Annotated in this window: 102 protein-coding genes and 1 other RNA gene (2 of these 103 cut by a window edge); 60 read left to right on the top strand and 43 right to left on the bottom strand. The window is 64.3% G+C overall.

Annotated elements, in window-relative coordinates; all coding sequences use genetic code 11:
• On the bottom strand, positions 1-2003 hold the 5' portion of the coding sequence (locus FHS69_RS06430; RefSeq protein ID WP_166776954.1) for a putative bifunctional diguanylate cyclase/phosphodiesterase. The gene continues 37 nt to the left of window position 1, outside the view; the window shows 2003 of its 2040 coding nt (coding positions 1-2003); its start codon is at positions 2001-2003; its stop codon lies beyond the left edge, outside the window.
• 198 nt (positions 2004-2201) lie between these two features.
• Between FHS69_RS06430 and rnpB the strand changes: the two genes are divergently transcribed.
• An RNA gene (gene rnpB, locus FHS69_RS06425) (RNase P RNA component class A) lies at positions 2202-2616 on the top strand.
• A 35-nt stretch (positions 2617-2651) separates the two neighbouring features.
• On the opposite strand, the gene FHS69_RS06420 is transcribed toward rnpB, so the two are convergent.
• Together FHS69_RS06420 and FHS69_RS06415 are read right to left on the bottom strand one after the other, a co-directional pair.
• Positions 2652-3113 (bottom strand): hypothetical protein, encoded by a 462-nt coding sequence (locus tag FHS69_RS06420; RefSeq protein WP_166776953.1) that lies wholly within the window; start codon positions 3111-3113, stop codon positions 2652-2654.
• Between the two features lie 97 nt (positions 3114-3210).
• Positions 3211-4011, bottom strand: a complete 801-nt coding sequence (locus tag FHS69_RS06415) for a metallophosphoesterase (RefSeq protein WP_166776952.1) — start codon at positions 4009-4011, stop codon at positions 3211-3213.
• Between the two features lie 269 nt (positions 4012-4280).
• Here FHS69_RS06415 and FHS69_RS06410 point away from each other — a divergent pair, with 269 nt between their 5' ends.
• On the top strand, positions 4281-5027 hold the full coding sequence (locus FHS69_RS06410; RefSeq protein ID WP_067462692.1) for a TorF family putative porin: 747 nt from the start codon (positions 4281-4283) through the stop codon (positions 5025-5027).
• A gap of 56 nt (positions 5028-5083) precedes the next feature.
• On the opposite strand, the gene FHS69_RS06405 is transcribed toward FHS69_RS06410, so the two are convergent.
• On the bottom strand, positions 5084-5767 hold the full coding sequence (locus tag FHS69_RS06405) for an SIMPL domain-containing protein (protein ID WP_243844580.1): 684 nt from the start codon (positions 5765-5767) through the stop codon (positions 5084-5086).
• A 158-nt stretch (positions 5768-5925) separates the two neighbouring features.
• On the opposite strand from FHS69_RS06405, the gene FHS69_RS06400 reads away from it, so the two are divergent.
• Complete coding sequence (locus tag FHS69_RS06400; RefSeq protein ID WP_166776951.1) at positions 5926-6363, top strand: VOC family protein; 438 nt, start codon at positions 5926-5928, stop codon at positions 6361-6363.
• Positions 6364-6387: 24 nt separating this feature from the next.
• Here the strand turns inward: FHS69_RS06400 and nhaA are convergent, their stop codons facing one another.
• Positions 6388-7599 carry a Na+/H+ antiporter NhaA gene (nhaA, locus tag FHS69_RS06395; protein WP_067505382.1) on the bottom strand — a complete coding sequence of 404 codons (1212 nt, stop codon included), beginning with the start codon at positions 7597-7599 and terminating at the stop codon, positions 6388-6390.
• A gap of 83 nt (positions 7600-7682) precedes the next feature.
• Between nhaA and FHS69_RS06390 the strand changes: the two genes are divergently transcribed.
• The 5 genes from FHS69_RS06390 to FHS69_RS06370 all read left to right on the top strand — a co-directional run bounded on the left by FHS69_RS06390 (position 7683) and on the right by FHS69_RS06370 (position 13975).
• On the top strand, positions 7683-9086 hold the full coding sequence (locus FHS69_RS06390) for a glycosyl transferase family protein (protein ID WP_166776950.1): 1404 nt from the start codon (positions 7683-7685) through the stop codon (positions 9084-9086).
• Entirely contained in the window at positions 9083-10204 is a 1122-nt protein-coding gene (locus tag FHS69_RS06385) for a hypothetical protein (protein ID WP_166776949.1), read from the top strand. Before FHS69_RS06390 ends, FHS69_RS06385 begins: the two co-directional genes overlap by 4 nt.
• A 46-nt stretch (positions 10205-10250) precedes the next feature.
• Positions 10251-11156, top strand: coding sequence for a sulfite exporter TauE/SafE family protein (locus FHS69_RS06380; protein ID WP_166776948.1), 906 nt, complete (start codon positions 10251-10253; stop codon positions 11154-11156).
• A gap of 35 nt (positions 11157-11191) precedes the next feature.
• Positions 11192-11905, top strand: coding sequence for a TIGR02186 family protein (locus FHS69_RS06375; protein WP_067463135.1), 714 nt, complete (start codon positions 11192-11194; stop codon positions 11903-11905).
• A 99-nt stretch (positions 11906-12004) separates the two neighbouring features.
• Complete coding sequence (locus FHS69_RS06370) at positions 12005-13975, top strand: helicase HerA domain-containing protein (protein ID WP_208380105.1); 1971 nt, start codon at positions 12005-12007, stop codon at positions 13973-13975.
• On the opposite strand, the gene FHS69_RS06365 is transcribed toward FHS69_RS06370, so the two are convergent.
• Positions 13972-14706, bottom strand: a complete 735-nt coding sequence (locus FHS69_RS06365) for a 7-carboxy-7-deazaguanine synthase QueE (RefSeq protein ID WP_067462705.1) — start codon at positions 14704-14706, stop codon at positions 13972-13974. The genes FHS69_RS06370 and FHS69_RS06365 overlap by 4 nt on opposite strands.
• 252 nt (positions 14707-14958) lie before the next feature.
• Positions 14959-17787 carry a valine--tRNA ligase gene (locus tag FHS69_RS06360; RefSeq protein ID WP_166776947.1) on the bottom strand — a complete coding sequence of 943 codons (2829 nt, stop codon included), beginning with the start codon at positions 17785-17787 and terminating at the stop codon, positions 14959-14961.
• Between the two features lie 151 nt (positions 17788-17938).
• Here FHS69_RS06360 and FHS69_RS06355 point away from each other — a divergent pair, with 151 nt between their 5' ends.
• Genes FHS69_RS06355 through FHS69_RS06340 form a run of 4 tightly spaced genes read left to right on the top strand, consistent with a single transcriptional unit; the run spans position 17939 to position 21509 of the window.
• Positions 17939-19051: an ABC transporter permease gene (locus FHS69_RS06355; RefSeq protein WP_166776946.1), complete on the top strand. Its 1113-nt coding sequence runs from the start codon at positions 17939-17941 to the stop codon at positions 19049-19051.
• Positions 19051-19959: an ABC transporter ATP-binding protein gene (locus FHS69_RS06350; protein WP_067505358.1), complete on the top strand. Its 909-nt coding sequence runs from the start codon at positions 19051-19053 to the stop codon at positions 19957-19959. The genes FHS69_RS06355 and FHS69_RS06350 overlap by 1 nt, the downstream gene beginning before the upstream one ends.
• A 3-nt stretch (positions 19960-19962) precedes the next feature.
• Positions 19963-20913: an MlaD family protein gene (locus FHS69_RS06345; protein ID WP_067462719.1), complete on the top strand. Its 951-nt coding sequence runs from the start codon at positions 19963-19965 to the stop codon at positions 20911-20913.
• 11 nt (positions 20914-20924) lie between these two features.
• Positions 20925-21509, top strand: a complete 585-nt coding sequence (locus FHS69_RS06340; protein ID WP_166776945.1) for an ABC-type transport auxiliary lipoprotein family protein — start codon at positions 20925-20927, stop codon at positions 21507-21509.
• Between the two features lie 3 nt (positions 21510-21512).
• Here the strand turns inward: FHS69_RS06340 and FHS69_RS06335 are convergent, their stop codons facing one another.
• From FHS69_RS06335 to crcB, 6 genes are read right to left on the bottom strand one after another with little or no spacing between them, the layout of a single operon-like run.
• Positions 21513-22208 (bottom strand): ATP12 family chaperone protein, encoded by a 696-nt coding sequence (locus FHS69_RS06335; RefSeq protein WP_166776944.1) that lies wholly within the window; start codon positions 22206-22208, stop codon positions 21513-21515.
• A complete protein-coding gene (locus FHS69_RS06330; protein ID WP_166776943.1) occupies positions 22205-22429 on the bottom strand; it encodes a hypothetical protein in 225 nt (74 codons plus the stop codon). The genes FHS69_RS06335 and FHS69_RS06330 overlap by 4 nt, the downstream gene beginning before the upstream one ends.
• A complete protein-coding gene (locus tag FHS69_RS06325) occupies positions 22416-23075 on the bottom strand; it encodes an HAD hydrolase-like protein (RefSeq protein ID WP_166776942.1) in 660 nt (219 codons plus the stop codon). The genes FHS69_RS06330 and FHS69_RS06325 overlap by 14 nt, the downstream gene beginning before the upstream one ends.
• Positions 23072-23671, bottom strand: coding sequence for an FMN-binding negative transcriptional regulator (locus FHS69_RS06320; RefSeq protein ID WP_166776941.1), 600 nt, complete (start codon positions 23669-23671; stop codon positions 23072-23074). The genes FHS69_RS06325 and FHS69_RS06320 overlap by 4 nt, the downstream gene beginning before the upstream one ends.
• Positions 23671-24795: an RluA family pseudouridine synthase gene (locus FHS69_RS06315; protein WP_166776940.1), complete on the bottom strand. Its 1125-nt coding sequence runs from the start codon at positions 24793-24795 to the stop codon at positions 23671-23673. Before FHS69_RS06315 ends, FHS69_RS06320 begins: the two co-directional genes overlap by 1 nt.
• A complete protein-coding gene (gene crcB / locus FHS69_RS06310; protein ID WP_067507756.1) occupies positions 24792-25202 on the bottom strand; it encodes a fluoride efflux transporter CrcB in 411 nt (136 codons plus the stop codon). Before crcB ends, FHS69_RS06315 begins: the two co-directional genes overlap by 4 nt.
• Before the next feature lie 232 nt (positions 25203-25434).
• Here crcB and rpsU point away from each other — a divergent pair, with 232 nt between their 5' ends.
• From rpsU to FHS69_RS06270, 8 genes are all read left to right on the top strand, one after another.
• Positions 25435-25641: a 30S ribosomal protein S21 gene (rpsU, locus tag FHS69_RS06305; protein ID WP_007011585.1), complete on the top strand. Its 207-nt coding sequence runs from the start codon at positions 25435-25437 to the stop codon at positions 25639-25641.
• A gap of 81 nt (positions 25642-25722) precedes the next feature.
• Positions 25723-26280: an FKBP-type peptidyl-prolyl cis-trans isomerase gene (locus FHS69_RS06300; protein ID WP_067462741.1), complete on the top strand. Its 558-nt coding sequence runs from the start codon at positions 25723-25725 to the stop codon at positions 26278-26280.
• Positions 26281-26304: 24 nt separating this feature from the next.
• Positions 26305-28020 carry a DUF4153 domain-containing protein gene (locus tag FHS69_RS06295; RefSeq protein ID WP_166776939.1) on the top strand — a complete coding sequence of 572 codons (1716 nt, stop codon included), beginning with the start codon at positions 26305-26307 and terminating at the stop codon, positions 28018-28020.
• 56 nt (positions 28021-28076) lie between these two features.
• Positions 28077-28379, top strand: a complete 303-nt coding sequence (gatC, locus tag FHS69_RS06290; protein WP_166776938.1) for an Asp-tRNA(Asn)/Glu-tRNA(Gln) amidotransferase subunit GatC — start codon at positions 28077-28079, stop codon at positions 28377-28379.
• Positions 28379-29860 carry an Asp-tRNA(Asn)/Glu-tRNA(Gln) amidotransferase subunit GatA gene (gene gatA, locus FHS69_RS06285; protein WP_166776937.1) on the top strand — a complete coding sequence of 494 codons (1482 nt, stop codon included), beginning with the start codon at positions 28379-28381 and terminating at the stop codon, positions 29858-29860. The genes gatC and gatA overlap by 1 nt, the downstream gene beginning before the upstream one ends.
• Complete coding sequence (locus tag FHS69_RS06280) at positions 29860-30060, top strand: hypothetical protein (protein WP_166776936.1); 201 nt, start codon at positions 29860-29862, stop codon at positions 30058-30060. Before gatA ends, FHS69_RS06280 begins: the two co-directional genes overlap by 1 nt.
• Positions 30053-31549, top strand: a complete 1497-nt coding sequence (gene gatB, locus FHS69_RS06275) for an Asp-tRNA(Asn)/Glu-tRNA(Gln) amidotransferase subunit GatB (RefSeq protein WP_166776935.1) — start codon at positions 30053-30055, stop codon at positions 31547-31549. The genes FHS69_RS06280 and gatB overlap by 8 nt, the downstream gene beginning before the upstream one ends.
• Positions 31550-31692: 143 nt before the next feature.
• Positions 31693-33855 carry a S46 family peptidase gene (locus FHS69_RS06270; protein WP_166776934.1) on the top strand — a complete coding sequence of 721 codons (2163 nt, stop codon included), beginning with the start codon at positions 31693-31695 and terminating at the stop codon, positions 33853-33855.
• A gap of 64 nt (positions 33856-33919) precedes the next feature.
• On the opposite strand, the gene FHS69_RS06265 is transcribed toward FHS69_RS06270, so the two are convergent.
• The 4 genes from FHS69_RS06265 to FHS69_RS06250 form a co-directional block, all read right to left on the bottom strand.
• Positions 33920-35260 carry an ABC1 kinase family protein gene (locus FHS69_RS06265; RefSeq protein WP_166776933.1) on the bottom strand — a complete coding sequence of 447 codons (1341 nt, stop codon included), beginning with the start codon at positions 35258-35260 and terminating at the stop codon, positions 33920-33922.
• A 118-nt stretch (positions 35261-35378) separates the two neighbouring features.
• Entirely contained in the window at positions 35379-35684 is a 306-nt protein-coding gene (locus tag FHS69_RS06260) for a hypothetical protein (RefSeq protein WP_067462765.1), read from the bottom strand.
• Between the two features lie 68 nt (positions 35685-35752).
• Positions 35753-38608: a M16 family metallopeptidase gene (locus FHS69_RS06255; protein ID WP_166776932.1), complete on the bottom strand. Its 2856-nt coding sequence runs from the start codon at positions 38606-38608 to the stop codon at positions 35753-35755.
• Between the two features lie 50 nt (positions 38609-38658).
• Positions 38659-40881 (bottom strand): acylase, encoded by a 2223-nt coding sequence (locus tag FHS69_RS06250; RefSeq protein ID WP_166776931.1) that lies wholly within the window; start codon positions 40879-40881, stop codon positions 38659-38661.
• 119 nt (positions 40882-41000) lie between these two features.
• On the opposite strand from FHS69_RS06250, the gene FHS69_RS06245 reads away from it, so the two are divergent.
• The 3 genes from FHS69_RS06245 (at position 41001) to clpB (ending at position 45532) form a co-directional block, all read left to right on the top strand.
• Entirely contained in the window at positions 41001-42449 is a 1449-nt protein-coding gene (locus FHS69_RS06245; RefSeq protein WP_067462773.1) for a helicase HerA domain-containing protein, read from the top strand.
• A gap of 31 nt (positions 42450-42480) precedes the next feature.
• Positions 42481-42819, top strand: a complete 339-nt coding sequence (locus FHS69_RS06240) for a tRNA-binding protein (protein WP_166776930.1) — start codon at positions 42481-42483, stop codon at positions 42817-42819.
• Between the two features lie 136 nt (positions 42820-42955).
• On the top strand, positions 42956-45532 hold the full coding sequence (clpB, locus tag FHS69_RS06235; RefSeq protein ID WP_166776929.1) for an ATP-dependent chaperone ClpB: 2577 nt from the start codon (positions 42956-42958) through the stop codon (positions 45530-45532).
• 81 nt (positions 45533-45613) lie between these two features.
• On the opposite strand, the gene FHS69_RS06230 is transcribed toward clpB, so the two are convergent.
• Positions 45614-48613: a TonB-dependent receptor plug domain-containing protein gene (locus FHS69_RS06230; RefSeq protein WP_166776928.1), complete on the bottom strand. Its 3000-nt coding sequence runs from the start codon at positions 48611-48613 to the stop codon at positions 45614-45616.
• 253 nt (positions 48614-48866) lie between these two features.
• Between FHS69_RS06230 and FHS69_RS06225 the strand changes: the two genes are divergently transcribed.
• Both FHS69_RS06225 and FHS69_RS06220 read left to right on the top strand, forming a co-directional pair.
• Positions 48867-49340, top strand: coding sequence for a hypothetical protein (locus tag FHS69_RS06225; protein WP_166776927.1), 474 nt, complete (start codon positions 48867-48869; stop codon positions 49338-49340).
• Positions 49340-51136, top strand: coding sequence for a putative 2OG-Fe(II) oxygenase (locus FHS69_RS06220; protein ID WP_166776926.1), 1797 nt, complete (start codon positions 49340-49342; stop codon positions 51134-51136). The genes FHS69_RS06225 and FHS69_RS06220 overlap by 1 nt, the downstream gene beginning before the upstream one ends.
• A gap of 154 nt (positions 51137-51290) precedes the next feature.
• Here FHS69_RS06220 and FHS69_RS06215 read toward each other — a convergent pair whose 3' ends face one another.
• Positions 51291-54215: a TonB-dependent receptor domain-containing protein gene (locus tag FHS69_RS06215; protein WP_166776925.1), complete on the bottom strand. Its 2925-nt coding sequence runs from the start codon at positions 54213-54215 to the stop codon at positions 51291-51293.
• A gap of 424 nt (positions 54216-54639) precedes the next feature.
• On the opposite strand from FHS69_RS06215, the gene FHS69_RS06210 reads away from it, so the two are divergent.
• The 4 genes from FHS69_RS06210 to FHS69_RS06195 all read left to right on the top strand — a co-directional run bounded on the left by FHS69_RS06210 (position 54640) and on the right by FHS69_RS06195 (position 58285).
• On the top strand, positions 54640-55812 hold the full coding sequence (locus FHS69_RS06210; RefSeq protein WP_166776924.1) for an acetyl-CoA C-acetyltransferase: 1173 nt from the start codon (positions 54640-54642) through the stop codon (positions 55810-55812).
• 104 nt (positions 55813-55916) lie between these two features.
• The gene (locus tag FHS69_RS06205) at positions 55917-56702 is read left to right on the top strand and encodes an SDR family NAD(P)-dependent oxidoreductase (RefSeq protein WP_067462798.1); all 786 of its coding nucleotides are present in this window, start codon (positions 55917-55919) and stop codon (positions 56700-56702) included.
• 174 nt (positions 56703-56876) lie between these two features.
• The gene (locus FHS69_RS06200) at positions 56877-57746 is read left to right on the top strand and encodes a crotonase/enoyl-CoA hydratase family protein (RefSeq protein ID WP_166776923.1); all 870 of its coding nucleotides are present in this window, start codon (positions 56877-56879) and stop codon (positions 57744-57746) included.
• Between the two features lie 68 nt (positions 57747-57814).
• Entirely contained in the window at positions 57815-58285 is a 471-nt protein-coding gene (locus FHS69_RS06195) for a MarR family winged helix-turn-helix transcriptional regulator (RefSeq protein ID WP_166776922.1), read from the top strand.
• 52 nt (positions 58286-58337) lie between these two features.
• Here FHS69_RS06195 and FHS69_RS06190 read toward each other — a convergent pair whose 3' ends face one another.
• The 7 genes from FHS69_RS06190 to FHS69_RS06160 all read right to left on the bottom strand — a co-directional run bounded on the left by FHS69_RS06190 (position 58338) and on the right by FHS69_RS06160 (position 65785).
• Positions 58338-59339, bottom strand: a complete 1002-nt coding sequence (locus FHS69_RS06190) for a type II secretion system F family protein (protein ID WP_067501434.1) — start codon at positions 59337-59339, stop codon at positions 58338-58340.
• 19 nt (positions 59340-59358) lie between these two features.
• Entirely contained in the window at positions 59359-60330 is a 972-nt protein-coding gene (locus tag FHS69_RS06185; protein ID WP_166776921.1) for a type II secretion system F family protein, read from the bottom strand.
• A gap of 54 nt (positions 60331-60384) precedes the next feature.
• Positions 60385-61668 (bottom strand): pilus assembly protein CpaE, encoded by a 1284-nt coding sequence (locus tag FHS69_RS06180; protein WP_067462815.1) that lies wholly within the window; start codon positions 61666-61668, stop codon positions 60385-60387.
• A 6-nt stretch (positions 61669-61674) separates the two neighbouring features.
• Entirely contained in the window at positions 61675-62325 is a 651-nt protein-coding gene (locus FHS69_RS06175) for a CpaD family pilus assembly protein (RefSeq protein ID WP_067462818.1), read from the bottom strand.
• Positions 62326-62338: 13 nt separating this feature from the next.
• The gene (locus tag FHS69_RS06170) at positions 62339-63925 is read right to left on the bottom strand and encodes a type II and III secretion system protein family protein (protein WP_166776920.1); all 1587 of its coding nucleotides are present in this window, start codon (positions 63923-63925) and stop codon (positions 62339-62341) included.
• A gap of 41 nt (positions 63926-63966) precedes the next feature.
• Entirely contained in the window at positions 63967-64977 is a 1011-nt protein-coding gene (gene cpaB / locus FHS69_RS06165; protein ID WP_166776919.1) for a Flp pilus assembly protein CpaB, read from the bottom strand.
• 91 nt (positions 64978-65068) lie between these two features.
• Positions 65069-65785, bottom strand: coding sequence for an A24 family peptidase (locus FHS69_RS06160; protein ID WP_166776918.1), 717 nt, complete (start codon positions 65783-65785; stop codon positions 65069-65071).
• Between the two features lie 88 nt (positions 65786-65873).
• Here FHS69_RS06160 and FHS69_RS06155 point away from each other — a divergent pair, with 88 nt between their 5' ends.
• From FHS69_RS06155 to FHS69_RS06145, 3 genes are read left to right on the top strand one after another with little or no spacing between them, the layout of a single operon-like run.
• Entirely contained in the window at positions 65874-66842 is a 969-nt protein-coding gene (locus tag FHS69_RS06155; protein ID WP_166776917.1) for an alpha/beta fold hydrolase, read from the top strand.
• A complete protein-coding gene (locus tag FHS69_RS06150) occupies positions 66839-67933 on the top strand; it encodes an NAD(P)/FAD-dependent oxidoreductase (RefSeq protein WP_166776916.1) in 1095 nt (364 codons plus the stop codon). Before FHS69_RS06155 ends, FHS69_RS06150 begins: the two co-directional genes overlap by 4 nt.
• A gap of 60 nt (positions 67934-67993) precedes the next feature.
• Complete coding sequence (locus tag FHS69_RS06145) at positions 67994-68170, top strand: YegP family protein (RefSeq protein ID WP_067462839.1); 177 nt, start codon at positions 67994-67996, stop codon at positions 68168-68170.
• On the opposite strand, the gene rnhA is transcribed toward FHS69_RS06145, so the two are convergent.
• Genes rnhA through ispH form a run of 3 tightly spaced genes read right to left on the bottom strand, consistent with a single transcriptional unit; the run spans position 68171 to position 70552 of the window.
• On the bottom strand, positions 68171-68614 hold the full coding sequence (gene rnhA, locus FHS69_RS06140) for a ribonuclease HI (protein ID WP_067671716.1): 444 nt from the start codon (positions 68612-68614) through the stop codon (positions 68171-68173).
• The gene (locus FHS69_RS06135) at positions 68611-69567 is read right to left on the bottom strand and encodes a homoserine kinase (protein ID WP_166776915.1); all 957 of its coding nucleotides are present in this window, start codon (positions 69565-69567) and stop codon (positions 68611-68613) included. Before FHS69_RS06135 ends, rnhA begins: the two co-directional genes overlap by 4 nt.
• A 1-nt stretch (position 69568) precedes the next feature.
• The gene (ispH, locus tag FHS69_RS06130) at positions 69569-70552 is read right to left on the bottom strand and encodes a 4-hydroxy-3-methylbut-2-enyl diphosphate reductase (protein WP_166776914.1); all 984 of its coding nucleotides are present in this window, start codon (positions 70550-70552) and stop codon (positions 69569-69571) included.
• Positions 70553-70648: 96 nt separating this feature from the next.
• Between ispH and FHS69_RS06125 the strand changes: the two genes are divergently transcribed.
• From FHS69_RS06125 to tatC, 9 genes are all read left to right on the top strand, one after another.
• Positions 70649-71302 (top strand): hypothetical protein, encoded by a 654-nt coding sequence (locus tag FHS69_RS06125; RefSeq protein ID WP_067671722.1) that lies wholly within the window; start codon positions 70649-70651, stop codon positions 71300-71302.
• Positions 71303-71357: 55 nt separating this feature from the next.
• The gene (gene argS / locus FHS69_RS06120; RefSeq protein WP_166776913.1) at positions 71358-73097 is read left to right on the top strand and encodes an arginine--tRNA ligase; all 1740 of its coding nucleotides are present in this window, start codon (positions 71358-71360) and stop codon (positions 73095-73097) included.
• Positions 73098-73099: 2 nt separating this feature from the next.
• Complete coding sequence (locus FHS69_RS06115) at positions 73100-73786, top strand: SPOR domain-containing protein (protein ID WP_166776912.1); 687 nt, start codon at positions 73100-73102, stop codon at positions 73784-73786.
• A gap of 79 nt (positions 73787-73865) precedes the next feature.
• Complete coding sequence (gene nagZ / locus FHS69_RS06110; RefSeq protein WP_166776911.1) at positions 73866-74888, top strand: beta-N-acetylhexosaminidase; 1023 nt, start codon at positions 73866-73868, stop codon at positions 74886-74888.
• Positions 74885-75694, top strand: a complete 810-nt coding sequence (locus FHS69_RS06105) for a segregation and condensation protein A (RefSeq protein ID WP_341801727.1) — start codon at positions 74885-74887, stop codon at positions 75692-75694. The genes nagZ and FHS69_RS06105 overlap by 4 nt, the downstream gene beginning before the upstream one ends.
• Positions 75694-76311 (top strand): SMC-Scp complex subunit ScpB, encoded by a 618-nt coding sequence (gene scpB / locus FHS69_RS06100; RefSeq protein ID WP_166776910.1) that lies wholly within the window; start codon positions 75694-75696, stop codon positions 76309-76311. Before FHS69_RS06105 ends, scpB begins: the two co-directional genes overlap by 1 nt.
• Positions 76312-76372: 61 nt before the next feature.
• Complete coding sequence (locus tag FHS69_RS06095) at positions 76373-76600, top strand: twin-arginine translocase TatA/TatE family subunit (protein WP_067462865.1); 228 nt, start codon at positions 76373-76375, stop codon at positions 76598-76600.
• A gap of 24 nt (positions 76601-76624) precedes the next feature.
• Positions 76625-77107, top strand: coding sequence for a Sec-independent protein translocase protein TatB (tatB, locus tag FHS69_RS06090; RefSeq protein WP_166776909.1), 483 nt, complete (start codon positions 76625-76627; stop codon positions 77105-77107).
• A 1-nt stretch (position 77108) separates the two neighbouring features.
• Complete coding sequence (tatC, locus tag FHS69_RS06085; RefSeq protein ID WP_208380097.1) at positions 77109-77903, top strand: twin-arginine translocase subunit TatC; 795 nt, start codon at positions 77109-77111, stop codon at positions 77901-77903.
• Here tatC and FHS69_RS06080 read toward each other — a convergent pair.
• On the bottom strand, positions 77888-79537 hold the full coding sequence (locus tag FHS69_RS06080; RefSeq protein WP_166776908.1) for an amidohydrolase: 1650 nt from the start codon (positions 79535-79537) through the stop codon (positions 77888-77890). The genes tatC and FHS69_RS06080 overlap by 16 nt on opposite strands.
• A 111-nt stretch (positions 79538-79648) precedes the next feature.
• On the opposite strand from FHS69_RS06080, the gene FHS69_RS06075 reads away from it, so the two are divergent.
• The 4 genes from FHS69_RS06075 (at position 79649) to FHS69_RS06060 (ending at position 88235) form a co-directional block, all read left to right on the top strand.
• Positions 79649-80902 carry a threonine ammonia-lyase gene (locus FHS69_RS06075; protein WP_166776907.1) on the top strand — a complete coding sequence of 418 codons (1254 nt, stop codon included), beginning with the start codon at positions 79649-79651 and terminating at the stop codon, positions 80900-80902.
• 154 nt (positions 80903-81056) lie between these two features.
• The gene (locus FHS69_RS06070) at positions 81057-81899 is read left to right on the top strand and encodes an arginyltransferase (RefSeq protein ID WP_166776906.1); all 843 of its coding nucleotides are present in this window, start codon (positions 81057-81059) and stop codon (positions 81897-81899) included.
• 34 nt (positions 81900-81933) lie between these two features.
• The gene (locus FHS69_RS06065) at positions 81934-84033 is read left to right on the top strand and encodes an autotransporter assembly complex protein TamA (protein WP_166776905.1); all 2100 of its coding nucleotides are present in this window, start codon (positions 81934-81936) and stop codon (positions 84031-84033) included.
• Positions 84033-88235, top strand: coding sequence for a translocation/assembly module TamB domain-containing protein (locus FHS69_RS06060; RefSeq protein WP_166776904.1), 4203 nt, complete (start codon positions 84033-84035; stop codon positions 88233-88235). The genes FHS69_RS06065 and FHS69_RS06060 overlap by 1 nt, the downstream gene beginning before the upstream one ends.
• Here the strand turns inward: FHS69_RS06060 and FHS69_RS06055 are convergent.
• From FHS69_RS06055 to FHS69_RS06015, 9 genes are all read right to left on the bottom strand, one after another.
• Positions 88219-88788 (bottom strand): fasciclin domain-containing protein, encoded by a 570-nt coding sequence (locus tag FHS69_RS06055; protein ID WP_166776903.1) that lies wholly within the window; start codon positions 88786-88788, stop codon positions 88219-88221. The two genes, FHS69_RS06060 and FHS69_RS06055, sit on opposite strands and share 17 nt — an antisense overlap.
• Positions 88789-88826: 38 nt before the next feature.
• Positions 88827-89618 carry a hypothetical protein gene (locus FHS69_RS06050; protein WP_166776902.1) on the bottom strand — a complete coding sequence of 264 codons (792 nt, stop codon included), beginning with the start codon at positions 89616-89618 and terminating at the stop codon, positions 88827-88829.
• 93 nt (positions 89619-89711) lie between these two features.
• Positions 89712-90308 carry a lysozyme gene (locus FHS69_RS06045; protein ID WP_166776901.1) on the bottom strand — a complete coding sequence of 199 codons (597 nt, stop codon included), beginning with the start codon at positions 90306-90308 and terminating at the stop codon, positions 89712-89714.
• Positions 90309-90442: 134 nt separating this feature from the next.
• On the bottom strand, positions 90443-93895 hold the full coding sequence (locus tag FHS69_RS06040) for an autotransporter domain-containing protein (RefSeq protein ID WP_243844534.1): 3453 nt from the start codon (positions 93893-93895) through the stop codon (positions 90443-90445).
• A gap of 253 nt (positions 93896-94148) precedes the next feature.
• On the bottom strand, positions 94149-95558 hold the full coding sequence (gene glnA / locus FHS69_RS06035) for a type I glutamate--ammonia ligase (protein ID WP_067462889.1): 1410 nt from the start codon (positions 95556-95558) through the stop codon (positions 94149-94151).
• Between the two features lie 55 nt (positions 95559-95613).
• Positions 95614-95952 carry a P-II family nitrogen regulator gene (locus FHS69_RS06030; RefSeq protein WP_067462894.1) on the bottom strand — a complete coding sequence of 113 codons (339 nt, stop codon included), beginning with the start codon at positions 95950-95952 and terminating at the stop codon, positions 95614-95616.
• A gap of 169 nt (positions 95953-96121) precedes the next feature.
• The gene (argC, locus tag FHS69_RS06025; RefSeq protein ID WP_166776899.1) at positions 96122-97060 is read right to left on the bottom strand and encodes an N-acetyl-gamma-glutamyl-phosphate reductase; all 939 of its coding nucleotides are present in this window, start codon (positions 97058-97060) and stop codon (positions 96122-96124) included.
• Positions 97050-97403, bottom strand: a complete 354-nt coding sequence (locus FHS69_RS13825) for a hypothetical protein (RefSeq protein ID WP_166776898.1) — start codon at positions 97401-97403, stop codon at positions 97050-97052. The genes argC and FHS69_RS13825 overlap by 11 nt, the downstream gene beginning before the upstream one ends.
• A 74-nt stretch (positions 97404-97477) precedes the next feature.
• Positions 97478-98866: a leucyl aminopeptidase family protein gene (locus FHS69_RS06015; RefSeq protein ID WP_166776897.1), complete on the bottom strand. Its 1389-nt coding sequence runs from the start codon at positions 98864-98866 to the stop codon at positions 97478-97480.
• A gap of 46 nt (positions 98867-98912) precedes the next feature.
• Here FHS69_RS06015 and FHS69_RS06010 point away from each other — a divergent pair, with 46 nt between their 5' ends.
• Positions 98913-99719 (top strand): PdaC/SigV domain-containing protein, encoded by an 807-nt coding sequence (locus tag FHS69_RS06010; protein ID WP_166776896.1) that lies wholly within the window; start codon positions 98913-98915, stop codon positions 99717-99719.
• A gap of 40 nt (positions 99720-99759) precedes the next feature.
• Positions 99760-100587, top strand: a complete 828-nt coding sequence (map, locus tag FHS69_RS06005) for a type I methionyl aminopeptidase (RefSeq protein ID WP_067501502.1) — start codon at positions 99760-99762, stop codon at positions 100585-100587.
• Here map and FHS69_RS06000 read toward each other — a convergent pair.
• Positions 100584-101240, bottom strand: coding sequence for a heme exporter protein CcmB (locus tag FHS69_RS06000; RefSeq protein WP_166776895.1), 657 nt, complete (start codon positions 101238-101240; stop codon positions 100584-100586). The two genes, map and FHS69_RS06000, sit on opposite strands and share 4 nt — an antisense overlap.
• Positions 101237-101818: a heme ABC exporter ATP-binding protein CcmA gene (gene ccmA, locus FHS69_RS05995; protein WP_166776894.1), complete on the bottom strand. Its 582-nt coding sequence runs from the start codon at positions 101816-101818 to the stop codon at positions 101237-101239. The genes FHS69_RS06000 and ccmA overlap by 4 nt, the downstream gene beginning before the upstream one ends.
• 58 nt (positions 101819-101876) lie before the next feature.
• Between ccmA and FHS69_RS05990 the strand changes: the two genes are divergently transcribed.
• Entirely contained in the window at positions 101877-102170 is a 294-nt protein-coding gene (locus tag FHS69_RS05990; protein WP_067462917.1) for a 4a-hydroxytetrahydrobiopterin dehydratase, read from the top strand.
• A gap of 3 nt (positions 102171-102173) precedes the next feature.
• On the opposite strand, the gene FHS69_RS05985 is transcribed toward FHS69_RS05990, so the two are convergent.
• Both FHS69_RS05985 and FHS69_RS05980 read right to left on the bottom strand, forming a co-directional pair.
• A complete protein-coding gene (locus tag FHS69_RS05985) occupies positions 102174-102980 on the bottom strand; it encodes an SDR family oxidoreductase (RefSeq protein ID WP_166776893.1) in 807 nt (268 codons plus the stop codon).
• A 22-nt stretch (positions 102981-103002) separates the two neighbouring features.
• Complete coding sequence (locus tag FHS69_RS05980; protein WP_166777084.1) at positions 103003-103620, bottom strand: DNA-3-methyladenine glycosylase family protein; 618 nt, start codon at positions 103618-103620, stop codon at positions 103003-103005.
• A 90-nt stretch (positions 103621-103710) separates the two neighbouring features.
• Here FHS69_RS05980 and FHS69_RS05975 point away from each other — a divergent pair, with 90 nt between their 5' ends.
• From FHS69_RS05975 to murD, 12 genes are all read left to right on the top strand, one after another.
• Positions 103711-104028: a 2Fe-2S iron-sulfur cluster-binding protein gene (locus FHS69_RS05975; RefSeq protein ID WP_067462927.1), complete on the top strand. Its 318-nt coding sequence runs from the start codon at positions 103711-103713 to the stop codon at positions 104026-104028.
• Positions 104029-104070: 42 nt separating this feature from the next.
• A complete protein-coding gene (locus FHS69_RS05970; RefSeq protein ID WP_166776892.1) occupies positions 104071-105087 on the top strand; it encodes a cysteine synthase A in 1017 nt (338 codons plus the stop codon).
• A 31-nt stretch (positions 105088-105118) separates the two neighbouring features.
• On the top strand, positions 105119-105481 hold the full coding sequence (locus tag FHS69_RS05965; RefSeq protein WP_341801726.1) for a hypothetical protein: 363 nt from the start codon (positions 105119-105121) through the stop codon (positions 105479-105481).
• Complete coding sequence (locus FHS69_RS05960; protein ID WP_166776891.1) at positions 105459-106217, top strand: ABC transporter; 759 nt, start codon at positions 105459-105461, stop codon at positions 106215-106217. The genes FHS69_RS05965 and FHS69_RS05960 overlap by 23 nt, the downstream gene beginning before the upstream one ends.
• 419 nt (positions 106218-106636) lie before the next feature.
• On the top strand, positions 106637-107062 hold the full coding sequence (locus tag FHS69_RS05955) for a division/cell wall cluster transcriptional repressor MraZ (RefSeq protein WP_224800852.1): 426 nt from the start codon (positions 106637-106639) through the stop codon (positions 107060-107062).
• Entirely contained in the window at positions 107059-107997 is a 939-nt protein-coding gene (gene rsmH / locus FHS69_RS05950) for a 16S rRNA (cytosine(1402)-N(4))-methyltransferase RsmH (protein WP_166776890.1), read from the top strand. The genes FHS69_RS05955 and rsmH overlap by 4 nt, the downstream gene beginning before the upstream one ends.
• A complete protein-coding gene (locus FHS69_RS05945; RefSeq protein WP_067501639.1) occupies positions 107997-108497 on the top strand; it encodes a hypothetical protein in 501 nt (166 codons plus the stop codon). Before rsmH ends, FHS69_RS05945 begins: the two co-directional genes overlap by 1 nt.
• Before the next feature lie 62 nt (positions 108498-108559).
• Positions 108560-110263, top strand: coding sequence for a peptidoglycan D,D-transpeptidase FtsI family protein (locus FHS69_RS05940; protein WP_067463168.1), 1704 nt, complete (start codon positions 108560-108562; stop codon positions 110261-110263).
• Entirely contained in the window at positions 110260-111732 is a 1473-nt protein-coding gene (locus FHS69_RS05935; protein ID WP_166776889.1) for a UDP-N-acetylmuramoyl-L-alanyl-D-glutamate--2,6-diaminopimelate ligase, read from the top strand. The genes FHS69_RS05940 and FHS69_RS05935 overlap by 4 nt, the downstream gene beginning before the upstream one ends.
• A complete protein-coding gene (locus tag FHS69_RS05930) occupies positions 111729-113195 on the top strand; it encodes a UDP-N-acetylmuramoyl-tripeptide--D-alanyl-D-alanine ligase (RefSeq protein ID WP_166776888.1) in 1467 nt (488 codons plus the stop codon). Before FHS69_RS05935 ends, FHS69_RS05930 begins: the two co-directional genes overlap by 4 nt.
• 18 nt (positions 113196-113213) lie before the next feature.
• On the top strand, positions 113214-114284 hold the full coding sequence (gene mraY / locus FHS69_RS05925; RefSeq protein WP_067462949.1) for a phospho-N-acetylmuramoyl-pentapeptide-transferase: 1071 nt from the start codon (positions 113214-113216) through the stop codon (positions 114282-114284).
• Positions 114281-115343, top strand: partial view of a UDP-N-acetylmuramoyl-L-alanine--D-glutamate ligase gene (gene murD, locus FHS69_RS05920; protein ID WP_166776887.1) — the 5' portion only. 233 nt of this gene lie beyond the right edge of the window; the window shows 1063 of its 1296 coding nt (coding positions 1-1063); the start codon lies at positions 114281-114283; the stop codon falls past the right edge of the window. Before mraY ends, murD begins: the two co-directional genes overlap by 4 nt.

Genomic DNA, 115343 nt, shown 5'->3' with positions numbered 1-115343 from the left:
AGTAGAAAGTCGGCGGCTGCGATCGGCCGCCCGGTCAGGAAGCCCTGGACCTCGTCGCAGCCCTGTTCCTGAATGAAGCTGAGCTGCGAATCGGTTTCGATGCCTTCCGCTGTGATCTTCATGCTGAGGCTCGATCCCAATTGCGCGATGGCGCGAACGATCGACGCGCTGCCGACATCGTCGGGCAATTTCTGGACGAAGCTCTTGTCGATCTTGATGCGGCTGATCGGGAAGCGATGCAGGTAACTGAGCGAGGAATAGCCGGTGCCGAAATCGTCGAGCGAGATACGCACGCCCTGGTCGCGGATATGCGTCAGCGTGCGCAGGGCGGCCTCGTCGTTGTTGAGCAGCGCGGTCTCGGTAATCTCGAGTTCGAGCCGTTCGGGCGCCAGCCCCGAATCGGCCAGTGCCTGCGAAACGGTTTGCGGCAAGCGCGGGTCGAGCAACTGGACAGGCGATACATTGACCGCGAGGTCGATGTGTTCGGGCCAGCCCGCGGCATCCTTGCAGGCGCGCCGCAGTACGTCCGAACCGATGCGGGAGACAAGGCCGAGCTCCTCCGCGATCGGGATGAATTCGGTCGGCGATATTTCGCCATGTTGGGGGCAAGTCCATCGCAGCAGCGCCTCCGCACCCGTAATCTCGCCCTGGGCCGAGGAGAAGACCGGCTGATAAACGATCCTGAACTCGTTGCGCATCGACGCGCGGCGTAAGGATGCCTCGAGCGAACGGCGCCGCTGGATTGCTTCCATGAGCTTGGGTTCGAACAGGCGGTAAGTCTGCTTCCCGCCATGTTTGGCGGAATAGAGCGCGATATCCGCATGCTGGACCAGCGCGTCGGGATCGCTGCCATGATCGGGCGCCATGCCGACACCCACACTGCCGCTGATTTCAACGACATTGCCTTCGATGATCATGGGGCGCGAGAGGATTTCGACAACCCGTTCCGCCACGGTCGTTGCAGCGTCGGGATCGCCGAGGCCGAACGCGATGATCGCGAACTCGTCGCCGCCGATGCGTGCGACGATATCGCCATCGCGGGCTGCCAGCCGGAGCCGGTTGGCAATCCGCTGCAGCACAAGGTCGCCGATCGGATGCCCCAAAGTGTCATTGATCGGCTTGAAGCGGTCGAGATCGACCATCAGCAGCGCAAACGGTGTACCGCCATCGCCGAGCGCATTGCATTCATTGCGCAGCGCGTCGGTAAACTGGTGGCGATTGGCGAGATTGGTCAGGGCATCATGCATCGCGATATGCGCGATGCGGTTTTCGCTTTCGGTGGTTGTGCGGCGTTCCACGAGATAGGTGGAGATGCCGGTGCCCACGATCAGCAGAGCGACCATGCCGATGGCGGCGGCCATGGCTGCGAATGCCTCGCTGTCGGCGCCCTGTGAATATCCCGCCATGGCGGTGACCGAGAACCCCGCCATGCCGCTGAAGTGCAATCCGACGATCGCGAGGCAAAGCAGGCCGCCCGCCTGCCATGTCCGGTAAGGCGTGTCGTTCTTGCGCAGCAGGTGAATTGCAGCGATCGAGCAGCCCATCGCGATCGCGAGCGACCCCATGACGTACCGCCAGTCCCAGTGCACGATTCCGTCGACCCGATAGGCGAACATGCCGGTGTAATGCATCGCGCCGATCGCGAGGCCGATGGTGGAGCCACCGGCCAGGCTCGCAATGCGCGGCGAGGTGGACGACGCGAGAACCAGCCCGATGCCGATCCCTCCGGCGGCCATCAGCGCCGAGATGACGGTCAGCACGCCATCGAGCGTCACGGGTGCGGACGTCTGGTAGCCGAGCATGGCGATGAAATGGGTCGCCCAGGTGGCCGCCCCGGCAGTCACTGCCGACAGGAAGCACCAATGGATCCAGGCTTCGCCCTTGTCGGTGATGGTCTTACGGAAAAGAGTTGCCGAAACCATCGAGCCCGCGATGCACATCAGCGCAGCCATGAGCACGAACCACAAATTGTGTTCGTATAGAATGCAGCCGATGATGCGCATGGGATTCTTGCGTTTCCGCCTTGTTTTCGCTGGAAAATCGCGATTTGGCCTAGTTTGCAAAGGTTAAGGAATTGATGCCGTGACCACCTGGGCTCGGAAAGAACCGCTTTGCTTGTTGCGTGCGAAAATCGTCCGTCGGGGGACTTAATCCTGTTCCCGGCTTGGCGAACCCCGCACGACGGCCTATCTGCGGTGCCGCCAGGGGGCCGGGCAGCCGCGTGCCGCGAGGTACGAGGAAAGTCCGGGCTCCACGAAACGAGGGTGGCGGGTAACGCCCGCCCGGTTGGTCTTTTCGAAGGCTGATCGAGGGAAAGTGCCACAGAAAGCATACCGCCGATGGCCTGTTCGCAGGCTCAGGCAAGGGTGAAAGGGTGCGGTAAGAGCGCACCGGGGCTTCGGCAACGCGGCCCGCATGGCAAACCCCACCCGGAGCAAGGCCGAATAGGGGTGGCGCGTCCGTGCAAGCGGGCAGGTGCGTTTCGCATCGACCACCCGGGTTGGCTGCTTGAGCTGCGGAGCGATCCGCAGCCTAGACGAATGGCTGCCCCCGCGTGGCTGGTGTGCAAGCATACCGCGCGCGGGACAGAACCCGGCTTACAGGCCCCCTGGCATCACAAAATGGCGAGAGGGCGCATCTCGGCAGGAGGGCTATCCGATCGCGGCGGCTGGGCCGGCAGGCCGTGCAACGGGAACGCGCTGGCCTTCCACCTCGAGCCCTTCGAACGGGCGGCAAGCCTCGTTCATTTCATCGGACATCAGGTGCGCTTTCATCATTGGGTCGGCCGTGCTCCAGTCGGTTTGCGGATCGTGGCGGACAACGCATAGCGCACGCCAGGCAATCGGCAGCTCTTCGAGCTGGTGCACCCCGGGCAGCCCTTCGATCAATACCTCATGTCCCGCATAGTGACCTTCGGCGTGGCCGATGAACTTGGCCTCGGTCCCACGGATGTGAATTCGCTCCGTTCCCTGATCGATACGCGCGAACGTATCGAGGCGGATGGCAAAAGCCGCCCAGATCGACAGGGCGATCAGGATCACCAGAGCGGCCATGGTCACAACGACCGTGCGTTTGGCCAGCGGATTGTCGAGGCCCTCGGGATGTTCGATCAACGGGTCAACTCCTACGCGGCACAGCAGCAGCGCGCTCGGCAGGCGAGTCGCGGCCGTCCTGTGGGCGCAGGCCGATATTCCCGTTTCGCGCCCTGCGCTAGCGGAATTCGGCGTGCTGCGTCGTGATCGTGCCGTCGGTTTCGCTCGCGCGGATTATGCGCCGCTGGTCGCCCTCTAGTACCAGTGCGGTGAGAACCCCGGTGCGGAAGGCCCCCGTATCGATTCCGATGCGATAGGGGGTGTGTTCGACGTCCTCGAAGATGGTGTGCCCGTGCACCACGACATGCGTCAGCGGCTCGCGATGCTTGAGAAACCGATCACGAATCCAGCGCAGGTCGGACTGTTGCTGATCGTCGATCGCGCGCTTGGGATTGATGCCTGCGTGGGCGAATGCGTAATCGCCCGCGAGAATGATGTCCTCCATCGCCCCAAGGAATTTGCGGTGCTTCTTGGGCACCAGTTCGTGCAGTTCCTGCTGCAGTTCCTTGAGCGACAGTTCGTTGTATCGCTTTTTCTTGATACCGTAGCTGAGCACGGTTTCACGGCCGCCATGCTTGAGGAAATGCCGCAGCATCTCTTTGTCGTCGAAGCTCTGGAGGAACATTTCTTCGTGATTGCCGGCCAGATAGCGAACCTTGCGCCGCTTCCCCCACTGGCGCGCGGTTTCGATGACCCGCGCGCTCTCGGGGCCCCGATCGACGAGGTCTCCGAGGAAGATGATCGTGGTCTCCGCCTCGCCTACTTTCGCGTCGTCCTCTTCGATCGCGAGTATCAGCTCGTCGAGCAGGTCACACCGGCCGTGAATGTCGCCGATGACGTAGAAGCGTTGGCCTTCCGGAACCTTCGGACGGAACTTGGACGACCCGTTTCGTTTAAAAAGCTTCGCGAAGTTGATCATGAAAGAAAATTGGTTGCGGACCTGTAGCGAGGACGAGCGGACCCGATAGGCGCATGCCGCATCGGTAGCAACAAATGCTCACGGGACTAGCCAAGGCGCGTTGCGTAAATAGCACAGCTATTGTTGCATATGCGAAAAGCATATGCCGCGATCTTGCGCAGAGCTTCCAAGATGTGCAGGTTTATATCTGTATCCGGACGAGGAGCCTAACAAAATGGCCCCGACGGATTCGCAGGTGGGACGAAGCGACACTCGTACAGGAGTTTGTAATGCTCACGTCCTTTCGCGGCCTGATGGCCGTTTCGCTCGCTGCGGCGGGTCTTTCTCTTGCAACGCCGGCCATGGCGCAGTCCGAAGAGGGCAGCGGTTTCACCACGTCGGCCAATGTTGCGCTCACCACTGACTACCGCTTCCGCGGCGTTTCGCTGTCGGGCGGCGATCCAGCCATCCAGGGCGGGTTCGACGTCGAGCACGACAGCGGGTTCTACGTCGGAACCTGGGCCAGTTCGATCAAGGGCGGGCCGTCCTATGGCGATCTCGAATTCGACATCTACGCCGGTTGGAGCGGTAGCCTGAGCGATGCGGTAAGCGTCGACGTCGGCGTCCTCTACTACATCTATCCGACCGAGGATCTCGGGCTCGATACCGATTACATCGAACCCTATGCTTCGATCAGCGCGAACCTCGGCCCGGCCGAAGCGACGCTGGGCGTGGCCTATGCACCCGAACAGGATTCGCTCGGCGGCGACGACAACCTCTACATCTATACCGATGTGGGCTTCGGAATTGCCGATTCGCCGTTCAGCGTGACCGGCCACCTTGGCTATACCGACGGTGCGCTGGCTCCGCCGCTGCTCGCGGGCGCGGCCGACGATACGGGGCTCGACTGGTCGCTCGGCGTTGCAGTGAGCCAGGGCAATTTTGAAGTCGGTGTTGCCTACATCGGTGTCGAAGGGCCTTCGGTAAACGACTTCACCGACGATGCGATCGTCGGGACCATTTCCGCCAGTTTCTAGGAAACCACCGGGCGGTAAACGGGGGGCGCGTCAGCGATGGCGCGCCCCTTTCGCGTTCAATCGAGGGCGAAATCCACGGTCGTCACGACGCGTACCTTCTTGAACGGGGTGTCGCCAATGCCCCAGCCGCCGGCTTCTCCATCGCGCGCATCGATCGAGAAATAGCCCTGCGTCGCCTTGCGAATGCCACCGACATCGGCGCCGCTGTCCTTGGCGAACTGTTCGGCGGCCGCGCGCGCGTCGCGGGTCGCTTCGGCGACCATGGCGGGCTTGATCGCGTTGAGTTCGGTGAAGGTATAGCTGATGCCGGAACCATCTTCGAGGACGACACCCTTGCGGACGAGATCGGCCTGGCTCCGTACGGCGCGTTGCGCGCGGTCGATATCCTTGGTGCGCAGGACGATACGCTGGCGCACGGTGTAGAAGACCGTACCGTCATCGGTGTAGTTGGAGACATTGACACCGGCGGGTGTGAGCGCGCTTTCCGGGAAACCCAGATCGGCGAAGAATGCGCGCAGCGCTTCGGCATCGCGATCGGTGCTTGCCTGCGCGGTCTGCAGATTGGTGGTGGTGGCAGCGAGAGAGAGCGTCCAGGTCGCCAGATCGGCAGTGACTTCGCGTTCGGCTAGCCCGCGAACGGTTACGCTGCGTTCCGCAGCCTTCATGCGGACCAGCCCGTCACCGAGCAGGAAGCCTCCCGCGACCAGCCCGCCCGCCATTATTCCGGCGGCGAGAAGCATGTGCTTCGGCGTTGCCAGCGCCCCGGGGTGTATGGCACGGGCTTCGGCGGAATCCGGTTCGTCGATCATCGAAATGTCCTCTCTGGCTCGCCTCCCGTTGGCCGGACTTAGTCGCAGAGCGATGAACCGTGTTTGAATAGCGACGAATGGAGGAATTCGTGACGAAGTACCTACACAGCATGATCCGAGTGACCGATCCGGATGCGACGATCGCCTTCTTCAAATTGTTCGGGGTGGAGGAAACGCGCCGCTTCGATGTGGAAGCTGGTCGCTTCACGCTGATCTTTCTTGCCGCGCCCGGGCAGGAAGGCGTGGCCGAGGTCGAACTGACCTACAACTGGCCGTCAGAGGATGGCAGCGCACGAGAAGAATACACCGGCGGACGCAATTTCGGCCACCTCGCCTACCGGGTCGAGAACATTTACGAGACGTGCCAGGCGATCATGGACGCGGGCCATATCATCCATCGACCGCCCCGCGACGGCCACATGGCCTTCGTCAAGACGCCCGATGGTATCTCGATCGAGCTGCTGCAGGATGGCTATCTCGAGCCGCAGGAACCCTGGGCCAGCATGGAGAACAGCGGGAGCTGGTAAGCTCCCGCCGTCCGATCGACCTTATCAGTCGATATAGGGTGACCGCGCATCGTCCGGGTGCGTCGCCGACATCCTCAGGATGGCATAACCGACGACGGCGGAGATCAGCGATCCGAGCAGGATCCCGATCTTCGCCTCGTTAATCAACAATTGCTGACCGGTGAAGGCCAGGCCGCTGATGAACAGCGACATGGTGAAACCGATCCCGCAGAGTATCGATACGCCCCAGATCTCGGTCCAGCTCGCTTCGTCGGGGCGCGGTGCGAAACCCAGCTTGTCGGCGGCGAAGATGGCAGCGAAAATGCCCACCTGCTTGCCGAGGAACAGGCCCGCCGCGATCGCGAGCGGCAGCGGCGCAAGGATCTGCTCCATACCCATTCCGGCCAACGGCACGCCCGCATTGGCAAAGCCGAACACCGGCACCACCAGATAGGCGCTCCACGGCGCGAGCCCATGCTCCATCCGTTCGACCATGGTCTGGTCATCGGGGCCGACCATGGGGATGCACAGCGCGGCGACGACGCCGGCGATGGTGGCGTGAATTCCCGAATTCAGCACGAAATACCACAGGACGATTGCCAGCAGGATGTAGGGCCAGAACCGGGCCACGCGCATCTTGTTGAGCACGAGCATGGCGACAACCACCGCGCCCGATGCAGCCAGCCAGCCGAGCTTGATGTTCGCGGTATAGAACAACGCGATCACCAGCACGGCACCGATGTCGTCGACGATCGCCACCGTGAGCAGGAACAGCCGCAGCGATGCGGGGCAGCGATTGCCGAGGAGACCGAGCACGCCCATTGCGAAGGCGATGTCGGTGGCGGCCGGGATGGCCCAGCCGCGCATCAGTTCACCTTCGCCGCCGACCACGCCGACATAGACCAGCGCGGGGATCGCCATTCCGGCAACCGCTGCGAGGATCGGCAGGCGGCGCGATTGGGCGGTAGACAGTTGGCCTTCGATCCATTCGCGTTTCACCTCGAGCCCGACGACGAAGAAGAACACCGCCATCAGTCCGTCGTTGATCCACAGGTGCAGGTCGTAGAGCTTCGGGATCGGCGTCCAGGGCAGCTTGCCGTAGAACAATTGCTCATATTCGCCTGCAAGCGGCGAATTCGCCGCGAGCATCGCGGCAGCCGCCACGAGGATGAGCAGGATGCCGGCCGAAGCGTCGCTGACGAAGAGCGCGCGGACGGGGGCAAAAACGAGGCGGAAAGCTGAAGGACGTTCGGTCATCTCGGGCATGCTCTCTTTCGCAAAGCGGCGCGCGTTGCAAGTCCTGAGGCAAGAAGGTATCCAGAAAGACAGGGGGTAACGGGTTGCTGCTTGGGTCTTTCACCGCAGCCGAATGGTTCGTGCTGGTCCAGCACGAACTGCTGCTGTTCGCGGCGGCCTTCTTCGCGCTGGGGATGATCGACGAATTTGCGCTCGATTGCACCTATCTCTGGCTGCGTTTCAAGGGGCGTATCCGCTCCCGCCAAATCGACGAACGCGAATTCGACGAAATCGACGGATTGGCGGGCAGGGCTGCCATCTTCATTCCCGCATGGCAGGAAGCCGACGTGATCGGGCCGACGCTGGTCCACATGCTCGAAGTATGGCCACAGGACGAATTGCGCGTCTACATCGGCTGCTATCGCAATGATGCTGCGACGATGGCATCGGTCATCGCCGCAACGCGCGGCGACCCGCGCGTCAGGCTGGTGGTCCATGGCCGAGACGGGCCGACGTCCAAGGCCGACTGTCTAAATCGGATGTATGGCGCGCTTGCCGAGGACGAACGCCGCGAAGGTGTCGAGGCGCGGATGGTGGTGCTGCACGACGCCGAAGACATGGTCGATCCGGCGGCATTGCGCCTGCTCGACCATGCGCTGTGGAATGCGCATTTCGTCCAGCTTCCGGTTCTGGCATTGCCGCAACCACAATCGCGCTGGATTGCATCGCACTACTCGGACGAATTCGCCGAAGCGCATGGCAAGGCGCTGGTGGTGCGCGATGCCCTTGGGGCGGGCATACCGGGCGCCGGGGTCGGCTGCGCGGTGGCGCGCGGCTCGCTCGATCGGCTCGCGCATCAGCACGGCGGCAAGCCCTTCGCCGAAGATTCGCTGACCGAGGATTACGAACTCGGCCTGAAAATCTCGCTCGACGGAGGGCGGGGGCGGTTCCTGCGTGTGCGCGCCAGCAATGGGCAACTGATCGCGACACGTGCCTTCTTCCCCGCGCGCCTAAGCCAATCGGTGCGGCAGAAGACCCGCTGGATGCACGGGATTGCGCTGCAAGGCTGGGACCGGCTGGGATGGGGGCGGGACCCGGTGGAGTTGTGGATGCAACTGCGTGATCGTCGCGGTCCGCTTGCCGCCATCCTGCTTGTTACAGCCTATGTGCTGGTGGCGCTGATCGCGCTGCAATTGCTGCTCGAACGCGCCGCGCTTGTCCCGCCGCCGCCCGGATCGCCGCTGTTGCAGACCTTGCTCTGGGTCAATCTGGCCGGGGTGGCGCAACGTTTCGCAGTGCGCTTCTTCTGTACCGCGCGCGAATTCGGCTGGCGGCAGGGCCTGCTGGCAATCCCGCGAACCTTCGTTTCGAACATCATCGCCATCATGGCCGGACGTCGCGCGTTGCTGGCCTATATCGGGACACTGCGCGGTGCGCCGGTTGTCTGGGACAAGACCGAGCATCGCGATCACCCGGCCATGGCCAGTCCGGAAGGGCAGGCGGCATGAGCGCGGCCGAAGGGCGCAGGCAGGGCCAGCCGGTGCTGTTCCTCGGCCTCCTGCTTGCTGGCTGGTGTCTCGCCCGGCTGCTGACCTGGCAGAGCCCTTGGCCGGAGGTGGCGCCGCTGACTGACGCCTTGCAATTTGCGCGTGCGGACGTCGGTGGTGGTACGCCGCTGCCCCCGATGCGAACTGGTTCAGGCGCCCACCAATTGCAGAAGGTCGATCCGGGTTCGCGTGATCGGGCCATCCTCGCTCACAGGCCATCCCTCTTCGAGGGTCTGCCGCCGAGCGAGCCACTAAGCCCAGCCGATCCGGCTGCGCTTTTCGGCACGCACCGCACTGCCAGCGGACATGCGCTGCTGTTTGCACGCGGGATGGCCAGTCTTCCCCTTCCACGGAGCGTCGCAAGGCTGATCGATCGGCGGGCCGCCTCACCCGGCTGGGCCGAACAGTCTTCGCACGGCCGCTGGCGTTTCGACGGCTGGGTGGTCCTGCGCGAGGGCGGTTCAGCCGCCGCGAACGGGGCGCAAACGGGCGCGCCGGGAACCTATGGGGCGAGCCAGATGGGGGCGGTCCTCGCTTACCGTCTCAACCCTGGCGAGGCGCGCGACCCGTCAGCCTATTTCCGCGCGAGCCGCGCGCTGGTCGAAGGTGGGCAAACCGAGGTTGCCGTCGGCGGAGCTGTCAGGCCCTTCGGCAGACTGCCCGTGAAATTGTATGCCGAGCTTCGGGTGACCGAAAGACCGGGGCGGGGGCCAGCCGTTCGACCGGCGGCTTTCGTTGCAGGCGGATTGGAAGGGGTAGAACTGGGCCACGGGCTGGCTGCGCGTGGCTATGTGCAGGCCGGTTACGTCGCGGGCGACTTCGCCACGCCCTTCGCCGACGGGGCGCTGGTCGTCGATCGTGAAGTGGCGCGTTTCGACCTCGGCCGAGTTTCGCTCGGAGGCACTGCACGGGGCGGGGTGCAACGCGGCGCGGCACGGCTCGATCTGGGGCCCAGCATGACATTGGACCTGACGCTGGACAATGTCCCGGCCCGGATCGAGGCCGACTATCGTTGGCGTGTCGCCGGCGATGCGACACCCGGACATGGCGGGGTGCTGACGCTTTCGACGGGCTTCTGACATTGTTCAGCTTTTATCCGAACCGACCCTGCGATAGGGCAAGGCCATGGACGTCTACCTCCCCATCGCGAACCTGTCCGTCAATGGACTGTGGATTGTCGCGCTCGGGGGACTAACGGGCATCCTTTCGGGCCTGTTCGGCGTGGGCGGCGGCTTTCTCACCACACCGCTGCTGATCTTCTACGGCATTCCGCCCACGGTCGCTGCGGCGTCGGCCTCGACGCAGGTGACCGGTGCCAGCGTGACCGGCGTTCTCGCGCACGGCGGGCGCGGCGGGGTCGATTACCGCATGGGTGCGGTGATGGTGGCGGGTGGCGTGATCGGCTCGGGGTTCGGCGCACTCCTGTTCCGTTTCTTCCGCGCGATCGGCCAGATTGACGTCGTCATCAGCGCGCTCTACGTCATCCTCCTCGGCACGATCGGCATGCTGATGGCGCGCGAAGCGGTCCAGACTTTGCGCGGGACCGCCAATGCGCAGGCCGCGCGGCGGCGCCACCACCCTCTCGTGGCCAGCCTGCCGATGCGGTGGCGCTTCTACCGCTCGGGCCTTTACATATCGCCGCTTGCGCCGCTCGTGGTCGGCGTAGCGGTCGGCATTTTGACCATGCTGATGGGCGTGGGCGGAGGCTTCATCCTCGTGCCTGCCATGCTCTACATCCTCGGGATGAGCGCCAATGTCGTGGTCGGCACTTCGCTGTACAACATCCTCTTCGTCACCATGGCGACCACGATGATGCATTCGCTCACCACCAAGGCGGTCGATATCGTGCTGGTGTTCCTGCTGCTGGTGGGTTCGGTCACGGGTGCGCAGATCGGATCGCAGATCGCGGTGAAGGCCAAACCCGAAATTCTCCGACTGATTCTCGCCGCGATCGTTTTGATGGTCGCGTTCCGCATGTTCTTGGGCTTGTTCTACCAGCCCGACGAAATCTACACGCTGTATCCGCTGTGAGAATGCTACTGCTCCTGGCTTTCGCGTTTGCGCTCATGGGACAGCGCGATCCCATCCTCGTGCCCGAGGTCAGCCAGCACGAGGTTCAGGTGCGTCAGGGCTTTACCGGCACCGAATTGCTTTTGTTCGGCGCCGTACTCGATCCGCAGGGTCGCGCAGCGGGCAGCGACTACGACATCGTGGTCGTCCTCAAGGGACCGTCCGAACCCGTGCGCCTGCGCGAGAAGGAACGCTTCGCGGGTGTGTGGATCAACGCCGCCAGCAGCGACTTCCGTTCCGTCCCGTCCTATTTCGCCGTGGCCTCCTCGCGCCCGATCGGGGAGATCGTCGACGAGAAGACCGCTGCGATCTACGAATTCGGCACCGATTACATCCAGCTCTCGCCAAGCGGGGTGATCGATCCCGATGAACAGGCGCGGTTCAAGGCGGGGCTGGTCGATCTCAAGACGCGGCAGGAACTCTACAAGCAGGATTTCGGCGGAGTCCAGATCAGCGAACAGGTGCTCTACCAGTCACGAATCTCGCTGCCGTCGAATGTCTCGACCGGGACCTACACTGCGGAGACCTTCGCCGTGCGCGACGGGCGCGTGATCGCTTCCGCGCTGGCGGAAGTGGAGGTTAGGAAGGTGGGGTTCGAACGGCTGGTGGCGGAATCCTCGCAGGAGTGGTCGCTGATCTACGGCCTGCTGGCAGTGGCGTTGTCGGTTGGCATGGGCTGGGCTGCGGGGCGGCTGTTCGCGCTGATCTGAGCGACCTACGCGGGTTAGCGTTGACCACATATTAAGGCATTTCGATCAGGCAGGCTGCAGGCGCATCAGCGCGATTTGCTATGGGGCACGGACGGATCGATGAACGACATGGGTAATTCGGGATTTCGCACTTTCGATCCGGCGAAGGAAGCCGGCGCCGAACCGCCGCAACCGCGTGGCAATTCGCTGCGTGACCGCATCATGCGGGGTGGCAGTGGAGCAGGGGGCGCAACCACGCCGTCGCCCTCGGGCTATGTCCACCAGCCGCAAGCCGTGGCGAGCGACGCCCATAGCCAGCCCGTTCGTGAAACCGAGCCAGAGCAAGCGCGGGCCGCGCAGGCCGAACCGACAGCGGCTCCGGAGCCCCGCGAAGCCACGCCCGATCCGGTCCCTCCAGTCGAAGCCGAACCCGCATCGAGCCCCGAACCGCCTCGCGCACCCAAGCCGAATGAGGAACCGCCTTCGATCAGCGTCAATGCGGACAAGCCGATCGGTGTCGTCCTCGAGATCGCGGGCTCCGGCTCGCAGATTGCGATCGACCTCGAGCGATTGAACGAATGCGGCGAAGATGCCGACCCCTCGATCGCCATGGCCGGTCAGGTCGGCTCGCAGATCAAGATCCGCGTGGGCAACAGCTGGCTGCTCGCCAGCGTGCGCAACCAGCGGCAAGATCGCAAGGCAGGGTCGATCCTCGCCAATATCGATTTCCTCGGCGAGGGCACCGAAGAGAAACTGACCGGCAAGCTGCACGCCTTTCGTCGCGGTGTGACGCGTTACCCGGTGCCGGGCGCGCTGGTCTATCCCGCGACCACCGCCGATTTGAAGCAGGTCTACGCCAGCGACGGCCGCAGTTCGATCACCATCGGCAAGGTCTATCCGACCAAGGACATCCGCGCAGGCGTGTATGTCGATGCGATGCTGGGCAAGCATTTCGCGCTGCTGGGCTCGACCGGTACCGGCAAGTCGACCAGCGCGGCGCTGATCCTGCACCGGATCTGCGAGGCTGCGCCCGAGGGTCATATCGTGATGGTCGACCCGCATGGCGAGTATGCCTCGGCTTTCCGCAACACCGGCGTGATCCTCGACGTGTCCAATCTGCAGATGCCCTACTGGATCATGAACTTCGAGGAGCATTGCGAGGTCCTGCTGACCAGCAATGGCAACGACCGTCAGGTCGATGCGGACATTCTCGCCAAATGCCTGCTCAAGGCGCGGCAGAAGAGCCGACTGGCCGAGGCCATGGGCAAGATCACGGTGGATTCCCCGATCCCCTATCTGCTGTCCGACCTGTCGAACGAGCTGCAGGACGCGATGGGCAAGCTCGACAAGTCGACCAACACCGCGCCCTACATGCGGATCAAGACCAAGCTCGACGAGATCAAGGGCGACCCGCGCTACCAGTTCATGTTCTCGGGCATGCTGGTGGCAGACACGATGACCGATTTCATCGCCAAGATCTTCCGCATGCCTTCGAACGGCAAGCCGATCTCGATCATCGATGTCTCGGGCGTTCCATCGGACATCACTGCGACGGTCGTGGCGGTGCTCAGCCGGCTGGTGTTCGACTTCGCGATCTGGAGCCGCGACGAGCGCACTTCGCCGATCCTGCTCGTATGCGAGGAAGCGCATCGCTACGTGCCCAACGAGAAGAACGCCGATGGCAATTCGGTAGGCACGATCCTGTCGCGGATCGCCAAGGAGGGCCGCAAGTACGGCATCAGCCTCGGCCTGATCACGCAGCGACCGTCGGACCTCGCCGAGGGCGTGCTGTCGCAATGCGGCACGATCCTCTCAATGCGTCTCAACAACGACCGCGACCAGGACTTCGTCCGCGCGGCGATGCCCGAAGGGGCGCGCGGTTTCCTCGATGCGATCCCCGCCTTGCGCAACCGCGAATGCATCATCTGCGGCGAGGGTGTCGCGATCCCGATCCGCATGAGCTTCGACAATCTCGAGGAAGCCAAGCGCCCCGCATCGGACGATCCCAGCTTCGTCGAACTGTGGAACCAGACCGGCGGCGAGGAGGAGATCGTCCAGCGCACGGTCCAGCGCTGGCGTTCGCAGGGCTAGGTCCCGCGCGTATCGCCGAACAGATGGATATGCAGCCGGTCGCTCATCCGGAAGCCGTGCTCGACGCATAACGGCGCGAGCCATTGCTCTCGGGCACGCAGTGTCGCGCTGTCGGTGCCTTCGGGCATCAGGAACACGTGGTCGCGCTTGAAGCGATAGCGATCGCGCAGCGCCAGCACCTCGTCGAGGTCCGCCGGCGCGGCGATCACGAATTTGAACCAGGCGCGCGGGTCGGTGGCATAGGCATCGAGCCGCTCGGGAATCAGAGCCAGGTCTGCCGGATTGCCGCTATGCGCCAGCTTGGGGCTGACGTTGAACTGGTCGATGCGGATGTCGAGCGCAGGGCTTGCCTTGGTCGTGCCATTGGTTTCGATCTCAACAGTGACATCGGGCAGCAGTTCGAGCAGCCGCGCGAGCGCGGGCGCCTGCAGCAGCGGTTCGCCGCCGGTGATCACCAGCCGCTTCTGGCCGAGCGCGGCGATCCGCGCGGCGACCTCTTCCTCGTCCAGCGTCAGCTGGTTGGCCTTGCGGTCGAACTCCACCCCATCGCGGTGCGGGCGCTCGTCGCCGGCGAAGTGCCACGTATAGGCGGTGTCGCACCACACACAGGCGAGGTTGCAGCGCGACAGGCGCAGGAAGGTGCAGGGCATGCCCGCGCTCGGCCCTTCGCCCTGGACGCTGGCGAAGATCTCGGGCTCGCCGGGAGCCTGCGTGGCGAGGACTAGCGGCATCGGGCAGCCTCACTCGGTTCGTCGCACATGGCGAACACATGGACCGGGTGGACCACGGTCCAAAGGCAAAAGTCGAACCGATCAATCATGCGGTGTTTGATCGAGCGGATCGATTGAAAATGCGCGTCGGAGGTTGGGGTAGGGGCGTGGGCCATTGCCGGGTTCATGACATAATCGGGCTGCGTAGGAAATCGCCACCACGCGTCACCCCGGCTCGGAGGCCGGGGTGACGAGATGGTTAGGCGTGCTTTGTCAGCCCAGCCGCGCCAGCGCCGCTTCGAGCCGGGCGACTTCGGCGGTGTGATGCGCATGGTCCGCGCGTGCCTTCTCGACCGCTTCAGGTTTGGCGCGTTCGACGAAGTTCGCGTTCGAGAGCCGTCCTTCGAGCGATTTGGCTTCCTTGGCGGAGGCTTCGAGCGCCTTTTCTAGCCGCGCCTTTTCCGCCGCGATGTCGATGATGCCCTCGAGCGGGATTACGAAAGCGTCCTCGCCCGCCGCAACCTGCATCGCGGCGCCATCGGGCGCCTCGGCGAAATGGATCGGGGTAAGCCGCGCCAGCCGCTCGATCGCCGCTGCATTGGTTTCGACCACCGATTTCGCCAGTTCGCCGGGGGCGGGGCAGAAGGCTTCCAGCTTCGCACCGGGGGCGATGCCCAGTTCGTTCTTCGCGGTGCGCACCGCGCCGGTCAGTGCGATCAGCCAGTCGATCTCGGCCTTGGCAGCGGGATCGACTTCGGCCTGCGGATCGACCCAGCTCGCGGTGATCAGCGGATGGTTCGCGCGCTCGCCCTGCTTTGACCATAGCTCTTCGGTGATGAAGGGCATGAAGGGGTGCAGCATCACGAAGATCTGGTCGAGCGTCCAGCCCGCTACCGCCTTCGTCTCCTCGTCGATCTGGCCCTTGATCAGTTCCAGATACCAGTCGCAGAACCGGTCCCACACGAAGTGGTAGATCGTGTTCGCCGCGGCATCGAAACGCAGCTCGGCCAGCGCCGCGTCGAGCGCTTCTTTGGTTTCCACGACCTCACCGATGATCCAGCGATTGACTGCGTGGCTCGCCTTGGGCGCGGCGATGCTGCTGCTCGCGCCGATGCCGTTCGACTGGCAGAACCGCGTCGCGTTCCAAAGCTTGGTGGCGAAGTTGCGGTATCCCTCGATCCGCTTGTCATCCATCTTGATGTCGCGGCCCTGGCTTTCCATCGCCGCCATGAAGAAGCGCAGCGCATCGGCACCGTACTGGTCGATCAGGCCCAGCGGGTCGACGACATTGCCTTTCGACTTGGACATCTTCTGCCCATCCGCCGCGCGGACGAGGCCGTGCAGATACAGCTTGGGCCACGGGTTCGTGCCCGTGGTGTACTGCCCCATCATCATCATGCGGGCATCCCAGAAGAACAGGATGTCGAAGCCGCTGATCAGCAGGTCGTTGGGATAGTGCTTGGCGAGCAGCGAAGCCCTCTCCCCTTGCGGGAGAGGGTTGGGAGAGGGTTTCGCCGCGTCAGCGGCGACCATGGTCGCCGACCCCTCACCCCCCGCGCCTGTCGGCGCTCCTCCCTCTCCCGCAGGGGGAGAGGGGTTTTCCGGCCAGCCGAGCGTGGCGAAGGGCCAGAGCGCGGAGGAAAACCACGTGTCGAGCACGTCGTCATCGCGGGTAAGCGCAACGCCTTCGCCGGCCTGTGCCTGCGCCTCCGCTTCGCTCAACGCAACGTAAGCCTTGCCGTCGCCATCGTACCAAGCCGGAATGCGGTGGCCCCACCACAGCTGGCGGCTGACGCACCACGGCTGGATATTCTCCATCCAGTTGAAAAAGGTCTTTTCCCAAGCCTTGGGTACGATTTCGACATCGCCGTTCTTCACCGCCTCGATCGGCTTCTTCGCCAGCGTTTCGGCATCGACATACCACTGATCGGTCAGCCAGGGCTCGATCACCACGCCGCCGCGGTCGCCGAACGGCGTCGCGATGGTGCGCGGTTCGGCATCGAGTTCCTGTTCCTCGCCCTTCTTGGTCTTGGCGATATGCGGGATCAGATGGCCGCTTTCCTTCAGCCGCTGGACCACCAGCTCGCGCGCGCCGTCGACGCCATCGCGCTTGAAGCGGTGCAGGCCGAGGAATTCTTCCGGCACCAGTCCGTCGGCGGTCTGGCAGACATTGGCTTCCGCATCGAGCATGTTGAGCATCTCGGCGGGCTTGAACCCCGCGCGCTTGCCGACCTCGAAATCGTTGAAATCGTGCCCGGGGGTGATCTTCACCGCGCCGCTGCCCAGTTCGGGATCGGCATGTTCGTCGGCCACGATCGGCACGCAGCGGCCGGTGATCGGCAGGACGACATGCTTGCCGACGACCGATTTGTAGCGCTCGTCATCGGGATGCACCGCCACCGCCATGTCGGCGAGCATGGTTTCAGGGCGCGTGGTCGCGACCTCGATGTAGTCCCGCCCGTCGGCCAGCGTCACGCCATCCTCGAGCGGGTATCTGAAGTGCCAGAACGACCCCTTCATATCCTGCGTCTCGACCTCGAGGTCGGAAATCGCGGTCTTGAGCTTGGGATCCCAGTTTACCAGCCGCTTGTCGCGGTAGATCAGCCCGTCGTTATGAAGGTCGACGAAGGTCTTGAGCACGGCATTGCTGAAATGCTCGTCCATGGTGAACTGTTCGCGGCTCCAGTCCATCGAACAGCCGAGGCGGCGCAGCTGGCGCGTGATCGTGCCGCCGCTTTCCTCTTTCCACTCCCACACCTTGGCGACGAAATCCTCGCGGCTGTAATTGGTGCGCTTGTCCTGCTTCGCCTCCAGCTGGCGTTCGACGACCATCTGCGTGGCGATGCCCGCATGGTCGGTGCCCACCACCCACAGCGCGTCCTTGCCACGCAGCCGCTCGTAGCGGATCATGATATCCTGCAGCGTGTTGTCGAGCGCGTGGCCGATATGCAGGCTGCCGGTGACATTGGGCGGGGGGTTGACGATCGTATAGGGCTCGGCGTCGGGGCGTTCGGGGCGGAACAGGCCCTCGTTCTCCCAATGGGTGTACCAGCGCGCCTCGATTTCGGCGGGATCGAAAGTTTTGGGTAGCTCGGTGCTCATGATGTCCTGTTCGCGGGCGCAGCATCCCGGCGGGTGCGGTCAAATGTCTGCGATGGCCTTTGCCAGCGCCCTCCGCGCGATGCAACGCCGCAGGTGACGCGCCGCGATAGCCGCTTGGCAAGCGTCCGATTTGTCCGCATACGCGCGGGCTATGGGTGGCCTGGCCGAATTCGAACTTGTCGAGGGCGACGACGGAAAGACCGTCCTGACGCTGTCCGGGCCCTATCTCGTGTCCAGCGTGGGCGCGATCGATCAGGACTTGCGCGCGCTCGAAGGTCCGATTGAACGGATCGACCTGTCCGACGTCAGCGAGATCGACACGGTCGGCGCATGGCTGGCCTGCAGCATTTCGAGCCAGCACGATGCCGAGATTACCGGCGCGAGCGATCGCGCAAAGCGCCTGCTCGGCGCGCTCGAAGGGATCAGTTCGGACGAGGAGATTTCCGCCCCGCGCGCGCCGTTCTGGGAACGCGTGCCCGAAGCGATGGGCGACAAGGTCTTTGGCGCGCGCCGCGGGGTTTATGGCGTGGTCGGCTTCCTCGGCGCGCTGTTGCTATCGATGGGCAGCCTGATCCGCCATCCCAAACGCTTCCGCTGGCTGGCGCTGGTGCGCCAGCTCGAACTGGTGGGCGTCTCGGCCTTGCCGATCATCGGCCTGATGAGCTTCCTGATCGGCGTGGTCATCGCGCAGCAGGGGGCGGTGCAGCTCGCGCAGTTCGGGGCGGAGACGCTGACCGTCAATCTGGTCGGCCGGATCACCTTGCGCGAACTGGGCGTGCTGATGACCGCGATCATGGTCGCCGGCCGTTCGGGCAGCGCCTTTGCGGCGCAGATCGGGACGATGCGGCTGACCGAGGAAGTCGACGCGATGCAGACGATCGGCATTTCGCCGATGGAAGCGCTGGTTGTGCCGCGTATCATGGCCGCGGTGCTGATGATGCCGCTGCTGGGCTTCTATGCCGCAGGGGTCGCCATCGTCGGCGGCGCTTTCGTCGGCCAGTTCATGCTGGGCATCCCCTTCTGGACGTTCCTCAGCCGGATCCAGGACGTGGTCCCGCTGCACGACCTGTGGGTCGGACTGGTCAAGGCGCCGGTCTTCGGCCTGATCGTGGCGCTGGCGGGCTGCTATCACGGCATGCAGGTGAAGGGGAATTCGGAAGAGGTCGGCCGCCGCACGACCATGGCGGTGGTGACCGGCATCTTCGCGGTGATCGTCATCGATGCCTTTTTCGCCGTGTTCTTTACCGAAGTCGGGTGGGGCTGATGGCGCAGGACGAAACGGGCCGCGAACTCGGCCGGCACGAACGCTATCGCGGGGACTATCCGATCGTCGTCGAAGGGCTGACCAATGCCTTCGGCGAACAGGTCGTGCACCAGGATCTGGACCTCAAGGTCAAGCGCGGCGAAATTCTCGGCGTGGTCGGCGGATCGGGCACCGGCAAATCGGTGCTGATGCGCTCGATCATTGGGCTGCAGCGCCCGACCGAGGGCGATATCCACGTGTTCGGCCGCTCGGTAATCGATTCCGATCCCGAGGAAGACATCGGCATCCGCAACCGCTGGGGTGTGCTGTTCCAGGGCGGGGCGCTGTTCTCGACGCTGACCGTGGGCGAGAATGTCGAGGTGCCGCTCAAGCAGTTCTACCCCGATATCGAGCCCGATCTGCGCCACGAAATCGCGCGCTACAAGGTCGTGCTGTCGGGCCTGCCCGAGGAAGCGGTGAACAAGTATCCCAGCGAGCTGTCGGGTGGGATGAAGAAACGTGCTGGTCTCGCGCGGGCGCTGGCACTCGATCCCGAATTGCTGTTCCTCGACGAACCGACTGCGGGGCTCGATCCGATCGGCGCGGCTGCGTTCGACAATCTGACGCGCGAGCTGAAGGAAACGCTCGGACTGACCGTGTTCCTCATCACGCATGATCTCGATACGTTGCACGAGATCTGCGACCGCGTGGCGGTGCTGGCGGACAAGCAGGTGATCGCGGTCGATACCGTGCCCAATCTGATGGAACTCGACCACCCGTGGATCCAGGACTATTTCAACGGTCCGCGGGGCCGTGCTGCGCTGACCGCGCAGGCGCTCGACGAATTGCGTCGGCACATGGACGAGCCCGTGGCCGCGCATGCGGTCAAAGCGTTGGACAAAGCGAATTCGAAGAAGGATAAGGCTTAGCGCATGGAAACGCGGGCAAATCACGTATGGGTGGGGGCGGTCACGCTCCTGATCCTCGGCGCCCTCGCGCTGTTCATCGTCTGGCTGGCGCGGCTGGGCGGGGGCGCGCAGAACGAATACGACATCTTCTTCAAGCAATCGGTCGCGGGGCTCGCCAATGGCAGTTCGGTCGATTTCGCGGGCGTGCCCGTGGGGCAGGTCAACCAGATCGAGCTGTGGGACAAGGACCCCGAATTCGTCCGCGTGCGGATCAAGGTGAAGGAAAGCGTGCCGATCCTGGTCGGCACTACCGCGACGATCCAGGGCAGCTTCACCGGCGTATCGACGATCACGCTCGACGGCGCGCGCTCCGGCGCCCCGCCAATCTCGTGCGAGACCACCGCCTGCACCGAAGGGGTGCCGATCATCCCGCCGACCACCGGTGGCGGCTTCGGCGCGGTGCTGGCCAGCGCGCCGCTGCTGCTCGAGCGGCTGGCGACGCTGACCGAGCGGCTGACCATGCTGCTGAGCGATCGCAACCAGGAAGAGATCTCGCAGATCCTCGCCAACACCAATGCGGCCAGCGCGGGCTTCGCCGCCGCCGCCCCGCAGCTCGAGCGGACCATGGCCGAGCTGCAGGTGACATTGCGCGAGGCGAGCGAGGCGCTCGACCAGTTCGAACAGGTCACCGCCTCGACCGATCGCATCCTCAACCAGGAAGGCGAAGCGATCGCCAAGGACCTGCGCTCGACGCTGAAATCCGCCAGCGGCGCGGCCAAGGCGCTCGAGGATACGCTCAACGAAGCGCGGCCCGCGACCAAGCAGCTTACCGAAAGCACGCTGCCCGCCGCCGAAGCGACGCTGCGCGACCTGCGCGAAACGAGCAAGGCGTTGCGCAACGTGACCGAAAAGATCGACGAGAAAGGCGCGGGCGCACTGCTTTCGAGCCAGCCGCTGCCCGACTACAAGCCGTGAGAGGCCCAAGCATGATACGCAAGATCACACTCGCCGCGCTGGCCCCCGCGCTGCTGCTGGGCGGCTGCGTCAGCTTTGGCGGCGATGCGCCCGACAGCCTGCTGACGCTGACCCCCAGTGCCACCGCGCCCGCGGGCGTGGCGGCGCAGGGCGCGCAGGGTTCGGCATTGGCGATCGTCCCGTTCGAAGCGACCAAGGCACTCGATGTCACGCGCGTGCCGGTGCAGGTCACCGATACCGAACTGGCCTATCTGCAGGACGCGGTGTGGGTCGATCGGCCTGCGCGCCTGTTCGGGCAGCTGGTCGCTGAAACGATCCGTTCGCGCAGCGGCCGCGTGGTGGTCGATGGAGACGATCCGGGCGTCAACGCGACCGACCGCCTGCATGGCTCGCTGCGCAGCTTCGGTTATGATGCACGCAGCCGCGAGGCGGTGGTGGTGTTCGACGCGGTCCGCAATGGCGATGGTTCGGCGGTCGTCAGCCGCCGGTTCGAAGCGCGAGTCGCGGTTGCCGAACCCGAAGCCGGTTTCGTCGGTCCGGCACTCAATCGCGCGGCCAATCAGGTGGCGGGCGAAATCGCCGAGTGGATCGGTTGAAGCTCAGCCGCGCGCGAGCCGCGCGAATGCGATAGATTTGAGGAAGCTCTCGAGCCGTCGTGCGCGGCGCGCGCTGGCTTCCTCGTCCTCACCCCATTGCTCGACCTGCCAGTCTTCCTCGAGATTGGCCGCATCCCACAGCATTTCGCCATCGGCTTCGGGTTCGAGTGCCGACAGGCCGATGCATAGCGAAGCGGCCAGCGCGGTCGCCTGTTCGGCCGCGGCGAGCGTGAAATCGTCGAGCGTTGCAAGTCGGGCCTCGAGCCGCTCGCCGGTGGCGAGCGGATGCGGCCTGGCGACCACGCCGCTGACGCGTTCGAGCTTCACGCCTTCGCGCGCTTCATATGCCTCGACCAGCGGGTCCCAGACCGTGCACTGGCGGTGCCACAAGGGTTCGTCGGGATCGGCGCGGTAACACAGCGTGTCGGTTTCGCCGTAACGCAGCAGCTTGGCGATGATCGCGGCGCGCTCTTCGGGAACCACGTCGATCGCGTAATCTGTCATGTCGCGATAGACGAAGTGCGCCGGGTCGATGACCTCGCCCTGCATCTCCCATTCCGTGGCCATGGCTTCTGCCAGCGCGCGTGCGGGAACGCGCTGCGGGCGCCCACCCTGTGTCTTGATCGCGCGTCCGTCGAGCGTGATGAAATGGCCCTCGGCGTCGCTGTGGACCGCGACCTCGCGATAGAAGCGTTTCATTCCCCGCTTCTCCAGCGCCGCGTCAAAAATAGCGGCAGGATGAAGATGTCGATCGCCCCCAACACCAGCAGCGCATAGCCGGCGAAGCGCGGCAGCGGCAGGATCTCGCCCAGGATCAACGCGCCGAGCACACCCATCACGACGCCCGACAGGCGCACCGCCTGAATGATGAGAAACCGGGCCTTGGCGGGATCATGGGCGGCGGGTTCAGGCGGGGTCACGAATAAGTTCTCCTAGTTCCTCGGCGGTTTCGGCGACGGCAACGGCGCCCGCTTCGCGCAGTTCGTGCGCCTCGTGATAGCCCCAGGCCACCCCGATCGCGCGCACGCCCGCAGCCACCGCCATCTCCATGTCGAAACTGGTGTCCCCGATCATCACCGCATCGCCGGGCTGGACCGCGGCTTCGAACAGCGCGGCCTCGAGCATGGCAGGATGCGGCTTCGAGGGATGCCGGTCGGCGGTCTGCAGGGACACGAAGCGGTGCCTGATGCCATGCGTGTCGAGGCAGGCGTGCAACCCGCGGTCGCTCTTGCCCGTCGCAACCGCAAGCTGCCAGCCTTCGCCCGACAATTCGTCGATCAGCCCCGCGATCCCGTCATACAGCGGTTCGCGCAGCGCACCCGAGAGCCGCAGGTCGCGGAACCCTGTCTTGTAGGCTTCGACAACCGCATGGCGCTGTTCGTCGCTGGCACCGGGCGCCAGTTCGCGCAGCGCATAGGGTAGGCTGAGTCCGACCATCCGGCGCACCATGTTGCGTTCGGGGGCAACGAGGCCGGTGCTTGCAAAGGCCGCCTCCATCGTCTGGCAGATCGCCGCCTGGCCATCGACAAGCGTGCCATCGCAATCGAACACGACCAGTCGGCTCATGCGCCCGCCTCGATCATCGCTGCGGCGAGATCGTGCTGCCCCGACGCTTCGAGACCGGCGGCGATATGACGCCGGACCTCTGCCGGTTTGTCCTGCGACAGCTTGATCGTGGGGCGATAGGCTTCGACCTGCAATTCGAACCCGGCGATGCCGCCGAACAGGCGGTCCCAGGTACCGGTGCCGGCTTCGGAAGCATCCCAGCGATCGCCGCCCAGCCGATTTTCATGCGTATCGATGAGCCGGTGGAGGAAAGCCTCGAGTTCGCCGTCGTCGAGCTTTCGAACCGTACCGACCGCCTCGACGGAAACATAATTCCACGTCGGGACGGTGTCGCGCTTCGCATACCAGCGCGGCGAGATATAGCCGTCGGGCCCGTCCACCGTGACCAGCGCGCTGCCGCCGTCGAGACCGTCGACCAGCGGGTTGGATTTCGCCAAATGGTACTGCAGTCGCCCTGCGCCATGCACGATCAGCGGCGTACGCGCGGCGCAGGGACCGGTGCGCGTCTGGCCAAACACCGTACCCACGCCGACCTGCGCGATCATCGCCTCGATCATCGCCCGATCGTCACTGTGGAAGAGCGGGTTGGGATGCATCAGCGCTTGCCCCGGGGCTTTGCCGGCTTGCCCCCCGCACCGCCGCGCGCGCGGCGCGGGCCGCGCTGCGACTTGCGGAAGTTCTTGGCGTGCTGGCGGGCCTGCTGCTTCTTTTCCTCGCGCGACTTGGGTGGCGGATCGTCGCGCATCGGCGTGGCATCGCTGGCGCTTTCATCGAATCCCAGGTGATCCATGCTGGCTGCGAAATGTTCGGGCAACTCGGCGGTCACATCGAGCTTGCCGCCGTCCGGACTGTCGATGATCAGCCGCCGCGCATGCAGGTGCATCTTGCGGCTTACCGCGCCGGTCAGGAAAGCTTCCTTGCCGCCGTACTTGCCGTCGCCCACGATCGGGTGACCCATCGCCGCGCAATGCACGCGCAACTGGTGCGTGCGCCCGGTTAGCGGTTGCAGTTCGAGCCATGCGGCCTTCTTGCCTGCAGCATCGACCACGCGATACTTCGTCTTGGCCGGCTGGCCGCCTTCATGGTCGACATGCATCTTCTCGCCGCCCGAACCGGGCTGCTTGGCGAGCGGGGCTTCGATCACGCCTTCCTTGATGTCGGGCACGCCCATCACCAGCGCCCAGTAGATCTTCTTGGCGCTGCGACCCGAGAAGCGCTTGGAAAAGAAGGCTGCGCTGCCCGGGGTCCGCGCGATCAGCAGTGCGCCACTGGTATCCTTGTCGAGCCGGTGAACCAGCCGCGGGCGGACGTCCTCATCGCCCGGCGCGAAAGCATCGAGCAATCCGTCGACATGGTTGAAGGTATTGGTGCCGCCCTGAGTCGCGAGGCCCGGCGGCTTGTTGAGCACCAGCGCGCCCTTGGTCTTCTCGATGACCATGCCCTCGGCCTGCTCGATCTCGGCCTTGGACAATTCGCGCTTGGGCTTGTCCTTCTTGTGCGGCGCATCGCCGCCCGGCGGGACACGGATCTGCTGGCCCTCGGCCAACCGGTCGTCGGGCTTCACCCGCTTGCCGTCGACCCGCACCTGGCCGGTGCGCGCCCATTTGCTGACCGTGCCGAAGCCGACCTGGGGCAGGTGGCGCTTGAACCAGCGATCGACGCGAATGCCGTCGTCATCGGCCGCAACGGTGAAGCTGCGGACTTCGTCGGAGGTCTTCATCCCGCGATCCTCATGATGCCGAGCCCGACCATTAGCCCGGTGATGCCGAGCGCAAGCGACAGGATCGCATAGAGCAGGGCGAAAAGATAATTCCCGCGTTCGAGCAGCAGCACCATCTCGAGGCTGAACGCGCTGAAAGTGGTAAAGCCGCCCAGCAGCCCGACGCCCAGCAGAAGGCGCAGCTGTTCGCCTTCGCCGCTGCCGTGGCGCGCCAGCCAGCCGGCAAGCACACCCATCAGCAGGCTGCCCGCGGCATTGGCGGCGAGCGTGGCGAAGGGGAAGGCGGTGACGATCGGTGCGCCGAGCCAGCCGGTCATGGCGCGGCCCAGCTGCCAGCGCAGCACTGCGCCAGCGCCGCCGCCGATAAAGACGTGCAGCGCGGCCACGAAGGGAGAATAGGTGGACATTGCCGCTGCCCTTAGCCGCCTATTATGCATTCGTCATCCCGATGCTGCATCCTCCCGCCATGCTCGACGACAAACACTTGCCTTCGGTGCAGAGAATCCGTATGTGCGGCGCGTTCGAGCCGATCCGGAACGGATTCGGCGCGCTTTTCGTTGAACAAGCGAAACCCAATTCAAGGAGGCATACCCCGCTCTGGCGCGGGCTCTGGCCCGTAAAGTCGAGGTATTGAAGTTTATGCAGATCATGGTTCGCGATAACAATGTCGACCAGGCCCTCCGCGCGCTCAAGAAGAAGCTGCAGCGTGAAGGCGTCTATCGCGAAATGAAGCTGCGTCGCCACTACGAGAAGCCGAGCGAGAAGCGCGCCCGTGAAAAGGCTGCCGCCGTTCGCCGCGCTCGCAAGCTCGAGCGCAAGCGGATGGAACGCGACGGCGTCAAGTAAGACGCTATTGCGGCCATTACCAAGCTAAGCCATGAGGGCGCGGAGCAATCCGCGCCCTTTGCGTTTCTGGAAGAGATCTGAATGACCGAGATTACCCGCGTTCCCTTGCAGCCGATCAAGAAAGGCTCGCTGACCAAGCTCTGGCTCGGCGTCATTGTCGCCATCCTGCTCGGCGCGGGTCTCGCATGGGCGGCGATGCCCAAGGGGCTCGACGTCGAAACCGTGACCGCCGGTTCGGGTGATTCGCCCAAGGTCGGTGACGTGGTCTTCGTCAATTACGTCGGCAAGCTGACCGACGGCACCGAGTTCGACCGTTCGCAGCCGCTGCCGGTGCCGCCGGGCCTGTTCCCCGAAGGCAATCCGCTGCTGCTCGAAGAAGGCGCGATCATCGACGGTTTCGTCGCCGGTCTGCAGCAGATGCAGAAGGGCGGCAGCTACGTGCTGACCATTCCCGCCGACCAGGCCTATGGTGCCGAACCGCCTCCGGGATCGCCGATTCCCGCCAATGCCGATCTGGTTTTTGAGATCGACGTGATCGATTTCATGAGCCGCGATGACTTCCAGGCCCGCGCTGCCGCGTTGCAGCAGATGATGGGTGCCGAAGGAGAAGCCGGCGCGGGACCGCCTGCGGGCGAATAAACGCAGCAGGGAAGGGCCGGGCGCATGAGTGAGGGAGAGACCGACCAAGCGCCCGGGACCCATGCCGATTGGCCGGTGCGCCCATGGGTGCTGGCCGCGCTGCTCGCGCTGGCCGGGCTCGCGGTTCATTTCGTTACCGACCCGGCTGGCGCCGATCTGGTCCCCTGGCGCGCAGCGTTGGCTGCGGCGTTGGTGTTCGGACCGCTGGCCTTTGCCTTCACGCTCGATCGCGCGCGCTGGAAAAAGCCGCTGGTCTTTGCCGGTGTGGTGGCGCTCGTCATGGCCGGGATCGCCTGGCGCGCGACTTCTGCGGGTGACCGTCATGCCGACCAGGCTTTCTGGGTGGCGGCGGGACTGGTCGCGATCACGCTGGCGCTGCCGCTGTTCCAGGCTGGTTTCCATCGCCTGCGCTGGCGGACGGCCTACGACCGCACGCATTTCCACGTCTGGACCGATGCCATTAGCGGTGCAGGCGCGCTGGTTTTTACCGGCGTCTCGTGGTTGCTGCTGCTGCTGCTCGCCGCGCTGTTCTCCGCCATCGACATCGATCTGGTCGAGAACCTCATCGACGAGGGCTGGTTCGGCTGGAGCTTTTCGGGCGCGGCCTTCGGCGCGGCGCTGGGTGTGCTGCGCAACCAGCTGAAGATCATCGGCACGCTGCAATCGGTGGTGATGCTGGTGTTCTCGATCATCGCGGTGCCAATGGCGATTGCGCTGGCAATCTTCCTGCTGGCAGTGCTGGCAAGCGGCATAGCGGTGCTGTGGAATGCGACCGAAAGCCCCACACCGCTGCTGCTCTCGGTAGCTGTGGCGGGTTTCGTGCTGGTCAATGCGGTGATCCGCAACGCCGATCATGAGGTGTCCGGCAATCGCGCACTGCGGTGGGCGGCGCTGGTGCTGGCGCTGGCAATCTTCCCGCTGGCGCTGCTCGCGGCGATTTCGACCGGCACGCGGATCGCCGAATACGGACTCAGCCCCGAACGGCTGTGGGGTATCGTCGCGGTGGCCGTGGCAGTGGCCTATGGCCTCGCCTATTTCATCGCTCCGATCCGAGGGCGCATGGCAGGGTGGATGGAGCGCGTGCGCAGCGCCAACATGCATCTTGCTGTGGCGACCTGCGTGCTGGCCTTCATTCTCGCGCTGCCATTGTTCGATTTCGGGGCGATCTCCGCGCGCAACCAGCTCGCGCGGCTGGAAAGCGGCAAGGTCGCCGTAGACGAATTCGATTTCGACGCGCTGCGCTGGGATTTCGGCGATGCGGGCCGCGAGGCGCTGGCGCGGCTTGCCGAGGGCAACGATCCCGACATCGCGGACCTTGCGAACGAAGCGCTCGAGGCGGAAATTCGGACTTATCGCAATGCCGAGAGAAGCGACGAGCGCGACAGCCGGCTTGCCAATCTGCGCCTGCAATTCGAAGACGCGGCCCTGCAGGAACTGGTCATACAACATGTCCGTGCTAGTGCGTGGCGTTGCAATGCACCTTGCGTGGCGCTGGATCTGGGAATGGGCGAGAACGGGAAGCGCATGGTGGCGCTGGTCGAAGGGGGCCGGGTCGCGCAGGAAGAATTCGACATTTCCGGTCCAGCCGATGAAGGTGCGGCCGAAAGGGCTGTGGAGGTCGCCACCCTCAATGAGGTCCCGGAGCCCGATCAGAGCGAGGACTCGACCGTCGAGATCCGCGAATGGACGGGGCGGCGTATCTATATCGACGGCCATCCCGCAGGGCAGCCTTTCGAATAGCATTGCATCGCAGCATCGTGCTTGAAGCGGGCCGCGCGCGCGGCTAGTGCGCGAGCATGTCAGTCACACGCGAAGAAGTGGCCAAGATCGCCTCGCTCGCCCGCATCAAGATGGGCGATGCCGAGCTCGATACGATGGTCCCCGAACTCAACAACATCCTCGACTGGGTCGAACAACTGGGCGAGGTCGATTGCAGCGGCGTCGAACCGATGACCGCGGTCATTCCCAACAGCTTGCGCCTGCGCGACGACGTGGTCGATGCGATCCCCGAAACCGCGGGTGGCCGCCGCGAGGATGTGCTGGCCAATGCGCCGGCGGCCGAACACGGCTTCTTCGGCGTGCCCAAGGTGATCGAATAATGAGCGAATTGACCAATCTCGGCGTTAAGGCGATCCGCGACGGCGTGGCGGACGGCAGCTTCACTGCGCGCGAGGTGGCCGAGGCTTTCAACACCGCCGTCGCCGATGCCGCCGACCTCAACGCCTTCATCGTGACCACGCCCGACCATGCGCTGGCCGCTGCCGATGCCGCCGATGCCCAGCGCGCGCGTGGCGAGGACCTGGGGATCATGGGCGGCGTGCCGATCGGCATGAAGGACCTGTTCGCCACCAAGGGCGTGCAGACCACTGCCGCGAGCCACATCCTCGAGGGCTTCACGCCCGAATACGAAAGCACCGTCAGCCAGAAGCTCTGGGACGCGGGTGCGGGCATGCTCGGCAAGCTCAACCTCGACCAGTTCGCGATGGGGTCCTCGAACGAGACGTCCTATTTCGGCAATGTCAATTCGCCGTGGCGCAAGGAAGGCAGCAATGCCGCGATGAGCCCGGGTGGTTCGTCGGGCGGTTCGTCCAGCGCGGTCGCCGCGCGTATCGCCCCGGCCGCAACGGGCACCGACACCGGCGGATCGATCCGTCAGCCCGCCGCCTTCACCGGCATCTGCGGGATCAAGCCGACCTATGGCCGCTGTTCGCGCTGGGGCGTGGTCGCCTTCGCTTCCAGCCTCGACCAGGCGGGCCCGATGGCACGCAGCGTCGAAGACTGCGCGATCATGCTCGAGGCCATGGCGGGCTTCGATCCCAAGGATGCGACCAGCCTGCAGATGGATGTTCCCACATGGGAAGCCGGGCTGGATGCCGACCTCAAGGGCAAGAAGATCGGTATCCCGAAGGAATACCGGATGGACGGCACCGACGAGGAAATCCTCAAGAGCTGGGAGCAGGGCAAGGAATGGCTGCGCGACGCGGGCGCGACAATCGTCGATGTCAGCCTGCCGCACACCAAATATGCGCTGCCCGCCTATTACATCGTCGCCCCCGCCGAAGCGTCGAGCAATCTCGCGCGCTATGACGGCGTGCGTTACGGCCTGCGCGACCTGCCCGACGGGGCGGGCCTGCAGGACATGTATGCCGCCACCCGCGCCGCCGGCTTCGGTGACGAGGTCAAGCGCCGGATCCTGATCGGCACCTATGTGCTGAGCGCAGGCTTCTACGATGCCTATTACACGCAGGCGCAGAAGATCCGCACGCTGGTGAGCCAGGACTTCGAGCAGGCGTTCGCGCAATGCGATGCGATCCTCGCGCCGACCACGCCGACCGCCAGCTTCCCGCTCGGTTCGCTCAACGAAGACCCGCTGACGATGTATCTCAACGACGTCTTCGCGGTGCCCGCCAGCCTCGCGGGCCTACCTGCGATGAGCGTTCCCGCCACGGTCAATGCCGATGGCCTGCCGCTCGGCCTGCAGATTGTCGGCAAGCCCTTCGACGAACAGGGCGTGCTCAACGCCGGACTCGCGATGCAGCAGCGTTCCGGGTTCGACGCACAGCCGGAGAAGTGGTGGTAATGCCCGGGGTCGGAATGCTTCTGGTCATCGTCGGGGCGATTTTCCTGACGGGCGCGGTCGCGTTCTATATTTCGCGCAACGTCGAGCATGGCGAAGCGCGTTTCGGCCCCGGCGGCGAACAGCTGCCCCCGCAGGCGCCCGCCGCCGAGAAGAAAGACATGAGCGTGAACCTCACGCAGAGCGAGAAGATCGATGACTAGTTACCGCATCCAGGGCGCGACGGGCGAATGGGAGGTCGTGATCGGCCTTGAAGTCCATGCGCAGGTCACTTCCAACGCCAAGCTGTTCAGCGGCGCTTCGACCGCCTTCGGCGCCGAACCCAATACGCAGGTGAGCCTCGTCGACGCGGCGATGCCGGGCATGCTGCCCGTGCCCAACCGCGAATGCATCCGCCAGGCGGTGCGTACCGGCATGGCGATCGACGCCGAGATCAACAAATACAGCCGGTTCGACCGCAAGAACTACTTCTACGCCGATCTGCCGCAGGGCTACCAGATCAGCCAGCTCTACCACCCGATCGTGGGCGAAGGGCAGCTGCTGATCGAGGCCGATGAGAAGGCCGGCATTCCCGAAGACAAGGTCATCGGCATCGAACGCATCCATGTCGAACAGGATGCGGGCAAGCTGATGCATGACCAGCATCCGACCATGTCCTATGTCGATTTGAACCGTTCGGGCGTGGCGCTGATGGAAATCGTCTCCAAGCCCGACATGCGCAGCCCGGCCGAAGCGGGTGCCTATGTGCGCAAGCTGCGCGCGATCCTGCGCTATGTCGGTTCGTGCGACGGGAACATGGAAGAGGGTTCGATGCGCGCCGACGTCAATGTCAGCGTGCGCAAGCCGGGCGAGGAATTCGGTACGCGGACCGAGACCAAGAACGTCAACTCGGTGCGCTTCGTGATGCAGGTCATCGAATACGAAGCCAACCGCCAGGTCGATGTGCTCGAGAATGGCGGGACGGTCGATCAGGAAACGCGCCTGTTCGATCCGAACACCGGCACCACGCGGACCATGCGCAGCAAGGAAGACGCGCATGACTATCGCTACTTCCCCGATCCCGACCTGCTGCCGCTCGAACTGGAAGATTCCTTCCTCGACGAATGCCGCGCTTCGCTCCCCGAACTGCCCGACGCCAAGCGTGCGCGCTATGAAAACGAGCTGGGCCTCACGCCCTACAATGCGCGCGAATTGACCGCCGAGGTCGAAACCTTCGCGCGTTTCGAAACACTGCTTGGCGTTGCCGCGGCGAAGATCGGCAAGCCCGAGGCCAAGGTCGCGACACAGGTGGCGAACTGGGCGCTTTCGGTGGCGCCGGGCGTGGTCAAGTCGCTGGGCGAGGAGGCCGACATGGCCAATGCCACTGCCGAAGCGCAGGCGGCCATTCTCGCCATGCAGGACAAGGGCGAAATCTCCGGCGGACAGGCCAAGGAGATTTACGAGATCGTCCTCAAGACCGGACGCGACCCCGAGGAAATCGCCGACAGCGAGGGCCTCAAACAGGTCAGCGATACCGGCGCGATCGAAACCGCGATCGACGAAATCCTCGCCAATAACGAGGACAAGGTCGAACAGTATCGCGGCGGCAAGGACAAGCTGTTCGGCTTCTTCGTCGGCCAGACGATGAAGGCGATGCAGGGCAAGGCCAACCCGGCGGTGGTCAACCAGATCCTCAAGGACAAGCTGGGCTGATCGTTCGGACGAGGGCCGAAACGCGCGGCCCTCGTCGAGCCGACAAGCCGCTGGCCGAGAGCGCGCTTGTCCGGTCTTGGGCCCGGCCTTAGTCCCCCGACCATTCCCGTGCATGCTGCACGGATGGAAGGGGACTGAATTCAATGAAGAATACCGCCGTGGTCGCAGCGCTTCTGGCCTGTGTCGCATCCGCCCCGCTGGCTGCCAAGGAGGGGATGTTCACCCCCGGCCAGCTACCCGAAATCGCCGAAGACCTGCGCGCCATGGGGCTCGAGGTCGCGCCCGAGAAGCTGGCCGATCTCACCGGTTTCCCGATGGGCGCGATCGTCCAACTGCAGGGCTGTTCGGCAAGTTTCGTTTCGCCCGAAGGGCTGGTGGTCACCAACCACCACTGCGCGCGCGGATCGGTGCAGTACAATTCGACCGCCGAGAACAACTATCTCGAAGACGGCTTCCTCGCGCAGGCCAAGGCCGACGAACTGCCCGCTGCGCCCGGATCGCGCGTCTATGTCACCACCGAAATCACCGATGTTACCGCACGCGTGCGCGACGGGATCGACACGCTCTCGCCGACCGAACGCTATGAAACGGTCGACCAGCGGGTGAAGGACATCACCGCCGAATGCGAACAGGACGTGGGCTTCCGCTGCCTGGTGGCGAGCTTCTATGGCGGCAAGGAATACACGCTGATCAAGCGGCTCGAGGTCAAGGACGTGCGGCTGGTCTACGCCCCCGCCGACGCGGTCGGCAAGTACGGCGGCGATATCGATAACTGGATGTGGCCGCGCCACACCGGCGACTTCGCCTTCTATCGCGCCTATGTCGCCCCGGATGGCTCTTCCGCCGAATATGCGGAAGAGAACGTACCTTACCGCCCCGAACACCATCTCAAGGTCAGCGCTGCGGGTCTCGATGATGGCGATTTCGTCATGGCGGCGGGCTATCCCGGTTCGACCCAGCGCTACACGCGGCTGGGCGAAGTCGAGAACACCTTCGGCTGGACCTATCCGACCTTCGTCACGCTGCTCAACGACTGGATCGACGCGATCGAGGAGGCTGCACCGCTGGGTTCGGACGCGCGGGTCAAATATGAATCGCGTCTCGCCGGGCTGAACAATTACGAGAAGAACCTGCGCGGGCAGATCGATGGCGCGCGCCGGGTCGGGCTGGTCGATCGCCGACGCGAACGCGAAGCCGCACTCAATACGTGGATCGCGGCCGCTGCCGCCCGGGCACCCTATGGCGAAGCCATCGCTGCGCTCGACACGCTGTCGGAAGAAAGCGCCACCGCGGCGCGGACCAATTTCTGGTATGGCAACGTCACGCGGCCGCAGCTGCTGTCGGCGGCGCAGCGGCTCTATCGCCTCGCCAAGGAGCGCGAGAAGCCCGATGCACAGCGCGAGAGCGGCTATCAGGAGCGCGACATGGCGTTCTTCCGCCAAAGCCTGCAGGCGCTCGACCGGCGTTATGACGCCGCGGTCGACAAGGCCGAATGGCTGCTGTTCCTCGACGGCTATCTCGAACAGCCCCCTGCCGAACGCGTCGCGGTCTTCGACGAGGCGCTGGGGATCGCGGGTGCGAGCGATATCGCGCAGGCCGAAGACGTGATCGACGGCTATTACGCTGCCACCACGCTCGACGAAACCGACACGCGGCTCGCGCTGATGGATGCCAGCGTCTCCGAGCTCGAAGCGAGCGGCGATCCGTTCATGCAGCTCGCGGTCGCGCTCTACGATTACGAGCGCAAGCTCGAGTCCGAGAGCGAGGAACGCGAGGGGCGCGCACTGGCGCTACGGCCCGCCTATATGGATGCGATCACACAATGGCAGCGCAGCCAGGGCGCTGCGACCTATCCCGATGCCAACAGCACGCTGCGCGTGACCTATGGCAAGGTGCGGGGCGGCAGTCCGCGTGACGGCATGGCCTATCTGCCGTTCACCACGCTGGAAGGAATCCTCGAAAAGGACACCGGGGAAGAGCCCTTCAATGCGCCCGAGGGCCAGCTTGCCAGCATCCAGGCGGGCGATTACGGCCCCTATGCGCTGGGCAGCATCGGTTCGGTGCCGGTCAACTTCCTCTCGGATCTCGACAGCACCGGCGGCAATAGCGGGTCGGCCACGCTCAATGCGCGCGCCGAACTGGTCGGCCTGCTGTTCGACGGCACCTTCGAAAGCGTCAATTCGGACTGGGATTTCGATCCGCGTACCACGCGCACGATCCATGTCGACACGCGCTACATGCTGTGGGTGATGGACAAGGTCGACGGCGCACAGGGCCTGATCGAGGAAATGGACATCGTCCGCTAGACCGAATGGCATTCACAACGGAAATGGGGCTGCCGGAGCGATCCGGCAGCCCCTTTTCGTGCGGTCAGCCGGCGCCCTCCTCGAGATAGGGGCGCACCAGTTCGCGCACATCGACCCGTGCTTCGAGCCGGGCAGCGAGCAGCGCGGTGCCGCTTACCTTGCGCTGCACGAACAGTGTCTCGACCGGGGGAATGTGCCAGGTCGACCGGTCGGCCGCCATCTCCATCCCCTGTTCGCGCAGCACCTCGACGAAGCCGCGATCACCGAAGTCGAACGGGCCGGGGCGGTTCATCTCGGTCACCACGATGTCGATCATCCGGTCGACCAGCGGGCGGTGACGGGCCACGACCGCTTCGCCCAGGAAGCCCGCCGCCCGGGCGGCTTCGCGGACCGCGTCGCGATCACCCGAAAGCCCTGCCGACAGGAGGTTCCGATAGCCTCGTGCGGTCGCAGGATCGACATCGCGCGCAGCCCCGAAATCGAGCAATACCAGGCGGCCGGTGTCGGGCTGGAAACGATAGTTGGCGAAATTGGGATCGGTCTGCATCGCGCCGAATTCGAACATTTCGCGCAGCACCAGTGCCATCAGGTCCCGCATGGCAGCGTCGCGCTGCTCCTGCGGGGCATCGGCCAGTGCTTCGATCGGAATGCCGTCGATGAAATCCATCGCCAGCACGCGCGCCGTGGTGAGCTCGGGCAACGGGCGCGGAACGACATAATCGGCATGTCCGTCGAGCCAGTCGGCGAAGCGGGTCATCTGCGCCGCCTCGCGCTCGTAATCGGCTTCCTCGTGCAACTGCCTTTTGGCTTCGGTGAGCAGCGGTGCGAGGTCCAATTCGCGCGGCAGGACGCCCGAGACACGCAGCAATGTAGCGACATTGTCGACATCGGAATCGATGCTTTCGCGCACGCCCGGGTACTGAACCTTGATCGCCAGCTCGCGGCCGTCGGGCAGCGTGGCGCGGTGTACCTGTCCGATCGATGCGGCGGCGATCGGAGTGGCGTTGAAGCGCGCGAAGCGGCGACGCCAGTCGGGTCCCCATTCGCTGTCGAGGACGCGGCGCAGTTGCTCCGGCGGCATGCGGTGCGCCTGCGAACGCAATTGCCCCAGGATCGCAGCGAGTTCGGGCGGCAAGAGGTCGCCCGCGTCCATCGAAATCATCTGGCCGAGCTTCATAGCCGCGCCGCGCAGGTGCGACAGGCGATCTGCCAGCCGCCCGACATTGCCGGGGGTCAGGACGAGGTCGCGCATCCGCGGGCGTTCTCCGCGTGCCAGCCGCCGCGCCCCTTCGCCCAGCATCCCCGAGGCGACACCGCCCGCCAGCCGGCCGAAGGCACCCAGTCGCGCGGCACGGCTCGACGGGATCGCACGGTGGCGCCTCTTGGGGTTGTCGTCATCGTCCATCGGTCATTCTTCCAAGCCTGTCCTCTCCGACAGGTTCCCACGGGGCGGCAGCGGCTCCAATACGCAAAAAGGGCGCCGGGATCGCTCCCGACGCCCTTTTTGATGCCGTTCCGGGGGCTTAGCCCTGGCGCTGGCCGGTCAGCGGCATGTCGCCGAATGCGCCGGCGTTGACAGTGCCGGTCATCTGGTCGCCCTCGACCGTGGCGGTGCAGTTGAGCGTCATCGGCATGGGGACGGTCATGTCCATCTTCCACTTGATCGTGTCGCCTTCGATCGTGCCGTCGGTGATGTCCATCGAGCCCATGCCGCCGGCCATCGAACCGGTGAAGCTGTTGCCGTCATCGCCGGGGACCACGGTCAGCGTGCCCTTCTGGTCGCCCATCGGGCTCTTCACGACGGTATCATAGGTGCCTGCTACGGACATGGAAGTTCCTCTCTTCACTTGAGGGTTTGTAGTGGCGTTTTCATCGCGCTTGCTGACACGAATGTCAATTATTCGGTGCCCGCCATCTCGACCCGTTCGACCGCGAGGCCGAGCTGCTCGAGTTGGGGTTCGACCACGCTGGCATCGCCCACGATCACCCAGACGAAGCGGTCGGGATCGATTGCCGCGCGCGCTGCTGCATCGAGGCTTTCGGCGGTCTGCGCACGATAGCGATCGGCCACGCGCTCGTAATAGTCGTCCGGGCGACCGTACATGGCGTTGGTCTGCATCGCGCCGAGGATCGCGCCCGAGGTTTCGAACTGGCCGGGCAATTCACCGATTTCGGCGGTGACGATCCGGGTCAGTTCGGCCTCGGTAATGCCGCGCGTGTCGAGGAATTCGCCGGTCTCGCGGATGAGTTCGGCCAGCGCATCGCCGGTCCGGTCGGCCTGGACAGGTGCCCGCACCGTATAGGCAACGGCGTTCTCATTGGTCAGCGGCGCGCCGCGCACGCCATAGCTCCAGCCCTTGGTCTCGCGCAGGTTCATGTTGAGCCGTGCGAGGAAGTTGCCTCCCAGCGCATTGTTGGCGTTGAGGAAGTCGACATAGGTCTCGCCGCGTGGGTCGACCGAGGTTAGCTGCCCGCCGTAGATGTAGCTCTGCGGCGAATTGGGCCGGTTGACCAGCACGATGCGGCTTTCGGTGGACGCTGCGGGCGCGTCGTCGAAGCTCTTGGTGCCCTTGGCGACCGCAGGGGCCTGCCAGTCGCCAAGCACGCCGTTCAGCGCCGTTTCGATCTCGGCCAGCGGGCGGTCGGAAACGACGAACACTGCGCCGTTGTCGGGACGGATCCAGCGGTCCTTGAAGCCGGTGATGTCTTCGCGCGTGATCGCGCTCAGCGACGCGACGGTACCCGTGTCGGGTCCGGCATAGGGGCTTTCGGCGCCATAGATCAGTGGCGAGATCGTGCGCGCGGCAATCGCCGACGGAGTGCGCAGTTCCTGCTCGACCCCGGTTATGCGCTGGGCGCGCACGCGGTCGATCTCGGACTGGGCGAAGGCCGGGTTACGGACGATGTCCGACAGCAGTTCGAGCGAGGGCACGAGATTGGCCGAAAGCGCGGAAAGCGTGAAGCTAGACCGGTCGGCGCCGCCGCCGAGCGAGATATTGGCACCCAGACGTTCGCTGGTCTCGGCAATCTCGCGCGAGCTCATGGTGGTGGTGCCTTCCTCGAACAGGCCGAGGGCGAGCCCTTCGAGCCCGCGCTTGTCCGCCGGATCGGCGGTGCTGCCCGCATCGAAGGACAGCGTGACATAGGTGGCGGGGATGGCGTCGCGCTGCGCGTAATGCAGCGCCATGCCGTTCGCCAGCGTGGTGTGCTGGACCTCGGGGAAGTCGAGTTCGGCAACCGAGTCGATGGGCGGGGCCGGGCGGACCTTGGTCACCGTCACCTCTTCGGCGGGATCGCCGTCGCCAGCGGCCTCCGCAACGCCCGCAGCTTCCTCGTAGGAGCCGTCACGTTCGCCCGGCTTGAGCACGAGCGTGAAAGAGGGGCGGGTCATCCAGCGCTGCATCGCCGCCTGCACTTCGCCGGGGGTCAGCGTGGCGAGGATTTCGAACTGGCGGGCATAGAAGCTCGGATCGTCGGCGAGCACTTCACCCGAAGCGAGCGTCACCGCCTTGCCGCCGAAGCCGCCAACCTGTTCCAGACCGCGGATCGTGCCGGCAACGGTGCTCGTCGCAGCGCGGCGCACTTCGTCTTCGGTCGGGCCTTCGGCGATGAACTGTGCGACCAGCTCGTCCAGCCGGCGTTCGACCTCGGACTCGTCGACATCGGGACGTGCGGTGGCCGATACGTTGAGGATGCCCACGCGCTGCCAGGCGTAATTGCCCGCCGAAACGCTCACTGCGAGCTGTTCGTCGCGCACCAGCGTGTTGTCCAGTCGGCTGGAGGACAGGCCGCCGAGGATCTGTGCCCCCACGGTCAGCGCGGTCAGCTCGCGATCGGTAATGCCGGGGGCGGTCCAATATTTGTCGATCGAGACAGCGGCGACCTGGTCGCGCATGACCGTGCGCACGTCCTCGGTCAGTTCGGTGACTTCGGCATGTGCGGGTTCGTTCACCGGGCCGCGCGCGATCGGGCCGAAGTACTTTTCCACCAGCGGGCGGGCTTCGTCTGCCGAGACATCGCCGGCCAGAACGACGGTCGCGTTGTTCGGACCGTATTTGTCGCGGAACCAGTTGCGGACGTCTTCCATGCTCGCGCTGTCGAGATCGGCCATCGAGCCGATCGGTGTGTGGTCGTAGGGATGCGGCGCGGGGAAAAGCGCCTTGATGATTTCGTAGAAGACCAGCCCGCCCGGCTGGTTGTCGCCCTGGCGCTTTTCATTCTGCACGACACCGCGCTGGTTATCGAGCTTGTCCTGCGTCACTGCGCCGAGAAGATACCCCATGCGGTCGCTTTCGAGCCACAGCGCGCGTTCGAGCGCGGGGGTCGGGACGGTCTGGAAATAGTTGGTGCGGTCGAAATTGGTGGTGCCGTTGTAATCGGTGGCCCCCATTTCCTGCAGGTACTGGAAATAATCCTCGGGGGCGTTCTCGCTGCCGTTGAACATCAGATGTTCGAACAGATGCGCGAAACCCGACTTGCCCTTGGGTTCGTCCTTGGAGCCGACATTGTACCACACTGCGACCGCGACGATCGGCGCCTTGCGGTCGGTATGGACGATGACATCGAGGCCATTTTCGAGCGTGAACTTCTCGTAGGGGATGTCGACCTGGTCGACGAGCGTCGAGAGTTCGGCTGGAGCGGCATCTGCGGTGCTTGCGGCAACGTTCGCTGCGGGAGCTTGGGCGAACGCAGGGGCGCCGGTGCCGAGCGCGAGAGCAAGAGCGCTGGCGGTGAGAAGGGGCTTGAACTGCATGGTACCTCGATTGGTTGAACGGACATGTCGCCCGGACGGAGAATAGGGGATCAGCGGCGGTTGGTCACGGTTTTCCGAGACGCCGCATGGGCGACAACGTCGTCACGCCAGAAATGGACCGGCTTCAAGCGGTGCTGGACGAACAGCATAGCCTGATCGGTGTAGTGCGGGGAAGCGGGACGCGTGGTCGCCGCGCCGAAGGGCTGGATCGACCGCGAGGATACGCGTTCGCCGGGCAGCCATTCGACCCACTGGATGAAGCTGTCGCCATGGCGGACCGAAAGCCGGCCGTCCTCGTCGACGTCCCAGGTGGTCGAGGCGCGCAGCGTGTCAGAACCGCCATCGAGCGGCAGATCGACATCGCCCTGCCGCAGTCGCAGCACCTCGCCCATCGGCGGGTCGATGCGTCCGAAGTGCTCGGTGAGATGCGCCACCTGCCGGGCCAGTTCGTCGCGGGCATCGGGCCATGGCTTGTTCTGATAGCTCGACGACATGAATTCGCGGATCATCAGCAGGGCAAGGGCATCGGCGCGGCCAACGCTGTCGGCGGTGAAATCCCAACCCATCAGCATGTCGCGCGCATCGGCCAACTCCGCTTCGTCCGACAGGTCGAGCGCCTGCAATTCGTCCCACAGTCGCGCGACATAACCGGCGCGATCATAAGCGGTGTCGTATTTGATCGCCTCCAGCGTGGCGCGGTCGAGCGTTTCGGCCTCGCTCATCAATTTCCACGCACGACGCGACCGGTTGGTCTGCTTGAGTTCGACGCCAAGTTCGGGCGCGAAATCTTCTGGCGCGAGGTCGCTGCCCGCGCCGGCGGCGGTGTAAGGCGTGTTGTTGGCGTTGTAGATCCAGCCGCTGGCCGGATTTACATAGCGCGGCAGCCGTTCATAGCTGACCGGCCCCGACCAGATCGCCCGGGGATCGTCGCCGGGCAGGATATTGCGCCAGTCGTACCCTTTCACGCGGTCGGGCAGCGCGGCGTTGTAGATATAGGCGATGTTGCCCGCCTTATCGCCATAGATGAAGTTGGTGGACGGGATGTCCATCCGCGCGAGGATGGTCTCGAACTGCTCGAGATCGGTTGCCTTGTTGAGCCGGTAATAGGCATCGAGCTGGCCGAGATTGCCGATTCCGCCATAGCGGATAGCGAAGAAGCCGTCGTCGTTCCTGATCACCGGACCATGGACGCTGCGATAGACCGTACGCCGAATGGGCAGCGTGACGGGGCCGAGCTTGACCGGCAAGGTGACCGTCGTCGCTTCGAGGTCGCGCCATTCGCCGCCGATCCGGTATCGGCTTTCGTCCTCGCTCATCTCCAGCCGATAGACATCGACCATGTCGGGCGTGTTGACCGTATTGGTCCAGCCGAGGTGCTCGCTATGCCCGAGGAAAGGGAAGGGGCTGCCGGGGAAATTCGCGCCCGCATAATGCCAGCCTTCCTCGCTCTCGACGACCAGTTCGTACCACGCCACGCCGCCGCGCCAAGGCTGGTGACTGTTCGAAACGAGAATGGTCGGGCCGCCCGATTTCTCAGGGGTCACCGCGAAGGCGTTGGAACCGGCCAGGGCGCCGTCCTCGCCCCAGGGGAGCGGGTGTGCGCGGACCTGGTCGGGGGCGCGCTCGGAGGGCGTTTCGCTGCTGTCTGCTGTCGGGGCTGCGCTGCTGCCATCGGCCACGGGTATCGCCGGGCCGTGTTCGCGGTTGAGCGGCTTGCCCGAGACCAGCGGTTCGATGATGTTACCGAGGCCGAAGAAGAACGGCTGCCGCAGCGCGAAGCCGGCAGCGACATCCGTTCCGTCGACGGGGAAGAGATTGCCCAGCTTGACTTCGCCTGGATGCGTTGCGGCATATTCGTTGAGGCCCGCGGCATAGGCATCGAACAGCGCGCGCGTGTCTTCGGGGAGATGCGGATATTCGCGTTCGGCAAGACCGCGCGCATCGAGCAGGTGATAGGCGTAGTCGAAGGCTGCACCCTCTTCGCCCGCGATCGCGCCATAGCGCCCGCGGCTCATCGCGATAACGTCCTGCAGCGTGAAGAAATCGTCCTCGGCATGCGCTACGGCGACGCCGTAGGCGACATCGGCATCGGTCTTCCCGTAGATATGGGGGACGCCGAAATCGTCGCGGATGATCTCGGCGGTATAGATGCGTTCGGGCAGGGTGATATCGTCGCGCTTGGCCCAGAAGGGTTCCCAAGTCGCAAGACCGACGAACACGCTCAGTCCCAGCACCACCAGCGCAATGCCGATGCGCCCCAGCCATTTTGTCATAGATTTCCGTCCTCTCTTGCAACTCGCCTAGCGAGCGCCGCCAGACGACGCAATGCGATTGGGCAAAACCGCTTCGCGGCTGTTCCCCGGAGCGGGTCCTGCTCGCTAACCAGCAGGCAGTGACAGCGCAGATCACCATCGGAACCGATTCTGCCGGCAAGCCGGTCGAATTCGACATCGAGGAACTCCTCGCCACCCGTTTGCTCGTCCAGGGCAATTCGGGCAGCGGCAAGTCGCACCTGCTGCGCCGCTTGCTCGAAGAGAGCGCAGGGATGGTCCAGCAGGTGGTGATCGATCCCGAGGGTGATTTCCCCAGCCTTGCCGAAGAATTCGGCCATGTCGTGATCGACGGCTCGGCCTATTCGCCGGGCGAGATCGAGGCGCTGGCCCGGCGTATCCGCGAACACCGCGCCAGCGTGGTGCTCGATCTCGACGGGCTTGAGGTCGAACAGCAGATCCGCTGCGCGGCACAATTCCTGACCGCTCTGTTCGATGCCCCGCGCGAGCACTGGTATCCCGCGCTGGTGGTGGTCGACGAGGCGCAGATGTTCGCTCCTGCAGCCGCGGGCGAAATGGCCGAAGACACGCGCCGGATGACGCTGACCGCAATGACCAACCTCATGTGCCGGGGGCGCAAGCGCGGTCTCGCGGGGATTGTCGCGACGCAGCGGCTGGCGAAGCTGGCCAAGAATGTCGCTGCGGAAGCCTCGAACTTCCTCATGGGGCGCACCTTTCTCGATATCGACATGGTCCGCGCCGCCGATTTGCTCGGCATGGAGCGGCGACAGGCCGAGCGTATCCGCGAGCTCGAGCGCGGCCACTTCCTCGCGCTTGGACCCGCGATCACGCGGCTTCCGCTTGCTTGCAAGATCGGCCCGGTGAAGACGGGCAACCAGGTGCGCAGCGAAGGGCTTATGGCGCTGCCCGACACCGCGCCCGAAGACATGGCGGCGCTGCTGACCACCGACCTCGCCAGCGACGTCGCCAAGGCACCGCCGCCTCCGGCGCCGCCTCCCGCGCCGCGGGTCGAGGACATGGAAGACAGCATCGCGCGAGCCGAGGAACGCCAGGTGGAGACACCCGCCGAACCGGTCGATACGTCTGCCGTTGCCAGGCGGATCGGTGAAATCATCCGTGAACTTGCGAGCGAGGAAGGTGTCGCCTTCCAGTCGGCGAGCGCGCAATACCAGACCTTCCTGTCGCGCTGCCGGCGTGAACGCCTGATCGGCCCGATGCCCGACATGCGCGCCTTCCGGCGTCGTTTTGCGGTCGCGGGGGCGGGGCTGGAGGAACTGGACGAGGTCCTGCAGGCGCGGATCATGGAACTCGCCGGAGCGGTGGAAGAAGACCTGCTCGGCCCCTTCCTCGTCATTGCTAAGGCAGCGCATGCGGGCGAGACGCAGGTCGATGAGAACGAACTGGCGCGCGCCTACGGAACCAGCTCGCCGGGGCGCATCCGGCGCCTGCTCGATCATCTCGAACGCCAGGGGCTGGTCGTTGTGCGCGAGGATTTCGGCGGCGACCGGACGGTCATGGTGCCGGGGCTGGAGCCGCTCGCAAACGGTTGATACGGCGCGGCGGTCTGCATAGACCGGACCCATGGACCATGCCGATTTTGCCCATTTCGCCGCGCTCGACATTCGCGCTGGCACCGTGACCCGCGCCGAACCCTTCCCCGAGGCGCGCCGTCCGGCGATCAAGCTGTGGGTCGATTGCGGCCCCGACATCGGTGAACGCAAAAGCTCTGCGCAGATCACCGACCATTACACCCCGGAAGACCTCGTCGGGCAGCGGGTAATGGCAGTGGTCAATTTTGCGCCGCGCCAGATCGGCCCGGTCATGTCCGAGATCCTCGTGCTCGGCTTTCCCGACGCCGCCGGGGCTATATTTCTGGCCCGGCCCGATCCGGACGTGCCCGACGGCGCGCGGCTGGCCTGAATTTTCGGCCGGTGGCTTCACAACCCACGTCGCACCCCTATATCCGACTAATACACCTCGTTTATTTCGCGACGGGGCTTGTGTTGCATAATCGCAACACCATATTCGGACGGCAATTTGTGATTGGGGTGTTTGCATGAATCTCGAAAAGTTCACCGACCGCGCCAAGGGTTTTCTCCAGGCTGCGCAGACCGTCGCCATCCGCCTGAACCATCAGCGGATCTCGCCCGCGCATCTGCTCAAGGCGCTGCTCGACGACGAGCAGGGCATGGCCGCGCAACTGCTCCAGCGCGCCGGCGGCAATCCGGGCGTGGCAATTACCGAAGTCGATAACGCGCTGGCCAAGGTGCCCGCGGTATCGGGCGGCGGTGCGCAGCAGACGCCGGGGCTCGACAATGATGCGGTACGCGCGCTCGACAGCGCAGAACAGCTGGCAGAAAAGGCGGGCGACAGCTTCGTTCCCGTCCAGCGCCTGTTGCAGGCTCTCGCACTGGCGGACAATGACGCGGGCAAGGCGCTCAAGGCTGCCGGGATCGATGCCAAGTCGCTCGAGGCCGCGATCCAGGAAGTAACCGGCGGACGCGCCGCGGATAGCGCGGGCGCGGAAGAAAGCTATGACGCGATGAAGAAATACGCCCGCGACCTGACGCAGGCGGCGCGCGACGGCAAGCTCGATCCCGTCATCGGCCGTGACGAGGAGATCCGCCGGACCGTGCAGATCCTCGCCCGCCGGACCAAGAACAATCCCGCCCTGATCGGCGAACCCGGCACGGGCAAGACCGCGATCGCCGAAGGTCTTGCACTGCGCATCGCCAATGGCGACGTGCCCGACAGCCTGAAAGGGCGCACGCTGATGGCGCTCGACATGGGCGCGCTGATCGCGGGCGCTAAATATCGCGGCGAGTTCGAGGAACGATTGAAGGCGGTGCTCGACGAAGTGAAGGGTGCCGAGGGGCAGATCATCCTGTTCATCGACGAGATGCACACGCTGATCGGCGCGGGCGCGAGCGAAGGCAGCATGGATGCGGGCAATTTGCTCAAGCCCGCGCTGTCGCGCGGCGAGCTGCATTGCATCGGCGCCACCACGCTCGACGAATACCAGAAGTATGTCGAGAAGGACCCCGCGCTGCAGCGGCGGTTTCAGCCGGTCTATATCGACGAACCCAGCGTGGAAGACACGGTCAGCATCCTGCGCGGGATCAAGGACAAGTACGAGCTGCATCATGGCGTGCGCATCACCGACGGCGCGATCGTCGCGGCGGCGCAGCTGTCCAATCGCTATATCCAGAACCGCTTCCTGCCCGACAAGGCGATCGACCTGATGGACGAGGCTGCGAGCCGCATCCGCATGGAGGTGGAAAGCAAGCCCGAGGAAATCGAGGGGCTCGATCGGCGGATCATCCAACTGCGGATCGAGGAACAGGCGCTGCAGAAGGAAACCGACAGCGCCTCGAAGGATCGTCTCGCCACGCTGCGCAAGGAGCTGTCCGAGCTCGAACAGCAGTCCAGCGAACTGACCACGCGGTGGCAGAACGAGCGCGACAAAATTCATGCCGAAGGCCGGATCAAGGAAGAGCTCGACCAGGCGCGGCTCGAACTGGAGCAGGCGCAGCGCGCGGGCGACCTCGCCAAGGCCGGCGAACTGCAATACGGGCGCATTCCCGAACTCGAGACCAGGCTCGAGGAGGCGGCCGGCCACACCGACAATGCGCTGCTCAAGGAAGAGGTTACCGAGGACGACATCGCCGGGGTGGTCAGCCGCTGGACGGGCATTCCCGTCGACCGGATGATGGAAGGCGAGCGCGAGAAGCTGCTCGACATGGAAAACATCCTCGCCAAGCGCGTCATTGGCCAGAGCCAGGCGATCGATGCCGTGTCCAAGGCCGTCCGCCGTGCGCGGGCGGGCCTGCAGGATCCGGGCCGCCCGCTGGGCAGCTTCCTGTTCCTAGGCCCGACCGGCGTGGGCAAGACTGAACTGACCAAGGCACTCGCCGGCTTTCTGTTCGACGATGACAGCGCGATGGTGCGCATCGACATGAGCGAGTTCATGGAGAAGCACGCGGTTGCGCGGCTGATCGGCGCGCCTCCGGGCTATGTCGGCTACGAGGAAGGCGGCGTGCTGACCGAAGCGGTCCGCCGCCGGCCCTACCAGGTGGTGTTGTTCGACGAGGTCGAGAAGGCGCACAGCGACGTGTTCAACGTGCTGCTGCAGGTGCTCGACGACGGGCGGCTGACCGACGGGCAAGGGCGTGTGGTGGACTTCAGCAATACGCTGATCATCCTCACGTCGAACCTCGGCAGCCAGTATTTGGCCAATATGGAGGACGACCAGAAGGTCGCGGATGTCGAGCCGCAGGTGATGGATGTGGTGCGCGGGCATTTCCGCCCCGAGTTCCTCAACCGGCTGGACGAGATCATCCTGTTCCATCGTCTGGCGCAGGAACACATGGCGCCGATCGTCGATATCCAGGTCGCGCGGGTGCAGAAGCTGCTGAAGGATCGCAACATCGTGCTCGACCTGACCGAGGCGGCGAAGAAGTGGCTCGGCCGGGTGGGTTACGACCCGGTCTATGGCGCTCGCCCGCTCAAGCGTGCGGTGCAGCGCTACGTGCAGGACCCGCTGGCGGACATGATCCTTGCGGGCAATGTCCCCGACGGCTCCAAGGTTGCGATCGACGAGGGCGACGGCGAACTGGCGATGACGATCACCTGATCGCGCCGGACGCGATGCCGAAACGAAAAAGGGCCCCGGTTTCCCGGGGCCCTTTCTTTTGTGCCGTTAGTTGCCGAGGCCTTAGAAGCGAAGGCGAACACCAGCGTAATAGCGACGACCGAAGACGTCGTAGACGTCTGCGGCAGTGTCCGACCCGGTAACGTTGCCGGTCACACCGCTGAGGATGTTCGGGGCATCGTTGTCGAGCAGGTTGTCGACGCCGAGATAGAATTCGTACGTGTCGCCAGCGAAGAACGTCGTCTGCATGTCGAGGTAGAATTCAGCCGGGATTTCATAGACGCGCGAGCCATCGAACTGATCGTCGATATAGGCGCTGCCGATGAAGGTACCGGTGAACGACATGCGGAAGTCGCCCGTGCCGTAAGCAAGGTTCGCGGTGAAGCGATCCTTCGAAGTGCCGACTTCACCGTCGGCCCGGTCGGCATCGCCACCCGGAAGCGAGAAGAAGTCATACTCGAGGATGTGCGTGTATGCACCGCGGAGCGACAGGCGGTCGTTGTCCAGTAGTCCGAGGCCCGTGAACCAGGTCGCGGTCACGTCGACACCAGAGGTCTTGAGGACCGAGGCGTTGACCGACAGCGAATTGATCAGGTCGATCGAACCGGCGCTGTTGACGGCCGTTGCGGTCGGACGACGCGTGATCAGATCACAGAACGTCGCGTTGCCCTGGCCATAGCACTGGTCGAGGCTGAACTGACGCGGGAAGCCCGAGATCACGTCTTCTACTTCGATATCGTAGTAGTCGGCGGTGATGGTCAGGTTGCGCAGCGCATCGAACGACCGCGGGTTCAGGATGACACCCGCGGTGAAGGATGTCGCGGTTTCTTCCTGCAGGTCGGGGTTGCCGCCATTGAAGCCGGAAATACCTTGGATGTCCGACTGGTTCAGCGTGAACGTACCGTTTGCAGCGATGTTTGCAGCTACGCCCGCATCTGCACGACAATTGTCGCCCAGTGCTCCGCCGCCGGTGGCACCGATGCCTTCGCAGGGATCGGTCAGACCGCTCGGGAAGGTCTGGGACAGACCCGAGAACAGTTCGCCCACATTCGGAGCACGAACCGCCTTGGCGTAGGTTGCGCGGAACCGGAGGTCATCCACCGGAGCCCAGGTGCCGGTCACGTTCCAGCTGAAGGTGGTGCCAACGGTCGAATAGTCCGAGACACGTGCCGCCGCGCCGACTTCGAGGATCTCGAAGAAGGGAGTGTCGGCGAGCACCGGGACGCGGATTTCACCATAGGCTTCCTTCACGTCGAACGAACCGCTGGTGTCGGGCAGGACATTACCGGCGTTGAGGCCAGCATTGGTCAGCGCGTCATTGTCGGAGAACGAGCTTTCCTTGCGGTATTCGGCGCCAACGGCGATGCCGACCGAACCTGCGGGAAGCTCAAAGAGCGAACCCGAGAGATTGGCCTGGACGACCTGCTGGGTGATCCCGGTCTGGTAGGTGCCCTGCGCTTGGATGTAGTTGACGGCATCCTGCGACATGCTGCCAGCGCCGAAGATATTGGCCGGAGCACAACCGTTTGCCCGCGCTTCGGGATCGATACAGATCGCCTCGCCGGCGATGCCGTTGCCGTTCTCATCGCCTACTTCCGAACGCACGGCGAGTGCATCGCGGAAGTTGATGACATTGACCTGACCCGAGGAGACCTGGTTTTCGCTGACGTCGCCGTAGTTGTAGCTGATATCCCAGCTGAACTTGTCGTCGAACAGACCACCTTCGAGGCCGACGACGAAACGATAGAAATCGCGCGTGGTCGAACCGGTACGGCCGCCGAATTCGGACAGACGGCGGGCGAACCCGATGTCACGCAGCCCGTCGCCATTCGAATCGGTCGCTGCTGCGAGAATTTCCGCCGGAACGAACGGGTTGGCTACGATCGTGCTGGTGCCCGGAAGGTAGTTTTCGATGTTGAAACCACCGTCGGTCGGGAAGATCCCGTTGGCACCCCCCGATTCAAGCGGGAACGGCTCGATGATGCGCGACGAGGTGGTCTTGTTGAACGTACCTTCAGCGAAAAGGCTGATGTTGTCCGACAGCGCGTAATTGCCGCGTGCCGCGAACAGGTAACGTTCGACCGGAACTGCCAGCGTGCGGAAGTCCTGGCGGTTGAAACCGTTCGGACCGGTACCCGAACCGATGGTCGCCGTGCAGGTCGGGCCATTGGTGGTAAAACAATCCTGCAGGTTGCCGTTGGGATCGTAGGTGAAGGTCCCGTTGGAGGTGACGAAGCGACCCTGGGGGGGGAAGCTGGAGTAATACGGTTCGGTCGGTTCGCCGAACTCGCCACCGAAATAGATCGAGTCGAGATCATCGATCCGGGTGTTCGGGCGACTGTTCGAAAGCAGGCCCTTTTCGTTCGAATAGCCGAAGTGGACCATGATGTTGCCATCGCCGCCGGACAGATTGGTGCCGGCAGTTATGTTCGCCTGGTAACGCGCATCGTCACCTTCTTCGGTGATGCCGTACTGTGCGTTGGCTTCGATGCCTTCGAAGTTCTCTTTGTAGACGAAGTTTACGACGCCCGCGATTGCGTCCGAACCGTAAAGCGAAGAGGCGCCGCCGGTCAGGATATCGATGCGATCGATGAACTGCGTCGGGATGACGTTCAGGTCGACCGTTGCCGAGCCGGCGATGCTGCCAACGACGCGACGGCCATTGATAAGCACCAGAGTGCGGTCGGAGCCGAGGTCACGCAGATCGACGGTAGCAACACCGGTGCCCGACGTCAGGAAGGCCGAGTTGGTACGGCTCAGTCCCGGGGTCCCGAATACGGGGTTCTCGAGCAGGACTTCCTGAATGTTGGTAACACCGGCGTCATCGATCACCTGAGCGTCGACGACCTGCAGCGGCGCAGGCGATTCAACGGTCGGCGATGCGATGCGCGAACCGGTGACAACGATGGCGTTGCTGGGAGTTTCAGCAGCTTCGAGCTGCCCTTCCTCATTGGTTTCGACTTCCTGCGCGAACGCAGGCGTAGAAATCGCAAGGGCGGCGATGCCTGCACTCGTGAAGAGCGCAAGACGCCGGCCCCGTGCGAACGGGGGGGTAAAGGTCATCATGTATTCCCTGATTTGCGACCTGTGCGATATTGCACGGGGCCCATTGGGCGCGCGGGCATGAGTCCCGCAATGGTCGTTCGTCGAATTTGGTCGTCTACGGGTAATTGCTTATCTGAGTGTCATTTTTCTGCAACACTACCGAATGGCGAAGTGCACGGTGGAATTCGGAGCCATCGTCTTGTGAGGGAATGACAATCTGTTAGGTTGGAACGCGGCCATTTGGGCCGGTTCCGGAAGAGGGAAGCAAACAATGAAGCGTCTCATTGGTCTCGCGGCCATTGTTCTGGCCGTACCCGTCGGGGTTGGCGCTCAGGAAACAGGCAATGACGCGCGCTTGCTGCAATGTCGCGAGATTGAGCGCAAGTCACAGCGGCTCGAATGTTTCGACGAAGCAATGGACGCGATATTCGGAGTGGACGAAGTCGCGGAGGCCGAGCGCCAGGAGTTGCAGCGCGACAATTTCGGCAATCTCGCTGCCGACCAGCAGGACGTAGCCGATGATTTCACCGGCACGATCACGCATGTCGACTTCAATCAGACATACAACATCCTCCGTTTCCAACTCGACAATGGAAGCGTGTGGGAGGCGAAGAGTTCGGGATCGCTGCGTTATGGCTTCTTCCAGCCGGGCGAGCAGGTAACCATCGAAAGGGGTGCCTTGGGGACTTTCAAACTGTCGATTGCGGGCAAGCGGGGCTGGCGCGGCGTCAAGCGCATCGATTGATGGACATCGCCAGCGCGCAAAGGGCGCTGCAGGTGGCGCAAGCGGCGCTGCAACAAGGCCGGTTGAAGGACGCGCGCTCCGCGCTGACCCCGCTGCGCAAGGCGCTGCCGCGCGACAAGACGGTGCTTTACCTCGCGGCGCGACTGGCACGCGCGGAAGGCGATCCCCGTGGAGCGGCCAAACTGCTCGAAAAGGCGCTGCGAACCGCATCGCGCGACGCGCCGCTGTGGGCCGAATATGCCAGTGCGCTGGACGATGCACACCGTTTCGAAGAGGCGGAAAAAGCCTACACCAAGTCTTTGAAGCTGGAGCCCGGCCTGGTCGATGCGGCGATCGACCTCGCCATCTTGCGTCATCGCCGGCTGGGTCGACCGAATGCGCTCGACGACCTTCGCCGACTTGCTGCGGCAAATCCCGAGCATCTTCGTTCGTGGCGAAATCTGGCGCTTCTCGAACGCGAGGAATTTGCCACCGGGCCGGCAATAAGGGCTAGCGAGCACGTTCTCGCGCGGGCGCCCAACGATGCGATGGCGCTGTCCGTCCGCGCCTATGCCGAATTCGATTCGGGCAGGTCCAGTCTCGCGCATTTCAATCGCGCGCTTGCGGCGGTCCCGAGGGACATGGGGCTGGCGGTCAAATATGCCGCGGCGCTCCACGCCGAACGGCGCAGTCACGACGCCGACCGCGTGCTGGGCCAGGTCATCGGCGCGGAGCCGTTCAACATCGATGCGCTCCACGCGCGCGCGCAGATCCGATGGGAAGCCGCGCTCGAAGGTGATCCGCTTGCCGGCTTCGCCGATGCTGTGGCGAGACCCGGCTGCCCCGCTGCCGTGTGGGGCGAATATGCGCGTCTGGCCGAACGGCATCGCAATCCTGCTGCGGCCATGGAGATCGCGCGGCGCGCGCGGGTCGCGCTCGGCGACCGGTGCGAGGTCGAGTTGATGACCGCAAGGGCGGCGTGCGAAGCGGATGATTTTGCCGCACATGCGGATATCTTCGATGCGATCGCACGCCATGGAGATACCGGGGCAGACTTGCTGCGAGCGCGTTGGCTGGCCCGGATGCACCGCTGGGACGAGCTTTCGCGGCTCGGACAGAAACTCCTCAGGGCAGGGCATGCGCGGGACATCTTGCCCTACCTTTCACTTGCATGGCGAGGCAGCGATCCCGAGCGCTGGCACTGGCTCGAACGTCACGGCGCGCTGGTAGGAACGTTGGATATCGGCGGGCGGGTTCGCGACCTCGGTGCGCTCGCAGAGTATTTGCGACGAGTTCACAGCGCACGGCAGCAACCACTCGAACAGTCGTTGCGGGGCGGAACACAGACCGACGGCATGTTGTTTGCCCGGATGTCTCCCGAAATCGATGAACTCCGCAATGCGATCGCAGACGCCGTTGCCGAGTATCTCGCACAGCTTCCACCGCACGATCCGAAGCACCCCTGGCTTTCATTGCCGCGCGAAGTTCGCCGCTTTACCGGATCGTGGTCGGTCCGCCTGCAGAGCTCGGGGTATCACGTCGCACACATCCATAATCGCGGTGACGTGAGCTCGGCCTGCTATATCGCCTTGCCCCAAACTCTCGGTAGCGGAGATGGCCTGGGCGAAGGCCCCGAAGATGGCTGGCTGTTCGTGGGAGAGGCTCCGCGCGAATTCGGTCTCGATTGGGAGCCGGTCCGTCTCGTGCGGCCGGAAGAAGGCATGCTGGCCCTGTTCCCGTCGTGGGCGTGGCATGGGACGCGGCCGTTTTCCGCAGGTGAACGACTGACGGTAGCTTTCGACGCTGAACTCGGCTGAGCCCCGCCGAGCTGATCGATAAAACTGATCGTGCTTCCGTGCCCCTTTCCGGGCTCGTTTCAAACGGCTGCCTGTTTCTCTGCAACAGACGCGGGATAGGCAAAAAGAAAGGCGGGCCGAAGCCCGCCTTTCCATGTGTTCGTGAAGCCGAAGCTTAGAACTGGAGGGTCGCGCTCATGAAGATGCGACGACCGACCGGGTCATAGGTTTCGACATAGGTGTTGCCGTTGGTGCCACCGTAGTTGCTGGCGATGATCGGCGGTTCCTTGTCGAACAGGTTGTTGACGCCGAAGCGCAGCATGACCGGGTCGAGGTCATACGACAGCGTCAGGTCGAAGTAGTTCTGGTCACCGATGTCGCCAACCGAAGCTGCCGCACCCGTACCCAGATCGGCATCGCTGCTGCGCTGATCCCAATCGACAGCGCCGAAGTGACGCCAGCGGATCGACGCACCAAAGCCGAAGTCGAAGGTGTAACCCAGACGCATCTGGTGACGCCATTCGGGCAGCGGCGTGCCACAGTTGTTACCGTGGTAGCCGGTGCAGTCGAAACGACCGTCGGTGTTTGCCGTGCTGATGCCGGTGTCGATCGTGAAGTCGTTGAGCCACGAGCCATTGAACGACAGGTTCAGACGGCCTGCGCCGATCGAACGGTTGTACGAAGCCGAGATGTCGACACCGCTCGTTTCCACACCACCGATGTTCAGCGTGGTGTTGTTGACGAAACCGCCATTGACCCACAGCGCGAGGCTGCCCGGGGCACGGTTCACATTGTCACAGAACAACGCATCGCCGGTGATACCGCACTGGTTGATGGTGGTCTGCGCACCGATGGTCGAGATCGCATTGTCGATACTGATGTCGTAGTAGTCGACAGCCATCACGAAGCCCGGAATGAAAGCGTCAGGCTCGACGACCATACCCACGGTGTAGGTATCGGCCTTTTCGGGCTCAACGTCCGGGTTACCGCCGATGAACTGGTTGTACTGGCCAGCGGGGCTGACCGGAACGCTACCATAACGGTTGGTGGGAACACCGAGGTTCACACACTGTGCCTGCGAGTAAACCGGGGTGGCACCTGCGCAGGGATCGTTGCCCGAGAACAGCGCAATCCGGTTCGGTGCGAACAGGTTCAGGATGTTCGGGGCGCGGACAGCGCGGTTGTAGCCGCCACGGAACTTGAGCCAGTCGACGGGAGCGAACTCGCCGATGATCTTGTACGTGTCGGTCGATGCACCCGTGCTGTAGTCCGAGTAGCGATAGCCGAGTTCGAGGGCCAGCAGGTCCACGAAGCTGTCTTCGATGATCGGAATACGAAGTTCGCCGAAGACTTCCTTGACGTCGAACTTACCGAACACGTCAAGCTGCGGGCTACCCTGGCCGGCACCGTCCTGCGTCTGGAAGCCAGCGTCGTTGCGGGTCGAAATCAGCTCTTCACGATACTCGGCACCGAGGACGAAGCCGATCGGCGTGCTGTTGCCGATCGAAACCAGATCGCCTGCGAGATATGCGTTGGCGATGACTTCTTCGACTTCACCGGTCGAAAGCAGCGGAATGCTGACGTAGTCGATGGCTGCCTGGGTGATGCCGTCACGCGGATCGCCGCTGGCAACAATGCCCGAACCCTGGAACGGGTTGTAGACCTGGCAGTTCGGATCCGAACCGTCGAGCACCGACTGGCAGACAACGTCGCCGGTGTCGGGGTCGATGGTTGCCTGAAGGGCATTACGCAGACGCGAAACCGAGAAGTCGTTGTTGTACTTCTGCTGGAAGATCGTCGTGCCGTACTGGATCGACGCATCGTAACGGATCGAGTCGGTAACCGGGCCACGAAGACCGGCGACAAGGCGATAAGCCGTGTGACGCAGGTCGTCGAAACGCGGACCGCCTTCGACGTTACGCTTACCGATGTACAGCGGGATGATGCCGTCGACGACCGTGTCACCCGAGTCGGCGTTGCCGTCGATCAGGCCGCACAGATAGTCGCCCTGTGCATCGTTGAACAGCGGGCTGTCGCACGAGATGTTGTAGGCTTCGGCGAAGAAGGTACCCGACTGAGCGATCTGGGCCTGCGAGCGGTCGTCCATGAACATGAACTCGGCATAGGCCGTAACTGCCGGCGAGATCTCGTAGTCCGCAAAGAAGCCTGCGGTGTAACGAGTGTCAGGACGCTGGAAGTGGTTGATCGGGTTGTAGTTGTACGCTTCGAACGGTGCGCCGAAGTTGTCCGAACCATCCGCCACCAGGGTCGGGCCCGTGGTGAAGGTGTAGTTGAAGAACGCATCGGTGACGGTCGCATTGATCGCGTTCGACGAACCGCCGCAGCTGCCGAAACCGGTGAGTGCGCAGAACGAATAGTCGCGGTCGCCGAGAAGCAGCGCGTCTACTTCACGATAGCCGACATAGCCGGTGACGTGGCCGCGGCCATCGTCGAACGAAGCGCCGAGCGTCAGTTCGACATTGTACTGCGAACCGCCGACGTCATTGCCACTGGGCGGAGTGAAACCGCGTGCTGCGTTCCGGTCGAGGATCGAATCGCCAGCATCGGTAACGATCTGGCTGGTGCCGTTGTCGTGCTGGTAGAAGCCATAGGTCGCATCGAGACGAACGCCTTCGAAGTCGGTGTCCATGACGAAGTTGACAACACCGGCCACAGCGTCGGCACCGTAGGTTGCCGAAGCACCACCGGTCAGAACTTCGACGCGCTCGATGAGCGAAGCCGGGATCTGGTTAAGGTCGGCTGCCGGAAGGCCAGGATCGCCCGGCTGCAGGCGGCGGCCGTTGATCAGAACCAGCGTACGCGACGTGCCGAGACCGCGAAGGTCGACCGTGGCCGTACCCGAAGCGCCGTTGGCGATGAAGGCGTTCTGGCCGCCGACAACCTGCGGCAGCGAGTTGACCAGATCTTCGACGCGGACCGTACCGGTGTCGGCGACTTCGGCCGCACCGACGACGGTGACCGGGCTGGCGCTGTCGACATCGGGACGCGCGATACGCGAACCGGTAACGACGATCGCCCCCGTCGAGGTTGCCGTCGGATCGTCGACGGTCGCTTCGTCGGCAGGACCGACCTGGGCCATTGCCGGCTGCGAAAGCAGGGCAAGGCCAAGGGCAGCGGGTGCCGCACTTGCTTTGAAGTAGGTGTGGAGTTTCACTCTGTTAATCCCTCTATTGATCGACCGACCCCTGAGGTCGGATCTCCAAGGAACCCCTGGGAGGGATGTGACATCCGCAATCGTCAATCGACGAAAAGCATATCCACTCCCTCCAGTGGAAGCTGGCATGTGCCTTTAGGGACGCGCCGAATGCAAAGCTTTTGTTACATTTTGGCAGGTTTGAGGCTGAAGGTGTGGTGCGCAGGTCACACCTCCTGCTTGGCGGAAATTGCGCGTCTGCGGCGCCGTTCGAGACATCGGGAAAACAAAGCCGCGCGGATCGCTTGACGTTTACGTAAGGTGGGCTTACGCAAACGGTCCTGTTTAGAAACCTATAATGAGGATGCCGATGCCCGAAGCCTATATCGTCGAAGCCGTCCGCACTGCCGGCGGCCGCCGCGGTGGCCGCCTTGCCGGAGTACACCCGGTCGATCTCGCCGCGACATCGCTCGATGCGGTGATGGAGCGCAGCGGGCTCGAAGCAAAGGCGATCGACGACGTCGTCATGGGCTGTGTCAGTCAAGGCGGCGAGCAGGCGATGCAGGTCGGGCGCAATGCGGTACTCGCCAGCAAACATCTGGGCGAAGGCGTGCCCGCGGTCACCATCGATCGCCAGTGCGGTTCTTCGCAGCAGGCGATCCAGTTCGCTGCGCAGGCCGTCATGAGCGGAACGCAGGACGTGGTCATTGCCGCCGGCGTGGAAAGCATGAGCCGCGTGCCGATGGGGTCGACCGCGATGTTCCACATGAAGGAAGGGCTGGGTAACTACAAATCGCCCGGCCTCGAGGAGAAGTACCCCGGCATCCAGTGGAGCCAGTTCATGGGTGCGGAGATGATCGCGCAGAAGCACGGTTTCTCCAAGGACGATCTCGACCGCTTCGCGCTGGCCAGCCACGAGAAGGCGATCGCGGCGACCAAGTCGGGCGCCTTCGAGAACGAAATCGTCGGCGTCGACATCGAAACCGCTGAGGGTGCCGAGTGTCATACGGTGGACGAGGGCATCCGCTTCGATGCCACGTTGGAAGGCATTGCGGGCGTCAAGCTGCTCAGCCCCGAAGGCAGGATCACCGCCGCGAGCAGCAGCCAGATCTGCGACGGATCGAGCGCGGTGCTGGTGGTGAGCGAGCAGGCCTTGAAGGAATACGGCCTCACCCCGCTGGCGCGGATCCACAATCTGACCGTCACTGCGGGCGACCCGGTGATCATGCTCGAAGAACCGCTGTTCGCGACCGATCGCGCGCTTCAGCGCGCGGGCATGTCGATCAACGACATCGACCTGTACGAGGTCAACGAGGCCTTCGCCCCCGTTCCGCTCGCATGGCTCAAGCATACGGGCGCCGATCCGGACAAGCTCAACGTCAATGGTGGCGCGATCGCGCTGGGCCACCCGCTGGGCGCCAGCGGCACCAAGCTGATGGCCACGCTGGTTCACGCGCTCAAGGCGCGCGGCAAGAAATACGGGCTGCAGACCATGTGCGAAGGCGGCGGAGTCGCCAACGTCACTATCGTCGAAGCCCTTTAGGGCGGAGCGTGCGGTCCCGGTGGAAGCCGGGGCCGCGACCCGCTAGGCACATTCATCCGAACCCCAATCCGGCGTTGCCGGACATCGAATCGAGAGGACAATCCATGGAAGTCAGCAGCAACACTCCCGCCGTCGTGACCGGCGGCGCCTCGGGTCTTGGCGAGGCCACCGCACGCGCGCTCGCCGCAAAGGGCGCGAAGGTCGCCATCTTCGACATGAACGAAGAGAAGGGCGAAGCGGTCGCCAAGGACATCGGCGGCATCTTCTGCAAGGTCAACGTGACGAGCGACGAAGACGTCGATGCGGGCTTTGCGAAGGCGCGCGAGGCGCATGGGCAAGAGCGCATCCTCGTCAACTGCGCGGGCATCGGCAATGCGATCAAAACCGCCAGCCGCGACAAGCAAAGCGGCGAGATCAAGCATTTCCCGCTCTCGGCCTTCGACTTCGTCATCCAGGTCAATCTGATCGGCACCTTCCGCTGCATCGCCAAGTCGGCAGCGGGCATGATGACGCTCGACCCGCTGACCGAAGAAGGCAATCGCGGTGCGATCGTCAACACGGCCTCGGTCGCTGCCGAAGACGGCCAGATGGGCCAGGCGGCCTATTCGGCATCCAAGGGCGGCGTCGTCGGCATGACGCTGCCGATCGCGCGCGACCTGATGAAGGAAGGTATCCGCGTGAACACCATCCTGCCGGGCATTTTCGAAACCCCGCTGATGAACGCTGCGCCGCCGCAGGTGAAGGAAGCGCTCGCCGCATCGGTGCCGTTCCCCAAGCGTCTCGGCATGCCCGAAGAATACGCCAAGCTTGCCATGTGCATGATCGAAACCGGCTATTTCAACGGCGAGGACGTGCGCCTCGACGGTGCCATTCGCATGGCGCCGCGGTGATCCCATCGCGACCGTCTGAGTGCCGGCAAGGATCGTAGCCTTGCCGGCATGAATGCCTTCACGCCCTCGACCGCATGCCGAAAATGGCGCGGGCGGGGGCGTTTTGCTTTGCAGAGCCGGGGCAAGGATCCTGAGAGGTCCATTCCGGCGACCCGACCGGAGAGGAATCCAACCATGTCGTACAGTCAGATCAAGCTCGATATCGCCGGCGGCGTTGCCACCATCACGCTGCATCGTCCGGAGAAGATGAACGCTTTCACCCGCGTCATGATGGACGAAATCATCCACGCGATCGACACCACTGATGCCGACGACAGTGTCCGTGCGGTGATCGTCACCGGACATGGCGACCGGGCCTTCTGCGCCGGCGCCGACCTGACTCCGGAGGACGGAGGCCATGTCTTCTCCGATCCCAACCCGGTCGAGGACCTGTCGGACGAACGGGTGCGCGATGGCGGGGGGCGCCTCACGCTGCGGTTGTTTGATTCGAAAAAACCGCTGATCGGCGCCTGCAACGGGGTCGCCGTGGGCGTGGGGGCGACGATGCAACTCCCCTTCGATGTGCGACTCGCCAGCGACAATGCGCGGTTCGGCTTCGTGTTCGCGCGACGCGGCATCACTCCGGAAGCCGCATCGAGCTGGTTCCTGCCGCGGTTGGTGGGCATGCAGACGGCACTCGAATGGTGCATGACGGGGCGCATTTTCGACGCCGCCGAAGCACATGAGCGCGGGCTGGTGCGCTCGGTCCATCCGCAGGGGGAATTGCTCGACGCGGCGCATGGCATCGCGCGCGAGATTGCCGAAAACACTTCCGCCGTGTCGGTAGCGATGACCCGCGCGATGTTGTGGCGTCTGGGGGCAGCGGGCCATCCGATGGATGCGCATAAGGTCGACAGCCGGGCGATCTATCGCCTGAGCCGCAGCGAGGATGCCAAGGAAGGTATCGCCAGCTTCCTCGAAAAGCGCGCACCGGCCTATCCCGATACCGTCAGCGAGGACATGCCCGATTTCTACCCGTGGTGGGACCAACCGGCCTATCGATAGTTGCGCTTGTGACGGTCACAGCCGCAACGGCCTTGCCAAGGCCAGCGCGCGATTCCAAGGTCGCCGGCATGTCCAAACATCAGCCTGCCCAACGCCTTGCCCAGTTTCTGCCCTACCAGTTGTCGATCACCTCGAATGCGGTCTCGACGCGTATTGCCGAACAATATCGCAAGCGCTTCGCGCTCAAGACGACCGAATGGCGCATCATGGCGGTGCTGGGCGATCACGGAACGCTGACGCAGCGCCAGCTGTCGCAACAGACGCTGATGGACAAGGTGCCGGTAAACCGTGCGTGCAAGCGGCTCGAAGAGCGCGGGCTGGTGCAGCGCTCGCCCAATGCCAGCGACGGTCGCTCGCACATGCTCGAACTCACTGCGGAAGGGCACGCGGTGCATGCGGGCATCATGCCGCTGGCGCTCAAGATAGAGGAACAGCTTTTCTCGGTGTTGAGCGAGGAGGAGCGCGCCAGCCTGCTCGACATGTTGACGCGCGTGCGTGACCAGGCCGGCGATTTCGACGCGGAAAGCCTGGCCGACTAACTGCCGGACAGGCTTCCCGCAATCGATCGGTTAGCGGCTGCGCCTGGGGTGGCTACCCGATGCCGCCACTGAATGCATCGGCGATCGAACAGGCTGCCGGGCCGAGAATGACGATGAACAGAACCGGCAAGATGAACATGATCAGCGGCACGGTCATGATCGCGGGCAGGCGTGCGGCCTTTTCCTCGGCGCGCATCATGCGTTCGTTGCGGAACTCTGCCGACAGCACACGCAGCGCCGAAGCGAGCGGGGTACCGTAGCGTTCGGTCTGGACCATGGTGGTGACCACGCCTTTGACCGCGTCGAGATCCACGCGATAGGCGAGATTGTTGAAGGCCTTGCGCCGTTCGTTGAGGAACGAAAGCTCGATCGCGGTCAGCGCGAATTCGTCACCCAGTTCGGGGTAGGCACGGCCCAGTTCCTTGGCGACACGGTTGAAGGCAGCATCCACGGTCAGGCCCGCCTCGGCGCAAATCACGAGCAGGTCGAGCGCGTCGGGCAGACCCTTGCGGATCGCGTCCGAGCGCTTTTTCGCAAGGTTGCTTAGATAGATCTCGGGGCCCTTGTAGCCAAGGAACACCGCCAGCATCAGCGCACCATTGCGCTTCATCGGTCCCCATTCCGGGAAGCTGTCGAGCAGGAACACGCTGACGAAGACGAGCAGGCCCAGCACCACCGGCAGCACGGCGCGCAGACCGATGATGACGATCGCCAGTTCCTTGTTCCGGAAACCGGCATGGGCCAGCTTCTGCTGCACAACCTCGACCTGGCTTTGCTGCAGCACTTTCATGCTGCCCAAAGTGTCCTTGATCCTTTCGGTCGTGTCGGTCTTGCGGACCAGGCTCTGGCGCTTCTTCGTCCCGCCGGTGACGAGCCCGAGCTTGAGTTCTTCCCGGCGGCCTTCGAGCGCCCTGACGCGCTTGGCCATCGGATCCTTGATCGTCAGTGCGGTATAGATCGCGAAGACGACGGCCATGGCGGCGATGCCTGCCATGATCGAACCGACGACGATCACGTCGAAGCCAAGCAGGGTGGGGCCGGTTGCGGATTCCATTACGCTACTCCTCGCCCACTCAGATTTCGAAACTGACCATCTTGGCCATGATGAAGGCCCCGATGCTCATCCACACCATCCCGCCGAGTCCGGTGACGATCAGCCGGTCGTCGGTGAAGAAACCGCCGATGTAGGACGGGTTGATCCACCAGATCATGGCGAAGACGATGAAGGGCAGTGCGCCCACGATATAGGCCGACGCCTTCGATTCCGAGCTCATCGCCTTGATCTTGAGCTTCATCTGCGCGCGTTTGCGCAGCACGTCGGCGAGGTTCGACAGCGTTTCGGCGAGGTTGCCCCCGGTTTCGCGCTGGATCGCGAGCGTTATGCAGAAGAAGTTGAATTCGGGAATGTCGAGCCGGTCGGCTGCTTCCTGCAGCGCGTCTTCCATGGTCCGCCCGATCTTGATGCGTTCGACCACACCCTTGAATTCCTCGCCCACCGGGCCCGGCACTTCCTGTGCCACGACGGCGAGTGTTTCGGTGACGGGGAGGCCGGAGCGCAGGCCGCGCACCAGCAGCTCGATTCCATCAGGGAACTTGGTGTTGAAATTGTTCGTCCGCTTTTTGATCGCCCGCCCGACAATGAAGTGCGGCAGTCCCGCGCCGACGAATATGCCGATCGCCAGCGAAAGGCCGAGCGAGCCACTGCGCAGGAACATCAGCAGAGAGACCACGACCGCAAGGCCGAGCGACGCATAGGCGTATTGCGCTAGCGTCCATCCCTTGCCCGTCCGGTCGAGACGAATGGCGAGCGCCTCGATACGCGAACTCGAGCCCGCTACGCGATGCATTTTCGGGCGCCGCGCGGCGATCGCCTTCTTGAGCTGCGATTCGACCTTGGTGTCGGTGCTCTGGGAATGCCTGAAGCGGACCTGTTCGAGCCGGCGCTGGCTGGCCTTGGCCGCGTTCGGACCCGAGACCAGCATATAGACGATCCCCAGAAAGGCCAGGACCCCGAGGGTCAGCAAAGCCAGCTGGATGATGTTCATGCGTTGTCTCCGTCAGTCATTTCGCAGCCAGTTCCGGTCCGAATCCCTATGCCGTTATTCGGCGGGCTCGGCGACGGGGGCGCTTTTCTTCTTGGCCAGCAGGCCTTTCAGATCGAGCGATCCGAGCAGCGATTTCTTGCCCGCTGCCGCGTCACCCTCGTCTTCTTCGCTCGCGCCGATCACGCGGGCGGCAAGCTGCTTGATCGCCGCGCTCGCCTTGGCGCTGCCATTGGCGTCGACGAAGGTCTTGCCCAGCTTGGCGGCGTTGGTCGCCGCCTTCTGGTCGAAGGGAATGATCACATCGATCTTGCGTTCGATCGAGGCTTCGAAATCGGTTCGGCTGATCTCGCCTGCACCCGGCTGCACCTTGTTGGCGACGACGACGACCTGCGAATGCGGGGCGTTCGTCTTGAGCCATGACAGGATGCGGATCGTGTCACGCGCCGAGGCAAGCGACATTTCCGCCGCCAGCACGATAACGTTCACGTCCGTGAGCAATTGCGGGAAATTGATCATCATGTTGCGCGGCATGTCGAGCACCGTCATCTCGAACTGGTGCTTGAACTCTTCCTGCAACTGCATGAATGCCGCGCCATCGGTCATCAGCGGCTGGTTGACCGGCGCTTCGGCCGACAGGATCGCCAGATTGTCGTTCGCGCGGATCATGGCGCGTTCGATGAACAGCCCGTCGATGCGGCTGGGATTGTCGATCGCGTCGGTCAGGCCGCGTCCCGGCTCGAGGTCGAGCGTGAGCGCCCCGGTGCCGAAATGCACGTCGAGATCGAGCAGCGCCGTCGGCATGCGTTTCTCGGTCGAAAAGATCCAGGCCAGCGAGGTAACCAGCGTCGATGCGCCGACCCCGCCGCGGGTCCCGATGACGGCGGTAGAGACATGGTGCTTGACGCCCTCTTCTTCGCCTCCGCGCGGAGCCATAAAGACCGCCTGCGCCTGCGTCAGCGCATCGCGCAGTGCATTGGCCGAAAGCGGCTTGAGCAGATAGTCGTGAATGCCGCTCGCGAGCAGGTCGCGATAGAGGCGCACGTCGTTGACCTGGCCGATCGCGATCACGACCGTGCCGGGTTCGCAGACTTCGGCCAGCGCATTGATGTCGTTGAGCGGGTCGCCGCTTTCGGACAGGTCGACCATCAGGATGTTCGGGCTGGCCGAAACCGAGAGCGACTGGATGGCATTGCGCAGGCCGCCCTTGTTGCACTTCTCGGGCGGCCAGCCGAGCTCGATGACCACCGGGCGCAGCACGTCGAGCGCGGTCTCGTCGCAGAGATAGGCCGCGAATGCATCGCGATTACCCGGCATGCCGGATTTGAGTGAAGCGCTCATGGCTGCTTAGCCTCCTTCTTGGCTGCTGATGTTGGCCAGTTCGCCGTCCCCGGTGAGAGCCCGGTCGCGATATGCCCTGATGGCCTTGGTCGAGGTGGTGACGACGGTTTCGCCGGTGCCTTCCTGGCCCTGGATCAGATCCTCGGGGTTGGCGACCATCGCGGCGAGATTGCCGTTCACCGCGCAGCCGTAGCCCGGGTAGGTCGCATTGTATTCGTTCGCCTCGTTATTGGCCGACCAGTCGGGGCACCCCGGAACGCTGGCGGTCGAACGGGTCACGACAATGCGCGCCTGGCCCGGATCGACATAGCCCGCGGTCACGGGCGACCCTTCGCTGACGAGCAGGCCATGCCGCCCGGCAAGAGCGGCGAGGTCTTCTTTCACTGCCGCGCTGGCAGTCGGATCGTCGAGCGAGATACGGTCGCCATAGCCGAGGCCCATGGCGTCGAACCAGTCGGCGACGCGGCGCTGTTCGGTAACGGGCAAGCCGTCCCCGGCGGTGTTGACGTCGAGCGTGAAATTGGTCCGCTCGACCACCGGCTGGCGGGCGCTGTAGAGCGATTTGTTCTCGGTCGGGAAGCCGCCGCATGCGCCCAGCGCGAGGCTGAGCGAGATAGCGAGCGAACCGGCGAGCTTGCGATTGATTGCCTTGGCCATGATACTCTTCCCCTTATTCGAAGCTGAAGCCGGGCTTGGCCGCTGCAGTCCGCTCGTTGCGGCGCGCTTCGGGTTCGCTGGCGGCGCGGCGCTGCCCGTCATCGGCAGGCTGCCCATGCGAGATGCCGGGTTCGACAGCTTCGGTTTCGACTGCGCTCGGCTTGGGCCGGTCGCCGCCGGTCACGCCATCGCTCTGCTGGAAGCCGAGCAGGCGCTGGAATTCGGATGGCTTGCGGAAGCCGTCGGTCGGCAGCTTGATGTCATTTGCGTTGACCGGTTTCACCAGATACGGCGTCACCACGATCACCAATTCGGTCTCGCCCTTGCGATAGGTGGTCGAGCGGAACAGGTTACCGAGGATCGGCACGTCGCCGAGACCGGGCGCCTTGTCGATCGAATTCGTCGCATTGTTCGACAGCAGGCCGGCGATCATGAAGCTCTGTCCCGAACCCAGTTCGACGGTTGTCTCTGCGCGGCGCGTAACCAGTGCGGGGACCTGGAAGCCATTGAGCGTAATCGCCCCCTGCGACGACAGTTCGGACACTTCGGGACGGACGCGCATCGAGATGCGGCCATTCGCAAGCACTGTCGGCGTGTAGGCGAGGCTGACACCGTAGTTCTTGTATTCGATCGTGGTGTTGCCGAGGCCCTGGTTGAGCGGGATCGGGAATTCACCACCCGCGAGGAATTCGGCGGTCTCGCCCGACAGTGCGGTCAGGTTGGGCTGCGACAGCGTGGTCACGAGCCCTTCGGTTTCCGCGAGGTCCAGCGCCGCACCGATGTCGAGCCCGAGGAACTTGCCCATCGCGCCCAGCGTGGTGCCCGGCGAAATGCCGGTAATCGCGGTCCCGGTCGCCTCGATCACTTCGCTCGGATCGGTAGGATCGGGGATATATCCCGTCGGGACGTTGCCAACGCCGAAGGCGGGCAGCTGCCCCCCTTCGATATAGCCGGCGCGGCCCTGGCCGACACCGAACTGGAACCCGCCCGTGCCGTCGATGCTGGCAAGGTTCACGCCGATGGCGCGGACGAAACTGCGGCTGACTTCGGCGATGCGGACCTGCAGATTGACCTGCAGCGGCGTTGCCATGCGCAGCCGGCTGATAACGTTCGCGCCTTCGCCGACATAGGCTTCGACGAGGCGTTGCGCTTCTTCGGCATCTTCGGGCGCGGCGACCGTGCCGGTCAGCAGCACGACGTTGGAACCCATGGTGGCGACCGAGATCTTCGCCTGCGGCATCGCCAGCGAAAGCAGTTGGTCGATGCTGCCGATATTCGATCCGACGCGGACGTTGGCCGACCAGATGATGTCGCCCGCGGCATTGCTGGCGTAGATCGTGGTTTCGCCGCCCGCCTTGCCAAGCACGTAAAGCTGGCGCTGCGACTTGACCTGGACGTCGGCGATGTCGTCATTGGCGACGAAAATGTCGGCCATCGTGCCGGGCACGTTGACCAGTTCGCCGCGGCCGATCGAAAGTACGATTTCCGAGCTCGGGCGAACGACCGACTGGGCGGTTGCAACCGGGGTCGGAGCGGCGAGTGCCAGCGGCGCAAGCGCCAGACCTGCCAGCAGCATGTTCGAGGTAAATCGACGTTTCATGGAATTGCCCCCTGAATGGCGTTCCTTGTTTTCTGTTCTTTTCACTGTCCGCCCACCGGTACTTCGACGGTATCCTTGCCGCGAGTGACGCGTACGGTCGGCCCCTGGCGCGCCGGGGCGCTGCCTGCGACGCCCATCGCGGGCGGGGCTTCGGGTGCATCGTTGGCGTTGCCCTGCGACGGCACGCTACGGCGCTGGAAGCGCGATACGTCGCCGCCGGTGACAAAAGTGCTCTTGCCATCGACCGGGCGAGCCATCGCCTGCCGGAGCAGCTGTTCTTCTTCTTCGGGCGTGGCATCGTCGGGGATGTTAACATCGCCCGAGGCGATGGCGCGTTCGAGTTCGGTCTGGTTGTCCGCCAGCGAGCGCAGCGACAGGCTGAGCGTACCGATGGTCTGCGCGACGGCGACCTTCTCGGCGATCTGCGGCGTGACTTCGAGCGTCACCATGCGGATTTCTTTCACTACGGTCGAACCGGTCTCGTCCTTCTCCGAGACGGTCGACTGGTCGGTGGCGAGCACGCGAAGGTTACGAAGTATGGTTTCCGATGCTTTCAGGCTGGGGCCTTCGCCATCGACCTGCTGGGTGAGCACCATGTCGACCCGGTCGCCGGGGAAAACGAAGCCGGCCACGCCCGACTGGGCATTCACCGGAACGGTAATCGCCCGCATTCCCGGTGCCAGTGCTGCCGCGAGGAAGCCGCGATCGCCCGGCGCGACCAGCGCGCCCTGCGTCACCGGCTCACCTGCGGTAATCGGATGACGGACGACGGTACCGAGCAACTTGCTCATATCGGCTTCGCCGTCGAGGAAGTAGGCGTCCTGCACCAGTTCTTCGGGCCACAGCTGAAAGCCGAGCGCGTCGGCCGTGATGATCGTGCCGACGGGCAGCGCCCGCTGCGCGACGAGAACCTTGGGTCCCTGGGCTTCGACCTGCGCGGCCGCTTCGGCCTGCGGCGCACCGCTTCCCGCGAACATGCTGCGCGCGATGAGTGCGGTACCCACCGCAACGATCAGCGCGGCAACCAGCAGAACCAGCTTCTTCCTATCCATGGCTGTCTAGCCCCCTAATTCGGCCCGCCGATGGAAGGTGCGGGCAAGTATGGTTTCATGCCTTACGGCTGAATTGGTTAAGATCGCGTTCTCAGCCCCCTGCGGGACTTGCAGTGCCCGCAAGCATCTGGCCGCTGGCGACGATCCACAGACCCGCAAGTGAGATCGCGGGGCCATAGGGAACCCACAGATCGCGTTCGTGCCGGCGGATGATCCGGATCGATCCGAGCGTGACCAGCAGCAGGACCGCGATCGGCGCCAGGGCCAGCGCGATGATCGCGGCGGGACTGTCGAGCGAGGTAGACGTCAATGCCGCTGGCAGCGGCAGGCGCGGTCCGCCCAGCACGGCGCTGGCGAACAGCGCGGCGATGATCGTACCGATAATGAGGAAGATCGTGTCGCGCGCCGGATGGGTCTGGATGGTCGTCGAATGCGCTACGCGCCATGCCCCCACGGCCATGGTCAGGACCCAACCCAGCATCGCCATCGCGACGATCAGCATGGTGAATTGCGAAGGCGGCACCCACAGCGCGAGCGCGGTCAGCAGCTTGACGTCGCCGCCGCCCATCTGGCGCATGGCGAACAGCGCACAACAGACGGCGAAGACGAGCGTGGCCAGCCCGAGCTGCCATGCGATCCCTGGCCACAGCGGCAGTCCGATTGCCAGCCAGTACAGCGGGGCACCCGCCGCTACCGTCAGCGTCAGATGATTGCTGATCGTGCGGCTCTTGAGGTCGGTAACGATTACCCAGAGCAGTGCGATTGCCAATCCGGCGAGCAATACGTAGGTGAAAATCTGGCTTTGCATGGCGCTCCGCAGGATTTGCTTCGTGGCGCATTGCTACAGGAACGTGCTTACCAAAAAGTAACCATAGAGGAGGTTCGCGATCACCGGGATGCCAGCGCCACAGGATGGGTTCGATCGCCGCACGATACCTGCAGCGGCACGCGAATCGCGTTTCGAATTGGCCGACGGGCATGCGATCAGGCGGATCGACTTGCCGGTTCCGGCCGGCACGGCGCGCGGTTCGATCCTGTTCCTGCCCGGCCGCGGCGACTTCTACGAAAAATACCTCGAAACGCTCGACCACTGGCACGGGCATGGCTGGCATGTAACAGCGGCAGATTGGCGTGGGCAGGCGGGTTCTGGACGCCTCGGGAGCGACGCTATCACCGGCCATATCGGCGATTTCTCCGACTGGACCGCCGACCTCGCGCATCTCTGGAACGCTTGGAAAGCCGAAACGCCGGGGCCGCACGTGCTGGCCGGCCATTCCATGGGCGGTCACCTCGTCACCCGTGCGCTTGTCGATGGGCAGGTCGATCCCGATGCGATGGTGCTGAGCGCGCCGATGATCGGCATGTCGGGCCCTCCGCTGCCACTGGCTCTGCTGCATGGCGTGGCACGGTTGATGACTGTGATCGGGGCGCCCACCCGACCGGCATGGAAATGGAGCGAGAAACCGGGCGAACTGCCTGCCAAGCGTTCCGACCTGCTCACGCATGACGCTGCGCGCTATGCCGACGAGGCATGGTGGCGCGAACGACGCCCCGAACTGGTCATGGGACCGGGCAGTTGGGGCTGGGTCGAACGCGCTTACGCTAGCGCGCGCAGGCTCGCCCGGGCCGGAGCGCTCGAACAGGTGACCGTGCCGGTTCTCGTGCTGAGCACCTCGGCCGACCGGCTGGTCAGCCACGAAGCTGCGGTGCGTGCGGCGCAGCGTCTGCCCAAGGGGGAACTGATCGCCTTCGGCGACGAAGCACGTCATGAAATCCTGCGCGAGGTGGATCCGGTGCGACGGCGCGCACTCGACGGGATCACCGAGTTCCTCGACCGGGTGGTACCTAAGGAAGGTGCGGCATGACCCACGATTTTGCCATTGTCGGCGCGGGGATAGCCGGTGCCAGCCTGGCGGCCGAACTGGCCGAATCGGGTGCCAGCGTGTTGATCCTCGAGGGGGAGGACAAGCCGGGCTACCATGCGACGGGGCGGTCGGCGGCATTCTGGGAAGAATGCTATGGTGGTCCGGAAATCGTGCCGCTCACGCTCGCTTCGGGCGCATACCTGCGCGAGAAGGGTTTCTTGCATCAGCGCGGCGCGCTCTACATCGCGCGTGAGGGTGACGAAGAGCTCGTCACCGATTTCATGCAGCGCTTCGTCCCCACCGGTGCGACGATCCAGCATCTCGGCCGTGGTGACCTTCAGAAGCGCTTGCCGGGTGTGCGGCACGAATGGTCGGATGCCATCTGGGAGCCCGTTTGCGCCGATATCGACGTTGCGGGGCTGCACGCACACTACCTCGCCCGGGCCCGTTCGGCTGGCGCGCTGCTCGAATGCCGTGCCCGGGTGTGCGGGATGAACCGCGCTTCCGGCAGCTGGACGATCGCGACCGAGACCGGCGCAAGCCATCGGGCCAAGACGGTGGTCAACGCAGCGGGCGCATGGGCCGATGAGCTGGCCGTCATGGCCGGCGCGAATCCCGTGGGTATCAAACCCTATCGCCGCACCGTGGCGCAGGTCCGTATCGATCCGCCGGTGTCCAACGATCTTCCGCTTGTCCTCGATCTGCGCGGCCGGTTCTATTTCAAGCCCGAATCGGGTCGTTTGTGGCTGAGCCCGCATGATGAAGAACCCAGTGTGGCCTGCGATGCCGCGCCCGAAGAACTGGCCGTGGCCGAAGCGATCGCCCGGCTCGAAGAGGTGGTCGACTGGAAGGTCGCGGCGGTGGAACACAAATGGGCGGGACTACGCAGCTTCGCACCCGATCGTCGGCCCGTTTATGGCCACGATCCGCAGGTCGAAGGCTTCGCTTGGTTCGCTGGGCAGGGCGGTTTCGGCATACAGACTTCCCCCGCTGCGGCGCGGCTAGGTCGCCAACTGCTGCTCGACGAGCCGCGCGATGCGATGACCCAAGGCCTCGATACGGGTCTCTACGCACCGGAGCGCTTCGGCTAGCCAAGCTCGCCTCATTTGTTAGTGTGCCCGCGATTTCAACACCATCGACGGGAGCGACAGATGGCGCATCATTTCAAGATCAAGAAGAACAAGGCCGGCGAGTTCGTGGCCTATTTCATGTACAATTCCGAACCGATCTTCTGGACCGAAGGCTATAAGTCCAAGGCCAGCGCCAAGAATGCGATTGCGTCCGTACAGAAGAACGGCCCCGAAGCCGAAACCGTCGACGAGAGCTGATCAGCCCTCGCGCATGATCCGGTCCGCCTCGTCACTGGCGAGGCGGTCCACGCGTTCGTTTTCGGGATGACCCGAGTGGCCTTTCACCCAATGCCAGTCGACCTTGTGGCGCGCGGTCAATTCGATCAAGTCGTGCCATAGTTCCGCATTGCGCACCGGCTTCTTGCTGGCGTTCACCCAACCTCGCTTTTTCCAGCCGTGGACCCATTTGGTGATGCCGTCGATCAGATATTTGCTGTCGGTATAGACATCGACCTCGCAGGGTTCGATCAGGGCGGACAATCCCTTGATCGCGGCGGTCATTTCCATGCGATTGTTGGTTGTATCGGCCTCGCCGCCCGACATTTCCTTTTCATGCGGGCCCATGCGCAGCAGCGCGCCCCAGCCGCCTGGCCCGGGATTGCCCTTGCATGCGCCATCGGTGAACAGTTCGACCTTCTTCATGCGAAGGCGCTCTGGCCGTTTGCGCGGTAGAATTCCAGACGGCGCATGAAATCCATCGGATCCTTGCGGCGGACCAGCGCATCCTCGGGTGTTTCGAGCCAGTCCTGCGCGCGGCTGGCGATAAAGCGCAGGCAGGCGCCCTGAGCCAGCAGAGGCAGCGCGGCGCGCTCGTAATCCGACAGCGGGCGCAGGCTCTCATAGCCCGCGATCAGCGCGGCGCCGAGCGCGGGGTCGCAGGCTTCACCGGTGTCGTCGAAGCACCACGCGGCATGCGTCACCGCAAGATCATAGGCCATCGCGCCGGTCGCGGCGAAATAGAAATCGATCATGCCCGTGACCTCGTCGCCCAGCATCAGAACATTGTCCGGGAACAGATCCGAATGGATAATGGATCCGGGCAGATGTTCCGGCCAGTCGGCGACGATCCGCGCCCCGATCGGCAGTATATCGGGCAGCGCCGGGTCGATACCCGCCAACGCATCTGTGCCGCATTGATCGAGAATCTCCAGCGTATCCTGCGGCTCGAGCGTGCTGTTGCGCGTGCCCGGGTAATCTTGTGCTGCCCGATGCATCTGTCCCAGCGCCGCTCCGACCGAGCGTGCCTGCGCCTCGGTCGGGGTGCTGGGAGACAGGCCGGGCAGAAATTCGATCAGCGCAACGGCCTTGCCATCGACCATGCGATAGGCTGCGCCATCGCAATCGTGGATCGTGCGGGGCACGGGGCAATTGGCGGCGGAAAGATGATCGAGCAGCCCAAGGAAGAACGGCAGGTCGTCGGTCTCGATCCGCCGTTCGTACATGGTCAGGATGAATCGCCCCTGCGTCGTTTCGAGCAGCCAGTTCGAATTCGAGACCCCTTCCGCAATGCCCTTGAACGAGAGCAGCCGACCGACATCGTAATGGGCGATCAGCTGCGCGAGATCCTCGGCACCCAGATGGGTATAGACGGCCACCTCAGTCGGTTAGCTGGCGCGGCAGCTTGAAGACCATGTTCTCTTCGGCGCTGGTGACGACCTGCTCTTCCACCTGGCGCCAGTCGGACAGGCGGTCGACCACTTCGCGGACCAGTTTCTCGGGGGCAGAAGCCCCTGCGGTCAGGCCGATCGTACCCACGCCTTCGAGCCAGCTCGGATCGATCTCGTCGGCGCGCTGGATCAGCCGTGCATCGGTGCCCAGTCGCTCGGCCACTTCGACCAGACGCAGAGAATTCGACGAGTTGGGCGCGCCGATCACCAGCACCAGATCGCAGCTACCGGCGATATCCTTCACTGCGGCCTGGCGATTGCTGGTGGCGTAGCAGATATCTTCCGCCTTGGGCGCGACGATCTGGGAGAAGCGCGCCTCGAGCGCGGCTATGATTTCGCGCGTGTCGTCGACCGAAAGCGTGGTCTGCGAAAGGTAGGACAGATCGTCATCGGGACCGAATTCGAGCCGCGCTACGTCCTCGACCGTTTCGACCAGTGTGATGCGGCCTTCGGGAACCTGCCCCATCGTGCCGATCACCTCGGGATGGCCGGCATGGCCGATGAACAGGATGTGCTGGCCCTTTTCGATCTGGCGTTCGGCCTGGCGATGGACCTTGCTCACCAACGGGCAGGTCGCGTCCACATAGAGCATCTTGCGCCGCTCGGCTTCGGCAGGGACTGTCTTGGGGACGCCATGCGCACTGAACACGACCGGGGCATCGTCAGGCACTTCGTCGAGTTCCTCCACGAAGACCGCGCCCTTGGCCTTGAGGCTGTCGACAACGTAGCGGTTGTGCACGATCTCGTGGCGGACATAAACCGGGGCGCCGTACTTCTGCAGCGCGCGCTCGACGATCTCGATCGCGCGGTCGACCCCGGCGCAAAAGCCGCGCGGGGCAGCGATCATGAGCTGGAGCGGCAGGCGCGGATCGCTGTCCGATACGCCGGGCGTGGATGGAAAGGGGGCGTTCATGTGTCGCCCTCTAGCGCTTTCGTGCAGGCCAAGCTAGGGCGTCCCGCAGCCCAAGGGGCTACGAATTCGAATGACCGCAAAAGGGAAATTAGCCGCATGACCATCCGCACCCGTCTGCTTCCCGTGCTTGCTCTGGGCCTGGTACTGGCCGGCTGCGCCAAGGAAGGCGATCTGGTCGTCAATCAGGGCGTCGGCATTACCGCGGTGCGGTCCACCTGCCCTGCGGTCGGCATTCCCGACTATACCGGCGACATCACCACCTTCCGCACCCCGGGTTCGACGACTCTGGCAGATCTCGACGTGACCGCGGCGATCACCAATCTGCGCTCGACCTGCAATGAGGACAGCGGCGACCGCGTCTATACCGAAGCCAGCTTCGACGTGGTGGCCCGCCGCAGCGATACGCGCGGCAGCCGCACGGTCACGCTGCCCTATTTCTCGACCGTGCTGCGTGGCGGATCGTCGGTCGTGACCAAGCGGGTGGGCTCGGTCACGCTGCAATTCGCCGATGGCGCGGAACGTGCCCAGGCACGCGGCACCGCCGCGGCTTACGTCAATCGCGCCGATGCCACCTTGCCCGCGGAAATCCGCGAGCAGATCACGCGCAAGCGCGAGCCGGGCGATCCCGATGCCGCACTCGACCCGCTGGCAGACCCGGCGGTGCGCGCGGCCGTGCAGCGGGCCACGTTCGAATTGCTGGTCGGTTTCCAGCTTACCGAAGCGCAGCTGCGCTACAACGCCACGCGGTAAATGGCGCGCCGCCATGGCGTCTTGCCATTTTGCGCCGATAGGCTAGGCGCGCGCCATGGCTGAAATGCAGACACTTCACGCGGCTTTCGCCGCCCGGATCGATGCGGTCCTCAACGCCCTCGAACTGGAAGGCGTGCTTCCCGCGGATACCCCCCGCGGCAACGTCACGGTGGAACCGCCCCGCGATCCCTCGCATGGCGACCTTGCCACGAATGCCGCCATGGTTCTGGCCAAGCAGGCCAAGACCAACCCGCGCGCGCTGGCCGAGAAGATCGTCGACCATCTCTCGCGCGAACCCGATATTGCGGCGGCCGAGATCGCCGGTCCGGGCTTCATCAATCTGCGGCTTGCCCCCGATGCATGGCGTCGCGAATTGCTGGCGATTGCCGACCTTGGCGACGCCTACGGTCGCTCGGTCATGGGCGACGGCAAAACGGTCAATGTCGAATATGTGTCGGCCAATCCGACCGGCCCGATGCACATGGGCCATTGTCGCGGTGCGGTGGTGGGCGATGCGCTGTGCGGCCTGCTCGAATGGGCTGGGTATCGCGTGACGCGCGAATATTACGTCAACGATGCGGGCGGGCAGGTCGATGTCCTCGCGCGATCGGCGCATCTGCGTTACCGCGAGGCGTTGGGCGAGCATATCGGCGCGATTCCGGAAGGCCTCTATCCCGGCGATTACCTCAAGCCGGTGGGCGAGCGGCTCGCGCAGGAATTCGGCCCCGCCTACAAGGATGCCGCCGAAAGCGAATGGCTCGGCCTGTTCCGCGAGCGTTCGGTTGCCGCGATGATGGACATGATCCGCGAAGATCTCGCGCTGCTGGGCATCCATCACGATCTGTTCTCGTCGGAAGCCGAACTGCAGGCGGCAAAGAAGCCCGAAGCTGCCGAGGCCTGGCTGCGCGAGAAAGGCCTTATCTACGACGGTGTGCTCGAAGCGCCCAAGGGCAAGGCCCCGCCCGAGGATTGGGAGCCGGTCGAATTGCCGCTGTTCCGCTCGACCGAATTCGGCGACGATCAGGACCGCCCGATCAAGAAATCGAACGGTGCCTGGACCTATTTCGGGGCCGATCTCGCCTATCATTTCCAGAAGGCCGAAAAGGCTGATGCGCTGATCGATATCTGGGGCGCCGACCATGCGGGCACGGTCAAGCGGATCAAGGCCGCTGTTGCCGCTTTGACCAAGGGCGCGGGCCGGGATGTCCCGTTCGATGTCAAGCTGGTCCAGATGGTCAAGCTGCTGCGCGATGGCGAGCCGGTCAAGATGTCCAAGCGTTCGGGCACATTCGTCACGCTGGCGGACGTCGTGAACGAGGTGGGCAAGGACGTGGTCCGCTTCACCATGCTGACCCGCAAGCCCGACGCCCAGATGGAGTTCGACTTCGCCAAGGTGGTCGAAGCATCGAAGGAGAACCCGGTATTCTACCTCCAGTATGCGCATGCCAGGATCCATTCTACGCTGCGCAAGGCGGGGGTCGCGCCGGATGCGGACAATCTAGACCGGCTGGGCGAGGACGAACTCGCGCTGGTTCGCGAAGCCGCGCAGTTTCCGCGGGTGGTCGAAGCCGCAGCCAAGGCGCGCGAGCCGCATCGCATTGCGTTCTTCCTCGGCGACCTCGCTGCCGCCTTCCACAGTTTCTGGAATGCGGGTAACGATGATCCCGCGAAGCGGATCATCCAGGAGGGCGATCCCGAACTGACTGCCGCGCGGCTGTTCCTCGCGGCTCAGGTCGGGCAGGTGATCCGCAACGGCCTTGCCATTCTGGGGGTCGAAGCGGTCGAGGAGATGTGACCATGACGGGGGCGACGCCATTCGGTACGGATGCCGATTGGAATGACGAAGACGAACTCGACCTGGCAGATGACGAGAGCCTTCCCTGGCTCGAAGCGGGCGAGGATGAGGAACAGGCGACGGGATTCGACACCTCGCGCATGGTCCTGCTCGGCGTGCTCGCGCTGGTCCTGCTCGGCCTCGTCGTCGGCACTATCTGGTTTGTCACCAACCAGGCTTCGGATGAACCGCCTGCCGATGGCAGCGTGATCGCGGCGCCCGAGGAACCTTACAAGAGCAAGCCCGACGATCCGGGCGGAAAGACTTTCGCCGGAACGGGCGACACCAGCTTCGCCGTCGGTGAAGGGCAAACCCGCGAAGGCAGGCTGGCCGAACCGGCCCCAGGGCCACAGACGGGTGCGGCCCCGACGATCGCGTCGACGGTCAACGAGGGGCCGCGCGCGCCAGCCGCGGCTGCGGGTACCGCGGTGCAGGTAGGGGCCTATCCGCGCCGCGAAGATGCCGAGGCCGCCTGGTCCAACCTCATGCGCCAGACCGAAGCGCTCAATGGGGTGCGGCACCGCGTGATCGAGGCGCAGGTCGATATCGGGAAAGTCTACCGGCTGCAGGCGCTAGCCGGCGACCGGGCTTCGGCGGATCGGCTGTGTGCAGCGCTGAAGGCCGACGGGCTGGCCTGCTTCATCAAATAGGTCGTCACTGGCGCCGCTTTCCACATCTGACGCGCGGTCGGAACTTGCGGGAAACGGCGTCGGCGCTCATTTTCTCGATATGACACCTGCCATTTTCGGCATTGCCGGCCCCTCTCTTTCGCAAGAGGAACGCGCCTTCTTCGCCGATGCCGATCCGGCGGGCTACATCCTGTTCGCGCGCAATTGCGAGAACAAGGGGCAATTGCGGCGGCTGACCGACGACTTGCGCTCGATTCACGGGCGCGAGCAGCTGATTATTTCCATCGACCAGGAAGGCGGCCGCGTGGCGCGGATGAAGCCGCCCGTGTGGCAGCGCTATCCTGCGGGCGAGGCTTTTGCGCGGCTGTGGGACATCGCACCCGCTTCCGCGATCGAGGCCGCACGCGCTAACGCCGAGGCAATGGGCCGCGAACTGGCGGAAATGGGCATCACGGTAGATTACCACGCGCCTTTCGACGTGCGCCGCAAGGAAACAGACGATGTAATCGGCGATCGCGCGCTGGGCAGCGATCCGCTGCAGGTCGCTGCGCTGGGCCGCGCAGTGCTCGACGGGATGTCGCGCGCAGGCATCGTCGGCTGTCTCAAGCATATGCCGGGACACGGCCGCGCAACCTGCGATTCGCACAAGGAACTGCCACGCGTCGCAGCGAGTGACGAGGATCTGGCGGTCGACCTGGAGCCCTTCCGCACTCTGGCGGCCCATCCATTGGGCATGAGCGCGCATATCGTCTTCGAGGCATGGGATACCGACCATCCGGCCACGCTGTCGGCCAAGGTGATCGACGAGATCATTCGCCAGCGCATCGGCTTCGACGGGCTTCTGCTGTCCGATGATATCGACATGCAGGCGCTCGACGGCTCGATTCCCGAACGCGCCCGCCGTGCGCTGAAGGCGGGGTGCGACATCGTCTTGAACTGCTGGGCGAAGATGGACGACCAGCGCGCGATCGCCGAGCAGTCGCCCGACCTCGGGGATGCGGCGGCCAAGCGGCTCGAACGCGTGCATGACGCGATGACGGCTCCGCAAGATGGTCCCGATACCACCGAATTGCTGGCCAAGCGCGACGCGCTGCTAGGGCTGGCGGAGGATCGCGCCGCGTGACGAACGACGGGCTTCTGTTCTCCGACCCCGTGCAGCCGGGTGAGGAGGACTGGGACGGCATCGCTGCCGAGGCGCCCGTGGACGAAAACGCGCTTTATCTCGAACTCGACGGCTGGGAAGGCCCCCTCGACCTCTTGCTCGACCTGGCCAGGCGGCAGAAAGTCGATCTGCGTTCGATCTCGATCCTCTCGCTGGTCGACCAGTATCTCGATTACATCGACCAGGCCGAGGCGCTGAAACTCGAACTTGCGGCGGACTATCTCGTGATGGCGGCCTGGCTCGCCTATCTCAAATCCGCCATGCTGCTGCCGAAAGAGGAGCAGGAGGACCCGAGCCCCGAGGAGCTGGCGCTCAAGCTGCAATTACGATTGCAACGGTTGGGCGCGATGCGCGATGCCGCCGCGCGGCTGATGGGCGGCAATCGCATCGGGCGCGATGTCTTCCTGCGCGGGGCACCCGAGGGCCTCGAAATCGAACGCAAGACGCGCTGGCGCTGCGACCAGTTCGCGCTGATCGAAGCCTATGGCCGGGTCAAGGCGCGCACCGCGCCCGCAATCCACATGGTTCGCGAACGACCCGTGATGACGCTGGAATCGGCTCTCGACCGGGTTTCTAACATGCTCGGCGTCACGCTCGACTGGGTGGAATTGCGCGATTTCCTCCCGCCGCATGCCGAACCGCGGCTGCGCAAGTCGGCGCTGGCCTCGAGTTTCGTGGCCGCACTCGAACTCGCCCGCCTGGGCAAGGCCGAATTGCAGCAGGACGACACGTTCGGTCCGCTCCACCTGCGCCGGGTGCCCGCCTGATGGACGCGCTGGCCCGCGCTGTCGAAGCCGCGTTGTTCGCAGCCGAGGAGCCGATGACCGCCGAAGCGATTGCGGGTCTCCTTGGCGATGCGGCCGTGGGCGATGTGCGCGCCGCACTGCGTCAGCTGGCGGAAGACTACGCACCGCGCGGGATCCAGCTCGTTGAACGGGCCAAGCGCTGGCATTTCGAGACAGCGCCCGATCTCGCCCATCTCCTGCGCCGGGAGAAAGAGCAGCTGCGCCGGTTGAGCCGCGCTGCCACAGAAGTGCTGGCGATCATCGCCTATCACGAGCCGGTCAGCCGCGCGGAAATCGAATCGATCCGCGGCGTGCAGACGAGCGGCGGGACGCTCGACGTCCTGATGGAGGCGGGCTGGGTCAAGATTGCCGGCCGGCGCGAGGTTCCGGGGCGCCCGACGATCTATGCGACGACCCCCGAATTCCTCGAACATTTCGGCCTCGCAAGCCGGCGCGACCTGCCCGGACTCGCGGAATTGCGCGCCACCGGCCTGCTTGATCCGGTCGAGGATGCCTATGAGGAACTGATGGGTGGGGACGAGGCCGATGCCGCGCAAGAGACGGCTGCGCACGATGATCCCGAGATCGACGAAGGCTGACTGGCGCTAAGCCGCGGCAACGCCTATATTCACAACCAAGCAATCGGAAAGAGAAGGTCCCATGGGTCTCAGTGTCTGGCAACTCGCCATCATCGCCGTCGTCGTCCTCGTGCTGTTCGGGCGCGGGCGCATCTCCGAAATGATGGGCGATTTCGGCAAGGGCATCAAAAGCTTCAAGCAGGGCATGAACGAGGACGAGGCGCCGGCCAAGCAGATCAGCCACGAGGCCAAGCCGGTGGACGAGGGGCTGACCGCCGACCAGGTCAAGCAGACCACCGACACCAAGTAATCCGCTAGCGGGCGGAGGCAGGCCATGTTCGATATCGGCGCCAGTGAATTGCTGGTGATCGTCATTGTGGCGATCCTCGTGATCGGCCCCAAGGACATGCCCAAGGCATTGCGCCATGCCGGCCGTTGGATCGGCAAGCTGCGCCGTATGTCGAACCATTTCCGCGCCGGTCTGGACGAGGTCGTCCGGCAGGCGGAGATCGAGGAAATGGAAGAGAAGTGGGCTGCGCGGAACAAGGAAATCATGGCGAAATACCCCGACGGCTCGACGCCCGAAGGGGGCGCCGAAGAGCGTAAACCGCCGGAGAACCTGCTAGCGGGTCAGGAGATGGAACCGCTTGCTTCGGCCGGAGAGACAGCCGATCCCGATGCCGCGGCGGAAGCCGCCATCAGGCGCGCGGCACCGGTGAAAGCACCCGAACACGCGCCCTCCGCAAATACCCCTGCTACCAATTCCGACGAGCCAATTCTCCCGCTCGATCCGCCACCCCCGGGCAAGGGCGGTTAAGATGGCGGTGATCAAGGATATCGACGAAAGCCAGGCGCCGCTGCTTGACCATCTGATCGAGTTGCGCGGCCGGCTGGTTCGCTGCGTGCTGGCGCTTGCGCTGGCCTTCGGCGTGTGCCTCTACTTCGCCGACCCGATCCTCGGGTTCCTGATCCAGCCGCTCAAGAACGCTTTTCCCGCGGGCGAGGGGCAATTGATCTTCACCAAACTCTACGAAGTCTTCTTCGTCGAACTGAAGGTGGCACTGTTCGCGGGGTTCTGCCTCAGCTTCCCGATCATCGCCAATCAGTTGTGGGCTTTCATAGCCCCCGGTCTCTATGCGCGCGAGAAACGCGCCTTTCTACCGTTCCTGCTGGCGACGCCGATCCTGTTCGGAATGGGTGCGGCGCTGGCCTATTACATCGTCATGCCCACCGCATTCGAGTGGTTCCTCGGCTTCGAGGGAAGTGCGGGCGGACTGGAAATCCAGGCGCTTCCGACGGCGAACGAATATCTCGGTCTGGTTATGCAGTTCATACTCGCCTTCGGCATGAGCTTCCTGCTGCCGGTGTTGCTGCTGCTGCTGCATCGCGCAGGCATCGTCACACGCGACCAACTGGTCTCGGCGCGCCGCTACGTCATCGTTCTGGTGGTCGCTCTCGCGGCGATCATCACGCCGCCCGATCCGGGATCGCAGCTCCTGCTGGCGATCCCGTTGCTGATTCTGTTCGAAGGCTCGCTGGTGCTGATGCGTCTGACCGAGAAGCGTCGCAAGGTCGAGCGCGAGGCGAATGAGGAATCTCAGTCCGCCTCGTAGACCTTGCGTCCACCGACCCAGGTTTCGAGTACGCGGGTCTCGCGCAATTCGGCGGGGCTGGCCAACATCGGATCGCGATCGATCAGCACGAAATCGGCACGTTCGCCGGGTAGCAGCCGCCCGAACCGGCCCTCGGCAAAACCGGCGAAGGCGGCTTCGCTGGTGAAGCCTGCAAGCGCCTGTTCGCGATTCACCCGTTCTTCCGGCCGCCAGCCGCCAAAAGGTTCACCATCGGCATCGGTTCGCGTGATGGCTGCAGCGAGACCGGCGAAGGGATCGGGCGATTCCACCGGAGCGTCCGAACCGAAGGCGAGCCGTCCGCCCAGTTCGAGAATGCTGTTCCAGGCGTAGGCACCCTCCAGCCGGTCGGGGCCAAGTCGCGCTTCGGCCATCTTTCGGTCGCTGGTCTGGTGGACCGGTTGCATGGAAGCGATCACGCCATTCTGCGCGAACTTCGGCAGGTCGGCGGGATCGACGATCTGCGCGTGTTCGATCCGCCAGCGACGATCGCCGGGGAAGCTCTCCGCGATTTCGGCGACCGCGTTGAGCGCATCCTCGTTCGCCGCGGTGCCGATGGCGTGGATCGCGGGCTGGAAATTGCCCTGTGCCGCGCGCACCAGTATGTTCCGCAGCTTGGCGGGGCCGGTCAGGGGCAGGCCGGTGTTGCCCGGGTCGTCGGCATAGTCCTGCTTGAGCCACGCGCCGCGACTGCCCAGCGCACCGTCGAGATAGATCTTGATCCCGTTCATGCGCAGCTTGTCGTCATAAAGCCATGGCGAAGGCCGTGCCCCGCCGATCAGCTCCATCTGGTCGGGCCCGGCGGCATAGGCCATGATCCGCAGTGTCAGCGCGCCCTTGTCACCCGCGCGGCGATAGGCCTGCCAGTCCTCGATCGTGGTGCCCATGTCGGCGGCCGCAGTGATGCCGTTTCGGTGCAAGACTCTCTGCGCTTCGGCCAGTGCGAGATCGCGTTCGTTGGGGCGCGGTGCGGGGATCGCCCGCGTCATCAGTTCTTCCGCCGCATCGACGAACACGCCCGATGGCACCTGCGAACCCGCGACGCGCTCGATCCGCCCGCCTGCGGGGCTCTTGCTGCGGGCATCGATCCCCGCCACTTCCATGGCCAGCGTATTGGCCCAGCCGGCATGGCCGTCGACGCGTTGCAGATAGACCGGGCGATCGGCCACCGCGCGATCCAGTTCGGCCGCGGTCGGAAAGCGCCCGAGGCCCCATTTCTCCTGGTTCCAGCCACGCCCGAGGATCCACGGACGGGCTTCGTTTTCAGCAGCGAAGGCACGGATCTTGTCGAGCGCTTCCTCGAGCGAATTGGTGTCCGACAGGTCGAGCGTCAGCGCGCCGATACCGATCCCCATGACATGCGCATGCGCATCGATCAGCCCGGGGATCATCACGGCGCCTTCGCCGTCCTCGCGGTAATCGGTCTGCGGTGCCTTGTCGCGCGCGGTCAGGACCTGCGCAATCGTGCCGTCATCGTCGATCACCAGCGCAGTGAAACGCTTCACTTTGCCATCCTCGCCGATCGTCAGCCCTTCGACATTGTCGATCAGCACGTCTGCCGCGGCGGGAGAGGCCAGAACGAGCGCGAGAGTGGAAGCGAGGAATTTGAATGACATGGCAGGCAGTCCCGTGGCGATTTGTCGCAGGGTGCGATAAGGCATAGCTTGGTGGAGGCAAACCCTTTCGGCGATTGCGCCATGCCCCGCCGAGCCGTAGGGGCGAAGGCTATGACCCAGGCTTCTCCCCAGCGTGCCGCCGGTAAGGCGACCGATCTTCTGACCCTCGACGATGTCCGTGCCGCGGCGGCGCGCATCGAAGGTGCGGTGGTCCGGACGCCGATGCAGCGTTCGCAGACGCTGTCGGAGATTACGGGGGCGGACATCTGGCTCAAGTTCGAAAACCACCAGTTCACGGCCGCCTACAAGGAGCGCGGCGCGCTCAATGCCTTGCTCCACCTGAGCGAGGAACAGAAGGCGCGCGGCGTAATTGCAGCCTCGGCGGGCAACCACTCGCAGGGGCTCAGCTATCACGGCCGAAGGCTGGGGGTCCCCGTCACGATCGTGATGCCGCAGACCACCCCGAGCGTGAAGGTGATGCAGACCGAAAGCGTTGGCGGGCAGGTCGTCCTGCATGGCGAGACTTTCGACGAAGCCTATGCGCATGCGCGTGAACTCGAACAGGAGCGCGGGCTGACCTTCGTCCACCCGTTCGACGACCCGCTGGTTGCGGCGGGGCAGGGCACGGTGGCGCTCGAGATGCTCGCCGAGAAGGACGATTTCGACTGCCTGGTCGTGCCGATCGGTGGCGGCGGGCTGATGAGCGGCATGGCCGCCGTAGCCAAGGCATTGAAACCCGAGATCGAGATGGTCGGAGTGCAGGCCGAACTGTTCCCGTCGATGTACTCTGCGGTCACGGGCGACGAGCGGCCGTGCGGCGGTGATACGCTGGCCGAAGGCATTGCGGTCAAGGCGCCTGGCCAGTTCACGCGGCAGATCATCGCCGAATTGGTCGACGAAGTGCTGCTGGTGAAAGAGCCGAAGCTCGAACATTCGGTCTCGCTGCTGCTGCAGATCGAGAAGACGGTGGTCGAAGGCGCAGGAGCTGCGGGTCTTGCCGCAGTGCTGTCCAACCCGGAAAAGTTCGCGGGCAAGACAATCGGGCTGGTGCTGTGTGGCGGCAATATCGACACCCGCCTGCTGGCCAATGTGCTGCTGCGCGACCTCGCGCGTTCGGGCCGCCTCGCGCGGCTGCAAATCGTGCTGCAGGACCGGCCCGGCGCGCTGTTCCGCGTCATGAGCGAATTCCACGCGCACAACGTCAACATCATCGAGATCTATCACCAGCGTATTTTCACGACGCTTCCCGCCAAGGGGCTGACCGCAGAGATCGAATGCGAAGCGCGCGATGGCGAGCAGATCGATCGCCTCGTCGATAACCTGCGCGCGAAGGGCTATTCGGTCGAACTCGCCGAACTCGCCTGACGCGCCGAAACCGGAGCAGGTCCGGTCCGAACGGGCGCTCGGACGAGCGATATCGGCTTTTCATGGTAAACGGGGTTTTAACGCCCGGCGCGGTCTGGCATTGATAGAGGCATCAGGTAAGGATTTCTTAACCTTTAAGAGGATGCAGCCCGAAGTGACCGCACCGATTCGCTTTCCGCGCTTTTTCGTGACCAGCCCCGCGCCGTGTCCGTACCTGCCCGGCAAGCGCGAGCGGAAGGTCTTTACCGAGCTGCGCGGTGAAAATGCCGACGAGCTGAACGAAGCGCTTGGCCGCATCGGTTTCCGCCGCAGCCAGACGGTGGCCTACCGCCCGTCTTGCCTCGATTGCCAGGCCTGCGTCTCGGTGCGGGTGGTGGCGGACGAATTCAAGCCATCTTCGTCGCAGAAGCGCACGCTCAAGGCGAATGACGATCTGATTGCTACCGAATGCCGCCCCTGGGCGACTGCGGAACAGTTCGAATTGCTGCAGAAATACCTCGCTGCACGGCACCCCGGTGGGGGCATGACGCAGATGGAGGAAACCGATTTTGCGGACATGGTGGAACATACCAGCGTCACAAGCTTTCTCATTGAATATCGGGAGCCGGGTATCGGCGCCGAACAGGGCCGCCTGGTGGGGGCGTGCCTGACGGACTACCAGGGCGACGGGCTGTCGATGATCTACAGCTTCTACGACCCTGAGCATGGGGATCGCGCTGGGCTTGGGAACTACATCATCCTCGACCACATCCGTCGGGCAGCTGGGAACGGACTGCCTTTCGTCTATCTCGGCTATTGGGTCGAAGGCGCCGAGCGGATGCAATACAAGGTCCGCTACCGTCCGCTCGAGCGGCTTACCCGCAGCGGCTGGGAACGGATGCCCGATGCCGAACAGAAACGGCTTATCGCGGCAGCCACCGCGCCACGCGTCAGCCGTCGCGAAGAAGCCCTGCCAGCCAAGGACGGCCTTGCGAGCGAGTATAAAGTCACCGAGTGAGGTGGCGCGCCGCGCTCTGGGAACCTGCCTCGCGATGGCGGCGATCGCTGCATCGCATCCCGTTCTGGCGCAGGATATCGGCAGCGCGCCTTCGCTGGATGAACTGATACCCGACAGCGCGGTAGAAAACCCCGATGAATGGGCGCAGCAGGGCGCCGACGGTGCGGCATCCGAAGGCGAGGTGGCGGAGCCCGATACCGATTCCCCGATCAGCGATATTCCGGGCATTCCCGTGGCCTGGCCCGAAGATGTCGAGATTCCGGCGCTCGAACCGCTCGAGCCCGAAGATGATATCCGGTTCGCCGACCTGCTCGAGGATGCACCGCGGATCGCGTTCGAGGAAGCCGATCTGGAGGAAATTTCCAATACGCTGGTGCTCGGCTTTCCGCAGAAGGAGCCGCCATTCACGCAGCGCGGCGATTTCGTCGATCGGTTCGAGGCATTGTCCACGATCGAGGAACTGGATGATGGCGACGAGAACGTCGCCCAGCTTGCCGCCCGCGCGAGCGAGGACGAGGAGCTGTTGCGTACGCTGCTGCGTGTCTACGGATATTACGATGGCGAGGTGATCCGTACGATCGGCACGCGCGACGCGGGCGAAGATGCGGCGGAGCAGCGCCCGCGGGTGCGCTTCGATGTCATCCCCGGTCCGCGCTATACCTATGGCGCCATTGATCTCGGAGAGTTGGCCGCGGCACCCGATGCCGAAGAACTGCGCGCCGCATTCGGCATTCAATCCGGAGATTACCTGCAGTCCGATACGATCGTCGACGAGCGTTTCGATCTCGATCGCGCGCTTGGCGAGACAGGCTATGCCTTCGCCGAAATCGACGAACCCGAACTGCTGATCGATCACCAACGCGTCGAGGGCGACCTGACGCTGCCCGTCCGACCGAATGGCAAGTATGTCTTCGGCGACGTGGTCAGTAGCGACGAGGCATTCCTTTCGGGCCGCCACCTCGCCAGCATCGCGCGCTTCGAGCCCGGCGATACCTACCAGCGCAGTCTGGAGTTCGACCTGCGCCGCGCAATCACTGCCACGGGACTTGTTTCGACCGTCGCGGTGGAGGCGCGCGAAGTGGCCCCGCCGCAAGGTGACGAACCGGGTGTCGTCGCGATGGACGTCACCTTGGAGCGAGCCAAGCTGCGCACGATCTCCGGCGCGATCGGCTATGGTTCGGAAGAGGGCATCCGCGTCCAGGCCGCCTGGGAGCATCGCAACCTGTTCCCGCCCGAAGGCGCCCTGCGGCTTCGCGGGATCTTGGGAACGCGCGAACAGCTTGCGGGCGTTACCTTCCGCAAGAACAACTTTGGTGGGCGTGACAAGGTGCTGACTGTCGATGCCTATGCATCGAGCATCGACACCACAGCCTATGATGCGCGGACCGTTGCGCTGACCGGCACTTACGAACGCACCTCGACGCTGCTGTTCCAGAAGCCGCTGGCCTGGGGCGTGGGCGCGGAGATCCTTGCTACCGACGAGCGCAACCGGATCGTCGACGGGGTGGCCCGGCCACGCCAGACCTACTTCGTGGGCTCGGTCTTCGGGCGGGCCACGATCGATACCAGCGATTCACTGCTCGACCCCACGCGCGGCTTCCGGGTGACCGGTTTTCTCGCGCCCGAAACTTCGCGCACGCAGGGCGAACAGTATTACTACCTGCGCAACCGCGTCGATGCGGCCTACTACCAGTCGGTGGGCGAACGGACGGTGCTGGCCGCTCGGCTTGCCTTTGCCGGAATCCAGGGGGCCGATCTGATCGGCATTGCGCCATCGCGCAGGCTCTATGCGGGCGGCGGCGGCTCTGTGCGTGGTTACGGCTATCAGGCAATCGGGCCCAAGAACGAGTTCATGGAACCCATCGGGGGGCGGAGCCTGGTCGAAGCCTCGTTCGAAGCACGCATCGGTACGGGCTTTCTCGACGGGGCGGTGTCGGTCGTGCCCTTCTTTGACCTTGGCAGCGTATCGACTTCGACCACGCCCGATTTCGGCGAGATCAAGATGGGAGCGGGCGTCGGCCTGCGTTATGCCACCGGCTTCGGACCGATCCGCGTCGATGTGGGTGTGCCGCTCAACCCCGAACCCGAGGATTCACCCGTCGCGGTCTATGTTTCGCTGGGGCAGGCGTTCTGATGGCGGACGCGGAATCGCTGGAACAGCCAACCGGGGAGGGGAAGGCCGCTGGCGGACGCGGGCGCAAATGGCTGCTTGGCCTGGCGGCGGCGCTGGTCCTTCTGCTGGGCGGCGGATTGCTTCTGCTCAACACGCCGATCGGCGAGCGTTTCCTTGCCAGTCGCATAGCCGAACGGACGTTCCCGAACGGGCTGAACATCCGCATCGGGCGGATCGATGGCAATCTCTACGGCGCGGCCGTACTCCACGATGTGGAACTGTCGGACCCGCAAGGCGTGTTCCTCACGATACCCCGCGCAGAGGTGGACTGGAACCCGGGTGGCTGGCTGTCGAACCGGCTCGAGATCGACAGTTTCGCCGCGCGCCGCGCGACGCTGGCGCGCTTGCCGGAATTTCTCCCCAGCGAAGAAGAGGGGCCGATCCTCCCGGGCTTCGATATCGATATCGAAGAACTGGCGATCGAGAACCTCACTCTGGCTCCCGGAATTGCCGGCGACGGGCCGCAGCGTGTGGATGTAGCGGGCAGCGTGCAGGTAGCCGACCGCAGGTTGATGGTCGATCTGGACGGAGAATTGGGACAGAGTGACCGGCTTAACCTGCTGGTCAATGCCGAACCTGATGGGGACGATTTCGATCTCGCAGTTGATGTGGTTGCGGCTGCCGATGGGCCGATCGCGGCGCTGGCTGGCCTCGAAAATTCCTACACCGCACGGCTTCGCGGCGATGGTACCTGGTCGCGCTGGACCGGGGGTTTGCTCGTGCGCGGCGAGGACGAGCGCATAGCCGCGCTGCGGATTACCAATCGCGCCGGGCTGTTCGGCCTGTCGGGCCGGTTCGATCCCTCGAGCTTCGTTACCGGAATTCCCGCCCGCGCGCTGGGTGATGACGTCGCAATCAAGAGCGAGATTGCAATCGACGATCGCGTGTTCGACGGCCGCGCATTGCTCCGCGGCGCCGGGCTCGACCTGACCGCCGAAGGGTTGCTCGACCTCGCCCAGAACCGCGCCGAAGCGCTCGAGATTGCTGCGCGGGTGCGCGATCCGAACCTCTTGGGCGAGGACATGAGCCTGCGCGATGCACGGCTCACCGCCACGATCGACGGGGCGTTCGATGATCTCGCTATCGTCCATGACCTGCGCGTGGCCGAAGCCGATCTCGCCGGAACCGTACTGACCGGCCTGCGCCAGCAGGGAACGGCCGATTACGATGGGACACGCTGGACGTTGCCGCTGAACCTGGCGGTCGCGCGGATTGTCAGCGGCAACGCGCTGGTCGATCCCCGTCTGGTCGATGGCCGTGGCAGCGGCACGTTGGTCCTCTCCGGTTCGATGTTGCTGGCGGACGATCTGCGCCTGACATTCGCCAATGCGTCGGCAAATCTCGCCCTCCGCGGCGATCTCGCGCGTGGATCCTATCTGATCCGCGGTCCGGTGCGCGCACAAGGCCTCGCGCTCGACAATGTCGGTACCGCGGGGGGCACGGCGGTTATCGACTTCGCGCTGCAGCCGGGCCGGCCCTGGCGGCTGGGTGCGGAACTCGACGCACGGGTTACCCCCGTTACCAATGCCACGCTGGCCAATCTTGCCGGGCCGGCGATCCGCGTACGCGGGGGTATCGCCACGGGGGGCGATGGACCGCTCGATTTCGACCGGTTGCGGATCAACGCAAGCAAGCTGGCCATGGCGCTCGATGGCAGCGTGCGTGACGGAACCACGCGCGTGGCCGGCAGCGGGCGCCATGCCGATTATGGCGCATTCACAGTTGAAGCCAGCGTAACCGAGACTGGTCCGACCGCAGCACTGGTTTTCGATCAGCCTTTTACCGGGCTGGAAAATGTCCGGGTGGCCATTGCCCCGAGCGAGGAGGGCTTCGCGATCGATACCGAGGGCGGGTCTGTGCTTGGCCCGTTCGCTGGGGAGCTTGCCCTGTTGGCACCTGCCGATGGACCGACGCGGATTACGATCGGGCAATTGCGCATTTCCGATACGGATGTGACCGGCGGGATCGCGCTGGTCGAAGGCGGTGCCGACGGTACGCTCGCATTCAACGGCGGTGGCTTGTCGGGCACCGTCGCGCTGGCACCACGCGGCGGCGCGCAGGGAGTCACGATCGATTTGGCCGCACGGAATGCGCGTTTCGGGGGTGAACCCGCAATGCGTATCGCGCGCGCGGATATCGACGCCAGCGGTGTGATCGGAGAAGGGCGCACTGCCTTCACGGGGTCGGCCAGCGCGGCCGGTCTGTCCTACGGCACGCTGTTCATTGGTCGTCTGGCCGCAGAAGGGGCGTTGGAAGACGGGGTCGGACGGATCGACGCGTCCCTCTCGGGACGGCGTAGCGGCCGTTTCGTGCTGGATCTCAATGCCGCTATAGCGCCCGAGCGGATTGCGCTCGCCGCAAAGGGACAATTCGCCGGACGCCGCATTACCATGCCGCGTCGCGCAGTGCTTACTTCGCTCGACGGCGGTGGCTGGCGTTTGGCGCCGACGCAATTGTCGTATGGCGACGGTGGCATGATTGCATCCGGCAGCTTCGGGGGCGGCAATCTGGACTTCGATTTCAAGCTCGCGCGAATGCCGCTTTCGCTGATCGACGTCGTCCGCGCCGACACAGGCCTTGGGGGGACGATCTCGGGCGCCATCGACTATCGCACCAGCGCCAACGGGCTGCCCGTCAGCGATGCGACGGTGAAGATCGAAGGACTGACCCGGTCGGGGCTCGTCCTGACATCGCGCCCGGTCAATGTTGCGCTGGTCGCACGATTGACCGAGGACGAATTGGCAACGCGTGCCATTCTGGGCAATTCCGACATCCAGCGTGGCCGGGTACAGGCGCGCATAACCGGGCTTCCCCGGCAGGGCGTGTTGATCGACAGGTTGCGTGCAGGCCGCCTCGCCGCGCAATTGCGCTATCGTGGCGCAGCCGAAAGCCTTTGGCGCCTCGCGGCGCTCGACACATTTGATATCACCGGGCCGATCGCGATTGCCGCCGATGCCAGCGGGACACTTCAGGACCCCACCGTGCGTGGGTCGCTATCGGGTGATGCGTTGCAATTGCGCAGCTCGCTTTCGGGCACCGATATCAGCGATATTGCGCTGCGCGGTCGCTTCAGTGGATCGCGGTTGCAGCTGACCCGTTTTGCCGGGACTGCGGTGAACGGTGGCAGCGTCAGCGGGAGCGGTATCGTCGATCTGCGGACGCTGGGCGAAACGGTCGAAGGTCGAGTGCTCGAAATCCGTGGACCGATCATCGATCTGCGGGCCTCGGCGCGCAATGCGCGGCTCCTCGATACTGGCGGGCTCAGCGCGACGATCACCGGGCCGCTGCGGATCGTTTCCAATGGCCTGGGCGGAACCATCGCGGGGCGCGTCCGGGTGAATGAGGCTAGTTGGCGATTGGGCACCGCATCGGACGATCTGCGACTGCCGCAGATCGCCACGCGCGAGATCAACGCACCCGCCAATCGGGCGCCGCAGGCTGCCCCGGCACGCCCCTGGCGTTATTTGATCGATGCGACGGCAGCCAGCCGTATCAACGTTGACGGGATGGGGCTCGACAGCGAATGGTCGGCCGATGTGATCCTGCGCGGGACAACCGACGATCCGCGCATCGGCGGCAGCGCCGAAGTCGTCCGTGGCGATTACACCTTTGCGGGGACCCAGTTCGAACTGACCCGCGGCGAAATCGAATTCGACGCCAATCTGCCGGTCGATCCGCGACTGGACATTCGCGCCGAGACCGAAAGCGATGGTCTCACGGTCGAGGTCACCGTGCGCGGCAGCGCGACCCAGCCGGAGATCGCCTTTACCTCCGACCCCTCGCTTCCCGAGGAAGAGCTTCTCGCCCGCTTGTTGTTCGGCGGTTCGGTGACCAGCCTTTCGGCCACCGATGCGCTGCAGCTAGGCGCTGCAGTGGCAAGCCTGCGCGGTGGTGGAGGGCTTGATCCGATCAACCAGCTACGCAGCGCCATCGGCCTCGATCGCTTGCGGATCGTCAGCGCGGACCCGGCGCTGGGCCGCGGAACAGGTGTGGCTCTGGGCAAGAATTTCGGGCGCCGCTTCTATGCGGAAATTATCACCGATGGCCGCGGTTACAGCGCCACCGAAGTGGAATTCCGTGTGACCAGCTGGCTTTCGCTGCTGGCTGCGGTCTCGACAGTGGGGCGTGAAAGCGTCGTCGCGGAGATCAGTCGGGATTACTAGGTTCGACCGCATCGCGGCGAGGCAGCAACAGGCGATCGATCGGAATCAGGACGCCATTGTTCATAGCGGCTGCCCCCTCTGCAAAGCTGGCCGGCTGGCCCCCTTCCGTAGCCACGCGGAGCTTCCCTCCATCGCGGCTGAAGGTGACGGTAGCATTGCCCAAAGTCATCATGGCAACCGGCCCGCGCTTGCGGTCGATCGCAGCGCCTATCGCTTCGGGTGTCAGGTGACCGGGGAGTACGTGGTTGCGCACGATCGCGGCAAGAACCGGGCGACTGGCATCGTCGAACAACGCGTCCGCTTCGACGCCATATTCGGCGAATGCCTCATTGGTCGGCGCCAGCAGCGTATAACTGGCGGGACCGTCTAACACGCCTACCAGTTGCGACTGTTCGATCGCTTCCTGAGTCTTTCCAAGGTCTTCATCCGCGCCCAGGGCCGCGGCGAGCGTCAGCGTCCCGTCATCACGGGTCGCGACGCTTTCCGTCGTGTCGGGTGTTGGCTCGTCCTTGCACGCAGTTAGCGTGAAGGGGGCCGCGAGAACCAATGCCATCGGCAAGAGGCACGTCCGGCGTTTCGTTGCAAAGCGTGTCATATCAGTAGCTCGATCACGGCGTCGACTTCTCGCGTCGCCGGGTCGAGCCGGTAAACATAACCGTTGGCATAGCGATAGATCGCCGTTTCGCTATCCGCGTAGCGGCTGCGAAACGCATAGGGGACATTGTAGACATCGTAGCCGCCGGGCGCCGGTTCACCGATGACGAAATTGTCGTCGGTGAGTATGCCTGCAATGGCGGTAATCGTACCGTCCTGAGGATCGACGCGATAAATCACGTCGTTGGCGAATCTGTAGGATGCACTCGTTCCGAGATCGAAATAGTCGATGTAGTAGTCGGGCAGCGGGCCGCTCGTATAGTCATCTGGCCAAACCTGTCCGATCGCCAGTGCGCCGCCCAGCAGCGGGACATGCCCCGTCACGTTCCCGCCCGGTGCTTCTCGTAGAAGATAGCCCGCAGCGTAAGAAAAGTTACCCGTATCAGCCTGTCCGAGGTTGAAAAAGGAAGGGGTAAACGCAGTTCCGTCCGGACCCTTCGCGGAACTGGCCACTGCGCCCTTGCGACACGTGCCGACGCGCGATGCCAGCGCATCCGGGCAGCCGGCAAGCCATTTGGTTTCCATGCGAAGCTGTGCCAGCGCGTTCCGGTCAGCCTCGTACACGGCCTTGTCCAAGCGCCGCGTATCAAGCTCCGGCGAGGCATCGGCGGAAGAGGATACTCGCGAAAATTCAGTCGACGTGCTGCTTGACGCGGTTGTGCCGGGGACAGCAAGGGCGCTGCCACAGGCAAGCGCGATAGCAGCCGCTCCCACGACAAAGCTACGCATCAGGGGGTTCTCCTTTGATCCCCCAACGGAAGCCAAATCGTTCCGGTTCCACCATTCGTCGTATTGTCCAAGCCATTGAACGGCGGGGTTTGCTTAGCCCGACCGATAGAGCAACTCTTCGGCGGCGCGTCGGCGGACGAGGCCATTGAGCACGCGGCCACCTGCTCGGGTCCAGCGCGAGAATTCATTGGCGGCTTCTTCGAAACGGCCGGCACGATGCAAGCGCAGCAAGGTCGCTCGCCGGATCGCGCCGGTGTTATAATGGAAGCTGGTAAGCGCATCGAACTGCGCCTGTGATGTCGGCGCGTCCTGCACCGCCTCGGCGACCTCGCGCGCATGGCGGGCGAGGTCTTGCGACAGCCGATCGTCACACTGTTGCTGTGTCCACACGGTGCCCGGGCCGATATCCGGTCCGGTGGCGCCCCAGCCGATCGTCCACGGTGCGGCCCCGGTCCCCGGGTCGGGATAGGCTTCGATCAATCCATCGGCTCGCTTGAGCGCGCAGCCTTCGAAACGGCGGATCAGTTCGAGCCCCGCATCGCCGACTGTGTGAGGGCTTTCGGTTTTTCGTGGTTGCGGATGCGGGTCGAGCGAGGCGTCGATCGCATCATCGAGCGCGACGACTTCCGACTGGCGGAAAGGGCGGCCCAGCAGGCGACGTAGGGTATCGAAGATCGGTTTGCGGTTCATTGGGGGCCTCCTGAAATGAAGAGGCGCCCTGATTAGGCACGATTGGTCAAAGTAGGAAAATGGTTTCCCTCAAGCAAAAGGGCCGCCCGGTCTCCCGGACGGCCCCTGTGTCGTGGTGTCTGGCGCCGGGGCGATCAGAACTTGAAGGTCGCCGTTGCGCGGTAGGTTTGCGCATCGGCATTGTCGCGACCGATCGTGGTGTCGAAGCCCACGCCGAACGCGGCCGCACCGGTTACATATTTCACCGATAGCCCGGCTTCGCCCCAGTCTTTCGACTGATTGGCCAGCAGGAACGGCACTGCCGGGCCGGTTCCGCCGGCGAACTGAGCGGTAAAGAAGGCCGGGCCGTCTTCATACTCGTGCACGAAATCGATATTGGCATCGATGCGGATCGGGCCACCGGCATTCTGGTAGTCCAGTCCGATGCGACCCTGCAGGCTTTCGACATCCTCGCGGTTGATCTGCAGCGCCAGCGTTCCGCCGGTCTCCGTGACCGGATCGAACGAGTGGTCGACATAGCGCAGCTCGATACCCGGCGAGATCGTGCCCAGCGGGCCTTCGAAATCGTAGCTGATGCCGACCGCAGCCGCGAAGCCGCTGTTGCTGCTTTCGCTGGTCAGCGTCTGCGAACCGCCGAGGAAGGCGACGGTGCGCGTGGTGTCGATATCGATATCGGTCAGGCTGAGCTGGCCGTCGACGACGAAACCGTCCTCGGTCTTTGCGCTACCGTAGAGCGAAAGCGCCAGGATGCGGGAATCGGCTTCCTGGCCGAGCACCACATCGGCTTCGAGGTCCGAGTAGTAACCCGACACGCCGATCATCGACAGATCGCTCGGGAAGTACTCGAGACCGCCGGCAATGAAGTAGCCGTCGACATCCGTGGTCTGACCGGCATAGCCCGGCATCGACGAACCGCTACCGCTCAGGAAGCCGCCGGCAAGGTAGATCGCCAGGTCTTCACGAATGGCGCCGTCCTGGACGCGGGTGGGTTCGTCCGCCTGGTCGAGCCCCATAGCCCCCGCATTGATCGGCTGGCTGCCGCGCGAAACCGACATGTCCGCCGTGTGGATCGGGTTGCCCATCGTGGCGATGGTGCCGCCCGAACTCGCCAGCGTCGATTCACGCAAACGATTGGCGTTGAACGTCTGCAGGTTCTGGTACGACTGCGCCGCCAGCTGCTGGACGGCGGTTTCGCCGACCGGTGCGAGCCCGTCGAAGGTCGACTGGATCGTCTGTGCGCTGGCGAAGTCGAGACCATATAGCTCGGACAGCGCCGCATTGCCGCGGTTCTGGTCGAACAGGCGGGCGTAGCTGGACTGCACCGCGCTCGCGCCGGAAATCGCCGAGCGATAGCTCGCCGCGTCGATCTGCATGATCACGGCAGTGTCGGTATAGGTGAACGACTGGCTCAGGATCGCCGAGATCGTGCCTTCGACGAACGTGCCGGTCACCCCGCCGTCAGCGGTCAGGATGGTGTACTCCTGACCCAGGCCATTGGTCTGCGCGGTGATGCCGGAACCCACGGCGACGACGCCGTCGATAGCGGCCGCACCGGTCACGGCGAGCTGGTCGGACGTGCCATCGGCCGCGATGTCGATCATCAGCGTTGCGGCAGAGGATTGCACCAGCGAACCGTCGATGGTCAGCGTATCAATTCCGCCGATCGTGCCTGGCGAAATCGCACCCATCATGTTGGTGACGAAGGGAGCGGTAACCGTGCCCCCACCCTGCAGCGCGCCGCCGAAGATGGTGTAGTCGCCGACCGAGGTCAGTCCGCCATCGACGGTGATCGTGCCGCCGAACTGGCTGACGTCGATCAGCGAGGTGAGGCTACCGTCCGCGGTGATGTCGAGGCCAGCAGTGCTCTGCACGGTGAGGCGGTCGATGGTGACATCGCTGCTGAGCGTGGTGGTACCCGCATTGCCCAGCGTGACATCGAAATACCGCGGGTCGACGTTGACGTCAGCGTCAGCGCTGACCACCGGATCGATGTTGTCGGGGACGAAATCGGTGGCACCGGGAAGGCCGTTGTCGAGCGTCGGGTCGGGCAGTGCCTCATCCGAAAATTCGGGGCTGCCGCCATCGCTCGCCTGCGGGTTCTCCTCGGCGAATTCGGCACCGCCATTGCCGTGCGCGACTTCCTCCGAGAATTCCGGTGCGCCGTTATGCGCTTCGTTGGCGTTGATCAATCCGTCGCGCCCCAGCGCACCGCGACCATTGGCCGAAGTAGCAGTAGTAGGGCTCGCCTCATTGCCGCCGCCCAGTGCATCGAGCATCTCGCCATCGGCTTCGCCGATGCCCGACGACACCGTGCCATCGGCATTGCGCGCCGGCGGCGTGGCTTCGCCCGAGCCGAGGTCCTGACAGCCGTCGCCCACATTGTCGCCCTCGGGATCGAAGCAGACTTCGCCCCATTGCGGCGCATCACCGGTGATGCCGTTGCCGGGCGACGTCGGCAGACCGTTCACCACGTCGCCGTTTTCATCGATAACGCGGTAAACCGGGTCGAGTGTGGTCTCCCAGTGCGAACCGTCTTCCCAATTGCCGTCACCGGCCTTGGCGGTGACATAGCGATAGGGGTTGGTCGCGACGATGTAGTCCCAGAACAGGTAAAGCGGCTGGTAGAAGCTTTCGGTACCGTAGCTGGAGAATTCCTGTGCGCCGAAGAACCGCGAGCCGCCTGAAAGGACGGCAATGACGAGATCTTCGTCGCTCAGCGTGTTGTTCGCGGCATCGAGGATCAGCGGGCCACCCGAGTCGCCGCCGGCAGTCGTGCCCTCGCGCTCGAGTGGCTCGTCCTTGTAGAGGTTGAAATCGAACGGATTGGTCTTGTTGGGATCGTCGAAGTCGAGACGATAAAGGACCTGCGGCAGATCGCCGAAGGCCGCGCCGAACAGGAAGGTGTTCCGATCGTCGAAGGACGTCAGCGCACCGATCATGTTTTCGGCCGATTTGCGGCGCCAGTCGATGCCAAGATCGTCACCGTTCGTACCCGAACCGGTGCGGCCGTAACCGGTAATGTTCACGTGATAGCCGGTACCGGTGGTGTCGTCGATTTCCTCGGGCGTGGGGAGCGGTGAGAACAGCAGTGACCAGGTCGGCAGGTCCGCAGCCGGGTCCGACAGGCTGGCAAGGGCGATATCACCTTCAAGGAAGCCCTGCCCGTCGGGGCGGGCTACCGAGCGGGGATCGTAATAGATGCGGTTGACGTCGAACACGGCGAGGTCGGGGTTGCTGGCGAAGCCGTTGTTGATCCAGTCGATGAAGCCCGGGAGGGCATTCACGTTGAAGGAGAATGCCGAACGGATCGTCGTGTTGTAGTCGGTTTCGGGTACGTCGTTCACGCAGTGCGCAGCGAACAGCACGGTCCGCGGATTGATCAGCGTTCCGGTGCAGACGAATCCGTCATTGCGGTAGAACTGGCCGACACCGGCGAACTCTTCATCGGTGTCGACGATTTCGTCCGGAGTGTAGTTGTCGTTCGGCACGATGGCATGTGCCGGTGTGCTCAGTGCGACCGACGACAAGGCGATGGTGGCGGCACCTGCAAGCAGACGGCTGCCGGTACGGTTGAACGTAGATTTCATTACGAAGGCCCCTCCAGGAAATGTTCGCAAACGCGCGCGCCCCAAGCCGCGCAGATGGTTACTTTTGCATCCACCTTTCAGAAAAGTGAAGGGGCTTGCGACCATCGCATGTCAGGAATTGCCAAGCCGTGTGGCATGAAGGACCCACTTTTTCATACAAATGGATGCGCGCTTGGAGAGGACCAAGAAAAAGGGCGGCCGGATAAATCCGACCGCCCCGCAATAAGTCCGTACGTCTAAACGGGAATTGTCGTCAGGCGCTGTAGTACATGTCGAATTCGGCCGCGCAGGGCGTGGTTTCGACGCGCAGCACTTCATCCCACTTCAATTCGCAATAGGCCTCGATCTGATCCTTGGTGAAAACGTCACCCTTGAGCAGGAACTCGTGGTCGGCCTCGAGCGATTCCAGTGCTTCGCGCAGACTGCCGCAGACGGTCGGCACATCGGCCAGTTCGGCGGGCGGCAGATCGTAGAGGTTCTTGTCCATGGCTTCGCCCGGATGGATCTTGTTGGTGATCCCGTCGAGGCCCGCCATCAGCAGTGCCGAATAGGCGAGGTAGGGGTTGGCCATCGCATCGGGGAAGCGGAACTCGACGCGCTTCGCCTTGTCGCCGGCGCCATAGGGGATGCGGCACGATGCCGAGCGGTTGCGCGCCGAATAGGCGAGCAGCACGGGGGCTTCGAAGCCCGGCACCAGGCGCTTGTAGCTGTTGGTGGTCGGGTTGGTGAAGGCGTTCAGCGCCTTGGCGTGCTTGATGACACCGCCGATGTAGTAGAGGCAGTTCTCGCTCAGGCCGCCATACTGGTTGCCCGCGAAGGTCGGCTTGCCGCCATCCCAGATCGACATGTGCGTGTGCATGCCCGAGCCGTTATCGTCCTTGATCGGTTTGGGCATGAAGGTCGCGGTCTTGCCGTAGATGTGCGCGACCTGGTGCACGACATATTTGTAGATCTGCATGCGGTCGGCCGTCTCGGTGAGCGTGCCGAAGGTGAGGCCGAGCTCGTGCTGAGCAGCCGCCACTTCGTGGTGGTGCTTGTCGCAGGGCAGGCCCATTTCGATCATCGTCGAGACCATCTCGCCGCGGATGTCGACGGCGCTGTCGACCGGGGCCACGGGGAAGTAGCCGCCCTTGGCACGCGGACGGTGCGCAAGGTTGCCGCTCTCGTATTCCTTGCCGCTGTTGGTCGGCAGTTCGATATCGTCGATGGCATAGCCCGATCCGGCATAGCCATCCTCGAAACGGACATCGTCGAACATGAAGAATTCGGCTTCGGGGCCGACATAGATCGTGTCGCCGACGCCGGTCGACTTCAGATAGGCTTCGGCGCGCTTGGCGGTCGAACGCGGGTCGCGGGCATACCATTCGCCGGTCGAGGGTTCGACGATATCGCAGAACACGATCAGCATGGGTTCGGCGCTGAACGGATCGACATAGACACGCTCGAGGTCGGGCTTGAGGATCATGTCGCTTTCGTTGATGACCTTCCAGCCCGCGATCGACGAACCGTCGAACATCAGACCGTCTTCGAGTTCGTCTTCGCCCAGTACGCTCGCGACCATGGTCAAATGCTGCCACTTGCCCTTGGGGTCGGTGAAGCGCAGGTCGACCCACTCGATGCCTTCGTCCTTGATCTGTTTCAGGACGTCGCTTGCACTTGCCATTGGTATTGCCTCCGATTGAACAGGATGTGTCTGTGCGGGCTAACCCCGCGATTATTCAGATCGCGTCGTCGTCGCGTTCGCCGGTGCGAATGCGCAGCGCGCCCTCGATCGACGAGATGAAAATCTTGCCGTCGCCGATGCGCCCGGTCTGGGCCGCTGCGGCGATCGCTTCGACCGTGCGGTCGGCAATGCCTTCGGGCACCACCACTTCGAGTTTCACCTTGGGGAGGAAGTCGACGACATATTCGGCGCCGCGATAGAGTTCGGTATGGCCCTTCTGCCGCCCGAAGCCCTTGGCCTCGGTGACGGTGATGCCGGATACGCCGATTTCGTGCAGCGCTTCCTTCACCTCATCGAGCTTGAAGGGCTTGATGATCGCTTCGATCTTTTTCACCTGCTGGTGTCCCCCTAAGAGTTCTTCGATCCGCGTCGCACGTCACTTACGCGTCGTGCTCGCACGTGTTCCAAGAAGCGTGCCAATTGCACGATCCGCGCAATTGCGCGGTTCGGATCGTCGAAATCGGAGTCGCCTGCCTGAAGCACAGACAGAGCCTGCCCGTTTTTTAGGCAGAGGCCAAGCGCAAACCGGCGGTCTCCGGAAGGCCGCACATGAGGTTGAGGTTCTGGACGGCGGCACCGCTGGCGCCCTTGCCAAGATTGTCCAGCCGCGCGACCAGGCGCGCGTTCCAGCCGCCCTCGTTAGCGAATACGAAGAGTTCGAGGCCATCGGTCGCTTCAGCGTCGGTTTCGAGCAGCAGTTCACCGACCGGAGCCGAACCGTGCACCTTCACGAGCCGCGCATCCGCGTAGAAATCGGACAGCGCGGCCCGCAGGTCGTCGGCATGCGGCGTGGCGACCATTGCCCCGAGATGAAGCGGGACTTCGACAAGCATGCCGCGATAGGCCGGCACGACCGAGGGGGCAAAAATAACCGGGTGGTCGAGCCCGGCATGCGCCTGCATCTCGGGGAGGTGCTTGTGGGCAAGATCGTAGCCATAGGCGCGGAAGGCGGGGGCACCTTCGGACCGGAACCGTTCGATCAGGGGTTTGCCGCCGCCCGAAAAGCCGCTCACCGCATTGACCGTAAACGGCCAGTCGGCCGGAAGCAGACCAGCTTTGACCAAAGGCGCCACCAGCGCCAGGAATCCCGTGGGGTAACAGCCGGGATTGCTCACGCGCCGCGCATCGGCCACGCGCTCGGCACCGACGAGCTCGGGGAATCCGTAACACCAGCCTTCGCTGGTGCGGTGCGCGGAGGATGCATCGATAACGCGCGTACCGCCGGCGGGATCGATCAGTTCGACCGCTTCGCGCGCGGCATCGTCGGGCAGGCAGAGAATGGCGATGTCGGCGGCGTTGAGCGCTTCGCGCCGGGCAGCCAAATCCTTGCGCTGCTGTTCGTCGAGGCGCAGGATCTCGAACTCGCTGCGTCCCGCCAGCCGGTCGGCGATCTCGATTCCGGTCGTTCCGGCAGCGCCGTCGATGAAAACCTTATGCGTCACTGGGAGGGGCCAGCTGACCGAGCCGGAGGTAGCCGCTCGGTCCTTCCGGGCCGCAGGCGACCCATGCCCAGTCGCCCGCACAGTCGAGCAGTTCCACTGCCTGTCCCGCGGGCAATTCGGCACCCGCATCGGCGTCGTCATGCATGGCGAGCTTCATCGTGACGGGCTCCGAACCGATCGCACGCGGCTGGGGGATGACATAATGCGCGGCGAGATAGGTCTGCGCCAGCGCGATATGCGCCAAATCGCCGCGCAGCGGCAGCGTCCCCGGCGCCGGCCTGTCGACCGGGCCCTTCAATCCGACGATACCTTCGGGGAGGGAATAGCTGGAAGAAGCTGTCACGCTGTTTGCATAATCCGGTTGTGAACGTCGCGGGCGCTTAGCGGGGCGGGGCCTTTCAGGCAAGTTTGCCGGGCTCAGGGCCTGCCGAAACGGTCGCGCAACATGTGCCAGGCGGCGCGCAGGCCATAGGCATCGCCACCCTTGGGCCGGCCCGGCTTGGCCTGCGGGCGCCAGGCAAAGGTATCGAAATGGGCCCAGTCGATGCCGTCGCCGACGAACTTGTCCAGGAACAGGCCCGCGACACTCGCACCGGCAAAGGCATTGCCATGCGCGTTGTTGGTATCGGCGATGTCCGAATTCAGCCATTCGCGATAGCTGTCGGGCAGGGGGAGGCGCCAGGGCTCGTCATCATGCGCCCTGCCTGCGGCGATCAGCGCATCGGCGGTCTCGTCGCGGCGCGTCATCAGCGCCGGGTAGTCGGGGCCGAGCGCGACGCGGGCGGCGCCCGTCAGCGTCGCAAAATCGAGGATCAGTTCAGGCTTTTCCTCGCTCGCGCGCTGGAGAGCATCGCCAAGAATCAGGCGGCCTTCGGCATCGGTATTGCCGATTTCGACAGTCAGCCCCTTCCGGCTCTTCAGGACATCGCCCGGCCGGAAACTGTTCGAACTGATCGCATTCTCGACTGCGGGAACCAGCAAGTGCAAGCGAACGGGCAGTCCGGCGCCCATCACTAGGCCGGCCAGCGCGATGGCATGCGCCGCACCGCCCATGTCCTTTTTCATCAGCAGCATTCCGGTCGAACTCTTGACGTCGAGACCGCCGCTATCGAAACACACGCCCTTGCCGACAATCGCGAGGACCGGGTCGCTTTCCTTGCCCCATGTAAGGTGCATGATCCGCGGCGCATGATGACGTGCAGCGGCGCGCCCGACCGCGTGGACCATCGGATATTCCTGCTCGAGCGTGTCTCCGCGAGTGACCTTGAGCTCCGCGGAGTGTGCCTTGGCCAGTTCTTCACATTGAGCCTCAAGCGCGGCAGGCCCCATATCTTCGGCGGGCGTGTTGACGAGGTCGCGCACCAGGCAAACCGCTTTCGCTTCGGCGATTGCATTGTCGATCGCACCCACGTCTTTCGTCAGCAGGACCCGTGGACCGACCGGACGTTCGGGCTGCTTGTAGCGATCGAAGACATATTGAGCGGTCTGCCAGCCATGCACGGCGGGGCCGGGTTCACCTTCAGCGCGGCGATATGTGCCGGCGGGCAATGCTTCCGCCAGTTTGGCCATGCACCAGCTCGAAAGCTCCGCCGGGTTCGCGACTCCGCCGACCGCAAACCAGCTGTCACCATCGGGCACGATTCCGACCTGGTAGCCGCTGCCCTCGAACTTCTGCGCTTCGAGCGCGGTGCGCTGGGTGGTGGACAGTTTCTTCACCCACTCGGGGAAGCCGTCGCGGTTGACGAGATGCAGAGAAATCGCGTCCTGCCCGCGGTCGGGCTGGATAAGCGGATCGTTGTCGGCCATATTCGAATTGCCTCTGAATTATCCGGTATACGGTAAGGAAACCGCAATGCGTGCGCCCCTGTTCCTGATTTCGCTCGCCCTGTCGAGTGCGGCCTGTTCCGATGGAACCGGCTATGCCGAACGTGCGGGCGTCGAGACGGAACCCACTTCGCCGACCGCGAATGCGACACCCGTTGCGGCGAAGGCTCAGGAGTTGGAGGAGGAAACCGATCGCTATCTCTTCGCCTATGGCTGGCCTGCCGAAGCATCGGCAGAACCCGGGCTGGCGAAGATCATGAGAACGAAAGCCGATGCTCTGCGCACACGGCTCGTTGCCGATGCCGACGAGGATTGGGACGCTGCCCAGGATGCCGAGTATACGCCGCGCCAGCACAGCGCTTCGATGGAATGGAAGGTGGTCGCGGATCTGCCGCGCTATCTCAGCCTGTCGGGTGAGATGGCAAGCTATTCGGGTGGCGCGCACGGCATGTATGGCGTGCAATCGCTCGTTTGGGACCGCGAGGAAGAGCAGGCCGTCGACGGCATCGCGCTGTTCAATTCTCCGGTCGCGCTGGAGCAGGCGCTGGGCCAGCGGCTATGCGATACGCTCAACGCCGAACGCAGCGAGCGGCGGGGCTTTGCGGTCGAACCCGATAGCGATGACATGTTCGACAAGTGTCCGGGCCTCGACGAGGCGACCGTCCTAATTGGTTCGTCCAATGGCAGGAGCTTCGACCGGCTGGCCGTTTATTTCGGCCCCTATGTCGCCGGTGCTTACGCGGAAGGGGCCTACGAACTCGATTTTCCGGTGACCGCTTCGGTCATCGATGCAGTGAGACCTGCCTATGCCGGGGCGTTCAGCGTGAAGCGCTAGGCCCCTCGCAATTCGCCGACCGAGCGACTATGTGGGCAGCATGACCGAATATCAGGTAATCGAAGGCGACGAGACCGTCTATCGCGACGGTACGATCAAGCTCCACGGGCCGGACGGCTACGAGGGCATGCGCAAGGCCGGCCGGCTTGCGGCCGAAATACTCGACGAACTGACCGGGTTCGTCCAGCCGGGGGTGACCACCGGCGAGATCGACGACAAGGCGCGCACGATGATGCTCGATGCGGGCGCAGTGCCTGCAACAATGGGCTATCGTGGCTACACGCATAGCTGCTGCACTTCGATCAACCACGTCATCTGCCATGGAATCCCGTCGGACAAGGCGCTGAAGGACGGCGACATCGTCAATATCGACGTGACCCCTCTGCTCGACGGATGGCATGGCGATACCAGCCGCATGTTCTTCGCTGGCGAGCCGTCGCTCAAGGCGCAACGACTGGTCGACGTGACCTATGAATGCCTCATGCTCGGCATCGAAGCGGCGGCGAAGCCGGGCGCGCGGCTGGGCGATATCGGCGCAGCGATCGAAGCGCATGCGCGCCAGTTCCGCTATGGAGTCGTGCAGGAATTCTGCGGTCACGGCCTCGGACGATTGTTCCACGATGCGCCCGAGGTGATCCACGCGGCGCGCGCCGGAACGGGCCCCGAACTGAAGCCGGGCATGTTCTTCACCATCGAACCGATGATCAATGCCGGGCGGCCGCACGCCAAAATTCTTCGCGACGGCTGGACTGCAGTCACCCGCGACAAGTCGCTCAGTGCGCAGTTCGAACATTCGATCGCCATCACCGATGACGGGGTGGAGATTTTCACCGAGAGCCCCAAAGGGCTGCACAAGCCGCCTTACTAGGCTTCGCGCGCGGCCCTGATAGCGCCGCCGGCGACGAACGGCGTGACCGCGCACAGGCCGAGGCTGAGCGCGGCTGTCAGCAGCAAACCGCCCGTGTCGTCGGGGCGCGCGAGCGTGCCCGCACCGAAAATCAGGATCGGCACGGCGAGCGGGATCACCATCAGCCCCGCCAGTGCCGCCCCGCCGCGCAGGCTGGCTGTCAACGCGGCAACGGCAAGGCCGACGGCGGCAAGCCCCGGTGTCCCGGCGAGCAGCCCCAGCAGCACGATCCGCGTCGTCGCCTCCGAGATGCCGAGCAGTGCCGCGGCGGGCAGCGTTGCGAGCAGCAGGAGCGGAGCGAAGGCCAGCCAATGCGCGAGCAGGCGTGAAGTCATTGCCCATTCTTCGCTGACGCCGCGCAGGTGCAACTGGTCGAAAACCCCCGCCTCGAGATCGGCCGCCACGAGCTTCTCCAGCGGCAGGATCGCAGCCAGCAGCGCCGCGACCCAGATTACTCCGCCGCCGGTCCGCGCCAGCAATTGCGCGTCCGGGCCGACAGCGAAGGGATAGAGCATCGCCACCGCGAGGAAGAACAGCAGCGGCAGGACGCCCCCGCCGCCGCGCCCGCCGGGAAGCAACAAGCCGAGATCGCGTCGCAGCAGAGTGCCGATCACGCCGCATACTCCGCCAATTCGACACGCGCCGGATCGGGCAGGGCGATGCCCTGATGCGAAGCGACCAGCGCGATGCCCCCGGCCGCGCAATGCTGGGCGATCAGGGCCTCGAAGCTCGCCTGCGCCTGCGTGTCGAGCCCGTTGAGCGGTTCGTCGAGCAGCCAGATCGGACAGGACCGGTTGAGCAGCCGCGCCAGCGCGGCGCGTTTCTTCTGCCCCGTGGAGAGATAGCGTACGGGCACGTCGAGCAGCGGTTCGAGCTGCAGGATTTCGTGCGCGCGCGCCGGGGCCACGCAATCATCCAGCCGTTCCCAGAAACGCAGCGCCTGACCCAGCGGCAGGTTCGGATCGAGTGCCAGCCGTTCATCGACCAGGCCGATTGCACCTTCGCTTGCGACCGATCCCGCTATGGGCCTGAGCAGCCCGGCAAGCATCCGGATCAGGCTCGACTTGCCGATCCCGTTCGCCCCTGCGACAAGCAGCGCGTCACCGGGTGCGCAGGCGAAGGAGAGCCCGCGGAAGAGCAAGCGCTCGCCGCGGCGGCAGGCCAGATCCTTTGCGACGAGGCGAGGTTGCATGGGCTGGAGCGATAGGCAAAAGGCGCGCGAGCGACAAGCTAGAGGAGATTCGCTACCCATGACCGTCGAACAGCTAAGCGAGGAAGACCGCAAGAGCTGGTTGAGCGCACTGCCCCAATGGAGCCTGTGCCGCGACGGCGATGCGATCGAACGCAAGTTCGAATTTGCCGATTTCTCCGAAGCGTTCGCCTTCATGACACGCGTGGCATTGATCGCGGAAACGCGCGATCATCACCCCGAATGGTCCAATGTCTACAATCGTGTCGAGATCACGCTGACCACGCATGATGCAGGTGGTCTCTCGCTGCGCGACGTGAAGATGGCGCGCAAGATCGACGCGCTGCTCGGCTAGGACTTACCGGCCCATCGGACGCCCGCCAGCGCGGGTTCCCTTGCGCACCCGACCCGGCAACCACCGCGCGGCAAAGGCCATGCGTTTGGCGGTCTTGCCGACGGTGGTGTGCAGCCTTTCGCCATGCACCGCGGCCCATGCCGCCGCCGCCACGTCGCCCACCGGCGTGATCTCGAGGCCGGAATCGGTCACGCGCTGGCGGATGCCTTCGTTCGACCGGGCGTTGGGATTGTGATCGAGCAGCGGCGTGTCGATGAAGCTGGGCATGAGCGAACGCACATCGATCCCGTCAGCCGCCCATTCGCCATCGAGGCTTTCGGTTATGGCGCGAACGCCGAATTTGGTCGCCGAGTAGACGCTGGCGCCGGGCGTTCCATAGATGCCGGCAGCGCTCGCAGTGTTGAGCAGGCACGACCCGGGCGCCGTCTTCTGCAGATAGGGGTAGGCCGCCTGCGCGCCGAACAGCACGCCCTTGAGGTTGATGTCGAGACAGCGCTCTATTTCTTCCGGACTGTTCTCGATCAGCGATCCGCCCAGCGGGATACCGGCGTTGTTGAACAGGACATCGATGCGGCCGCCGGTCGCGACCGAGAACGCCTCGAGCGCTTCGTCCCACGCGGTGCGGTCGCGCACGTCGTGCAGATGCGTATAGACGAAGCCATTGCCGATCAGTTCGGCGGTTTCGTGCAATCCCGTCTTGTCGATATCGCCGAGGCCAACGAACCAGCCGCGTTCGGCGAAGTGCAGTGCCACGGCCCGGCCGATCCCCGATCCGCCGCCGGTAATGTAAATCGCCTTGCGATCGCTCATCGAATTCCCTCCCGTTCGCGCATCACAGCGCTGCATTTGTATAGGCATGCCAGGTGAAAATCGCCATGGCCCCGCGATGGGGCTGCCAGCGTGCCCCGATCTCGCGCGTTTCCTTTTCGCTCGGCCGCGCGGACAGCGTCAGCATCCGGCCGACGGCTTCCTGCACCGCGAGGTCTCCTGCCGGCCAGATATCAGGGCGTCCCTCGGCGAACAGGAGATAGATCTCCGCCGACCAGCGACCGATGCCCTTGATGCGTACGAGTTCGGCAATGGCCTCTTCATCGTCCGCGGGCAGGCTGGCGAGGTCCAGTTCATTGCTGGTGACCAGTTCGCATAAGCTGCGAGCATAACCCTGTTTCTGCCGCGAAAGCCCGCATGCGCGCAGCGTATCGAAATCGCGGGCGAGCAATTCCTCAGCCTGCATATCTTCGCCGAGTTCGGCTTCGAGTTTTCCCCAGACCGCATCGGCGGAAGCAACGCTGACCTGCTGGCCGACGATCGTGCGCAGCAGCGTGCGGTAGCCCGTCGGCCGGATCCGCTCCTCAGGATAGCCGCACCGCTCGAGCGCTCCGGCGACCACGGGGTCCTCGGCCGCCACCGCATCGAGGTGGTCGCGTAGCTGTGCATTGGACAGACCCATGGCGAGTGCGCTTGCCTTCCCGGTCACGATTGAATAGCAGCCGCTCGCATAGGGTCGGCCAGTGGCCCTTTGCAACCGAGGATAGACGCAATGCCCAAACTGATCGTGACCACTCGTGAAGGCGAAACCAGCGAAATCGACGTCGCCGACGGCCTCACCGTGATGGAAGCGATCCGCGACAATGGTTTCGACGAGCTGCTGGCGCTGTGCGGCGGTTGCTGTTCGTGCGCGACCTGCCATGTCCATGTCGATGCGGCCTATTCCGACAAGCTGCCCGAAATGACCGAAGACGAGGACGATCTGCTGGAATCGACCGATCATCGCCAGCCGACCTCGCGCCTGTCGTGCCAGATTCCCTTTACCCCCGAACTGGACGGGCTGAAGGTTACTATCGCGCCTGAAGATTGATGTTGTTTGCGGGTTGGGCTCGCACCGCCTAACTCGCCCAGCATGACTTCAATTCCCGTACGCGAGCATACGCTCGACCTCATCGGCAATACGCCGCTGGTTCGCCTCGAGGGACCCAGCGCGGAAGCCGGCTGCGACATCTATGGCAAGTGTGAATTCACCAATCCCGGTGCCTCGGTAAAGGACCGCGCCGCGCTCTACATCATTCGTGATGCCGAAGCGCGGGGCGAGCTCAAGGCAGGAGGCACGGTGGTCGAGGGCACGGCCGGCAACACCGGGATCGGCATTGCGCTGGTCGCGAATGCGCTGGGCTATCGCACGATCATCGTAATGCCCGACAACCAGTCGCAGGAAAAGATGCAGACCATCCGCGCACTGGGCGCGGAATTGGTTACAGTGCCGCCTACCAAATATGCCGATTGCAACCATTTCCAGCACGTCTCGCGCCGGATGGCTGAGGAAATCGACGGGGCGATCTGGGCCGGCCAGTTCGACAATACCGCCAACCGCAAGGCGCATATCGAGACCACGGCGAAGGAACTGTGGGAACAGCTCGAAGGGCGGATCGACGGGTTTACCTGCGCCGCCGGAACCGGCGGGACGATCGCCGGGGTCGGGATGGGCCTCAAGGAATTCGACGAGAACGTTACCATCGCACTCACCGATCCGCACGGTGCGGCGCTGTACAATTACTTCGCGCATGGCGAATTGAAGGCCGAAGGGTCTTCCGTGGCCGAAGGCATCGGGCAGGGGCGCATAACCGGTAATCTCGAAGGCGCGCCGATCGATACGCAATTCCGGGTTTCGGACGAAGAAGGTCTGTCTTGGGTCGAACGCCTGCTGCGCGAGGAAGGGCTCAGTCTGGGTCTGTCTTCGGGCATCAACGTTGCCGGTGCGGTCGCACTGGGCAAGCAATTGGTCGCCGAGGGGCGCGACAACCCGCGGGTCGCCACGATCCTGTGCGACACGGGCTTCCGCTACCTTTCGACGCTGTACAATCCCGAATGGCTTAAGGCCAATGGACTGCCGGTGTTCGATTGGTTGCAATCGGGCGATTGACTGCTGAGCAAGCGTGCCTAGGCTTATGCGGGTGCATCAATTCTTCGACATGAGCCGCAAGCCGCCGGTGGGCGAACTGCCCGACGTACCCGGCAACGATGCGCGGCGCGAACGCACGATGCAGCGGTTGCAGATCGGCATTACGGGGATCGTGATGATGATCCTCCTCGTCGGCTTGGCAAGCATCATCCAGGACCGCGCGGCCGAGACCGATGCGACAACGGTTCCCGCGGCCGCTCCGACCACCGAGCCCACTCAGGCGCCCCCGCAGAACGATCCTCTGGTCGAAGCGGGTGTGGTCCCCGACCTGCCCGCGCAACCGACCGCGACGCCGTCTGCAACGCCGACGGCCGGACCGATGGGCGAGGGCGATGCGCTTCCCGCGCCCAATTGACGCGTTCGTCGCAGCTCTGACGCTGGCGCTGGGCGCTGCAGCGTGTTCAGCTGTCCCGGCGGGGGATGAGCCCGCGGGTCCCAAGCCCGATGTCGGGTTCTTCTCGACCCTGCCGATCTATTGGGGTGAGGGCGCGTTCGGCGCCATGCTCGATGGATCGGCGAAGCCCGACTGGGTGCGGGAGGAAATGGAGACGCGCCTGACGATGGTGCCGCTCGATACGCTCGAGGCAGAAGCGCTTGCCGGGCTGAAGCGCGTCGTGCTCGCTCAGCCGCGCGCTCTTGCACCCTCCGAGAACATGGCCTTCGATGCCTGGGTTCGCAAAGGTGGTCGCGCGGTCATCTTCGCCGACCCGATGCTCACCAGGCACTCTCATTACCCCATTGGGGATCGGCGGAGACCGCAGGATGTCGTGCTGTTGTCGCCCATCCTCGATCACTGGGGGCTGACGCTTACCTTCGATGATGCGCAACCGGCAGAGGAGCAATCGGTCGCGTTGAATGGCGTGGACATTCCGGTTCGTCTTGCCGGACGCTTGCAACTGGCGCCCGCGCCTGCCGCAGGCGACTGCACTCTTTATGCCGACCGTTTGGCTGCACGCTGCGCCATAGGGGACGGCCATGTTCTCGTCATCGCCGATGCGGCGGTATTCGATTGGGAGGGCGACGCCCCTCCGCCGCCCGAGCGCCGGGCTGCCCTTTGGCAGACCTTGGCCACGCTGCTCTCCGGGAAATAGCGCTTTGCCACGCCGTGCGGGATAATACGGGATGGGACCCGGGAAATCCCGGGATCGCCCGAATCCGCTACGGGATTCTCCCCGTTTTCCAGGCGCTTCCTTAACAGTTTAGCAGGAGTTTCGAGTTCGCGTCTTCTAAAATAATATTTAAAATACAATTGCTTACGGACTTATCCCGTAAATTCCCGCAATTTTCCCTTTCATCCCCGCGATGCCCGCGATAAACCGGCATCACATCGGACAAGGACTGTCACTGCGCGCGCTGCCGGCAGGCGGGGCGGCTCGCCCTATCGGCTGGGCGAGTGGGTGGTCCTGTGCGGTGAGGAGGTAAGCGAAACCGCATTCGAGGTTCGGGGCAAGTGTCTTTTGGAGGGTACAGTGGTCAGGCCTATTCGCCCGCGGGCGATAAGGGCCGCTTTGTGCTTCCGCCCCTCTTTCGCAAGGCGGTGAAGGAGAGCAGCGACGGTCGTGTCCTGTGCCTGTCCAAGCATACCAGCTGGAACTGCCTCGTCGGCTTCGGCCTCTCGCGCAAACCTGAACTCGAAGCCCAGCTCGATCGCGAGGAAGAGCTCGCGGTGCGACTGGGCAAGGAATTCGACCGCGACACGCGATCGAGCCAGCTATTCGGCTTCCAGGAAATGCCCTTCGACGACAGCGGGCGCTTCGTCATGCCCGATCACTTGCGCTTGCTCGGCAAGATCGAAGACGGCCTGTACTTCCAGGGTGGCGGACGCTTCTTCACACTGTGGAACCCTGCCGAACTGGCGCAGATGGGTGACGACTGGGCGGGCGCGAAGGCGGCCTGCGACAGTTTCCTCGCCGATGCGAAGGCGAGGGGCAAATGAGCGCCGCTCCGCATGTTCCCGTCCTCCTCGAAGAGGTCATCGCTGCGCTTGACCCGCAGCCGGGCGACGTCGTTATCGATGCGACCTTCGGCGCGGGCGGATATACGCGCGCCTTGCTCGATCGCGGCGCCACGGTGCATGCGTTCGACCGCGATCCCGACGCCATCGCCGCAGGGCAGCGCTGGGCGGAAACCCAGGAAAGCCCGCCGCGCCTCGTCCTCCACCCGCATCGCTTCTCCGAGATGCTTGACGTCATGACGTCGGTTGGCCTTGCGCGGGTCGATGGCGTGGTAATGGATATCGGCGTGTCCTCGATGCAGCTCGACCAGGCGCATCGCGGTTTCGCCTTCTCTGCCGACGGTCCGCTCGACATGCGGATGAGCCAGGATGGCGCCAGTGCTGCCGATTTCCTCAACACGGCCGATGAAAAAGCCATCGCCGATGTGCTCTATACCTATGGCGAGGAACGTCAGTCGCGCCGCGTGGCGCGCGCGATCGTGGCAGCGCGCCCGCTCGAGACGACCGGCGAACTCGCACGCATCGTGCGCAGGGCATTGGGCCATAAACCGCACGACAAGAAGGACCCGGCCACGCGTACCTTCCAGGCCGTGCGCATCCATGTGAACGGCGAGCTCGACGAACTGTCCGCAGGGCTGTCGGCCGCCGAAAGCCTGCTGCGTGAAGGGGGCCGCCTTGCGGTGGTCAGCTTCCACAGCCTCGAAGACCGGATCGTCAAGCGCTTCCTGCGCGAGGCATCCTCAACCCCGAGCGCTTCGCGTCACGTCCCTTTGGCGGCGCAGGACGATCCGGTCTTTTCGCAGGTCAGCAAGGCGATCAAGCCGGGCGAGGCAGAACTGGAACGCAATCCGCGCGCACGCTCGTCGGTTCTGCGCCATGCGACACGCACGGCCACGCCCGCGCGGGAGGCCGCGTGATGGTGGGCGGTTCGCGTATCCGGCAGATCGGCTGGGCTTTGGTGCTGGCGATCTGTTTCGCCTTGCTTCTCGCTCTGACTTTCAAGGTCAACGCGGTCAAAAGCGATGTGCGTCTCGCCGAACGTCGGATCATTGCCGCGCAGCAGGCCAAGCTGATGCTCGAAACCGAGTTCGAGACCCGCGCAAGCCAGCAGCAACTGTCCAACTGGAACGCGGTCGAGTTCGGCTATTCCGCGCCGCGCGCCGACCAGTATCTCGAGAGCGAACGGCAGCTTGCCGCGCTCGGTACTCCGCGCGGCGTCGATGCCCCGTCGCCCGTACGTGTCGCGCTCAACCGGCCCGCGCGCGAAAGCGAAGGCTTGTTCGCCGAATGGATCGAGGGCGAGGCGGATAACGCAACGCCTGTCGATGGCCGCGATGTCGTGACCGCCAGCGGTCTCGCCGAACGACTGGCCAGCCCCGCGGTCGGCATGGCGGGCGTCGCCGAGGTGAGCCAGTGAACGCCTTCTCCGGCTTCGGTCCCGCGATCGCAGCGGGCAGGAGTGGGCATGGTGCGGTGAGCATGGCGCTTGCGTCCGGGCGCGTGCAACTGGTCAACATTCGTCAGGAATCGCTCACCCTCGCGCGCTGGCGTGTGCTGTGGATCGCCCTGGGCTTCGCCTTTGTGGCGCTGCTCGCGCTGGTGCGGATCGCCTATCTCGGCGCATCCGACCATGGCGCTCGCGGCACCTCGCTCGAGGAGGCGCTGCTGCCGCCGCGGGGCGAGATTGCCGATCGCAACGGCGTTCCGCTGGCCCGGGCCTTCCCCGCCTATGCGCTGTGGTTCAATCCCACCGCGCTGGGTGAAGACGGCACGCCGCTGGTGAGTGAACCCGAAGAGGTTGCCGCGCGGCTCAAGGCAATTTTCCCCGATCTCGACGAGAAGCGGGTTGCCGCACAATTCGCCGCCGGAAAACAGGGCTACATCCGTCGCCGCGTGCTTCCCGAGGAAGCCAATCGCGTGCAGGAGATCGGCGAGCTGGCGCTGGAAATGCCGATGGAAAATGACCGGCATTATCCGCAGGGATCGATGGCCGCGCATGTGCTCGGTTACGTTGCCGCCGATGGCAAGGGCCGGGTGGGCATGGAGCAGGTGCTCGACAAGCATCTCTCCGACCCGAACACGCGCGGCACGCCGGTCTCGCTATCGATCGATTCCCGCGTGCAGGGCGCACTCGAGGACGAACTGCGTCGCGGGATGAAGCTGGTGCAGGCGCAGGGCGGTGCGGGGATCGTGCTCGACGTCGACACGGGCGAAGTGCTTGCGCTTGCCTCGCTGCCCGAATTCGATCCCAACAAGATCGATGCGCGCGGTCAGAAACTGATGTTCAATCGGGTGACCAACCAGGTCTACGAACTTGGCTCGACCTTCAAGCCGCTGTCGGTCGCTGCCGCGATCGACGCGGGGGTGGTGCGCAATCTCGGTCGCCGATGGGACGCGAGCCCGGTCAAGGTCGGGCGCTTCAGCATCAAGGACAGCCACTCGATGGGCGCGGACCTCAATGTGGTCGAAGCGCTGATCCACTCGTCCAATACCGTGACCGCGCGTGTTGCCGACGAACTCGGCCCCGAACGCATGCGCCGCACGATGATCGACCTCGGCATGAACGAGCGGCCCTATATCGAATTGCCCGCCAAGGGCTTCCCGATCTGGCCGGGCGAGAAATGGCCGCGCCTGCGCTCGATGACGGTCGGTTACGGCCATGGCATCGCCGTGACCCCGCTGCATCTCGCCAGCGCCTATGCAGCGATGGTCAACGGCGGGATCTGGCGTCCGGCCACGCTGAAAAAGCTCGGGCCGGGTGAAGCGCCGAAGGGACGCCGCGTGTTCAAGGCCTCGACGTCGAGCCGCATGCGCCAGTTGCTTCGGGCGATCGCGGTCTACGGCACCGGAAAGAATGCCGATGCACCCGGCTACCGTGTCGGCGGCAAGACCGGTTCGGCCGAAAAGCCGGGCGGGAGCGCCGGCTATCGCAAGACCGCGCTGGTCTCGACCTTTGCGGCCGCCTTCCCGATGGATCGGCCCCGCTATGTCGTGATTGCCATGCTCGATGAACCGCGTGGGACGCTCGCAAGCTCGTATCAGCGCACCGCCGCCTGGAATGCGGCGCCGATCGTCGGGCGACTGGTCCCGCGCATCGGCCCGCTGATCGGCGTGCGTCCCGACGACACGCGCGACGTCGACATTACCGATCTCAAGCCGCTGATCCCGGAGGCGAACAAGTGAAGCTGGCCAAGCTGTGCGACGAGGCGGGCCTTGCCTGCGCCGGGGACGCCCTGGTGACAGGTTTTGCGATCGACAATCGCAAGGTCGCTCCCGGAACTGTCTTCGGGGCTTTTCAGGGCCTGCAGGTCAATGGCGAGAATTTCATCCCCGCGGCGATCGAGGCCGGGGCGGTTGCCGTCGTCGCGCGGCCCGAAGCCAGGGTCGACGGGGCCATCCACATCGCCGACGCGATGCCGCGGCGCGCATTCGCAAAGCTGGCCGCCCGCTTCTTTACGCCCGTGCCCGACCATATCGTCGCGGTCACGGGTACCAACGGCAAGACTTCGACTGTCGAGATGACACGCCAGATCTGGCGCATGGCGGGGCACCGTGCAGCCAGCATCGGCACTTTGGGTGTCACCACGCCCGACGAAAGCGTTTCGACCGGGCTGACCACCCCCGACATCGTCACCTTCCTTGCGAACCTCAGCGGGCTGGCGCGCGAAGGGGTCACGCATGTCGCCTACGAAGCGTCGAGCCACGGGCTGGCGCAGTTCCGCAATGAAGGTGTGCCCGTCATGGCGGCTGGCTTCACCAATTTCAGCCGCGACCATCTCGACTATCATACCGACATGGAAGACTATTTCGCGGCCAAAATGCGGCTGTTCGACGAGGTCATTTCCCCCGATGCGACCGCGGTCGTATGGATGGGGGCGGAAGCCAGCGAATGGAATGCGCGCGTGGTCGACCATGCGCAACAACGGGGCCTGAAGGTCATGACCGTCGGTGAAGCGGGTGAGACCATCCGCCTCACCGGACGCGAGCCGACCCAACTGGGCCAGTCGCTGACGATAGAGCATGACGGAACGAGCCGTACCTTCAATTTGCCGCTGATCGGTGCGTACCAGGTATCCAACGCGCTGACCGCAGCGGGACTGGCGCTGACCACGGGCATCGATGCCAGTCAGGTCTGGGACGCGGTCGCGCGCCTGCAGCCGGTTCGCGGGCGGCTCGAACGCGCGGCGATCGCTCCTTCGGATGCGCCGATCTATGTCGATTACGCACACACGCCCGATGCGCTCGAGGCGGCCATCGCTGCGCTGCGCCCGCACGTTTCCGGCCGATTGATAACCGTTTTCGGTGCCGGCGGAGACCGGGATCACGGCAAGCGCGCCCCGATGGGGGCTGCCGCCGCCAAGGCGAGCGATCTGGTGATCGTCACCGATGACAATCCGCGCGGCGAGGATCCTGCGGATATCCGCCGGCAAGTGCTTGAGGGTGCGCCGCAGGCGCGCGAAATAGGCGGGCGTCGCGAAGCCATTCACGCAGCCATCGCCGAGGCCGGGGCGCAGGACATCGTCCTCATCGCCGGCAAGGGTCACGAAACGGGTCAGATCATCGGATCGGGAGAAAACATGCGAGTGCTGCCCTTCGACGATGTTGAAGTCGCGCGCGAATGCGTCGGCGAAATTGCCAGAGGTGACGCATGAGCGCCGCCATCCTGCGTCACCCGGCCTATGTCGAATGGCCTGCCGATCCGCGCGATCGGCTGCCGCTCACGCTATGGGACGCGCGCAGCATCGCGGAAGCGGTCGGCGGAACGGCCAGCCATGATTTCCAGGTCGCCGGTGTCGAGATGGACAGCCGCGACGTGGTCAATGGCGACCTGTTCATCGCGCTCAAGGGCGAAGCGATGGACGGCCACCGTTTCCTCGACAAGGCCTTCGCCAATGGCGCGGCAGGGGCGATCGTCGATCGCCCGGTGGACTGGCCCCATATCCTGGTCGACGACACCACCCGCGCGCTCGAAGCGCTGGCGCGTGCTGCGCGCAGCCGTGTCGAAGCCACGATCATCGGAGTGACCGGTTCGGTTGGCAAGACCGGCGTCAAGGAAGCGATCTTCGCCAGTCTGGAACGCGCCAGCCGCGGCGCCGCGCATCGTTCGACCCGCAGCTACAACAACCATGTGGGCGTCCCGCTCAGCCTTGCCCGGATGCCTGCGCGCAGCCGTTTCGGTATCTTCGAGATGGGCATGAACCACGCGGGCGAGATTGCGGGACTGACCACGCAGGTCCGCCCGCACGTTGCCGTCATCACCACGATCGCCCCCGCGCATATCGAGAACCTCGGCAGCATGGAAGCGATCGCCGATGCCAAGGCGGAGATATTCGCCGGGCTCGAGCCGGGCGGGACCGCGGTCGTCCCGGCGGATAGCGAGCATTATGAACGCCTCAAGCTCGCCGCGGAACGCGTCGGCGCCAAGGTGGTCAGCTTCGGTCGCGCACGCTTTGCCGACGTCCGCTTGCTCGATGCCATTCCCAGCGCCAACGGCGGCAGCCTCGTGACTTGCGAATTTCCCGAAGGGCGGCTGTGCTACACCGTCGCCGAACCCGGCGATCACTGGGTGATCAACTCGCTTGCGGTCATGGCCAGCGTGCGAGCCGCGGGCGGCGACATGGCGGCTGCCGGGCTGGCGCTGGCCGAAATGGGCGGGCTCAAGGGACGCGGCGCGCGGCACGGGATCGACGTACCGGGCGGCAAGGCGCTGCTCATCGATGAAAGCTACAACGCCAATCCCGCCAGCATGCGCGCCACGCTGGCGCAGCTCGGGCAGACCCCCTCGGGGCGCCGGATAGCGGTGCTCGGCGCGATGAAGGAGTTGGGCGATTTCGGAACGCAGTTCCATGCCGCACTGTCCGAACCGATCATCGCCGCCGATGTCGATTATGCCGTGCTGGTGGGCGAAGAGATGGGCGCCTTGGCGCGGGAACTGGGGAAACCGCAGAGCTCCGTCCTTGGCAAGCCTATCGCCTGGGCGCATTGCCAGACTGCCGACGAGGCGATCGAGCTGCTCGAAGACTTCGGTGTCGTCGCGGGCGATGCCGTGCTGGTCAAGGGCTCCAACTCGGTCGGTCTTGGCCGGCTCGTGGATCATTTCACCCGCGCCGGCTAGGCGCGACGAGAGGCCGATTTGCTGTATCTTCTCGCCGAATGGTTGAATTTCGAAGGCATCTTCAACCTCGTGCGCTATCAGACGTTCCGGGCCGGAGCGACGCTCATGACCGCGCTGATCATCGGGCTCGTCATCGGGCCGCGCTTCATCGCCATGCTGCGCGTACGGCAGGGCAAGGGGCAGCCGATCCGCGAGGATGGCCCGCAGACCCACCTTGCCAAGCGGGGTACGCCGACCATGGGCGGGCTGATGATCCTGATCAGCCTGAGCCTCTCGGTCCTGATCTGGATGGACCTGAGCAACCCTTTCATCTGGGCCTGTCTCGCGGTTACGCTCGGTTTCGGGCTGATCGGCTTCCTCGACGATTACGACAAGGTTTCCAAGGCCAGCCACAAGGGCGTTTCGGGCAAGGTCCGCCTGCTGCTCGAATTCGCAATTGCGGGCGTCGCGAGCTTCATCGTGGTGAACGAGGTCAACACTTTCCTCTACGTTCCCTTCTTCAACGACATCGGGATCGAACTGGGCGTATTCTATTACGCCTTCGCCGCCTTCGTGATCGTTGGGGCGGGCAATGCGGTCAATCTGACCGACGGCCTCGACGGGCTGGCGACGATGCCGGTGATCATCGCCGCGGGGACGTTCGCGCTGATCGCCTATCTCGTCGGGCGCGTCGATTATTCCGACTATCTCGGCATTCCCTATGTCGAGGGGGCAGGCGAACTGGCGATCTTCTGCGCGGCGATCATGGGTGCAGGGCTCGCCTTCCTGTGGTTCAACGCGCCCCCGGCGGCCGTTTTCATGGGCGATACCGGAAGTCTCGCGCTTGGCGGCGCGCTGGGCGCGATCGCGGTGGCGACCAACCATGAGGTCGTGCTGGCGATTGTCGGCGGGCTGTTCGTGTTCGAGGCGCTCAGCGTCATCATCCAGGTGTTCTGGTTCAAGCGGACGGGCAAGCGCGTGTTCCGCATGGCGCCGATCCACCACCATTTCGAACAGCTCGGCTGGTCAGAGAGCAAGGTCGTGATCCGCTTCTGGATCGTCGCAATCGTGCTCGCACTCATGGGGCTTGCGACGCTCAAGCTGCGATGATCACCTCACCCGCCTGGAAGGACAGAAAATACGCCGTTCTCGGACTGGCGCGGTCCGGCCGGGCGACGGTCGAGGCGCTGCTGACCGCTGGAGCCGACGTGCTGGTGTGGGACGACCGTGCGGAGGCGCGCGAACCCTTCGCGGGGCGCAGTGCCATCGGCAACCCGCTGGAGGCAGACCTCACCGGATATGCGGGCGTGGTGGTCAGCCCCGGCGTCCCGCTCAACACGCATCCGATCAAACCGCATGCCGATAGCTTCGGCGTTCCCGTGATCGGCGATGTCGAACTGTTCGCGCAGGCGAGGGCGGACCTGCCGCCACACAAGGTCGTCGGCATCACCGGCACCAACGGCAAGTCGACCACCACCGCACTCACGCACCACATACTGAAGCAGGCCGGCGTCCCGACGACAATGGGCGGCAATATCGGCCTGCCGATTCTCGAACAGGCCCCGCTGCCTGAAGGGGGCGTCTATGTGCTCGAACTGTCGAGCTACCAGATCGATCTCACCTATTCGCTCGCTTGCGATGTGGCGGTGCTGCTGAACATCACGCCGGACCATATGGATCGGTATGACGGCGATTTCGCCAAATATGCGGCGAGCAAGTCGCGCCTGCTGGCAATGCAGAAGCGCGGCCAGAACTCGATCGCGCGCTTCACCGATGCACGATCGCTAGGCACATTCGCCGAGGGCACGATGGCCAGCATTCTCGAGGACGTGCTGGCAAACAGGGGTGTCGATCCGAACGAGCAGGCAAACTGGCCCTCGCTCCAGGGCCCGCACAACCTTGAGAACGCCGCTGCCGCCATCGAGGCTTGCGACATTCTGGGGCTGTCCGGCGCACAGATCCGAGCAGGGCTCGAGAGTTATCGAGGCCTCCCCCACCGCATGGAGCGGGTCGCGGAAGTTGCCGGTGTCGCTTACGTCAACGACAGCAAAGGCACCAACACCGCCGCCTCCGCCCCGGCGCTGGCGGCATTCGACAACATCCACTGGATCCTCGGCGGGCTCGCCAAGGAACCGGGGCTGGGCGAGTGCGAGGCCGAGTTGTCCCACG

Source organism: Qipengyuania flava (assembly GCF_011762005.1).
Taxonomy (GTDB): domain Bacteria; phylum Pseudomonadota; class Alphaproteobacteria; order Sphingomonadales; family Sphingomonadaceae; genus Qipengyuania; species Qipengyuania flava.
The sequence above is the reverse complement of the archived record's forward strand: the minus strand, read 5'-3'. Positions and strand labels throughout refer to the sequence as shown.

Coding starts and splice junctions, on each gene's coding strand:
- FHS69_RS06415 (WP_166776952.1), bottom strand. CDS start 4,011: ATGATCAACTTCGCGAAGCTTTTTAAACGAAACGGGTCGTCCAAGTTC.
- FHS69_RS06410 (WP_067462692.1), top strand. CDS start 4,281: ATGCTCACGTCCTTTCGCGGCCTGATGGCCGTTTCGCTCGCTGCGGCG.
- FHS69_RS06405 (WP_243844580.1), bottom strand. CDS start 5,767: ATGCTTCTCGCCGCCGGAATAATGGCGGGCGGGCTGGTCGCGGGAGGC.
- nhaA (WP_067505382.1), bottom strand. CDS start 7,599: ATGACCGAACGTCCTTCAGCTTTCCGCCTCGTTTTTGCCCCCGTCCGC.
- FHS69_RS06385 (WP_166776949.1), top strand. CDS start 9,083: ATGAGCGCGGCCGAAGGGCGCAGGCAGGGCCAGCCGGTGCTGTTCCTC.
- FHS69_RS06380 (WP_166776948.1), top strand. CDS start 10,251: ATGGACGTCTACCTCCCCATCGCGAACCTGTCCGTCAATGGACTGTGG.
- FHS69_RS06375 (WP_067463135.1), top strand. CDS start 11,192: ATGGGACAGCGCGATCCCATCCTCGTGCCCGAGGTCAGCCAGCACGAG.
- FHS69_RS06370 (WP_208380105.1), top strand. CDS start 12,005: ATGAACGACATGGGTAATTCGGGATTTCGCACTTTCGATCCGGCGAAG.
- FHS69_RS06365 (WP_067462705.1), bottom strand. CDS start 14,706: ATGCCGCTAGTCCTCGCCACGCAGGCTCCCGGCGAGCCCGAGATCTTC.
- FHS69_RS06360 (WP_166776947.1), bottom strand. CDS start 17,787: ATGAGCACCGAGCTACCCAAAACTTTCGATCCCGCCGAAATCGAGGCG.
- FHS69_RS06355 (WP_166776946.1), top strand. CDS start 17,939: ATGGGTGGCCTGGCCGAATTCGAACTTGTCGAGGGCGACGACGGAAAG.
- FHS69_RS06350 (WP_067505358.1), top strand. CDS start 19,051: ATGGCGCAGGACGAAACGGGCCGCGAACTCGGCCGGCACGAACGCTAT.
- FHS69_RS06345 (WP_067462719.1), top strand. CDS start 19,963: ATGGAAACGCGGGCAAATCACGTATGGGTGGGGGCGGTCACGCTCCTG.
- FHS69_RS06340 (WP_166776945.1), top strand. CDS start 20,925: ATGATACGCAAGATCACACTCGCCGCGCTGGCCCCCGCGCTGCTGCTG.
- FHS69_RS06335 (WP_166776944.1), bottom strand. CDS start 22,208: ATGAAACGCTTCTATCGCGAGGTCGCGGTCCACAGCGACGCCGAGGGC.
- FHS69_RS06325 (WP_166776942.1), bottom strand. CDS start 23,075: ATGAGCCGACTGGTCGTGTTCGATTGCGATGGCACGCTTGTCGATGGC.
- FHS69_RS06320 (WP_166776941.1), bottom strand. CDS start 23,671: ATGCATCCCAACCCGCTCTTCCACAGTGACGATCGGGCGATGATCGAG.
- FHS69_RS06315 (WP_166776940.1), bottom strand. CDS start 24,795: ATGAAGACCTCCGACGAAGTCCGCAGCTTCACCGTTGCGGCCGATGAC.
- crcB (WP_067507756.1), bottom strand. CDS start 25,202: ATGTCCACCTATTCTCCCTTCGTGGCCGCGCTGCACGTCTTTATCGGC.
- rpsU (WP_007011585.1), top strand. CDS start 25,435: ATGCAGATCATGGTTCGCGATAACAATGTCGACCAGGCCCTCCGCGCG.
- FHS69_RS06300 (WP_067462741.1), top strand. CDS start 25,723: ATGACCGAGATTACCCGCGTTCCCTTGCAGCCGATCAAGAAAGGCTCG.
- FHS69_RS06295 (WP_166776939.1), top strand. CDS start 26,305: ATGAGTGAGGGAGAGACCGACCAAGCGCCCGGGACCCATGCCGATTGG.
- gatC (WP_166776938.1), top strand. CDS start 28,077: ATGTCAGTCACACGCGAAGAAGTGGCCAAGATCGCCTCGCTCGCCCGC.
- gatA (WP_166776937.1), top strand. CDS start 28,379: ATGAGCGAATTGACCAATCTCGGCGTTAAGGCGATCCGCGACGGCGTG.
- FHS69_RS06280 (WP_166776936.1), top strand. CDS start 29,860: ATGCCCGGGGTCGGAATGCTTCTGGTCATCGTCGGGGCGATTTTCCTG.
- gatB (WP_166776935.1), top strand. CDS start 30,053: ATGACTAGTTACCGCATCCAGGGCGCGACGGGCGAATGGGAGGTCGTG.
- FHS69_RS06270 (WP_166776934.1), top strand. CDS start 31,693: ATGAAGAATACCGCCGTGGTCGCAGCGCTTCTGGCCTGTGTCGCATCC.
- FHS69_RS06265 (WP_166776933.1), bottom strand. CDS start 35,260: ATGGACGATGACGACAACCCCAAGAGGCGCCACCGTGCGATCCCGTCG.
- FHS69_RS06260 (WP_067462765.1), bottom strand. CDS start 35,684: ATGTCCGTAGCAGGCACCTATGATACCGTCGTGAAGAGCCCGATGGGC.
- FHS69_RS06255 (WP_166776932.1), bottom strand. CDS start 38,608: ATGCAGTTCAAGCCCCTTCTCACCGCCAGCGCTCTTGCTCTCGCGCTC.
- FHS69_RS06250 (WP_166776931.1), bottom strand. CDS start 40,881: ATGACAAAATGGCTGGGGCGCATCGGCATTGCGCTGGTGGTGCTGGGA.
- FHS69_RS06240 (WP_166776930.1), top strand. CDS start 42,481: ATGGACCATGCCGATTTTGCCCATTTCGCCGCGCTCGACATTCGCGCT.
- clpB (WP_166776929.1), top strand. CDS start 42,956: ATGAATCTCGAAAAGTTCACCGACCGCGCCAAGGGTTTTCTCCAGGCT.
- FHS69_RS06230 (WP_166776928.1), bottom strand. CDS start 48,613: ATGACCTTTACCCCCCCGTTCGCACGGGGCCGGCGTCTTGCGCTCTTC.
- FHS69_RS06225 (WP_166776927.1), top strand. CDS start 48,867: ATGAAGCGTCTCATTGGTCTCGCGGCCATTGTTCTGGCCGTACCCGTC.
- FHS69_RS06220 (WP_166776926.1), top strand. CDS start 49,340: ATGGACATCGCCAGCGCGCAAAGGGCGCTGCAGGTGGCGCAAGCGGCG.
- FHS69_RS06215 (WP_166776925.1), bottom strand. CDS start 54,215: ATGGCCCAGGTCGGTCCTGCCGACGAAGCGACCGTCGACGATCCGACG.
- FHS69_RS06210 (WP_166776924.1), top strand. CDS start 54,640: ATGCCCGAAGCCTATATCGTCGAAGCCGTCCGCACTGCCGGCGGCCGC.
- FHS69_RS06205 (WP_067462798.1), top strand. CDS start 55,917: ATGGAAGTCAGCAGCAACACTCCCGCCGTCGTGACCGGCGGCGCCTCG.
- FHS69_RS06200 (WP_166776923.1), top strand. CDS start 56,877: ATGTCGTACAGTCAGATCAAGCTCGATATCGCCGGCGGCGTTGCCACC.
- FHS69_RS06195 (WP_166776922.1), top strand. CDS start 57,815: ATGTCCAAACATCAGCCTGCCCAACGCCTTGCCCAGTTTCTGCCCTAC.
- FHS69_RS06190 (WP_067501434.1), bottom strand. CDS start 59,339: ATGGAATCCGCAACCGGCCCCACCCTGCTTGGCTTCGACGTGATCGTC.
- FHS69_RS06185 (WP_166776921.1), bottom strand. CDS start 60,330: ATGAACATCATCCAGCTGGCTTTGCTGACCCTCGGGGTCCTGGCCTTT.
- FHS69_RS06180 (WP_067462815.1), bottom strand. CDS start 61,668: ATGAGCGCTTCACTCAAATCCGGCATGCCGGGTAATCGCGATGCATTC.
- FHS69_RS06175 (WP_067462818.1), bottom strand. CDS start 62,325: ATGGCCAAGGCAATCAATCGCAAGCTCGCCGGTTCGCTCGCTATCTCG.
- FHS69_RS06170 (WP_166776920.1), bottom strand. CDS start 63,925: ATGAAACGTCGATTTACCTCGAACATGCTGCTGGCAGGTCTGGCGCTT.
- cpaB (WP_166776919.1), bottom strand. CDS start 64,977: ATGGATAGGAAGAAGCTGGTTCTGCTGGTTGCCGCGCTGATCGTTGCG.
- FHS69_RS06160 (WP_166776918.1), bottom strand. CDS start 65,785: ATGCAAAGCCAGATTTTCACCTACGTATTGCTCGCCGGATTGGCAATC.
- FHS69_RS06155 (WP_166776917.1), top strand. CDS start 65,874: ATGCCAGCGCCACAGGATGGGTTCGATCGCCGCACGATACCTGCAGCG.
- FHS69_RS06150 (WP_166776916.1), top strand. CDS start 66,839: ATGACCCACGATTTTGCCATTGTCGGCGCGGGGATAGCCGGTGCCAGC.
- FHS69_RS06145 (WP_067462839.1), top strand. CDS start 67,994: ATGGCGCATCATTTCAAGATCAAGAAGAACAAGGCCGGCGAGTTCGTG.
- rnhA (WP_067671716.1), bottom strand. CDS start 68,614: ATGAAGAAGGTCGAACTGTTCACCGATGGCGCATGCAAGGGCAATCCC.
- ispH (WP_166776914.1), bottom strand. CDS start 70,552: ATGAACGCCCCCTTTCCATCCACGCCCGGCGTATCGGACAGCGATCCG.
- FHS69_RS06125 (WP_067671722.1), top strand. CDS start 70,649: ATGACCATCCGCACCCGTCTGCTTCCCGTGCTTGCTCTGGGCCTGGTA.
- argS (WP_166776913.1), top strand. CDS start 71,358: ATGGCTGAAATGCAGACACTTCACGCGGCTTTCGCCGCCCGGATCGAT.
- FHS69_RS06115 (WP_166776912.1), top strand. CDS start 73,100: ATGACGGGGGCGACGCCATTCGGTACGGATGCCGATTGGAATGACGAA.
- nagZ (WP_166776911.1), top strand. CDS start 73,866: ATGACACCTGCCATTTTCGGCATTGCCGGCCCCTCTCTTTCGCAAGAG.
- scpB (WP_166776910.1), top strand. CDS start 75,694: ATGGACGCGCTGGCCCGCGCTGTCGAAGCCGCGTTGTTCGCAGCCGAG.
- FHS69_RS06095 (WP_067462865.1), top strand. CDS start 76,373: ATGGGTCTCAGTGTCTGGCAACTCGCCATCATCGCCGTCGTCGTCCTC.
- tatB (WP_166776909.1), top strand. CDS start 76,625: ATGTTCGATATCGGCGCCAGTGAATTGCTGGTGATCGTCATTGTGGCG.
- tatC (WP_208380097.1), top strand. CDS start 77,109: ATGGCGGTGATCAAGGATATCGACGAAAGCCAGGCGCCGCTGCTTGAC.
- FHS69_RS06080 (WP_166776908.1), bottom strand. CDS start 79,537: ATGTCATTCAAATTCCTCGCTTCCACTCTCGCGCTCGTTCTGGCCTCT.
- FHS69_RS06075 (WP_166776907.1), top strand. CDS start 79,649: ATGACCCAGGCTTCTCCCCAGCGTGCCGCCGGTAAGGCGACCGATCTT.
- FHS69_RS06065 (WP_166776905.1), top strand. CDS start 81,934: ATGGCGGCGATCGCTGCATCGCATCCCGTTCTGGCGCAGGATATCGGC.
- FHS69_RS06060 (WP_166776904.1), top strand. CDS start 84,033: ATGGCGGACGCGGAATCGCTGGAACAGCCAACCGGGGAGGGGAAGGCC.
- FHS69_RS06055 (WP_166776903.1), bottom strand. CDS start 88,788: ATGGCATTGGTTCTCGCGGCCCCCTTCACGCTAACTGCGTGCAAGGAC.
- FHS69_RS06050 (WP_166776902.1), bottom strand. CDS start 89,618: ATGCGTAGCTTTGTCGTGGGAGCGGCTGCTATCGCGCTTGCCTGTGGC.
- FHS69_RS06045 (WP_166776901.1), bottom strand. CDS start 90,308: ATGAACCGCAAACCGATCTTCGATACCCTACGTCGCCTGCTGGGCCGC.
- FHS69_RS06040 (WP_243844534.1), bottom strand. CDS start 93,895: ATGAAATCTACGTTCAACCGTACCGGCAGCCGTCTGCTTGCAGGTGCC.
- glnA (WP_067462889.1), bottom strand. CDS start 95,558: ATGGCAAGTGCAAGCGACGTCCTGAAACAGATCAAGGACGAAGGCATC.
- FHS69_RS06015 (WP_166776897.1), bottom strand. CDS start 98,866: ATGGCCGACAACGATCCGCTTATCCAGCCCGACCGCGGGCAGGACGCG.
- FHS69_RS06010 (WP_166776896.1), top strand. CDS start 98,913: ATGCGTGCGCCCCTGTTCCTGATTTCGCTCGCCCTGTCGAGTGCGGCC.
- map (WP_067501502.1), top strand. CDS start 99,760: ATGACCGAATATCAGGTAATCGAAGGCGACGAGACCGTCTATCGCGAC.
- ccmA (WP_166776894.1), bottom strand. CDS start 101,818: ATGCAACCTCGCCTCGTCGCAAAGGATCTGGCCTGCCGCCGCGGCGAG.
- FHS69_RS05990 (WP_067462917.1), top strand. CDS start 101,877: ATGACCGTCGAACAGCTAAGCGAGGAAGACCGCAAGAGCTGGTTGAGC.
- FHS69_RS05985 (WP_166776893.1), bottom strand. CDS start 102,980: ATGAGCGATCGCAAGGCGATTTACATTACCGGCGGCGGATCGGGGATC.
- FHS69_RS05980 (WP_166777084.1), bottom strand. CDS start 103,620: ATGGGTCTGTCCAATGCACAGCTACGCGACCACCTCGATGCGGTGGCG.
- FHS69_RS05975 (WP_067462927.1), top strand. CDS start 103,711: ATGCCCAAACTGATCGTGACCACTCGTGAAGGCGAAACCAGCGAAATC.
- FHS69_RS05970 (WP_166776892.1), top strand. CDS start 104,071: ATGACTTCAATTCCCGTACGCGAGCATACGCTCGACCTCATCGGCAAT.
- FHS69_RS05960 (WP_166776891.1), top strand. CDS start 105,459: ATGCGCTTCCCGCGCCCAATTGACGCGTTCGTCGCAGCTCTGACGCTG.
- rsmH (WP_166776890.1), top strand. CDS start 107,059: ATGAGCGCCGCTCCGCATGTTCCCGTCCTCCTCGAAGAGGTCATCGCT.
- FHS69_RS05945 (WP_067501639.1), top strand. CDS start 107,997: ATGGTGGGCGGTTCGCGTATCCGGCAGATCGGCTGGGCTTTGGTGCTG.
- FHS69_RS05940 (WP_067463168.1), top strand. CDS start 108,560: ATGGCGCTTGCGTCCGGGCGCGTGCAACTGGTCAACATTCGTCAGGAA.
- FHS69_RS05930 (WP_166776888.1), top strand. CDS start 111,729: ATGAGCGCCGCCATCCTGCGTCACCCGGCCTATGTCGAATGGCCTGCC.